Below are 115343 nucleotides of genomic sequence, written 5' to 3' on the forward strand. Positions count from 1 at the left end.
TCCAGTCAGCCACGCACCCGAAATATCGATAAGCCCAGACACCTAGTTAGCTAGAGATGGTGTCCGCATAGTCGGACACCCTCTCAAAGTCTACGTAGCTGACTAGATGACATTGCCGAACGCTTACACTCTGCCGTCCGTTTTGACTGGCCCGAGCAATATGAAACGTTTCAGCTGAGTTAAGGGGTGATTTCAAGGCGATTCTCCAAATCCTTGAATCAAATTAGGTCATAAAGAGGGATAATAAAAATTCATTAATTTTACGCACGACATTCCTATAAGCAATGCCGAGGGTCTCAGGTTTCGTACAAACGACAAGACAGCTATGACGCTAGGCTGCGCGAAAACGTATTGAATTCGTCGAAAGCCGAGAGCGACGGGCGTTGCCTGCGCCCCCCCCTGCAGACGGAAGCGCGAATTACCTTAGTCAGCTACATAGGCGTTCGTAAATGCTGATCATTCGTTTGAGGATGTAGCCACATCAACTCGACGTTGCGCTCGGCCTCACGCGGCTGCAATCATGAGCCTGATCCAATCGGCGCGCATGAATGGGTATGATTCGTATGCCTACCTCAAAGATGTGCTGACGCGGCTGCCCACGCAGCAGGCCAGTGAGATCAATGATTTGTTGCCGCAGAACTGGGTAAATAGTCTGGGCTAATCCTACAGCCGCTTCTCCATAACGATGGTGCGCTCCGCCCCATGAAACTCGTCGCGGATTTTCTGATAATCCAACGCGGTATAAAACCTTTCAGCTGTAATCGACGATGGCACACGTACAGCTCCAATTCCTGCGCTGGCAGCAGTTGTATGTATGACATCCATCAAGCGCCGCCCGATACCGCCTTTCTGGTGAGCTGGGTCAACGAAAACACTTCTGACGACACCACTGTCGAGACCGGCAGTGCCAATAATGTTTTCGCCCAATAAGGCTACGAAGACCCTACGCTTCGTAATCTGTGTGGTGATGGCTTCAGGAAAAAAGCTCTGCTCAACCTGAGCGATCACATCAGGCGGATAGTCCTGTGAATTTGACTCAAGCAGGGCAGCTATAACTACGCGGTTTATCGCTGCTGCATCTCTGCTCGTGGCGGGACGAGCGTGGCATTCCATGCTGAGACCTCAATCCTAAAGGATTACAGCTTAGCGCATCGCAATGTGACTTCCCTGGACGCTTACAAACAGGTGAACACAATTGCTTGATATTTCACTCTAAAAGGCGTGGGTTTGGACTGCTATGAATAGTCAAAATTGGGTCATCCCTTCCCCGACTTACTGTCGTATCTTTTACCATTTGGTGCAATTGAAGGGCTATCCTTAATCAAGTGACCCAGCGTTTGAAAGCGATGTTAAGACGGGGTCAGGACCCTCTGAATCGGTTTTTTACAGAGCGCAATACCGTAAGAGTTCTGATGCGGAAGCCTGAAACGCCGCCTTCTAGGCGTTGGGTGCCGAATCATCCCCACAACAACAAAACTTAGGGGCGCGTTTGCATGACCACGAAATACCGAGCTGCAGAGCACTCAGCGCTGCTCAAAGATCTGACCGATCGCATTCATTTCCTCGGCAGTGAAGGGAAAATTTGGCTTGATGAGCAGCGGATGTTGCTGATGCAGGTTTCATCGATGGCGTCGTTTCGTCGAGAGCTCATCGATATGATTGGTGAGGAGCGCGCTAAAGGCTTTTTCCTTCGCCTGGGATACCAATCCGGACTTAAAGATGCTGAGTTAGCTCGTAAATTACGCCCCAACAGCAATGATATTGATATGTTTTTGATAGGCCCTCAGTTGCACTCGCTAAAGGGTATGGTGAAGGTCCGCCCAGTAGTCATGGATATCGATATTGAGGAGGGAACGTTCTACGCTGATATTGAATGGATCGACTCATTCGAAGTTGAGAATCACCAGAGCGAGCGACTGCATTCGGAGCAGCCAATCTGTTGGACCTTGCTTGGATACGCGATCAGTTATTCGTCGTTTTTCATTGGACGTCAGATCATTTACAAGGAAGTCAGTTGCCGCGGTCGTGGAGATAAGGATTGCCGCATCATCGGTAAACCCGCTGAAGAGTGGGAAGATGCAGATGCGTTCATGCGTTACTTCCAGAGTGACCCCATCATCGATGAGTTGCGTACTTTGCAGCTTCAGGTTGAAAACATGAATCAACGTCTGCAGATGCGTGCAGGCCAATTTTATGGGATTGGCCATTCTGCCAATTACCGTAAAACCTGTGACTTAATTGACAAGGTCGCGCCAGGTAAAGCATCTGTATTGCTACTTGGTGAAACTGGAGTTGGAAAGGAGGTCATCGCCCGTAGTTTGCATTTGCGTAGTGAACGTGCGGGAGGTCCTTTCGTCGCTTTGAACTGTGCGGCTATCAGCCCGGATCTGATAGAAGCTGAACTTTTTGGCGTTGAAAGAGGTGCATATACAGGGGCGCAACAATCACGCATGGGGCGTTTCGAGCGGGCAAATGGAGGTACGCTTTTTCTTGATGAAATTATCGAACTAACTCCTCGTGCCCAAGCGAGCCTATTGCGCGTTCTACAAGAGGGAGAACTTGAGCGCGTGGGCGATAGCCAGACTCGACGGGTTGACGTGCGCGTAATCGGTGCTACCCATGACGATCTGGGGCAAGCGGTAAAGGATGGAAGATTTCGAGCCGACCTTTATTACCGTCTGAATGTGTATCCCGTTCGGATTCCGGCATTACGTGATCGTAGAGAAGACATCCCTCTCTTGATTGAGCATTTCCTCGAGAAATTACACCTAAGCTACGATAAAAAGACCTTAGGATTATCTGATCGCGCCAATGAAGCGTGCCTACGCTATGACTGGCCGGGCAATATTCGTGAACTTGAAAATCTAATAGAGCGTGGCGTGATTATTACGGACAACAACCAGACCATTTCTGTGGAAGCGCTTTTTCCACAGATGTCCGTAGAAGCACTTAGCATTGGGCTTTCAAGCGAGGGTAATTTGATCAGTCAAAAGCTTCAACCTGCAGATGAATGGGTAGAAAGGCTCCTCGATCTGGGGGTGAGCCTCGATGATGTCGAGCATCAATTATTACAAGCAGCTATGGATCGAGCAAAACAGAACGTTTCTGAAGCTGCGCGCCTTCTTGGCCTAACGCGGCCCGCGCTTGCCTATCGATTGAAAAAATTACCTGAAGGTTAAGACATTGGTGTTCGCCATATTGGTCCCCTGCCTCTCAGAATCGAGAGTGCTAGTGATATTGGCACGTATCAGTCTTGGACCAATTTAAGAAGCCTCCTCGTTTTTCAGGAAAACAGACTTATTCAAGTCGAAAGTTACTGAGATCTATCGAGACTAACAACAAGTCTCGAATTGGCTTTAGATCATTGCCGCGCATATACGCGCGGCGTTTCGTTGGGAATGAAATACCGTTTACTTGGACGAAATCGCTGACGTACTGGGCAGCACGAAACCGTCCTGCCACATCAACCTGGTAGTCGTGTCGACGCAACAAAAAGTCTTCCCCAAAGTAAAAATCCTGTTCAATACAATGGCTTTCAATCTCCGTGGAGAATCGCGTCCGCAGTACCCGCCATACCTCATTTTCCTCTTGCCAAGGATCAATTTCTGAAACTTCGAACCGGTCCAATCCCAACAGGAACGGCGTGTTCAGATAGGTCCACATCGCATACCCGTTGAAATACGCAAGATGAAGAGGATCCCAGGGTGTGTCGATGGCGTGCCCAAGGAAAGACATCCTAGGATTAAGCCGTTCGCTCACGACAACATTCTCACTTGTCTCGATTGCGACACGGCCTCGTTCGAACACGCTATGCCATTCCGGGCGTCCGAATGGGTACGCAGACGCCGTCTGTTCATGAATTGTCGCAGTCATCTCGCGTGGAGTTCTAGTCGCTTCAAGTCCCTTCAAGGCCCACAACCCACCTCCGCCAATAATGGTGGCCGTGACGCGTGAAAATTTGTTCCAGCGATCAATCCCGCCGTGAGCCTGCAAGACTTGGGTCAATAAAACATTCATGAAACGTACCTCTCAATACGTGGCGAGTACCGATATGAGCAGTCAGAATCTTTTTTAAGTGTAGCGGGTGCATGGATAAAGCGAGACGGAAATACGGCTTTGCCGTTGTGGACCACCCATCTCAATTTTTAAGGTCCTTGGCCCCCGCTCCGAGTATGCCAGTGCTTAGCCGCTTGAGTTGATTCTAGGAATTGGAGCGCTCAGTTTCGAGGGAATTTAGCTTTCAATCACTAATTAGCGCCAATGTAGGCGCCGTAACCGGCTGGTGGGTCTCATTCAGAACCACCCAAGCCAATGCACGCTCTACACACAACGGTTCACACCGAGTAGCGCTTTACGTATTGGATGAATGGACTGCTGACCTTGTGAGCAATTGGATATTTTATTGGCTCAATTGCCCGCTTAACGTGGAGATCAAATCCCCACAGTGGTAATTGAAATGAAAGATCTCGATCCCTTAGAAACGCGAGAGTGGCTCGACGCACTGGAATCCGTGCTTGATAACGAAGGCCAGGATCGTGCTCACTTTTTGTTGACGCGCATGGGTGAGCTCGCCACCCGAGACGGCGCGCAACTGCCCTACGCCATCACCACTCCGTACCGCAATACAATCCCGGTTAGCCAGCAGGCCCTCTTGCCAGGCGACGCATTCCTGGAACGGCGTATTCGCTCGTTGGTTCGATGGAACGCATTGGCTATGGTCGTACGCGCCAACAAAAAAGACCCTGACCTTGGTGGCCATATCTCCAGCTTTGCCTCAAGCGCAACGCTGTATGACGTCGGCTTTAATTATTTTTTCCAGGCTCCCACTGACTCCCAAGGTGGCGATTTAATCTACTTCCAGGGCCACGCCTCCCCTGGCATTTATGCTCGCGCGTTCATGGAAGGCAGGATCAGCGAAGAACGTTTGAACAACTTCCGCCAGGAAGTCGATGGCAACGGTTTGTCGTCCTATCCGCACCCGTGGCTGATGCCCGACTTTTGGCAGTTTCCAACGGTCTCCATGGGCTTGGGTCCAATTCAGGCGATCTACCAGGCGCGCTTCATGAAGTACATGGAGGATCGGGGGTTCATCGAGCCCGGCAAGCAGAAAATCTGGTGCTTTATGGGGGATGGTGAATGTGATGAGCCGGAATCCCTCGGTGCGATCTCGCTGGCCGGTCGCGAGAAACTCGACAATCTGATCTTCGTCATCAACTGCAACCTGCAGCGGCTAGATGGCCCGGTTCGGGGCAACGGCAAGATTATCCAGGAACTGGAAGGTGTATTCCGTGGCGCGCGCTGGAATGTAAATAAAGTGGTTTGGGGCCGCCATTGGGACGAACTGTTGGCCAAGGATATCGACGGCATCCTGCAGCGTCGCATGGATGAAGTGATTGATGGTGAGTATCAGAATTACAAAGTTAAAGACGGTGCGTTCGTACGTGAGCACTTCTTCAACACGCCTGAGCTCAAGGCGATGGTTGCGCACATGTCCGACGACGATATCTGGAGGCTCAATCGTGGCGGTCATGATCCGCACAAGGTGTACGCGGCCTACCACCAAGCGGTAAACCACAAAGGCCAGCCGACTGTTGTTTTGGCCAAGACCATCAAGGGTTATGGAACCGGGGCCGGTCAAGCAAAAAACAATACACACAATGCCAAGAAGGTCGATATCGATAGCCTTAAGGCATTCCGCGATCGCTTTGAGATCCCCGTTAGCGATGACGACTTGGAGAAGCTGCCCTACATCAAGCCCGCAAATGACAGTGCTGAGGCACGTTACATGAATGCGCGGCGAGCGGCGTTAGGGGGCGCAATTCCTCAGCGCAGACAATCCAGCTTCAGTATCCCTACACCACCACTTGATAGCCTTAAAAGTCTGTTAGATGGCACGGGTGATCGCCAGATTTCGACCACTATGGCATTTGTGCGGATCTTGTCTCAATTGGTTCGCGACCAGAACATTGGCCCTCGCATCGTACCGATCATTCCTGATGAGGCGCGTACATTCGGCATGGAAGGCATGTTTCGCCAGTTGGGTATTTACTCCTCTGTTGGTCAGCTCTATGAGCCTGTCGACAAGGATCAGGTGATGTTTTATCGAGAGGACAAGAAGGGCCAGATCCTCGAAGAAGGCATCACTGAGTCGGGCGCCATGAGTTCGTTCATTGCTGCCGGCACCGCCTATAGCACCCACAATCAGCCGATGCTGCCGTTTTATGTGTTCTATTCCATGTTCGGTTTTCAACGCATTGGTGACCTGGCTTGGGCCGCAGGCGACAGTTTGACTCGCGGATTCCTCGTAGGAGGCACTGCCGGCCGCACAACCATCAATGGTGAGGGGCTGCAGCACGAAGACGGCCACAGCCATCTCATGGCGTCGACAATACCGAACTGCCGTACCTTTGATCCGACCTACGGCTATGAGTTGGCAGTGATCATCCAAGACGGCGTGAAAAAGATGACCGAGGAGCAGCAGGACGTTTTCTACTACATCACGGTGATGAATGAGAACTACATCCAGCCCGCCATGCCTGCCGGCGCCGAAGAAGGCATCAAGAAAGGCATGTACCTGCTCGAAGAAGACAACCGCGAAGCGGCGCATCACGTTCAACTGATGGGCTCCGGCACCATCCTGCTTGAAGTACGGGAAGCAGCCAAGATCTTGCGCGACCAGTTCAATGTTGCCGTTGATGTCTGGAGCGTCACCAGCTTCAACGAACTGCGGCGTGACGGGCTCGCTGTCGAGCGCCGCAATCGTATGCATCCAGGCGATAAACCAGCTCGTACTTACATTGAAGAGTGCTTGGACGGCCGTAAAGGTCCACTCATTGCCTCAACCGACTATATGAAGCTTTACGCCGATCAAATTCGCCAGTGGGTGCACGGGCGTGAATTTAAAGTACTCGGCACCGATGGGTTTGGACGAAGCGACTCCCGCAAACAGCTGCGCCATTTTTTCGAGGTTGATCGTCGTTGGATCGTGCTGGCAGCCTTGGAAGCGCTTGCTGAACGCGGCGAAATTGAGCGCAAAGTAGTTTCAGAGACAATTAGCCAATTCGGAATTGATCCGGAAAAACCAAACCCTCTGGATTGCTAAGGAGCTTTTCCGTGAACGAAATCATTCGCGTACCCAACATCGGCAACGGTGACGGCGAAGTCATCGAGCTGTTTGTGCAAGCCGGTGACCGCATTGAAGCAGAACAAAGCATTCTTACTCTGGAATCAGACAAGGCCAGTATGGAAGTGCCTACACCGAAAGCAGGTGTCATTAAGAGTCTGAAGGTGAATCTGGGCGATCGTCTGAAAGAAGGCGACGAACTGATTGTTCTGGAAACTGAAGATGCAGAAGTATCGGTGCCTATGCATGCACTCGTCCAGCCGACTGCCCCTAATGTAGAGCCAACTGGCGCCCATGCAACTGAAATGCCTTCTGTTGCCGCGCCAGGCAATAGCACTCAGCAAGTGTTGGTCCCTGACATCGGTTCTTCGGGTAAGGCACAGATCATTGAAATCCAAGTCAAGGTCGGCGACTCGGTCGAGGCAGACCAGTCGCTGATAACTTTGGAGTCGGACAAAGCGAGCATGGAGATCCCTTCACCCAGCCCGGGAGTAGTCGAAAGTCTCAACGTCAAGCTAAACGACCAAATTGGCTCTGGTGATCTTATTTTGGTGTTGAAGGTTGCTGGTGAGATGGGCGTAAAGCCGCAAGCACCGAAAGAGGTACCCGCGTCAGTTGAGACACCAGCCGCCTCCTCTACCGCAACGATCGCCCACCCCCCTGGCGATCAAAAAAACGAGATTGCTACGCAAGCATCGAATGTCGTGTTAGCCAAGGCATCTGCCAAGGTTCACGCCGGCCCAGCCGTGCGTCAACTGGCCCGTGAATTTGGCGTTGATCTGAGCGCTGTTGGTGCCAGTGGCCCGCACGGACGCATCCTCAAAGAAGACGTGCAGGTTTACGTTAAAGCCATGATGCAGAAGGCCAAGGAAGCGCCGGCCGCTGCTGCTGGCGCAACCAGTGGCGCGGGCATATCTCCGATTCCGGTCGTGGACTTCAGCCGTTTCGGCGAAATCGAAGAAGTGCCGATGCCACGCCTGATGCAGGTCGGTGCTGCCAACCTGCACCGCAGTTGGCTGAACGTACCGCACGTGACGCAATTCGACTCGGCCGATGTCACCGAACTCGAAGCGTTCCGTAACGCCCACAAAGCCTTTGCAGAGAAGGCCGGCGTCAAGCTGACCATCTTACCATTGCTGCTCAAGTCCTGCGCACACCTGCTCACGGAACTGCCGGACTTCAACAGCTCGCTGGCTCCGAACGGCAAAGCGATCATCCGCAAGAAATACGTGAACATCGGCTTCGCAGTCGACACCCCTGATGGCCTGTTAGTACCGGTGATCAAGAACGTCGACCAGAAGAGCCTGCTGCAACTGGCCGCCGAAGCTGCTTCCCTGGCTGATAAAGCCCGGACCAAAAAGCTTTCGTCGGACGAGATGCAAGGCGCCGGCTTCACCATTTCCAGCCTCGGCCACATTGGCGGCACCGGCTTCACGCCGATCGTCAACGCGCCAGAAGTGGCGATCCTCGGTGTTTCCAAGGCAACCATCCAGCCAGTCTGGGACGGCAACGCTTTCCAGCCGAAATTGATGCTGCCGCTGTCGCTGTCCTACGATCACCGTGTGATCAACGGCGCCGCCGCTGCACGCTTCACCAAGCGGCTAAGTGCGTTGCTTGGCGACTTACGGGAGCTATTGATGTAAGGCTTAAGAAGTCCGTGACTTGTCGGCGCTGATTGAAAGCTGACCCACCCTGCCGATTGAAAATTGACCCAGGCGGATTGCTGATTTTGGCATCAGCAATTGTGGATAATCTTAGCAGTTGTGTCCCGGTGGAAGAGGCATTAAAACCCCACCGCATGTGGGCATGCGGCAGGGTATTTTCGGTGCAGATCAAAACAGCTCATCGTCCTCGGCACCATCATTGTCTTTGCGCTTTCGTTCTCGTGATTTGATCTTGGTCTGGACGACCAAGCTGCGGTGTTGCAGGCGGTAGGACTCGTTGCCCATTTCGACGATGTGGCAGTGGTGTGTCAGCCGATCCTGCAACGCTGTTGTCATCTTGGCGCCACCAAACACGCTCGACCATTCCGAGAAGCTGAGGTTGGTGGTGATCACCACGCTGGTGTGGTCGTACAGCTTTCCCAGCCGGGAGCGACGTTGCAGAAGTCCGGGTCGAACAGGTAGTGCGCACACATCACGGCAAACCGGGCATTGACCGTGCGGCCGTTACCCTTGTTGACCTTCTCGACAGCGGTCCTCATGTTGTCGTAGATGCGCACCTAACCATGGTCCTTTCCATACGTGGCAAAGTTGTAATGCTTTGTGTCAGAAGTTACTTGTGCGCGAGATCTTCGATAACTGGTATTCCTGAATTTCATTCAACATTGTCACCGTACTCAAACGGAAAAGCTCGTACAAGCTTTATGAACTTCAGATTTTTATAGAGCGGAATAGTTCCATTGCTGCATGTGTCATTTATCTGGAAAACATCGCCAAGCAGCATAGGAATTCAGTGAAAATAGTCGATTTATCATTTGATTAAGTGGTAAACATCTCCTTTGACCTTTTAGTAAATCAAAACTCGTGATTACGTCGTTAAGCCTCCTATTTATGGGCTCAGCGGATGGCGCGCTTTATGCTTGCCACAGTGTGAGACCTGGCACAAAAGCGTACTAGACCATGAACACTTTAAGCTGTTCCTCTACAGAACGACACCCAAATGCACTTTGGTTTGATTTCGACTGGTCTTCATTGATCGATGTTTCTCCAGGCAGTCACTTGATCACCTCCCGAAATGGGTATATTCACCATGGAATTTACCTTGGAGAACAGCAAGTTATCCACTACGCAGGGATGTGTAGTGGCTTTGATATAGGTCCCATTGAAATCATACATTTGACCCACTTCGCCAATGGCAGGCAGGTTCGTGTCAGAAGGCACATGCAAGCCGGATTCAAGCCTGACGTAGTTTTAGAGCGAGCACTCTCACGGCTGGGCGAAACTCGTTATAGACTGCTAACAAATAATTGCGAACACTTTTGCTATTGGAGCCTTTTCGGAAAAAGTGAAAGCCCACAAGTGCAAGATGTGTTGAGCCATCCGTCAAAGGCAATAAAATTAATTATGCGGTCTTGGCCGATAGTAATGGCTTTATATTTACCGGCATTTCGTAAGTTTTTTGCGCTCAATTAGCAGTGTAATTGCGAATGATTCCCCTGTTTGCATTTAAACCTGTCCTAGGCGTTATTACCGGCCAGGGCTTTGGTGGCGACCCCACTGCAGTAACCCCATTATTTGATGCTGTGAATGCGCAGAAACGTGCTCAGGAAGGTACGCGGATCAGGGTTGTAGAACATAGAAATCAAGCCATTGCAGAGGAGAAGTGCCAAGCCTGCACTATTGAATGCGTGGTCCACAGAATACAGGCTCGGTACTTGCCCTAGGCACTTGATCACTAGTTAGGCAACTACTTTACGCGCCGGGTCAGCAGACGCAAGTGCGTCGGTGCGGCTCGGGCGTGGTGGATAGATCCATTCGGAGTTGATCTTGTGTTTGAGAGCTTTAGCTTCCTCACCGACCAACTTAATCTCGCGATCCCAGCCTTCGGTATAAACAGCGCCCCACGAACCGAGATCAAGGCAAGTCACGTAGAACGGTTGCTCGTAAGGCAAGGTAGGCAAGCCAAGCAGATCAGCTGCCACGTTGTGGCCAGCGTAGCGCCCCATGTTCATAGCGTGTTGGCAGGACATCATTGCATGGTTCCCTTGGTCGTCAACCAAGGCAAGTGCAACATCACCTGCAGCGAAAACATCGCTAACACCAGCAACACGCAGGTCGCGAGCAACATGCAGACGACCAAGACGATCTCGCTCGGTTGATACTTGCTCAGTGAGTGAGCTAGCGCGCATGCCACCGGTCCAGATCACCGTTTGGCTTTCGATGCGCTCTCCCTTATTAGTGAACAGTCCATTTACATCAACAGACACTACCGACGAACCCAACCGGCATTCAATTCCGAGATCGGTGAGTGCTTGAATAATAACCGGGCGCGGGCCAGCGCCAAGATCAGGACCGATTTGGGACGCCTGTTCAACGACAACCACCTTGATATCAGCGTCTTCACCTAAAATACAGCGTAGGCGTTGGGGGAGTTCGCAGGCGATTTCGATACCTGTGAAGCCGCCACCTACGACAACGACGGTATTGCGACCGGTCGATACAGGGCGATCTGCAAGACGAGCCAGATGCACGTCCAATTCGCACGCTTCGTCGATTTGGTCGATGCTGAAGGTGTGCTCGCCAACGCCTGGCAACGGAGGACGGAACAGCCTGCTACCCGTTGTCAACACCATTTTGTCGTAAGACAGATTGAATCTCATGCCGTTTTCGTCAGTCGCGTCGACGTTTTTGCCCTGGGTATTTATATGAGTTACATGTCCACGGATATAACGCACGCCAGCAGCTTCGAGCAGCGGGAGCAGCGGTGTTGTCATGGCTGAGGGAGTTTTTTCGTGTAGACGAGGCCGCATGTGCAGGACAGGTTCAGGGGAAATCAGAGTGATATCAATTGCACCGTGGCCAGTAGCCCGGCCCTGCTCTTCGAGAACACGTGCTGCACCAAGTGCGCTCCACATGCCAGCAAAACCGGACCCGATAATCAAAACTCTTTTAGACATTGTGATGTACTCCATCTTTGATAACAAAATCCTGAATGACAGGACTGCAGACAACTACGAATAACTTATTCGCAGTTTTATTATAGATTCATTTTTTATCAGGCAAGGTAAAAAAACTTTATAAGTCAGCAATTTAAAACATAAAAACCCGCACAGAAAAAACTCTGATAGCCAGTTGATGCTTCTTTGAAGCGCGCTTACAGCAAGTTATTTTTCACCGTATACTTACTGAAAATTCTGCTCTTTTGCCCATTTTCGAGCCACGTCCGACAACTGATTACGGGCTCTTTCCAACGCTTTTTCACGCTCCTCGGCTGCTGCAAATTGCGTAGGTTGTGCATTGACGAATGAAGGATTTTGAACACCTATGAAGCCAAATGCCGCTTTGAGGGATGGGGTTAGTGCGTCCATATGGGACAGCGGCATACCCGCACGCATGTCTGTGCCTCTGGTAGTGATGAATAAAGCTTTCTGTCGGGTCAATTGACCGATGTATTGGCCTGAACTGCTGACTACATATGTCAATTCAGCCCGAATGATATTGTCTATAAAAGCTTTAAAAACTGAAGGGTAAGAGAAGTTATGCATGGGCATAGCGAATAGGAGTGCATCAGCGTCCAAGACTCGTTGACATAACTCTGTGGATCGAGCCAGAGCCTGTTCCATTGCTGCCGTGCGCTGCACAGCAGGAGTGTACGCGGCGATGGTGAACAATTCGTCAATGTATGACGGGGGATTTTTCGTCAAATCCAGGTAGTCGATATCGAGCTCTACATTTTGCTTCCGTAGGCAAGATACAAAGTGGCGGGCTAGACTTCGCGAAATGGAACGTTCACTTTTTGGACTAGCATCGACATGCAGCAGCTTCATGTACGCACTCCTATAGTTATTTGTATTTTTAATGCCGGTATTGCCTTCTGCGTTGAAGCCAAGTCATCACTGAATCCTGATGTTCTACAGGCTCGCTTGCGATGACTTGGTAAGTGAGATGGGCCAACGTATGCATAGCTAAGCTTTCCTCTAAGCGCGTTTGCGCCTCGTACATTATAGAGCTGATTTTGCACGTTCCTTGAGAAGCCCAGGCAGAAGATTGACCAATGAATACTGCGCAACGCCCTCGAATATTTTTACAATCGAAGATGCCTTTCTGTCCATCAATCGCCCGCACGACATCTAGTACGGTAATATTTTCGCTAGGTCGAGCCAGTCTATAGCCTCCACTGACGCCTTCTGTCGCGTTTACTAGGCCCGCCTTTCGCAGCTTGTTGAACACCTTGGCCAAGTACTCGATTGGAACGCCCTGCAGTTCGGCCAAGTCCCGCACGCTGGGATTGCTGATTCCCTTTGGTAGGTTGACCAGATAAAGCAGGCAATGCAGGCCGTATTCCACCCCCGTACTAATATGCGTCACGACACACTCCGGCAATAGTGGTCTAAGTTTATTCTGCACCCATAAGTAAACGAGGTGTTCTATCAGGTGCTCGGTTTCTGGCGAAAACTGACGGCAAGCCGGTTCCAACAACTGATAGCGTTTATCGCCATGGTCAGGTCAACCATCTCTGCGTCGGCAAATTCAGCTCGCAACGCTTCGTAGACTTCGTCTGATACGTCGCTGCCAGTCATTTGAGTGAGTGCCTCTGTCCAAGCGAGAGCAGCTTTTTCACGTGGGCTGAAGAAGTCACTACTACGCCACACAGAAATCGAAAACAAGCGACGGTCAGACTCTCCCAACCGGCGCGCATCAATCGAATGCATGTCCGTGCAAAACGCACAGTGGTTGAGTTGTGAGGCGCGAATTTTGATCAGATGCAATAAAGGTTCATCAATACTTAAATTGCTGGTCATAGCCTCCAGGGTAATCATAGCCTTCATCGCCCGGGGTGACGCGGCATAGTAATCCAGTCGAGATTCCATCAGTTGGCTCCATCTCAGTTGTGTTACGAATGTATGGTGTCCTGCAAGTGCAGACCACCACCAATACTCAGAAAAATCAGCAGGCCATTGACCTGCTGGTCTTCACCGTGACTTCGTAAAAGACTCGCGATCATTGCTGGCTACAGCTACAGGCTCGTTCACCACCTTTCCCCATCCACCTCCCAGTGCCTTAATCAAACCAACGTAAGCTTTAGCACGCTGTCCCAAAACCTGGGCCTGAGCCCGCTGAGACACCAGGCTGGTACGTTGGGCATCAATACTCTCGAAATAGCTCGTGTAGCCGTTGACATATCGTGCATCAGCCAACGAGGCCGCTCGCTTGGCCGCGTTCACAGCCTCGTCCTGAAAGGCCAGTTCACGATTGAGTGTGCGTATGGCGCTAAGACTGTCTTCTACCTCTTTAAAACCGATCAGAACTTGGTTCTTGTAAGAGGCTACCGCGCCGTCATAGCGGGCATCCGCTTTGTCTAGATTTGCTTGGTTACGGCTACCATCAAGCAACGGCATGTTGAGTACTGTGCCAACCAAAGGTCCAAGCAGCCAACTGCGGCTCGACCAGTTGAACAGATTACTCAAGTCGCTAGACTCGAACCCGCCAGAAGCGGTCAAAACCAGGCGCGGGAAAAACGCCGATTTTGCGACGCCTATACGGGCGCTCGCGGCCGCTAACTGGCGTTGTGCTTGCGCGATATCTGGACGCCGCTCAAGGAGATCCGAAGGTAATCCCGCGGGGATTTCCACCGGCCGGGCCACCAATGGTGCACCGGCAAAAGTGAAGTTTGCGGGTGGTTTGCCAAGGAGTACGGCGAGCGCGTGATCATTGGCCGAGCGCTCACGCCGCGCACCTTCCAGTGACGCCTGAGCTGTCGCCAGCTCAGTACGTGCTTGGGCGGTTTCAAGCTCGCTACGGTCCCCCGTATCGAACTGACGTTGAACCATTGCCAAAGACTCATGACGTAATTTAATGGTGTCTTCAAGGATGGCGATTTCGCTATCGAGCGTACGCAGGCTGAAATAGGTCTGCGCTACATCCGATTGCAGCGCCAATAGGACGGAGCGATAGGCCGCCTCCTCTCCCATTGCTTCCAAGGTTGCTGCTCGAGTGTTGTCTGCGAGTCCGCCGAAGAGATCTACCTCATAGGAAGCATTTATTTGAGTCTTTAAGATCGTCTGTGATGAACCTGCAGCACCTTGCCGTGTGGGTCCAGCGCCCAACCCAAGCTGAAAGCTACTGTCAGCTTTGGCCAGGCCGGCAAGTGCCCTTGCTTCTTGAACACGTGATAACGCCACAGTAAGTGTAGGATTGGCTTGACTCGCCGCCACGATAAATCCACTGAGTTGGTCATCACCAAACACCTTCCACCACTGACCACGATCGATTGCATCGGACGGCACGCCGACTTTCCAACGATCAGCATTTTCCTTGGCGACTTCGCGATACATCGCAGGTACGTCAACATCTGTGGTCTCTGCTGGCTTGCTGAGAGAGCAGCCGGCCAGCAGGATGCTGATGCTTAAGAGACTGATTGCGAATGATCTGTATTTCATGGCTCAAACCTCCCGAATAACTGGATGAGAGACTGGTTCTTGCGCGGTGTTTACAAGTAACTCTTTGTTAGGGCGTGAGAAGCGTACCGACAACTGCCTTAGAAGCACGTAAAAAACTGGGGTCAAGAACAAGCCAAAAAACGTCACACCAATCATTCCGGTGAATACCGCGACGCCCATGGCTTGACGCATTTCTGCACCAGCACCACTAGAGATGATCAAAGGCACAACACCAGCGATGAATGCAATGGAAGTCATCAAGATTGGCCGCAGGCGTAGACGCGAAGCTTCGATTGCAGCCTGTCGAATCGAGCGACCTTGGTGTTCCAGTTCGTGAGCGAACTCGACAATCAAAATCGCGTTCTTACATGCCAGGCCCACGAGCACCACGAAACTGATTTGCGTGAACAGGTTGTTGTCACCTCCGGTCAACCAAACTCCGGCGATAGCGGATAGGATGCCCATTGGAACAATCAGCAAAACAGCTATTGGCAGGGTCAAGCTTTCATACTGTGCGGCGAGCACGAAGAAAACCAGCAGCATCGACAAAGGTAAGATGATGAACAGCGTGTTGCCGGCGATCTTGTTCTGGTAGGTAAGCTCGGTCCACTCGTACCCTATGCCCCGCGGCAATGTTTCGGCAGCAATGCGTTCGATCGCTTCCAGCGCTTGGCCGCTGCTGTATCCTGGAGCTGGTCCGCCACTAACGTCTGCCGAAGGGAAGCCGTTGTAGCGCATGGCCTGATCCGGACCATAGGTCTGGGTCATTTTCAACACCGACGCAAGCGGTACCATGTCACCTTTATCGCTACGTGCCTTGAACAACCCAATGTCTTCAGCGTGACCGCGGAATTCGGCGTCAGCCTGAACCTTGACCTGGAAGGTGCGCCCGAATTTGTTGAAGTCGTTGACGTATATCGAACCCAGGTAGATTTGCAGTGTTTCGAATACCGACGGGATTGAAACCCCCAACTGCTGGGCACGAGTTCGGTCGACATCGGCATACAGTTGCGGCACGTTCATCTGGAAGCTGGAGAACATGCCGGCAAGTTCAGGTGCCTGTTTGGCCTTGGCCATGAAGGCCTGCAGCGCATTATTCAATGCCGGTGTGCCGAGCGCGGCCCGGTCCTGCAACTGCAACTTGAAGCCGCCTACGTTACCCATGCCGGACACGGGTGGCGGCGGAAATACTGCGGTGTAGGCGCCTTTGATATCGCCGAATTTGGCATTGAGCTGGGCAGCAATTTCATTGCCCGTCATGCCGGGTCCTTTACGCTCGGCAAAATCCTTGAGCACGAAGAATGCAACACCGGAATTAGGGCTGCTGACGAAGCCGTTGATGGTCCAGCCGGCATAACCGGTAACAGCCTCCACGCCCGGAACTGCAAGTGCAGTGCTGGTCATGTCGCGCAACACGGCTTCAGTACGATCCAAGGAAGCGGCGTCAGGTAGTTGAACAAAGCCCACCAGGTATTGTTTGTCTTGTGGCGGGACAAATCCTGCCGGTACCTTGTTGAAAATCAACACAGCCACAACGACCAATACGCCGTAAACCAGCAACGCCAGTGACTTGCGCTTGAGTACCTTGGAAACACTTGTCCCGTAGTTATCGGAGGCGCGACCGAACAGCCGGTTGAAGTGCTTGAAGAAGCCACCGAAAACTTTATCGAATGCTTTTTGAAACGCATCCTTTGGCGCGTCGTGCCCCTTGAGCAGCATGGCAGCCAAGGCCGGCGACAAGGTCAAGGAGTTGAACGCGGAGATCACAGTGGAAATGGCAATGGTCAAGGCGAACTGCTTAAAGAACTGTCCGCTGAGCCCACTGACGAACGCCAACGGCACGAAAACCGCACACAAGGTCAACGCGATCGCAACGATCGGCCCCGATACTTCGCGCATAGCCTGGTAGGTCGCGTCTCGGGCCGACAGACCGAGGGCGATATTACGTTCGACGTTTTCGACCACTACGATCGCATCGTCGACCACGACCCCGATGGCCAACACTAATCCAAACAGACTCAACGCGTTGATCGAAAATCCCATCATCAACATGATGGCGAATGTACCCACCACCGATACCGGTACGGCCAGCAGCGGAATGATCGAGGCACGCCATGTTTGGAGGAAAATAATGACAACTAGAACGACCAGCACGATGGCTTCAAGCAGCGTATGAATAACCGCATCAATCGAAGAGCGAACGAATTGCGTCGGGTCGTAGATCACCTGATAGTCCACGCCTTCAGGCATGTCCTTTTTCAGTTCGGCCATGGTCTTGCGCACATTGTCGGAAATCTGCAGCGCGTTGGAACCTGGCAGTTGGTAGATGAGGATGGCGTTAGCCTGCTTGTTGTCGACCAACGTGCGCAACGCGTATTCGCCAGCCGCAAGTTCTACCCGGGCAACATCACGCAAACGCGTGACGCGGCCGTCCGCCGAGGTACGGACAATCACATCGCGGAATTCTTCTTCTGTTGTCAATCGGCCACGAGCGTTTACCGAAATCTGATAGTCGACGCCGGGCGCAGAAGGCGATGCACCGATCACTCCGGCTGCGGCGTTTACATTCTGCTCACGCAGCGCCTGCACCACATCACCGGCGGCCAGGTTGCGGGCCGCCAGCTTGCGCGGATCGAGCCAGATACGCATCGCGTAATCGCCCGAGCCCGCCACTTGAACCTGGCCGACACCTGGGAGACGTGCGAGCTGGTCCTTGATATTGATCAGGGAATAGTTGCGAAGGTACTGCATGTCATAGCGTTCGTTGGGTGAACGCAAGTGCACAACCATCGTGAGGTCAGGCGAGCTTTTAAGAGTGGTGACGCCAAGGCGCTGCACCGCTTCGGGCAGGCGCGGCAATGCCTGGTTTACCCGGTTCTGCACCATTTGCTGCGCAAGGTCGGGATTGGTGCCGAGCTTGAACGTCACCGTCAGCGTCAGTTGCCCGTCAGGCGTGGCCTGGGAATTCATGTACAGCATCCCTTCCACACCGTTGATCTGCTCCTCCATGGGCGTTGCAACTGTCTCGGCAATAGTCTGAGGGTGCGCACCGGGATATTGAGCCTTCACCACGACCGATGGTGGCGCGACATCGGGATACTCAGATATGGGCAGATTAAAAATAGCAATCAGACCTGCTATGAAGATGATCGCAGAGAGGACTCCAGCGAAAATCGGGCGATCAATGAAAAAACGCGAAATGTTCATGAGTGCCTCTCCTCTATGACCGTGTCAGGATCTACCAGGTTGATTTTCGGCGCTGATGGCAACTGCATTAGCAGCCGGCTGCGGGTCAACCAGGTCGTTAGGTCGGATTTTTTGCAAACCTTCTACGACGATGCGCTCGCCTTTGGAGAGACCCGAACGTACAACACGCCAACCATCAATCACCGGACCTAGCGAAACTTCGCGGTAGGTCACCTTGTTTTCCGAAGTGACTACAAAGACGTATTTTTTTGACTGGTCGGTGCCAACGGCTTGATCGCGTATCAACGTCGCAGGTCGTGGTGCGGAATCACCGGTACGGACGCGAGCGTACATGCCAGGCGTGAGATCACCGTTGGTGTTATCGAACACCGCACGCACTCTGAGGGTTCCTGACTGACGATCGAGTTGATTGTCCAGAGACTTGATGCGTCCGCTGTACGGGTAGTCGGTCTCGTTTGATAGCCCCATTAAAACTGGCAGGCTGTTGACGCCGGTGCTGCCTTTAGCGCCGTTACGAGCAAAGCGAATATAACTGGCTTCATCGAGTTCGAAATTCACGTATACCGGCGAGACCGACACGACGGTGGTCAGGACGGGAGCGTCCTGGCCTGTACCCACGAGGTTACCTACGGTAAGTTCGGCGCGGGAAACACGTCCGGTAACAGGAGCAGTGATGGTGGTGTATTGCACATTGAGCTGAGCACTGAGGACGTCGGCTTGCGCTGCACTTAGCGCTGCTTGTGCCTTAAGCAGTTCACTGGCGCTTTGATCTTTTTCACGCTGAGAAATCGCACGCTCGACAATCAATTTGCTTGAGCGCGCCAGTTCAATTTTTGCCAACGCAAGTCGCGCTTTTGCGCTCTCTCGGGTAGCTTCCGCTTTCGCCAAGACAGCTTGGTAAGGACGAGGGTCAATCGTGAACAGAGGTGCCCCTTTGTTGACAACCTGCCCTTCCTGGAAGTGCACGACGTCAATAGTGCCGTTGACCCGAGGTCGTATTTTTACGTGCTCAATCGCTTCAATTCGGCCTGAGAAATCGCTCCACTCGATAACCGGTTTTTCTACTACCTCCTCGACGGTTACGGGTGTCGCGACGCTTGCCGCTTGCGGTGCAGGAGCAGCGACAGGCTCCTGGATTTGATAACTGCCCACTCCCAATACAATCAATACGCTGACGGCGAGTGCAGTTTTATTTTTTTTGGCCATTGTCTTTGAGGTCTTCATTTTAGATCTCGGCATCTGAAAGTTGAGTACTACTGAGCAGTTATAACGTCAGTTGGTTAATTCTTCACGCTGCTAAGATAAACACTCAAATCGCGCCCCGAAACATCCAATCCCACATAAAATCGGCATACCGATTTACTACACCAGCGGCACCTAAATTTTAATTGGTCAGCATTTTTTTTTGAGCATTGGATATTTCAAGGTGGTGTCCACTCGAATAGCCTAAAACCTCAAGCCACACTCCGTGGCACTACTCGAAGGGCATTATCATGAAGAAGCTTATCGTTGCATCTACCCTGCTCTTGTCTGCACTGAGTTCTATGGCTTTTGCTGAAAATGGAGGCGATAGAGTTTTCGAAAGAAATGTAATTCGTGTGCAGGAAGCAATAGCTGCGCAAGAGAAGGCAAAATACACCAATCAGAATACGGCGAAATCCGATGTCGAAGAAAAATCAAAAAGTAGCTGACTGACCAGCGCTTCCAAGGCTCTAGAATGCAGATTAAAGCTCTCGTGATACGAGAGCTTTTTTTTGCGTTTGCTTTATAATGTCCGGCATGCGTGTATAAAATCATTACATACATTAGACCTACGACCCTAAAGACACCAAACAGAGTACAAAACCATAGAATACTCTAATCTGACCGTAAGTTGACTTTACAGCACGCACCAAAGCTCAGCATAAAAGCAACCTGCTCAGACCAGATGAAATTTGGTATTACTGGCTAGTTTTTTTACGACACGCAAAAGCCCACTGGATATTATCAAAAAAAAGACCCGCTTAAATAGCCGGGCCTAAAGGAGCAAGCTTGCAACTCAACTGAAAGCGCTCAATCAAAATAGAAAAACCGCCTTCTGATTCTATATTAAGCCACATTAACGCAAATCGCAGAACTTCACTTGCACATTTCACCCGCAGCAGCTCTCCAGATCAACATCCAATTTCAAATATTATCATTACTCCATTCACATTTATACCAAACTTGCCAAATCACCGAGCCAGGCCAATACTGAGAAATAACAGTGTACCGCTGCCTAGCCACTGGCCTTCAACGCAGGCAAGCGTCATGCTCTTTTCTTCAAGCCTAAGGAGCCCCGCGGTATGGAATTACATGTTGTCATCGTGGGTCGTAAAGATTTGGCCGGCCAGTTGTATAGACAATTGCGCGGAGCGATCGAAAGCGGCCGATTGGCTTCTGGCTTGCAATTGCCACCGACAAGGCTGCTTGCAGAACAGCTAGACATTTCACGCAAAACCATATCCGACGTTTATGCCCAACTAACCTACGAAAACTACCTGATCGGTAAGGTCGGCAAAGGTACCTATGTTAATTCTCGTCCTATAAAGGCTCTCCGAAAGCAAAATGCGTCCGAGCTCGCAAGCGCCGAAACTATTAATGCTTGGCGAACACTCCAGTCTCCTTTACCTGACCCAACTCTCACCGGGACCTTGAAGCGCGAGTTTGTCGGCGGCGCAACGAGTAAAGGCCAATTCCCTCATGATGAATGGCGCAGGTGTGTTCAATTCGGTTTGCGCCAAATGCAACGTACTGTGGGCTTCTACAGTTACGCAGAAGGGCTGCCCGCCTTACGTAGTGCGATATCCCAGCATATCGCCTTCTGTAGAGGAGTGGTTTGTCAGGACAGCGACGTGGTTGTATGCAACGGAACACAGCAAGCTTTGGATCTAATATCCCGAGTAGTTCTGGAAAAGGGCAGTATCGTTGCTATTGAAGATCCAGGCTATTCACCTGCTAGATTGCTGTTCGCCTCCCAAGGCGCGAAGGTCGTAGGTGTTCCGGTGGACGAAGACGGCATACGTGTAGACCTCATTCCCGACCAAACCCGGTTAATTTACGTCACGCCGGCCCACCAGTTCCCGCTGGGCATGCCCATGAGCCTGGAAAGACGTCTCTCTCTCTTGAATCGCGCTAAAGAGCTCGGCGCCATAATCATTGAAGACGATTACGACAGTGAGTTCAGGTATGAGGGAATTCCTACCGACTCGCTGCAAAGTATGGACGAGTACGGGATCGTCGCTTTTGTTGGCACCTTTTCAAAGACAATGCTCCCAGAGCTTCGACTTGGCTACGCAGTGCTCCCACCGGCGATACTTGAAGCTGTGATTAAGGCGAAGCAATTCACGGATTGGCATACCTCCACTTTGCCACAATGGGCCTTGGCTAAGTTCATGTCCGACGGAGAATTGCAGAAGCACATCCGTCGTTGCCACAGCATTTATGCGGGGCGCCGAGAGCGTATTTTGAGCCGACTCAATGGAAACCTTTCACCTTGGTTGGATGCTATTCACACTACGGCCGGATTTCACATCGCAGCGCTTTTCAAGAAGCCAATTGACCTCAAGCTTTTGATTGAGTTAGCTAGAAAAGTCGAGGTAGGTCTCTACTCAATCGAAGGTTTTTTTTACCAGGAAGCTCCAAAAAATGGCCTGCTAATGGGGTTCGGCTCAATTGAAACCCTTGACATTGATCCTGCGCTCGATCGCTTGCGCGACATACTTCTTCAAATAGATCAGAGTGATTCTATTTCCCAGAGTGGATCCGAAAAGACAGTATCCGTTTTGCCGATTTCGAGTGCTCTGCAGACGCGAGCCCCCTAGTGTATAAATCGAAACCGAGGCGATACCTTCCCAGCATATGAAAATTAAGCTTACCGACTCTCACGCATGCAGCCCCTCTCCGGCCACGCTGCTATTGCAAAGGGGAAGGGACTCGAAGACACCTGATGACCGGCATGCTTAGCCCACGCATTATCGCGGGATTTTCAGCTGAACGGATCCCTAGCCTGATAATGGCTCCTGTCGGTTTTAGCAAAGGGGAAAACGGCGTTCAGTCTCAACCGACCGAGCCAATATCGCCATCGGCTACACCAAACAGTTCTTGCGCAAGCGACCGCAGCCAGCGATTTCCAGGGTCGTTATGCTGACATCGGTGCCAATGCTGCCTGAGATCGAAAGCGGGAATCGGAATGGGTGGCTCGAGGAACTGCACATCAGCAATGCGCGCGAACAATTCCCCCACCGGCAGGGGCACCGTAACGACGAGATCGGTCGAAGCAATTACGAGCGGAATGCTGAGGAAATGCGGAGAACGCAGCAGCTCGCGCCTCACGACTCCGTGCTGGCGCAGATATTCCTCGACTAGCTCCTGGCTCCGGCTTTCGCTCTGAACCACCGCATGGGGCAGCGCCCGGAACTGTTCCATCGAAATGCGTCCCTGGGCGATCGGGTGGTTTTTGCGTGCCAAGCACACGAACCCGTGTCGGAATAGACGCTGCTGGAACACATCCGAACCACCGAGATCCGGATAGTAGCCAATGGCGAGGTCAATCTTGCCGCGTTCAAGCTGCCCCATGATGTCCGTGTGCCGTGCCGACACCGTGCACACGTCCACATGGGGCGCCTCTTTCATTATTCGAGCCAGCAGGCGCGGCAAGAATGCTGCTTCGCCCACGTCCGACAGCGCCAACGTAAAGGTCCTGCGCGCGCTTGCCGGCTCAAAGTGCGGCACCGTCAACAGGTGCTCCCTCAACTGCAACAGCACACTTTGCACCACAGGTGCCAGCGCCACCGCGCGCGGCGACGGCTGCATGCCCGTGCGCACCTTGAGGAAAAGCGGATCGCCGAGCTGCTCGCGCATCCGCTGCAATGCGTGCGACATGGCTGGCTGGCTCACACCGATTTCTTCCGCCGCCCTGCCCAAGTGCCCTTGCCGCCACAACGCATCAAATACGCGGAGCAGGTTAAAGTCGAAATTATTCACTTCATGCATGACAGTCATTCTCGTCATTGGATTGCAGAATTATAAGTAGAACACGAAACTCCCGCCATCCGAGTTAATCCGCAGCGCGACAAGGGCTGACCGGACCAGGTCCCACACAAAAACAAAAAGTGCCTGAAAGGAGATATATGTACCTGCCCCCTACCAACATTGCGTCGGTCATTGACGCACGCCCCCTAGGAGCCTACCGGCTTCGCATTTTCGCCGTATGCTTCCTCATCGTACTGATGGATGGCTTCGATACCCAGGCGATCGGCTTTGCAGCCAAGGCTATGTCTTCCTCGCTTGATATTCCCATCGCACTATTCGGGCAGGTCTTCTCAGCGGGTCTGCTAGGCGCCATGATTGGTGCCTTCCTGTTCGGCCCGCTGGCTGACCGCTTTGGCCGCCGCCGGCTGCTGGCAAGCGCGATCCTGATTTTCTCGGTCTTCTCTCTGCTCACACCCCATGCACACACGCTACCGGATCTCCTACTGGTACGGTTTCTCGCCGGCCTCGGCCTTGGCGGTGCCATTCCCAACCTGCTGTCGTTGTCTGCTGAATACACGCCGCGGCCCATGCGTGGCATGATGACCGGCATCCTTTATGCCGGTTTTCCGCTGGGCGGTGCCGTGGGTGCGCTCGCCAGCTCGTACATCATGCCGCACTATGGTTGGCCAGCTTTGTTCTATCTCGGTGGCCTGCTGCCGATGTGTCTTGCACTGCTGGTGATCGCGAGCCTGCCCGAATCGCTGCCGTTCTTACTCCGACGCAAGGACGGCCAGGATGCAGTGCACGCCATCGTTGCGCGCATTGCAGGTCGCCAGTCAGCACTGGTTCGTCATGTCACCTATGTCGATGCCGAGGAAAACGTGCGCGGCCTGCCGTTCAGGCAACTGCTTTCAAGGGGGCGGCTCGTTCCCACGCTCCTGCTCTGGGCTGGCTTCTTCATGTGTTTCGTGCTGTTGATCGTGCTGGTGTTGTGGACGCCTGCGTTGCTGCGCGGCGAGGGAGTCGGAGAACAGGATGCCGCGATCGTGGTCGCCTTGATCAATCTCGGCAGCGTGGCCGGCACCGCCGCAGGCGGTCGCCTCGTGGACCGCTTCGGTCCGTACTTGACGCTACCACTGCTGTTTATGCTCGGTGCGCTCAGCGTGTCGCCACTCGGTTATTTCACGCAATCGCTGACTTCACTTGCAATCGCAGCGACGCTGTCCGGCTTTTTCATGGGGGCCGGAAGTTCGGGGTTGCTCAGCGTGGCGGTGATGAGCTATCCGAGCGGTATGCGCGCCACCGGCGTGGGCTGGGCAATGGCCCTTGGCCGCATGGGCCAGGTAGCCGGTCCGCTTCTCGTCGGCGCCTTACTTGCAAGCGGTTTCAGCATCAAGACGATCTTTCTGTTTAGCGCCGTTCCGGCCGCCATTGCGGCCGTCGCGATCCTCGTGCTGCGCACAGTGCCGACGGCACAAGATGACACGTCGGCGGCGGACACCACGTTGTCGGTAGCACAGAACGGCCAGTAGCCCCCCGTTTCATTCATCTCAACCATTGTACGGGACGTCGGTCACGCATCGTCGTGGCAAATGTCGGCCCAAGAAATAAGGAGTGTCATGCGTACTTTCAGTCAATCAGCCCCCGTGCTCGTAGTTGGTGGTGGCATCGGAGGTCTCGCCGCAGCGCTCGCTCTGGCGCGCGAGGGTTTCCATGTCAAGGTGCTGGAGCAGGCCGCGGCCATCGGTGAAATTGGCGCCGGTGTGCAGCTCGGCCCCAATGCCTTCGCTGCCTTGGACGCTCTTGGCGCGGGCGAGCGCGTGCGCAGCCACGCCGTCTACACCGATCACATGAGGATGATCGATGCCATCGACGGTGAAACCATTGTCGACATCCCCGTCGGCGAAGCCTTTCGCAAGCGCTTTGGCAATCCGTATGCAGTCACGCACCGCGCAGACATCCACAATTCACTGCTCGAAGGGGTGCGCGAGACCGATCGTATTGAATTTGTCACCGCAACACGCATCACCGAGGTCCAGCAATCAGGGGACGGTGTAACCGCATTCGACGAACAGGGTCATCGTTACCACGGCTGTGCCCTGATTGGTGCCGACGGTGTGAAGTCCGCCGTCCGTGAGCAACTGGTCGGCGACCCACCGCGTGTATCGGGGCACGTGGTGTACCGCGCGGTGATCGATGCCGAGCATTTTCCGCGTGACATGCAATGGAACGCACCGGTGCTCTGGGTTGGGCCGAACTGCCACGTAGTGCACTACCCAGTCCGCGCCGGCGAGCAGTACAACCTCGTGGTGACGTTCCACAGCAGCCGTCAGGAAACCTGGGGCGTCAGCGAGGGCAGCGAGGATGAGGTGCAGTCTTACTTCCAAGGCATCGATGCCCGGCCGCTCAGCCTGCTCTCCCTGCCATCGACTTGGCGGCGCTGGGCTACGGCAGACCGCGAGCCTGTCGGTCAATGGACTCAAGGTCGCATCACGCTGCTCGGCGATGCCGCGCATCCGCTGCTTCAGTACCTCGCACAGGGTGCATGCATGGCTATGGAAGACGCCGTCACACTCGGTGCCGCGGTGCGCGCGTGCGACGGCGATCTGCCGCGCGCACTTTCGTTGTACCAGGACGCACGCATCACCCGCACTGCTCGCGTCGTTCTGTCCACCCGCGAGTTCGGCCGTCTCTGCCACGCATCCGGCGTCGAACGCCTGGTGCGTAATTCCCTGTGGAAAGGCCGCTCACCAGAGCGCTTCTATGACTCGCTGGATTGGCTGTACGGCTGGAAGGCCGAAACGTGCCTGTCCGTGTGACGCTTACTGCCCGCATCCCTGATATCAAACCTGAATCCCGAATTTGCAGATCCTGAATCTGGAGTCCCACATGTCTTTCGTCATTCCCCCCATTCCCGCCGTCACTATCCCCGTGGCTGGTAGCAACGGACAGTTTCCCGTGCGTCGCATCTACTGTGTCGGTCGCAACTACGCCGCGCACGTGCGCGAAATGGGCATGGACCCGAGCCGGGAGCCGCCCTTCTTCTTCTGCAAGCCCACCGATGCGATCGTGGTCGCCCCCCTAGGCGCCGGCGCCGAAATCGCCTATCCGTCGGCGACTGAGGAGTTCCACTATGAAATCGAACTCGTGGTCGCGATCGGCCGCTCGGGATGCAACATCTCGCTCGAACATGCCAATGAACACATCTGGGGTTATGGCGTCGGCATCGACATGACGCGGCGCGACCTACAAATCGCGGCGCGCGACCGGGGTCGCCCCTGGGAGCTCGGTAAGGGTTTTGACCAGTCCGCCCCGGTCTCGCTTCTGCATCCTGTCAGCGAAGTCGGCCATCCCGCCACCGGAGAAATCTGGCTGCAGGTCAATGGACAGGACCGCCAGCGCAGTGACTTGAACAAACTGATCTGGTCAGTGCCCGAGATCATCGCAAACCTGTCGATGTTCTTTGAACTGTATCCAGGCGATCTCATCTTCACCGGTACCCCCGAAGGTATCGGGCCGGTGCGAAGTGGAGAGGTCATGCGCGGCGGCGTCACCGGGCTCTGCGAAGTCGAAGTGCACGTAGTCTGAAGGTGGCGACCATGGATTTGTACAATTTCTTCAACAGTTCCGCAGCGTATCGGGTGCGCATCGCCATGGCGCTGAAGAACATCGACTGGAACCCGATCGGCGTAAACCTGCGCGCAGGTGAACAGCACCATTCCGAGTATCAGGCGCTCAATCCGAACAGGTTGGTTCCGACGATGCACGATGGCGAGCAAACCATCACGCAATCATTGGCGATCATCGACTACCTCGATCGCAAATGGCCAGATCCGCGGCTGATTCCCGCCGACGGTCCGGCCCGCACACGGGTACTGGAACTAGCGTTGACCATCGCCTGTGACATGCACCCGTTGAACAATATGCGCGTGCAGAAGTACCTCAGCACGCACTTTGGCATCACCGACGCCGGCAAGTCCGAATGGGTCGAACATTGGCTCAGCGCCGGCTTCAGCGCGTTGGAGCCGTGGCTGCCCGAGGACGGTGGCTGGTGCGTCGGCGATGCGCCCACCCTTGCCGACTGTTGCCTGGTGCCGCAAGTCGCCAATGCGCTACGTGTCCAGTTCAGCCTGGACCCGTTCCCCCGCGTCCGCCGCGCCTATGAATATTGCATGCGTCACGTGGCATTCCGCGTGGCAGCGCCGAATGCCCAACCCGATTACGTAGCTGCCCACTGATAACGCTGCAGGAGACATTCAATCATGAGCACCCTTTCCTCCTCCGACCTGCTGTCCCGTCGCGAAGAGTTCTATCGCGAACTGGAACCACACGCAATGGCCGCCCTTTGGACGCGCCTGCGCAAACTGATTCCTTTGCAACCGACACCCACCGGCGTGGCGCACCGCTGGCCCTACGCCACGACCCGTCCGTACCTGATGGAATCGGCAACGCTGATTTCGGCCGAGGAAGCAGAGCGGCGCGTGCTGTTGATGGAGAACCCCGGCCTTCCGGACACCTCGCGCATCACCAACACGATGTATGCCGGTCTTCAACTGATTCTACCCGGTGAAGTCGCCCCTGCGCACCGCCATACCCAGTCGGCACTGCGCTTCATCATAGAGGGTTCTGGCGCCTACACGGCCGTGGATGGCGAAAAGACGTACATGGAACCAGGTGATTTCGTCATCACGCCAGCGTGGACGTGGCACCATCATGGCCACGAAGGCAATGCGCCCATGGTCTGGGTGGATGGCCTTGATATTCCCATCGTGTCGTTCTTCAACGGGGGCTTCCGCGAGGAGTTCGACTCCGACGAAGCGCCAGTCACCCGACCGACAGGCGATGCGCTTGCGCGCTATGGCACAGGCCTATTGCCCGTGGGCTACCAGCCGTCCACGTTGAATTCCCCGGTCTTCAACTATCCCTATGCGCGCACGCGCGACGCGTTGTTCGCGTTGGCACGGGCCGGAGCGCCCGATCCGCACGGCGGTTATCTCATGCGCTACACAAATCCGGTAGACGGCGGCTGGGCCATGCCGACCATCGCCACCATGATCCGACTGGTCCCATCCGGCTTCACGACGTTGCCGTATCGTTCGACGGACAGCACCGTCTTCATTTGCGTAGAAGGCAATGGCTACATAGTGATCGGCGATCAACGGCTCGAATTTGCGCCACACGATATCGTCGTAGTTCCAGGTTGGAGTCGTTTCACGCTACACGCAATTCAGGATCTTGTGTTGTTCTCGTACTCGGACAGAGTCGCGCAGGAGAAGCTCGGCCTGTTCCGAGAGCAACGTTTCTGAGAAGTAGAGGGCACTTACATGACTACCATCGTTTCATGTGAAGACTTTGTTGACAGCATCGCCTCAGCCTTGCAGTTCATTAGTCACTATCACCCGATTGAATATATCCAGCACTTAGCCGCCGCTTATGAGCGTGAGGCCAGTGAACCGGCGAAACAGGCAATTGCCCAGATCCTAATTAACTCCCGCATGTGTGCGGAAGGCAAGCGCCCAATCTGCCAAGACACGGGTATTGTCAATATCTTTATCCGCGTCGGCATGAACGTCCGACTTTCAGGGTTCCCATCGAGCATCGTAGATGCAGCCAATGCAGGCGTACGTCGTGCCTACCTTGACCCGGAGAACAAGCTACGTGCGAGCATTGTCGACGACCCTTTGTTCACGCGGCGCAATACCGGCGACAACACACCGGCAGTGGTCCATGTCGAACTTGTCCCAGGTGAGACTATCATCGTGGATGTGATGGCAAAGGGAGGAGGCAGCGAGAACAAAAGTAAGTTCGCGGTGCTGATGCCTAGCGATTCAGTCGCGGACTGGATCGTCAACATGGTACCGTCAATGGGCGCCGGCTGGTGCCCTCCGGGCACAGTCGGCATCGGAGTCGGCGGAACCGCCGAGAAAGCCATGTTGCTGGCCAAACAGAGCCTCACAGCACCGCTCGATATGCTCGCTCTCAAAGCTCGAGGTCCGACCAACACGTTAGAAGCGCTGCGCATAGAAATTTATGATCGGATTAACGCGCTAGGCATAGGCGCACAGGGTCTGGGCGGACTGACCACTGTGCTCGATGTCAAGATCGCAACCTATCCCACGCATGCAGCAAGCATGCCTGTAGCCATCGTCCCGAACTGCGCTGCAACACGGCATTGTCGCTTCGAGCTAGATGGCAGCGGTCCAGCTATGCTAGCGGCGCCCTCTCCTGACCTCTGGCCGGATCTTCCCCTGCCCGACGGCGCAGCTAGCCGTCGCGTCAATCTGAACACACTGAGTCGAGAGGAAGCAGCTACATGGACTGCCGGTGAAACCTTATTGCTGTCGGGGCGCTTATTAACCGGACGCGACGCCGCGCATAAGCGCTTAGACGAAATGCTGTTACACGGCGAGCCAATGCCTGTCGACTTTCGCAATCGTATGATCTATTACGTAGGGCCCGTCGATCCGGTACGAGACGAGGTGGTGGGTCCCTGCGGTCCGACCACCTCTACTCGGATGGATAAATTCGCTGAGCGAATGCTCATGTCTACTGGCCTACTTGGAATGATTGGCAAAGCTGAGCGCGGACCGGCGGCGATTAGCGCGATCATGAAAAACGGTTGTGTGTATCTGGCGGCGACAGGAGGCGCCGCGTATTTGATTTCCAAGGCCGTACGATCAACTCGTGTCTTGGCCTTTGGCGATCTCGGCATGGAAGCAATATATGAGTTTGAAGTAGAAAACCTACCCGTAGTAGTGGCCGTGGATACCCGCGGAAATAGCGTCCACGAGAGTGGACCGCGCACTTGGCGCACTACGGCGATTGCAATTGCAGCAAACGACTGAGTTTGTCTCCGCGATAATATCTGAGATATTTTCCTTGACAGAAATACGTCTCTAGTCACGGTCAGGCCCATGATTAGTTTGGCGTGGGTCTACTGACATATCGCGAGTAAACCGCTGAAGATTCTCCTACTTCTCACGAGATGGCTCATGGCACCCAATTGGATACGCCGTTTGCGCATGCAACATTTGGAAATGCTGATCAGCCTCGCCGAAAGCGGCAGCGTCACTGAAACTGCAAGGGTAATATTCAGCACTCAGCCTGCGGTATCCAAATGGCTCAAGGACTTTGAAGAGTCCGTAGGTGCGCCTCTATTTGATCGCCACGCTCGCGGATTGACTCCCACAGCTCAAGGTCACATGTTGTTAGGTTACGCTCGGCGGGTATTGAGCGAAATGGATCGAGCACAAATGAACCTTAAGGCGATGCAAGATGGCAGTTCTTACAGGGTCGCCATTGGTACTTCTCCTGCATCGGCGCCAAACCTGGTTCCCGCAGCCATCATGCAGTTTTTGCAGCGTCATCCTAACGCCCAAGTAGAACTCCAAGAGGGCACTATGGACGAGTTGCTCGACCGACTTGAAGTAGGGCAGCTTGATCTAGTCGTTGGCAGACTGGATAGCTATTCGCCGCGCCCGGCTATACAAACTGAACAGCTTTATGACGAGGCGATGCGAGTGATTTGCCGCCCAAGCCATCCGCTAACATTAAAAAATGATATTGGATGGGATGATCTTCGATTATATAATTGGATAGTCTGGCCGAAAGTTATGCCTATACGCACCAACCTCGATATGGCGCTCACCAGGGCAGGACAAGGCCCGCTCCCGTGCCGAATAGAATCTTCTTCGTTGATTGGGAACCTTTGGCTCTTGCAATATAGCGATATGCTATCGGTTGCCTCTGACCGTGTAGCTGACCATTTCTCCCGTCGCAGGCTTGTGACTTCCTTAAATTTCGAACTGAATGCCACCGGCTCTCTTGGTATGTGCTGGCGTGATGAACAGTACTCGGATCCGAGCCTTCCACAATTGCTGGAAAGCATCAGGGCCGCGGCCACCAATCAAGGTCTCCGCTATGTTACTGGCCAACAACTAAATGATATATGAGCCTCCCATTCTAGCAGAGACACTTCGTATCAAATTTAAGATACGCGTCCGTTTATCCAAAGCGGTGCGAATACGAAAAGTGACACCTTGTTAATCGTCACTTTGATTGCCAACATCCACAGCTAGAACTATTTCAGCCGAATCAATCGTTCGACTAAATCCCCTACCATATCGCGAAGCACTGACGATCAGCGACCTTGCGATTGATAGCCTCCATACACAATAGGAAGAACAAACGTGCAAACGTGCAAACGTGCAAACGTGCAAACGTGCAAACGTGCAAACGTGCAAAACAGAATGGTTAGATAGTCGTAAGAGCCTATATATCCAAGCATGGTTTACCTACGTTTAGAATAGTGCCCAAGTATAACTGAAAATCAACCGATTCTCATTGACATCAGAGCGGTAATTAGAACGCGCAATTACGTTGCGTATACGTACGCTAAAATTTTTGAAAACACCGCTCTGTATGACGTAACTGACGTCTAAATCGCGCTCCCAATCCTTGCCCTCGAACCCCTTACCGGTATCCACATTATCGCCTGTAATGTATCGAGTGCTGGCCACTAGTCCGGGTATACCGAGGGCAGCGAAGTTATAGTCGTAACGCGCCTGCCACGAGCGTTCGTCGGCGAACGCAAACTCGTAGGTCGGCACTTCATTACCCAGCGGACTAATGTTGGCGAATACGCGAGGGAAAGAGCTATCGCCGTACATGGCTTGATAACCGATATAAAAAGTGTGGCCGCCAAGCTTGGCCGATAAAAGGGAAAAAAAGGCTTGGTTATCAATTTCACCGATAAGCTTGCTGCCGTCTTCGTTGGAGTCGAAGTAACCGGCGTTGGCGCCTAGCACCCAGCGCCCCATCGACTGGGTGTGTTTTAAACCGAAAAAGCGCTGAATATAGATATCCTCCAACTGTGCATACCAGACGCTTAGGGATGTACGATTGGTGGAGAAGGCATAGTCACCACCTGCATAATTGAAAGCGTCACTCGAAGCATGGCGCTGTGGTAAATGGCCGAGCATAGCTTGGATCTTATCGTCACCAGCCTCATTACGTAGACTGGTGCTGTTTAAGTAACCGGCCTGAAGTGACAGACCTTTAAATTCGTTGGAGCTTATGCTGCTCCCCTGGTAAGTGGGCGGTAAGATGCGAATATCGCTGAATACAAGCACAGGCACGTTCGGTTGTAGTTCTCCGACTCTTAATTCGGTTTTTGACAGGCGCATCTTCCCCGCTAAGCCAAGGCGACTAAATACATCGGTCGCCTCGCCATCCTCCTGAACTGGCAGCAAACCCGTGTTCGTTCTGTATGGGCTACTATCCAGCTTAATGCCCAGTGTACCAATAGCGTCCAAACCGAAACTTAAAGGCCCGTCTGTAAAGCCAGATTTGACGTTAAGGATAAAGCCCTGAGCCCATTCTTCGGCCTTGGGTTGCGTGCTGGGGCCAAAGATGCCTGAGAAATCGCGATTAAAGTAATAGTTACGCATCTGTAAGGACGCAGTAGAGTCTCGGAAAAACCCGGACTCTTGGGCCTGAGCTGAGCACGTGCTCACACTAGCGAAGAGCACTATCCAGGTACTGCAATTGTTGTAAGTCATGTCGCCTCTCTTTTTATTATTCGGACAACCCCCCTTCGAAATACGTTCGTGGCTATTCGCACGTGGGGAATGGGTGGCTATTCATGAGCGTGATCTAGCAGCGAATCGACGGCTCGATTAAACCCTCTGCATCGCATACAATAAAAATGATATTTTTCTGATGGTCTCATACGAAATTTTGTATGTGAGATAAAGTCGAGCACAAAGAGTGTCGCCGCTACTGCGATAGATCCAATAATCGAAACCGACGGTGTTTAAGATCCAGCATTAGACCAAGAAGCTTAAATGCGATCGACAATGATTCTAAAAATCACTTTAACTTTAACTTTGCCAACTTTTTAGCCGAACGGCTCGCATCAAGTGGCAGATTTATGGATTTTCACAGAAAATCTCAGAAGATTTCGAGTGCACGCGAATAGGACGAATGCTAATGTTACAGCTTGAAGTGGCTGGCTATTTAAAAGTATTTCTAAAGGTTTCAAGAATTGCCTGTTCAACCCCTAATTTTTGACATCGTCTATACTCCAAGATAGAACGGTTTAACGAAAACAAGATCACTATTCTGCTTCAAGCTAAGCCACACTTCTTCGTCAGGTGTAAACCGCGAGGCTTTCTAAACCATGAATATTCAGGTCTATAGATCCCACCCGGAATACGACGCTGTTCCTTACATGCAAACGTTTTCGGTTCATGATGATTTGCGAAATCGGATGGTATTGGATGTTTTGGAATATTTGCACACACTGGAGCCGACATTGGTGTATCGCCGTACTTGTCGTGAAGGCGTCTGCAGCTCGGGCGGCATGAATATCAACGAGAAAAACAGGCTCGCCTGCATCACACCCGCGAATGAAGCGATAGAGAATGAAGAGCTTATCATACGTCCCTTACCAGATATGCCGGTTATAAGGAACTTGGTAGTGAACCGAAACCTTTTTTTCAAAAAATACCAAACTGTAAAGGCTCGGTTAATCAATCATTATCCTGCTCCGTCTATAGAAGAGAGCCTGCAATCTCCAGAGGAACGCGCGCGTCTTGATGGGTTATATGAATGTATTTTATGTGGCTGCTGCTCTTCTCAATGCCCTTCTTGGTGGTGGAACCCCGAGAAATATTTAGGGCCGGCAGCGTTATTGCAAGCTTGGCGGTTTCTTACTGATAGCCGGGATCAAGATAGAGCTGAGCGACTGAGTCGACTGAACGATCGGTTTAGCGTATTCCGATGTCGTAGTATTTTGGGTTTGCCCTAAAGGACTATTTCATATGGACGCAATAGGCCATATTCGTCGTGAATTGATGATAGGACTTAACGGCATATGATCAATACCCAAACCAAACTCCAATTAATGTAAATCAACCAAGCCACCTGGGTAACGCCTATGAATGAACTGATAGATTTTAATTAGCACCAACGGCTGACAGGTAACAATCCAACCCTACAGCAGGGATAAGGCGCTCAGGCTTTCTTTCGCGGAATTTTACCTGCTTAGTGTCTGGAATTTAACGCTTGCTAGTGCGCCGTGGGATATGGTGCTTCAAAAGTTTAATTAGCTTATATGATGAAGCAAAAAGGTGGTATGAGATATTCTCTTACTGCCAAAAAAACCAGACCTGGCAGAGATAACACCATACGTGGCAGGTAATCACCATCCACCGAGAGGTGTCCCAGCCAAAAACTTGGAGTTTATAATGAGACGTATAGCCCTTGCAGGATTTTTGTTGGCAGCAGCGAATATTCATGCTTACGCAGAGAGCCTTGACGAACACACCTACGCAAATTATGTAGATAAGGACGGTAACATCAGCATCCCAGTGGATGTGCGTAAAACCTGGAGCCATCTTGGTTCTTGGGTGGTAGGTGACAAGCAAGCGCCAGGCTACGGGTTTCACGATGTCTATACACAGCCAGAAGTTGTTGATATCTATAGAAAAACATCTGAATTTCCAGATGGTGCAGTATTGGTAAAGGAAATTCGCAAGGTGGAGGAAGGATCGCAGACCACAGGTTTGGCCCAATGGGCGGGCGACGTTACTGTGTGGTTCGTAATGGTCAAAGATCGGAAGGAGCGTTTTAAGGGAAATGGCAATTGGGCGGAAGGTTGGGGCTGGGCACTCTACGAAGCCAAAGATCCAAATACTAACGTCTCCAAAGGATTTCAAGTGACCTGTTTGGGCTGCCATATACCCGCAAAGGAGACTGGCTGGGTATTTACAAAAGGCTATCCGACCTTGATAAAAACCGTTCCTTAACATGTACGAGTGCAACACTTTAACTAATCGCGAAGGCGCCCGTAACACAATGCTTTCGCGATTACTTGCTAATCTTATTAAGCTGACCGACTGAAGGCATTCGCTTTGACAAATCATTTTCCAGACATACACAACCTAGCTTCGAGAGTATTCGCTACCGAGGCAATCCAGAACAAAAAACATTGCAATATTCTTGTTATTTCACACCTTTAAATTTATCTTCAAGTTGATAGCCCGGCATATTGAGCCTCTTCTTAAAGAAGCGCCTCCGCGGCTGCGGAGACGCGCATCAACGATGAGAAATATTAATCTTTAGTAGAAAAAAGTCCTTTCGGTAGTTCTTTTCCGTTTTCATTATAAGCCGCCTTGACACTGATGTATGACTCCATCTCGTCAATATAGCCATCTTTGTTAGTGTCTTTTTTTGCGAACACTGCCTGTGCATTAGGAGCAACGACCAGGAACTCAGCTAGCGAGACTCGCGCATCATGATCGGTATCGACCGAATTGAAGATCGCGTCGCCACATTTGCCTTCACCACACTTACCTTCAGCGGTTTTCGCCTTGGCAGTTTTGTTGATGGCTTCGTTCGAACCGCATTTGCCTTCACCGCATTTGCCTTCACCGCATTTACCCTCTCCGGTTTTTTCTATTGCGGCTAGCTGGTATCCCTGAGGCAGTGGTTCCACGGCAAAAGCCACAGAAGACGCGAGGCTCAAACCTCCCGTCAAGGCAATTGCCAATCCACGGCTGATTTTATTCGTAAATGAATGGGACATGATACTTCTCCGGATTGTCTGCGGCTAAACCGCACAGGACATGCCATAAGATGAAATAAATAAATGAGGAAAGGAAAGCGTATGAGATTAAGCACTACTGCCCTTTTCTTCATGGGTCACCCTTCTCGGGAAAAAACATTTAGCCGTCGCCATGTATCTGTGATGTATTAAAAAAAGAAATATTTGTAAGCCATTGTAACCAAGTCTCCTCCAAACACACTAAAATACAAAAAGCTCAGTTTTACAGCCAACACAGAATCTTGAACTAGAACTGGCTCCTTGCTTGCTTAGCCATATCGAAGAAATCGGAACACTACGGGGTATTCTCAATATATAGGAATATTTTGCGGTCTCGAATCCTTTTTGACTGCCAAGATATTAGTCTTTAAAGGATGTATTCATTGCGCCTTTTCCGGTACCAGCACGTTCTTATAGGCGCTCGACGCTGGGTTCCCATTTCCATTTGGTTTATTTGTTTGTATCTGCCTGCTAATAGGACCGCAGCTGGCATCGGTACTGGCCGGGGCTCAAACCGTGATACAACTTGAAGGCGCGGCTGAAAGCAGCTTGCGAAAGATAACCGCACTGCTCTGCCACCGAACCGATGGGTTGTGGCCCGTGGATCAGCAGTCGTGCGCCCAGGGTCATGCGAACCTGAGTGACCCACTCTTGCGGCGTCAGCGATGTACAGCGGCTGAAGTGACGGGCAAAGGTCGCACGAGATAAATTGCAGCGATCCGCTAAATGCGCCAAGGTCCAATTACCGTTGGGTTCTGCCAGCACGGAGCTCACCGCCGGGGCTAAGCGGGAGCTGGCCAGCAGGGACAGCAGGCCGGGTTTCGCGTCGATCTGTGTGATAAGGGCTCGCAGTATTAAGGTAAAAAGCGTAGTAGATAGCTCTCGGACTATTACCTTACTTCCGGGTTGGTTGTCGGCACTTTCTCTGCCTAGCATAGCAAGCAGCATTCGCAACCCCTCACAGTCCGGACGTTCGGCAGTTCTAATCAGCATGAGCTCAGGGGAACCATTCAGTAGAAGGCTTCCTGAGGATCCAATCCTAAACTCGCCACAAAACATTTCTAGCACGGGCCCGTCCCCCTCTGAGACCCGCTTAGTTAATACACCGTTATGGTGACTGACCATCAGAGCCATCGGCTCCCCCTCAGTCAGCCCTTTCAACAAGTGAGGCGCCCCGTTCGGTAGCAGCAGCAGATCTCCAGCAGCCAGAAGCCATTTTTTGTTGCCCAACTCCACTATGCCTTTGCCGCTTAGGATTACGTGATAGGGCAAGCACCCGGGCTCAGCTTGGGGATGATCCTCAAACCAATTACCAGCGAAACGGCAATGGAGATCAACCGACCCCTTGGGTGCCAACAAACTAATGAAGTGGCTCAGACTGTCCATTTTTTCTTTGAGACCCTAAAGCAAAGGATTGAGACGACAGAATGCAGATGCGAGTTGTGATGAAAGCTAGTATAGGACCATCGCCATATGGGTGATGTCGCCATGAAATTGGAGTTTATAATGAGTCGTTTGTACACGTTGCACCCAAAGGAAGCCACAGGCCAAGCCGCCGAACTGTTTGCCTCAATCAAAACTTCTATCGGTATGATCCCCAATACCCATGTCACTATTGGGAGCAATTCGCCGGCAGTGCTAGCCGGAATATTGGCCCATGACACCGCCCTGAAGAGCAGTTCACTGTCCGCTCAAGAAATTGAAGCCATCAACTTGGTGGTAAGCGAGACTACAGGTTGTAGCTACTGCTTGGCAGCTCATACTGCATTAGGCAAAATGGCGGGATTTACGCTCGAGCAAACCAAAAAGTTACGTACAGGACGTTATGATGAAAACTTTAAGCTAGACGCCCTAGTGCACTTCGCCCATGAACTTATCACAACCAGAGGCGAAGTACCGGATGACACCTTGGCAGCAATCCGCGCGGTCGGCTACAACGACACCCAGATTGTAGAAGTAATGAGCGCCATGGGCGGAATTTTTCTTTACAACCTAATCAATAGGGTTGCGGCTCCTGCTTTAGATTTCCCCAAAATTGACTAGCTGAACTGTATAAAAAAGTAACAAAGGGCCCGCACACTTCTTGAATTTCCACCCACTATATCTCGTCACATATAATTTCTTGGACGACATTTCAAGCCGTTTTTTCTGCGGCACTTTTGCAACGTCAGCGCCATTTCATGTGTGACAGCTCGGTCGTCTGGCTATGACCTCGGTTGCCCCGCCGTGTCGAAATATCGACACGGCGATTTTTCCCCTGGAGAAAGTTTATGCCCCCAATTACGCGGCGCTATCACCAGCATGTGTTCGGCCTAATTCAATCAGCAATCACCTGCGCGGTCGCTACGTTGATTGCAACTCCCAAGAGTCTAGACGCCGAGACCTTCTTTTTACAGTGGTCAAGTGACTGGCTTTTGGCTTGGCTAAGCATAGTGCCGGTAGTACTACTGGCAGCTCGATGGATCAGAAAGTTAACCGATTTTATCGTGCAGGATAATTTTGTCCGACCGTAGGCTCAAACCGTCTCATAAACAAATCAATGCGTCTTCGATCTACAGCAGAGGAAATTCGACCAATTTGAGGCGTGCGGACAATAAAGTCTGCAGGGTATTTTTACATTACCCATCACCAACCGCCAAAAAAAAACGTTTACCGCGCAATAGCTTCAAGCTCGCCACCCCCTATTTTTTAACAATACTATTGATTTCTTTGCGCATACGCAGACCGTTTTTTCTAGATTGGCACCAGAACCAATTCCGATTGTTTATACTATCCCGCTATATTAGTTTTCTTTGCTATGTTCAACTGGCGTACACACATGATGCGAAATATTAGAAAACCGGTCACAGCAAAGGCAGCATTCAAAGCGACCATTGGCAAGGCCGTTCCATCTTGAAGTCGACTGAGCAAGAGCCCGGCAATCGTCGCGCCAGCCATCTGGGAAAAACCGATAAAACCCGCCGCCAAGCCTGCGCGAGTTGGGTTGGGAATCACCGCACCAGCGACGGAACCCGGCAAGACCATCCCCGCGCCCAAAGTTAGAACTACCTGTGGCAGCATCAGCCCAAGCACCGATGGCCCGATAAGCTCATGGCATACCAAGACCAGGCTGCCACCAACGGCAACTAAGCTAGTGCCGATGCCCACAATTTTCTCAGGCCCTAACTTCATGATGGTACGGTTGGTAATGATCGCTCCAACGATCAAACCCGAAACGATACCGCCAAAAACCAGGCCATACTGGGTAGGACTCAGACCTAGCTGCCCAACAAAAACCCGCGAAGAACCGGCAATAAAGCAGAACATCGCGCCGTATGTGCAGGCAATGGCAATCGAAAAACTACGCAAGGATGATCCTTTAAGTATCACTGCGTAATTTCTTAAAAGGGTTTTCAACCGACCCGCCTGTGGGTCGCGTTGTAGATTGGTCTCCTTGAATAACAGCGAGGCTAGCAGTGCAAATGCGCCAAACAATGCGGTTGCGAAAACAACCGTTCGCCAACCTCCAGCGTGAGTAGCGATCAGCCCTCCAAGCACCGGTGACAGCATGATCGCGCTAAGCATGCCAATTACCGTGATAGCCATTACTGGGCCTGCCTTCTCTTTCCAAACATCGCGCACTATGCTTCGGGCCACGACCAATGCAGCGCAGGCACCCAGCCCCTGAAAGACGCGGCCACCGATGAACTCGGCCATACTCCCTGCAAACGCCATCCATAAAGAAGCAAGTACATAAATGGTGACGCCGGAGAGCAGCAAAGGCCGGCGGCCGATACGGTCAGATAGTGGACCGAAGAAAAGTTGTCCGAGACCAAAGGCAGCGACAAATACTGACAAAGCTGCCAAAGAAGTACCCGGCGCAGCATTAAGCCCGAGCTCAACGTCGCGTAAGCTAGGGATCAGCAGTTGGGTGGAAATTTCACCTAAGCCGCAAAGCCCTACAAGAAGGGGAAGCAATACACTGGAACGACTAGGAAGCTTCATGGATATATCCATAGTGACGTGAGGGGTGCACTTGACCCGTTTGGGTATCTGGCCTGCAGAAAGTGGAGGTCTGAGCTTCACGAATGGCAAAACTCCCGGTAGCGCCACTCTGCAAATACATTATGGTCATAATAATTTATCACTGTAAATATTACGACCGTAATTTTTTTCATTCAGTTCGAAGGAACTCATGGCCTCTCCGCTTGCTTGAATGGGAATGCTCAGCCGCTTGGTAAACTTGTCCTTAAATTCCGGCCAGCATGGGATAGCCGTGAAATCAAGATAAAGGTCCCAGACGATGATAGGGACTGATTTGGGCTTTCAGGGTCGAGTTGATCAATGGGTCGTCGGTTGACATTGCAGCCGTCAAGAACTCCATCTGGTTTAGCGTGATTGACCTTTGGGCATGCTGTTCACCGGCATCGCTTTGCACTACCTCTGCTGCTGCCTAATGACTTGTAATTATTATGACCATAATATAAAATCCATACAAATGCCTCGTAGACCCTATCTGGCGGGCCTTAATCATGCAAAGAAATGAACTGCGCAACATTGACCTGAACCTTTTGGTGGTGTTCGAAGCCTTGATACAGGAGCGGAACGTCACCCGGGCGGCGCACAAACTTGCGCTGAAACAACCGGCGGTCAGCAATGCCCTCAGTCGTTTGCGCGGGCTGTTCAACGATCCCTTATTCACACGTACGGGCCGGACGATGCAGCCCACATCCCGTGCGTTGTGGATCGCACAGCTTTTGGGACCGGCGCTGGATTCGGTCTGTCACGCCATCTCCTATACACGGGCATGAGTCGGCAGATCCCTTATTTGCCCTTATACATTATGAATATCATCAATATTGATGACCAAGCTCACTCCGTTCAATTCGTCGCTGCCTTGCACGAGGCCGAGACTTCGCAAACTTCTAAACGTCTGGCGCCCCCCTATGGAACAGTCATTCAAACCTCTTCGCTACCCGATGGCTGCACTGGCCCTCACACTGCTCACCGCTTGCGATCGTGCACCGGATACTGCCAAAGGCCCGGGGACGCCACCCGTCACGGTCGCCAAGGTGATCGAGCAGCCCATTACCGAATGGGACGAAGTGACCGCGCGACTTGAAGCGCCGGAAACGGTTGAGGTCCGCCCTCGTGTGTCGGGGCAGATTGAACGGGTTGCCTTCACCGATGGCGGGCTGGTGAAGAAAGGTGATCTGCTGTTCCAGATCGATCCAAGGCCGTTCGAACACGAAGTGCATCGTTTTGAGGCCCAACTGCAACAAGCCCGGGCGACGCTGGTCCGCACGGCCAATGAGGCACAGCGCGGGCAGCGCTTGCTCGGCAGCAATGCGATTTCCGCCGAACTGGCCGAAAATCGTACCACCACCGCGCAGGAGGCCAAGGCCGGCGTCGATGCGATACAGGCACAACTGGATCTGGCCCGCCTGAACCTCAGTTTCACCCGTGTCACAGCGCCGATCACCGGCCGCGTCAGCCGTGCGAAAATCACCGCTGGCAATATCGTCACGGCCGATACCACACCGCTGACCAATGTGGTCTCTACTGACAAGGTTTATGCCTATCTTGATGTCGATGAGCGCCTGTTCCTCAAGTACAGCCAACTCTCGCGCAATGGCCAGCGCGGCCAGACAACGCCGGTTTACATGGGCCTGTCGAACGAACAGGACAACGCACATTTGGGGCAGATGGATTTCGTCGACAACCAGGTCAATCCCCATACGGGCACCATTCGTGGTCGCGCCGTGTTCGATAACGCTGACGGCCAATACACCCCCGGCTTGTACGCGCGGCTGAGATTGGTGGGCAGTGCGGCCTATGCCGGTCTGCTGATCAAGGACGAGGCGGTGGGCACTGATCTGGGCAAGAAATTCGTCCTGGTGGTCGATCAGGACAACAAAGTCGTGTATCGCAACGTCGAACTGGGGCCGAAGCTCGAAGGCCTACGCATCGTGCGCAATGGTTTGCAGAAAGCGGACCGTATCGTCATCAACGGCTTGCAACGGGTGCGCCCCGGTGCCGTGGTCGCACCTCAGAACGCGCCCATGGCCGATCCGAAAACCATCGCGACCTTGACCCGTCAACGTCACGCATTCGAGGCCGGTAATCAGCCTGTTCCCGTGAAATCTGCGACGCTGGTGAAAACCGATGCGGCTGTCACTCCTCGCGGATAAGGGAACACCGACATGAAATTCTCTCAGTTCTTTATCACGCGGCCGATCTTCGCAGCGGTGCTTTCGCTGCTGATCCTGATTGCCGGCGGCATCTCGCTGTTCCAGCTACCGATTAGCGAGTACCCCGAAGTGGTACCGCCGACTGTGGTCGTGCATGCCAACTACCCGGGCGCCAACCCCAAGGTCATCGGCGAAACCGTGGCTGCGCCGTTAGAGCAGGCCATCACTGGCGTCGAGAACATGCTGTACATGTCCTCGCAATCCACGGCCGACGGACGCTTGACCCTCACGGTGACGTTCGCCCTTGGCACCGATCTGGATAACGCCCAGGTCCAGGTGCAAAATCGCGTGACCCGCACCGAGCCGAAGTTGCCGGAAGAGGTGACGCGCATCGGCATCACGGTCGACAAGGCCTCGCCGGAGTTGACATTGCTGGTGCACCTCGTTTCGCCAGACAAACGCTATGACATGCTGTACCTGTCCAACTACGCAATCCTCAACGTCAAGGATGAGCTGTCGCGCTTGAACGGTATCGGCGATGTGAAGATGTTCGGTATCGGTGACTATTCGCTGCGGATTTGGCTTGACCCGGATAAGACCGCGTCTCGAAATCTCACCGCCACCGATGTGGTCCATGCGGTGCGCGAGCAGAACCGCCAAGTCGCTGCCGGGCAACTGGGTTCACCACCGGCACCGAATGCCACCAGCTTCCAGATGTCGATCAACTCCCAAGGGCGATTGGTCACCGAGGAAGAGTTCGAGAACGTGATCATACGCAGTGGCCAGAACGGCGAGATCACACGCCTCAAGGACATTGCCCGGATCGAGTTGGGTTCCAACCAATATGCGTTGCGCGCCTTGCTCAACAATCAGGAAGCGGTGGCGATGCCGATCTTCCAACGCCCGGGCTCCAACGCCATCGACGTCTCCGACCAGGTGCGAGCGAAGATGGCCGAGTTGAAGAAAAACTTCCCCGAAGGCATGGACTACGAGATCGTCTACGACCCGACCATCTTTGTGCGCAACTCGATTGAAGCAGTTGTGCACACGCTGTTCGAAGCACTTATTCTGGTGGTGCTGGTGGTGATTTTGTTCCTGCAAACCTGGCGGGCTTCGATCATTCCACTGGTTGCGGTGCCGGTGTCGCTGATCGGCACCTTTGCCGTGATGCATTTGCTCGGGTTCTCACTCAACGCACTGTCGCTGTTCGGCCTGGTGTTGGCCATCGGTATTGTAGTCGACGATGCGATCGTGGTTGTGGAGAACGTCGAGCGCAACATCGAATCGGGCTTGGAGCCGGCTGAAGCGACCAGTAAAGCCATGGGCGAAGTCACCGGGCCGATCATCGCCACGGCGCTGGTGCTGTGCGCGGTGTTTGTGCCGGCGGCGTTTATCTCCGGTCTCACCGGGCAGTTCTATAAGCAGTTTGCGTTAACCATTGCGATCTCCACGGTGATTTCGGCATTCAACTCGCTGACCTTGTCACCGGCCCTAGCGGCCATATTGCTCAAGGCCCATGGCGCGCCCAAAGACCGGTTCTCCAAGGCGCTGGATCGACTGTTCGGCGGCTGGCTGTTCAAGCCGTTCAACCGCATGTTCGATAAGGCCAGCCATGGCTATGTGGTTGCCGTGGCCAAAATTATTCGGGGTAGCAGTGTGGCCCTGCTGATTTACGCCGGACTGATCGCCCTGACGTATATGGGTTTCAGCACCACACCGACCGGTTTCGTGCCGACTCAGGATAAAAAGTACCTGGTGACTTTTGCACAATTGCCTGATGCGGCGAGCCTTGATCGCACTGAGTCAGTGATCCGGCGCATGAGCACTATCGCCATGGACGAGCCGGGGTTCGACAGCGCCGTGTCGTTCCCCGGCCTGTCGATTAACGGCTTCACCAACAGTCCAAATGCCGGCATCGCTTTTATCGGCTTGCGTCCATTCGATGAGCGTGAAGACCCGAGCCTGTCGGCTGGGGCGATTTCCGCTTCGCTCAACGCCAAGTTCGGTGGCATTCAGGACGCTTACATCGCAGTATTCCCGCCACCGCCAGTTCAAGGCCTGGGCACCATCGGCGGTTTCCGCCTGCAGATCCAAGACCGGGGCAACCTCGGGTACGACGAGCTATACAAAGAGACCATTAACATCTTTACCAAGAGCCGCAGCGTTCCGGCGCTGGCCAATCTGTTTACCAGTTACACGGTGAATGTGCCGCAGGTTGAAGCGGCCATCGACCGGGAAAAAGCCAAGACCCACGGCGTGGCGATCAGCGATGTTTTCGACACGTTGCAGGTGTACCTAGGCTCGCTCTACGCCAACGATTTCAACCGTTTTGGCCGGACTTACCAGGTCAATGTGCAGGCCGAGCAACAGTTCCGTCAGGAACCGGAGCAGATTGGTCGGTTGAAGGTGCGTAACGATCGCGGAGAGATGGTCCCGCTGGCCACTTTCGTCAAGATCAGCCCGACATCCGGGCCTGACCGCGTTTCGCACTACAACGGTTTCGTGACAGCAGAAATCAACGGCAGCGCAGCCCCCGGCTACAGCTCCGGTCAGGCACAGGCGGCGATTGAGCAACTGCTCAAGGAAGAACTGCCCCACGGCATGACCTACGAATGGACCGACCTGACCTACCAACAGATCCTGTCCGGCAACACCGCGTTGTTGGTGTTTCCGCTCTGCGTACTGCTGGCATTCCTGGTGCTGGCGGCGCTGTATGAGAGCTGGAGCCTGCCGCTGGCGGTGATCCTGATTGTCCCGATGACCTTGTTGTCGGCGATTGCCGGGGTAATCATCTCCAAGGGTGACAACAACATCTTCACCCAGATCGGCTTGATTGTTCTGGTCGGGCTGGCGTGCAAAAACGCGATCCTGATCGTCGAATTTGCCAAGGACAAAGAGGAACAGGGTCTGTCACCGCTGGACGCTGTGCTGGATGCTTGCCGCATGCGTCTGCGGCCAATCCTGATGACTTCGTTCGCGTTCATCATGGGCGTGATTCCACTAGTGACCTCCACCGGCGCCGGCTCGGAAATGCGTCGGGCCATGGGAGTGGCGGTATTCTCCGGCATGCTCGGTGTGACCTTCTTCGGCTTGCTGCTGACCCCGGTGTTCTTCGTGCTAATCCGCCGCTACATCGAGCGCAAACAACTGCGCAAACAATCCCATGCGTCGAAACAGAGAGTGCAACCATGAATGCGCTCAAGCTCATTTTCCCCAGCCATCTGGTCGCCGCGCTGGCGGCGTGCACGGTCGGGCCGAACTACAAGACCTCGGCCAACGCACCGGCCAAAAGCGTGCATGCGAAGGCAGCCAACTACGATCAATCGAACGCGGTGAAGTGAATATCACCGTAGAAAAGCTGTATCGCATTGCCAACGTGCTGGATTGCGAACCTCAATTGCTATTGCCTGAATCGTGCTCTCTCCACGAGTTGGCGTCTGACCTTGAAGCGAGTAATTGAACCAAAACTTGCCAGTACCCAGCTGTCTCGCTGCGATGTAAAGCCAACATGAGCGCCGTGCGTGGAATGCTATATGTCGTGATGTCCGGCCTTTTCTAGAGCAGTATGCGCAGTGCGGCGTTGAACAGTCCCGCTCAAAAGCGTACGCCCACCTTGGCGACATTCTTGGCCACGCAACTGCTATCGCTCATGCAGGTTGCGATCTGAACGCTCCAGTCAAAATGCAGGTCCAGACACTGCGCTCAAATATTTCGATGACGGCGACATTGAAGGTAAAGCCGAGTTCTGACGGCACTTTAGCGAAAGCAACTGAATGGGTCTGGAATAGGCACTATGGGCCATTTGCTGGCATCCAAAAAGGCAGTTATGGGGAGACCGCTGCCTTTCGCGCCAGACAGCAGCCGGCAACTTGCAGCCTGTCACCCCAACCGCGATTGCAGCCCGAATCAAACACTCAAGTATATCTATAAGATTAACTGATCACCCGTTTTGGCCTCGAGTGCACGTTCAGAAGCGACGCTTTCGAACGCAGTCGTGTAAAACCGTCACCACTGGAAGCCGGTGTTGCCCGCTGATCCTAACTGGTCGGTCGTTTCCCCCGTCAGCATGCGGCGTTCTTGCGAATGATCAGTTCAAGTATTGCAAACAAGCGGTGGTACAGATAATTGACGTGCTGAACATCAATCACGGGCTCCTGGCGGACCTCGTGATGGCGCAGAAGATGATTATTAGCGATGACAGTCAGCTCGCGAGCCTCCTTTTCAAGCAGGGTGCGAAAGCCGCTTTCTTCTGCACAACGGTCCAGGAGCAAGCCAATCGATTTCGCCTTATCGGCATGGGCGATCGATTTGATCCGCTCCCATGCATCGCAGAGGCGCTCCAACGCCTCGCGGCAAATCAAAGGACTGGGACCAGAGAACTTGCTCCGACTCTCCTCCAGCATAACGTCCAGAGTTGAATCGCCGGTACGCAGGTAAGGTCTCGACAAGGCCTCGCCGATCACCGCCGGCAAGACACGCCAGACCTGGCCGTCGGGTTTGAGCTCATATGCCAGGCCATTACGTTCGAAAATCCGGTTCACATCGTCGCGGAATGCATCACGTCCGGCGTCTTCGTCAAAGGTATAGTGATGATGCCGATGGTAGTCATGGTACGAACCGATGATGATGGGTTTGGCGACTATGCGCCATACAAACTCCACGAGATCGAGCGCAATTAAAGTCTCTGGATGCCAAGGTTCATCTGTACTGAGAAAGTCATCTTTGTCCCTATGCACCGTCGGCAGCGGCCAGGTTAAACCATCGAGTTCAGCCTCGATGGCCCCTTTCAGGGATTGCTCATTGTTACCGCATATGGCGGTTCCGTCGGGACACTGCTCCGGGAAACGCCCCCCCCCCAAATGCACCCTGTTTTGCGAGTGCTGCCACAAGCGTAACAATCCCGACCCAGGCCACCTGCCCTATTTCCTATTCCGTCCTGGGGCGGGGGCCACGCTCACGATCACTAAAGTAGTCAGTCATTAATTCATCCTTGGTTGCCGAGTTTTTATAGAACTGGGCATGATAGTTCGCATTGACGCAGCGGCATATCATCTGCCAATCAAAACTACAGGAAGGATCCAGCGTGCCATTTGCCATTTCTTCGTGGGCCTATATTTCCCCTCAATACCATCGCGGTACAGTGCTACTGGGTAACGGAGCCAGCATGGCTGTGGCACCCAGCTTTGGCTACGGCTCATTGTTAGACCATGCTCGACAGAATGGACTTCTCAGCGACGTGGCCCGTCTGTTTGAGTTCTTCGATACCTCCGATTTCGAGCTCATCTTGCGTCTCGTTTGGCAGGCATCCAACGTCAACCTATCCCTAGAGATCCCCGATGACCGTACGCGCCAAGCCTATTTGCGTGTCAGGGACTGCTTGATTGAAGCGGTGCGGGCGGTGCACCCTGAGCACTGGGCGGTGCAGCACCATCTTCCCAATATGTACCGGTTCCTCAAATCGTTCGATACGATTCTCTCGTTCAATTACGATCTGTTGGTTTACTGGACCATGACCTATGGATTCAACATTGATGATGGTCATCTCTTCAAGGACTGCTTTGTCAGGTCCGTGTTTGATGACGATTGGCAAAAGTTTCGCGCCCGTTTCCGAGAGCGCACCAATACGCTCGTGTTTTATCCGCACGGAAGCCTCGCCCTATGTCGCAATGCAGTTGAACAAGAGTCCAAGATCCATGCCGCTGGGGCAGGATTGCTGGAGGCCATCCTAGACGAGTGGCGAGGTGAGCGTGTGGTACCGCTGTTCGTCAGCGAGGGAGTCAAAGCGCAAAAGGTTGCCTCGATTCAGAGCAGCTATTACCTGTCGACGGTGTATCGGGAAGTACTGACATCTGAGCGGCAAACACTGACGCTGTTTGGCTGGGGTCTCGGCGGCCATGACCGGCACCTGCTTCAGCGCATGCGCAACACCGGCATCCAGCGCGTTGCCGTCTCCGTGTTTGGTGACGACCAGGTCTATTGCAACTACGCCCACCAGACTATTCAGGATGATCTAGGCCAGGTACAGGTGGACTTTTTCAATTGCCTAAGCCCTGGATGCTGGATCCACCCATTGGCCGCGCAGTGATCCGCATGTCCTGCGTCCCTGCGAGGGCGCCCCCCCCCCCCCCCCCCCCCCCCCCCCCCCCCCCCCCCCCCCCGAGCGCCCTTCGGCACCCGCGTCCGAAGGCGTACGCCACACCAGGGACCACACAAACGCAGAGTACTAGCGGACCCGACGCAACGCCGCCTGCCGGTCACGGCTGATTTTCTGAGGGTACTCACCGCCTTGCTATGAAAACAGCTTTCATAGCGGGCAGTGAACATTTCCCACCGCAGCAGAGGCGATTCAAGGCTTCGCTGGAACGCCACTCGATTTAACAGGAATCCGGAGCGGTGAGATCCAATCCTGACGAAAGGGCAACCGGGCAGCGGGCGGTACAGGCAATCCGGGCAATGGCTCATGCCGTTGGATGATGCCACCGGCCTGACCATCAGTTTTTTTGGATTCTGAAAGATCGGCTTTGGCGGCGTTCACTGTAGGTTCACTGACAAAGCTGAATATCGATACGCCAACAAACATGGCTATCACGGCCCCCAGTCCAATCGCCGCCGAGTATGTAAACACTCGCTCTGACTTTTTGGCCGGTGCCGCGACCATCTTGTTGTATTCATCCTGCGGTAGGAAGCGGTAGAGTTTTGGTTGCCAGTCTTTTCGAAGTTCGCGCTGTAAACTGATGAAGCTCCATCCTGAGTAAACGATCAGCCCGATGTACCCAGTGGCTATCAGCATCACCATGCTGATTAACCAGGGATTGATCGTAGTACTCAGGCGCGCGGCCACGAGGCCGACGCCCACGGCCAATGCGCCGGAAACAGCGGTAATAGTTTGTCGTGTGGCGTCAGTCGCTTTCGCGGTTTCTTCAGTAATGGCTTTGCGCAGATCGCCTAGCGACTTCAGGGTGTCTTTCCCTAACTCGGAGAGCGACATCTGATACGCGATTTTTGCACTTTCCAGTGAGGTAGGGAGATTGGCTTTTAGGTAATCTGCAGCGTGGCCGTTCTCACGCCCTGAGCGGGCAATTTCCATCGCTAACAGGCTGTGTTTGACCTCTGCTTCGCGGGTATTTTCATAAACCCAATGTGCGGCCGTTTGCAGCTGCAGAAAAGCATCCATACCAAATTCTTGTATCATTATTGCAGTAGATTGCGGGGCTTGCAAAATGAGCTTGGGCGGCCCCTTGAATATCAGCGAATGATTGACTGGATCAATTTCATTCGCGAGCGTGTGCACTAATGCGTCAAACGCCTTCATAGCCCAGAGTTTATGGAATGGCTCGTTCAAATCAAACTGCGCTTGGTCGAGAAGGAGCCAGGGACGAATATCTCCCGGGACGATCTTCAAAGCGCCTGACTCTCTCACGAGTGCCCTGGGAGACTTGGTCACCGGTGCCGTCGTAATTGCAGCTGCCGCCGAATTTACGGCCGGCACGGCCCAGCCGCTATATTGGCGAACTTGAGTAAACAGCGGCTTGGAGAGACCCGCGATCCGCCAGCGGGTTGCTTCGTGCCCCTTTTCCAGCCACTGCGAAAGGCCCACGGAGGTTAAAATATCTAGCGTCTGCTCGGCATGATCCGGCTTGCGAAGGGTGAGGCGAAAAGGCTCGAAATCCTCAACAATATTGCCTGGCTCAGTGGGCGTTTGCTCCTCGTCAAACACCGAGCACTCCCAGCCGAGTCCCACGCAAGTAGCCAGTACCCGAAGCGTCGCGTCGGCACGCAAATTCGAGACGGTGATGCTCTCCTCACCCTCATTGATATGCGCGTTAGCCTGAGCAGCCAGTACATCCAGCTGTTCAGCGAGGATTGTCAGAGACAAGTTTGTCTTCCGTGATGGCCTGAGTATCAATCGTAATCAATTCCCCTCCGTTAGCCTTAGGCTCGCGGGTGACGGACATCCCCGCATCGTCTGGATACAGAACTGTAACGCCTTCAGTGGTTCGGATCCTGCGCATGGGCGGCCGCCCGAGGATTGCCTGATCAGAAGGAAACACCAAATTTTCAATTCTAGCGGAGCGAATCTTTCGCCGTGTTGCATTCTGCAACCTGCTGATCACCCTCTCATCGCCAGGGTTCCCCGCCGCCAACAGGACCGCATCAATGATCGCATCTTCGTTGATTTCTCGGCGCTGCGCTAAGCAGTTTTTGGCGATGGAAAACGCTCGCGGAACTGAATCTGGCAAATCGGCCTTACAAGAGGTTAAGGTTTCGCGTAACAGGCTAACGACCTTGGTGTTGAGTTCCTGATCAGACATCGAACGGACCACGTCGAGAAAGTTCGCAAAGTAATCAACGATTTCTGGCGCTTTTTTCATTCGGTCTCGGGCGGACACCAGGGTTTCCGCCACTCCGTTGACGACTCTCACCAAGGCGGACTTTTGAATCGCCTTTTTATCAGCGACAAACGCATGAACAATGCGTCGAAGCAGACCGCCGTCTTCCGCAGGAGCCTGCTCTATCGCCTCGCTGTAGTCATATTTAATCAGGCTATAGAGTTTTGTTTGCTCATCACCCCCGGACAACTCGAAGATGAACAATGCTCCGTCGCGACTGCTATTGACGTGCCAACGAGAAAACGTCGCGGAGAGACTCTGGGTTCCTCGCTCAAAATCTTCGGTCCCCGTCGCAATGCGCTCGAGCTGCGCTTTGGTCGCTGAGGTCTGCCTAAAGCTATAGATGGCATCCGCATCGGTATCGAGTATTCGCGCGATGAAAAACTCTTCATGCTCGACTTGGCGTACGGACTCCGGGGTAAATTCGTCCCCACCGACGACGTGCAGGATCATGTTGGTGATCCTCAGGTCAGCCGCCTCTCCCTCTGTAAAAAAACCCACTGCTCTCTCCCTGACTCGCAAATATCCAGTTGGACGGGCGTGCTCTCAGTCCTCGACATCGCTGCAATTGGGCAATTACTCGCTGATCCGGATCAAGATTTTGGTGCACAAAGGGTCAGCATACGGTTGCGCCTGAGCAATGGCAATTGGCCTTGTTTTTCTGAGTGATGCCCGGAAAGGCCGCGACGGCCGCGGCAAGCGATTCAGGGACATGACAGCCATCGCGCAACGTCACGATCATTGATGCGCTGGCCAATTGGCATAGAGATCAACCGGCTTGCTCAACTTTCTCTCGCGCTTGGTGCGAGACTCCCCGAGCAAGGTGCTATTTGCCCTCCTGCGCGAGTGTTACCGGTGCTGCTGCCGGCGCCACTCTGCTCTGCTGCGGGCAACCTTTCCGAGAGGCCCTCCGTTACGAGCCGATGGCGAATTAATCGGGTGTCAGCAGGAGCGCCAGGGTTAGCTTGATGAACTCCTCGTTACGGTCGATGGCGGTCAAAGCGCCACGCACGTTGGCGCCCACCTCGCCCGCTCCGCGCTGCTCGACCCAACGGGTGAGTTCCAAGATGGCCGCCTCGAGGGCCAATTGATTTTCATTGATCCTGAACAATAGAGAAGGCAGCAGGTCTGCGTTGGTCATGAACAATCCTCCCTGAAGCGTACAGCCTAGCAGCAACAAGCAACGCGGCACGCTCCAGCTAGAGGGGCTTACCCAGGATTAGTAAACTCCGCACGGAACTCAAGGGGGGGGGCAGTGAGATGGCCAACATCGGCCAGAGGTGAACTTTTCAATACGCAGGGGGTGGCGGCTTGAGACGAAGGCGTCGAACCTGCCGATGCGCCGAACTGGGCGACAGCCGCTTGCCAGCAAGGGAGCGGGAAACACTTGATGTTATGACAGCGCTACACCGAAACGCATTTTCTTCAGCGGAAGCGGTGGTTTTGTCCCGGTAAGGTTTTGAATAAGCGTATCGGTCAGATTGATTTCGTTATTCAGTTCGTTCAGTTCTGCATCGTGCACGGCAGCCGTGATTTTGTGATCGGCCAGAAGTTTTGACAGCTGGGCTTTTTGATCCTGGAGCGAGGCGAGCTCTTTCGCTGTCAGCTTCAAAGCGTGCAAGGTCGTTTTTCGAAACTCCACTTGCGTGTGATCGTTGAGCAGCAGAAGCTCTTCCGTGTACTCGCCAAACTTTGAGCGCACCGTCATCATGCCGTTGCCTGCGTCGAACCTGAGGTGCTGGCTCATGATGTAATCACAGGGGTTGACAATGTACGGCCCATCTTTTTCATTGACTGGCCAGTCATTATTCTTGCGGGAATTACAGCTCCCGCAACAGTAGTACAGATTCTGGTAATCGCACACCAAGTGCGCAAATTTTGCGACACCCTTGGGTTTGTAATGATCAACCCCGAAGTTTAAATTGGGGGCGCTGCTGTCAGGCTGACGACAGTAAACGCAGGTCCTCGAGAACTCGTGCTGCAAATAGCGCTTATACGTCTGATATCGCTTAAACAGTCGAGGCGTCAACGACCTGGTATGTTTGGATTTGGGATATTGAAAGACGGTAATATTCAAATTTGCAATCCCAATCTTTTTGCGCGTTCCAGCCGCGACTGTTCAATCGCCTTCACCGATACGATAGAGCTTTCCAGCGAGTTGATTTGCTCGACAGTCACTCGAGGGGAGCGCTCGATCAGCCTAGAGTTAAGTATCTCCAGTCGCGCAATGATTTCTGCAGAAATGGAATCGTTCGCATATTTTATCGCAAGGAGCCTGATTCGGGCCTCGGCGATTTTACTGACTTCCGCCTCTTTTCCTTCCGCGGGTCTCTCGTGAGCGGGGGCACGGAATGAAACGATGTCCGCGCTTTTAGGCAGCAGCGCAGTCGCGTCGACCTGCCGAGCACTGCTGGGCAGCTTTTCCGTGGCATCCATATCCCGCGACCCTATATTGAGACCGGGATAATCATTGGCCAAGAAACGGGTGGCACCATAAGCATTTGCCGTAGAGGACCTTCGACCTGAAGCGGCCTGTGACGCATAAAAACCTGAAGGAGACGGCGCTGGCGTGACCGCTACGTAAAAATCCATGATCCAATCATCCTTTTGAATGGCGGGCGTCTGTGGATAAAAAGTTTCTCGCCTTATCGGTGAGCGACCAATCGAACAGGTCAAAGGCTTGGCGATGCATGATATCGATGGCAGCAGGGGTCTGTGACAATGACACCTCGGTGCGATAGGTATCGATGTCCAGGAGATACTCAACCTTCGGCGGGGCATCGGCTTTTGCACGATTTAGCTGAATGCCGTGCTGGAATAAACAGCCGCCATCTTCGGCCAAAAGCTGCATCCTGCCACCAAAATCATTAATGCCGAGGAAACTTTCTGACGTGATGGGCGCGGTCAGATAAGGGTTTATCCAGTGGGTAACATCCTCATCCCCGCTACTGACTACATTGATGTAGCGCAAACCGATACGGGTAAAAAAATCAGAATCGATAATCTTTTCGGCCGCCTCAACCACGTGAAGAACGCGCTCTCGTAGATTATCGAACCCGGTGTAGGCGGTGGTTTCAATCGACAGCGAATTCTCTTTTAGCGAAATACTCCAGGTGGCTTTGGCTGACCTGAAAATATGAATATGGCTAGAACCTGTGTTTCCCATCCCGATGCCGAGCGTGAATTCATTACTCATCTCTAAAACGGGATATTCTTTACGCAACGCTTTAACGAAAGAGGACGGTGGACGTTGTTCGCCAAGCTCCATGAGTGTTGGAAAACGGAGCTCGCAAACGGCCTGCTTCAAAAAATTACGCTGAAAGCGATTTTCATTGTCAGACCGAGTACGTACTAATCCGTCAGCTTTCCACAATGCGCTCATGAGGTACTCATCGCTAGGTACAAAAGGTGGCCATGATGGCATGGAAACCTACTACTGTCAGTATGCAGCGCCGGCACCGCTCCCACCGATTCACCGGCCTACTTGGGCAGTATAGCCAGCATTTGAAAGGGCGATTCGAGGTTCCTGGCGTTCGCGGTCGCCAGCGATCTGGCGTCGACCGCGTACTGTTTTGTCCGCAAGCATAGCTCGCCGAAGCGCGTTGCTGACCGTCACGAAGCACGGGAATCTGCCAATACAGTGGCCCGCTGTTCCCCGGGCAGTTGACCAATACCCGGTTTACACACACTTCCACTGCACCTGCCGGGCAGCGCACGGTACCCGGCCTGAGGCGAGAGCAGGCCGTCGCGATGAAGACGGTTGCCCGTTGCTCGGGCTTAAAAGGCCATGCCTTCTGCCAGCTGAATCAGCCATTGCTCAACCAACCCCATGCCGGGGTGGGTGCAGAGCAACGCCACGGGGGCCTGCCCCGCCCAACGGTGTTTGGGTTTGCTCAGCCAGCGCTGGGCCTTGTGCTTATCGCCAAACACCACCTGCGCCATCGCCGATACATGCGCCAGGCGGAACAGCCGATCACTCTCCCCCCGGCTCAGCAGTTGACCGCGAGCCAATCGGCGCTGCAGGGTATTGAGCGAAACGATCTGGTGGAAGGCCTGCTCACTGAAGACGTCCAGCGCGCAAAATGTGTTGGCCGTCGCAGCGGAGAAACCCGCCACGATGCGTTGATGGATTGCCAGCTCTGAAGCATCGACAGGGATGCCCAGCGATGTTTGCAGACAGTGCCGATAAGCCTGGTAGGCCGGGCCACGCAGTAGTTCAGCCAACATGGGGCGCCTTCTGACTCGCTATGGGGTGATCCAGCATCCGGTGATTTTCTCAGCTTGTGAAGGGGGGATCGGAAACGCGCTCGCCATGGTCGCCCGGTATCGCGAAAAGCTGTGCGCGCTCCCGGGTCAGGCGCGCACTAACCCGTCCGGAATGCCCAATGCCACTGCTCGATCGGTGTGGCCGCAGAGGCTTTGGCCTCGACAGCGTGGAGGCGTTTCCGGGGGGCTCAATCTGAGGATTGCACCTGCCTGATGACAGTGACGCTATGCAGGTAATGTTTTACTCAGCCCTCTGTGAGGCGCTAGTCGACCCTGCGCCGTCGGCCGTTACCGGATCAGTCCTTTCTGCGTCATTGCCTGCCACTGACCTCGTGCCGAAGCGCGAGCCATGTGGCCGGGGCCACCGCGAGCCACGTCCATCCGTTCGGCCTGAGCGACCGGCTGAATCTATGTCGACCGGCGTCAAGGCGGTCGGGAAGACGCCGCGATGGCTAGTACCCGGTGTCACCCATGAAGCGCCTGGCGAGAATCCTTGAGGGCTGTCTCCTGTCACGATTTTTTCTTGAGTGCTTCAAGAAAATCTTGATTTGCCGTCGTTCTACTTATTTTTTCTTGACGGGTGTGCCGCCTCAGAAGGCTGTCGTAGATACGTCTGAAAGCCCTCTATCGACATGCAGGGGCACGGCCGTTACGCGGTTCCCGAGCTGCTCGGCCTTGCTCTGGCCCCCTTCGCGGGCTGACAAAGGTCGACACTGCGTGAGCTTGGCCCCATTCGTGCCAAACAGTCATCACTGATGTGACGAGGTGAGCATGTTGCCCGCTAAGAAGAGTCCCTATGCTGGCCGGAAGTCGTCAACTCCAACGCCAACAATCCAGGCAGTTGATAGTCATCAATGTTCCGCGGCGGACAGCAACCCATCCTGTTGATCGGCATGCGCAGCAGTCACGATTCCGCCATGTTCCTTTTGTACCGTATCCAGCAAGGTTTTCAGGCTGATCGTCTGTTCACCGCGGCGCAGCGCCGCCGGTTCTCCGCCCTTGAAGCGCTGGCTCTCCGCCAGACCCAATTTAATCAGGATCATGTTGACGCGCTGCACGTGGCGCATTTTAGTGGCAGGGTCGAACAGGCATAAGACGTGGTAACCGATATCCACTTCGAGCCAGGAAAAATGTACAGGGGCGCACGCCCTAGCGGCTTGGCCACAGCTTTATTCTGCTCAACCAGGTGGGTGATGAACCAGTCGCGGGGCTCGGACTTTTCAGCAAAGTTGTGATCGGTAATGCCAATGACTTCCAGCTCAAGCTCGTGACAACGTTGCAGAAAACGCTTGGCTTTATTCTGATTGTCCTGCTCATTGGGCACACCGTTTTGTAGCGGCCGCCGAGGGTTCAGCAGGCGCAAGTCATCATCTGCCCAGTGTTTGTTGTCTTCTGGTGTCTGTTCCTGAAAATCCGTCTTGAACCAGCGCATGCCTTGGTACTCGCTCACACAACCTCCTTTTCTCTCACAAGCTTCGTCCTCAGTATCAGCGACATTGACCATGGATGACGTGCTTCGCATACGCTATACGACACAGGAGAAGACCGCGACCGTGTCGCCACGCTGTTTGGGTGGCCCACCGATCGCATCTCGCTCGCCGGTGGAGCGTGAATGAAGTGGGGGTGTTTGAAAGAGTGAACGCCAAGGACAAGGGGACCTTCCGGTGACCAAGGATCGCCCCGATAGCCGGCACAACACGGGGCACCGTGATGACCACACTTACCGTCGCCATTCCCCAAAAGGAGCGGTGGTGTCGATGTAACGCATCGCTGACTGCACGTCGCGCCAACCGACATAATCCATCAAGGCCTTAACCCCCCACTCGTTACGATTGGCCCAGGTCGCAAAACCGCGACGCAGCGAATGGCCGCTGTAACCTTCCCCATCCAGGCCATTGCGCGCGAAGGCCATGCGCAACAGCCGCGACAGACTGTTCGAATTCAGGCCCTCGGCACTGACATGCCCCCAGCGATCAATGGCGCGGAACACCGGTCCTTGCTGCAGACCGCTGGCCGCCAACCAGGCCTCGTACGCCGCCACCGGACACAGCCGCTTCAGCGCCGGCACCATGACGGTCCGTCCTTGATGATCACGATCGGTTTTGTCACTGACGAGGAAGATTTCCAAGCTGACACCCGTTTCGACTTTGATGTGCTCGATGCGTAGCAGGCACAGATCGTCGCTCCGAAACGCGCGCCAAAAACCGAGCAAGATGAGCGACTGGTCGCGACAGGCGCGCAGTCGTTCGGCGGCCACCGTGGAGTTGGCCTGCTCATTTAATCCAGCGATGCAATCCTCCAGCGCCTGCAGCTGCAGCGCCTCGGCCCGTTTGACCGGCTGGGGATGCTCGGCGCGAATACCACGCAGCACATCCCGCACCTTGGGCTCCTTGGTCGGGTCGACAAAGCCATGGCGCTTGTGCCACTGCGCCAAGGCGGCCAAGTGGGTATGCAGGGTCGAACTGGAGAGCTGCTCCGCATAGGTCGCCAGATAGCGCGCGACACTTTCGCTGGAGGCGGGCAATAACCCCTGCCAGGTCCCTTCAAAATGCTCAAGCGCACTGAGGTAACGACGTTGCGTACTCGCCCGCCGCGCTGCCTTCACGTACCGATCCACTGGGGCCGTCACGCCACCCACCCTCCTCGCATACCCCTGAAAAACCAAATATTGCCCAAAAACCCTCTCACGTTTGAGAATTCCGCATTCATGCACGTCAGTTCGTCATCTGCCTCCCTTCCCCACAGGACATTTGTACGGGTGTACTTCCATACTTCGTAACACGCTACGAAATAGTAGGAGACCGCACATGGCTCGTGGAGGCATCAACAAGGCGCTGGTGCGAATTGCCCGCGAAGCGCTCATCGCCCGCGGCATTCGCCCCAGTATCGACGCGGTGCGCGTGGAGCTCGGCAATACCGGCTCCAAGAGCACCATCCTGCGCTACCTGCGCGAGCTCCGCGCCCCCGAGACCTCGACCGTGCCGGTGGCCCTCAACGACGAACTGGCGCACCTCGTGGCAAGTGTAGCCGAGCGTGTTCAGGAGCAAGCCCGGCAGGCCGTGAGCGAAGACCAGACGCGGGTCGACGACGCGTGGCGGCGACATGCGCAAGCCCAGGCGCAACAACGCGAACTGATCGACGCGTTGCAGGAACAAGTGCGCCAGCTGGATAGCCAGTTAGTCGAGTACCGCGCTCGTGAACAGCAACTGCAGACGCGTTCGAATGAATTACAGGGGATTTACAATTCTCAGCAGCTGGAGATGAGTGAGTTGCAGCAGGAGCTCAGCAAGCGGGATCTGCTGGTCCAATCGCTCAACGAGCGCTGCGAACATCTGAAGGCGTCACTGGACCACTATCGCGAACAGCAACGTGCACTACGCGATCAGGACCTTGAGCGCAATGACCAGCAGCTGCAACAACTGCTCAGGGAACAACGCACCCTGCAAGCGACCCTGCTGCACAAGCAGGAAGAAATCGCCCAGCTCAATCGTGACAATGAGCGGCTGCTCACCGAGGCCCGGCTGACGGCGCGCCAAGCGTCGAGTGACGCCCAGGAATTTCGCCAGGCCCAGGCCGCCTGGCAGGAACGGGCTCACACCCACCAAGAGGCGCAGGCGCAGTGGCAGGCCGAGCAAGCCGACCTGCGCAGCCGATTGCGCGCCGCCCTCCTCAAGCAGCGTGGAGATGCTCATTACATTCGCAACGAGCAGCGGCAAATCACCCACCTGCAGCGGCTGCTGGAGTCACGGCCGCCTTCAGCGCCTGAGCCTGGCGGCGCTCCGTCACCCCAGCCGGCATCACCTTCCGTGCGCGCAGAAGCAGCGCCGAGCCGCTGATATATGCGAGTTACACGGCCACGTTGAGCCGCGGATCCAGTTCGCGCACCAAGTGGCGAAGCGGCGCCGGACAGCGCCGTCCACCCCGACTGTAGCTGCGTGCCAACTGTTCATTCAGTGGGGTGCCGCCCAGGTGCAGGGACCAGAGCATGGCCAAAGCGCACCGCGTAGGCAAATCCGCTTCCGGCAGCCAGCCGCGATCCATCAGTTCCTTGCGCGTCAGTTGACTCAGAGCCTGCTGATACTCGAACGCGCCGGCATCGATGGGCCACTTCAACGACGAGGCGTCGGCGCCCAGCCCCCTGGCGTGCAGCCATTGATCAACCAATGCCCACAGATCAGGAAAACAGCGCTGGTAGGTCGGCGACAGCGAGGCGATTGTCAAATAATGGCTGAAATGGGCGTGTAACCAACGTTGTTGAGGGTGATGGCCCAACGCGGAACTGACCAACAAGGCTAGGGGCATCGCCAGTTTCGTCCAATCGGGGACACCCAGCGCCCCTTTCATCCGCGCATTGGTACGGCACAAGTAACTGGAGCGTTCCAGTGCACGGCAGTTCGGCCTGAGGTGCTTCAGGTAGGTAAAGGGCGCCTCACTATCGTCGCTGTCCCAACAGAGGACGTCCCACAAGGGGTGGTCGCGGACACCGTCTAGCTCGGGATACACCGCGGCCAGACGGTTCAGGCTATCTGCATGCAGCTTGATCCCGTGGTCCAGCAACCGCAGCCACTTGGGGTTACCTCGATGCAGTGACTCCGCCCCAGCAGCACTCGGTGCCGCGTACAGATGAGGGCGATCCAACTGATCACAGCGCAACGCAAATTCGCTGGGCGAACGAGCCCCCGTCAGTCGGTAGAGTTCAGCGCCGACAAACCGGTTCCGGCAGCGGCAGATTGATTTAAGGCTAAGTGTCGACACTTTGTCACCTCACACCCCCACCAATTACCCCGGTACACAACTATAGAGCGGTATGTAGGACTCGCCAGTCAGCCCGACATTTTCATAAGGCCATGTGAGGTGGGCGATTCCAGACATCACAAAAAGTGATGCGAAAACTTTTGTTCGCTAACTTGCTGATTTTTACCACGCATAGCTTTCGTCTATGAGTGGAATCGACTCATTTCCGGCGACACCCACTGCTGGCTGGTGGTGTGGGGCATGGCACAAGTTTTAGTTATGTAAGTTGTTGATACTGGATGAAAATAGTTTGCATCTATGCACGTTTGGACGCTGTTTTAGTCGACTGATTCACGGTACCTAGCGAAATAAAATAGACCTCCGACGCGGCAATTCCGCCGCGTCAGCTGGAGGACATGCATATGTATCCCCATCGACTGCCATACCGTTTCCGCTCCCAGTACGCGCCGATGCCCACCATCACGCAATGGCATCCGCGGCTCGGCACGCCCTATAGCGCTGCCATCCCACAGACTGCCCGAAGCCGTTACCCCATCCAAGACCAGCCCCACTGTTTCGACGGCGATGGGCAATTAGGCATCGTCGTGTGGTGGGTGTTTCGTCCGTACGGGCGCTCGGCATACCGCATGCCGTCAAGAATCCCCCCGCTGGTTCATACGACGTTCATCGCCGGTAGCGATGAGCAGCAAATGAAACTGCTTGAAGCCACGATGGGCATCTCACTGTTTGAACTGGCTCGGCGACGAACGCACCGGCATTAACACGGGGCATCGCACAGATCGCCCGAGTCTCCCGACGTGAGTGGCACACCCACCCCCTCGCGTACTGGCGCCGATAAGCGCCGCTAGCGATCTCCGCCCGTCACGCTGACTGCCCCACGGCAACCTATTGGCGGCATAACGAGCCGAGCGGATTGACCAGCGCGAAGCGGGTCTGCCCGCTTCGCGCGGCACCGTCACCGTCACCGAGCAACCGTCCGTGGCGGTCGGGTACTGCGGATGGCCTTTAGTCTGCCGCCGTCATTGCTCATTCATCTCCCCCTGAGGAGAACCATCATGTTGGCTTCACGCAACCGTCCCGAAGAAAACCTCGCCCGTGCACCTTTGACCAAAGGACGCCCGGGCAGTCGAGTCACGTTTTTTCCTTCGCGAAAAAATGCTGGCCCCGTCGCTTGCGGCAATCTGCAGCAGGCTGATTACTGTGTCCATCTGGAGTACCGCCCGGATGTCCTCACCTACCAATGCCGACCACCCACCGTGTGCCGCGAGGCGCGACGCTACAAGGCCGACTTTCTCGTCACGCTGAGTAGCGGGCCACCGATTTATCTCAAATTCCTCCCCGCAGACGGTCAACCGGGGGCACTGAACCGTAACCAAAAACAAGCCGTGGATACGATGCTTCACGAGCGCAATCTGTTGTTTCGTTGGCTGGTTCCCGGAGACCTTCCGCATCCGTTGGTGACCTACAACTTGCGCACCCTTTACCACCACAGCTTTGGCAGTTCTCTGCAGGCGGCAGAGCAAGTGCGCGCATACGTCACAGCCCTGAAAGACCAGCAGGTGACGTTCGAGGCACTGCTCGCCAGTGGCGCCACGTCCGCCGCTATCTGTCACGCCATTTTCCTAGACGAGCTGCAGATCGACCTTGAGCAACAGCTCACCCCACATACTCTGATTTACGGAGGCCGTCATGGGCATCTTTGAATTCAAAGTCGGTGAACACTACCGCTATCGCGGACAACGCTTTCAAATCGTCGACCTACAAGGTGATTGCGTACAACTGCGTGCCATTGAGGGACGCCGGACCGTGCTGCGCCAGACCCAGGACATTCTGCTTCGCGCAATGAAGCGTGGTGCCCTCGTTAAAGATCAGGAAGCGCCGATTGAGCAGGATCCGCAAAAAATCATCGCCGGTATGCCCAAGCCTTACGCTGCTGTATTCGACCGCCATTGTTACTACACCCAGGGACTGATGGACGAACTGCATGGCCGAATGCCAACGGGACGCGCCCAGGCAGTGATCCAGCGCTTGGCAAAGAAGATCAACGATATCTGCCCGCCCAGCCTGAGCACGGCACGTAGTTGGGTCCGAACCTTTTGCAAATCGGGTTACAGCTATCTGTCGCTCATCCCGGGCCGCAAACAAAAAATGAAACATCGCCTGGACCACCAGCCGTGGGAAATTCAGCAGATCATCAAGCAGCAGGTTAAAGATCTCTATCTGAAATTAGAGCCCGCCTGTAAAACCGAAGTGATCGATGCCATTGTCCTGGAACTGGAAGCGTTCAACGACGGCAGACCCAAACACGACAGGCTGAGGATACCTTCGACATCGACCCTCAATCGGATCCTCCGAGAGCTGGACGCGTATGAAACAGCTTGTGCCCAGCACGGCAGTAAGTACGCACAGAAAAAGCAAGGCTGGACCCGTAAACGGCCACGCCCGGGACGGCTGTTCGAACTGGTGGAAGCTGACACTCAGCAGATGCACGTCATGGCAGTGAATGACCGAGGCGAGGTGATCGGTCGCCCGTACCTGACCGTTTTCCTGGAGGTCTATACGCGGATGCCCTACGCCTGGAGCATCGGGTTTAATCCCCCCTCTCTGGACACCACCCTCCAGGCACTACGATGGTCGTTATCCAGCGACAATATGTACGGCGGTGTCGCCACGCGTTATGTCTTCGACAGCGGCCCTGAGTTCGTGGCGGATAACCTGCGACGCATCATAGCGCTGCTGGGCGGTGAGGTTTGTTATTGCGAACCGGGCACCGGCAATCAAAAACCTCACATGGAAGCCTTTTTCGGCGTCTGGTCGAAAGAGATCGCCCACGAGATGCCCGGTACGACATTCTCCGATATTGCCACCCGTGGCGATTACAACGCTGAAAAAAACGCGCGCCTGACCATCGAAGAGATCAGAGATATCTTCGGTCGCTGGGTGAACGAGGCGTATTGCGAACGGGTCCACAGCAGCCTGAACACCTCCCCCCGCCTCGCCTGGGAGGCGGCTTACTCGACCATGCTCCCACCGCGACGTTATTCGCCCTCGGAGCTGCGTCAGCATTTCTTAAGCGCGTTCGAAGCCTCGCCCCAACAAGGTCGGCTGCGGTACAAGTCGCTGTTCTGGACGGGGCCTGCCGTGCCGTACCTGGCCAACCGCCAACCGAAAGTGGACAAGCTGCTTGTCTATTACGACCCCAGTGACCTGGGTCGTGCATGGGCCTGCCATCCCAGCTATCCCGATGAGGTACTTGAGCTGCAGGCAGTCGATCCCGACTATCAGGAAGGACTGACCCTGCACCTGCATCAATTGATTCTTAAACGTCTGAAAACGGAGCGCGAAACCTTCAATCCGCGCAAGGCACAACGCGCTCGCATTACGCTGCTGCGAGAGTTGGCCAAGGTCAAAACACCAGCACAACGGCGCCAGCATCAACGTGCAGTGGAAAAAGGTTCTCTTCAGAAACCACACAAGCGCCACGCACGGATACTAAGCACCAAACCTAATACGCCTGACGATTATCGCCATCACGGTGATACGCCGGACGATTATTCGTCTGTGGAGGTTTGACGCCATGCACATCCTTTATTGCATCGATTCGCCCGCACAAGAAGCTGCACAGCGCTGCGGCAAGGCTCACGAACCTCAGCAGTCGCCACCGTATGGCGTTCAAGCGACGGTCCGACGTGCGCTCAAGTAATCACTTGATGAGGTGATGTATCCAGCCATCTGGTAACGCTGAATGCGGCCCTTGGTCTGGATACATCAACCGCCAATCTCCTGCCCACCAGTAAGCCTAGAACTGCATTAAAACGAGGTGCATTGACATGGAATCCGACATCCAAAAAATCGTTAAAGCATTCAAAAGCAAAATTGTCTTCCATCCGCGCTATCGACAGGCGTGCTCGCAAATCCAAAATGCGATCGAAAACACTGAAGCGCTGGGTGAACCGGTATGTGCCCTGCTTTGCGGACCAAGCGGTACTGGTAAATCCACGCTTTGTCGTTACTTTCAAAAACTCTATAACGGCGACGCTGTGATTCGCCGCGATGATGGGACCTATGCCAATCTGCCCGTCTACTATTGCGAAGTCCCATCTCCAACGACCGTCAAAGGGTTAATCACCAACATGCTCCGCGGTCTGATTGATGAAACTCCCAATGGTACCGTCGAGAAACTTACCCACCAGCTCATCACTTGTCTGAAAACATGCCAGGTGAAGATAATTTTTCTCGACGAAATTCAGCGCCTCTGTATTACCACGGTCTCCGAAAAGGTGCGTCTCGACTCACTGCAATGGTTAGTCTCATTTCTCAATGGCTCCGGAATTCCAGTAATCCTTTCGGGAACAGAACTCTGTCGAAATATCCGGTGTGAAAATGAGGCGTTTGAAAATCGATACCCGTATTTCGCGGAACTATCACATTTCACTTATGACACGGGAGTCAACTCAAGCTTATTTTCAACACTAAAACAACTAGATACCGAAATGTACAAGATTGCAGCGCTCGCCAAAGGTGTTCATCTTAACGATCCAACCATCGCGGCGCCACTTTATGTGGGTACGCGCGGCAACTTGAAAAGAATGCGATTAATCATTAATGATGCCCTTAAGACTTGCTTACAAAGAGACATACCGCACGAACTGAAGGCGAGCGACTTCTACGCAGCATGCCAATATGTAGGCCTGCCGAAAAATCTGTCAGATGGCAACCCATTCGCCCAACCCTATGACGATTTGCTGAAGCTTATATTAAACTATGAGGAAGATAAAAATGAGCAAACTATTGTACATTCCTCGGCCGTTGCCTGAAGAAAGTCCAACTAGCATCCTAAAGCGCATGGCCATTATGCATGGTTGCATATTACGTTCAGACTTTCGGTCTCTTTTTGGTCAAGCATATTTTAACGGATCCCTGATTTCCCGATCGCACCCTATTGTTAAAAATATCTTTAGACAGGCTGGTATCGCAGGCGATGAATTTCTAGAGGGCTTTTATGAACCAACGGGTAAGTTACATCACGCTCCTCCACTGAAAATTGCTGGAATTTCCGTCAGCGCTGACATGATACGGAAGAGGGGGGCCGCGTATTGCTCAGAATGCTGGAAAAACGGTATAGAGTATTTCATCAAAGACCTCAAACTCTCGAGCTACTGCCCCTACCATTTCAGAAAATATCTATCAAAATGCCCCAACTGCCAAAGTAGACTGTATTGGCACGGGATGAATGAACGCTGTAGGTGCCATCACCTTCTGGTCTCGCCACCATGCTCGGTCGATGTAGCGGCAAATGAAGAGAAACTACTCGATATATTCAGAGCAGGCGACGCACAAAAATTTGCCAAACTTTGTAACTACCTAAATAACTTGGGATATCGCGTGGAGCGTGACACTGAATGCCCAGCTAACAGATGCTTATTGACAATAGCGCTTGCCATACTTGAAGAGGATATGGCCAAAGTATTAACCAACCTCAAATATCTACAAATATTATACCCGGAGACGCCTGCATTCATCATTGCCGCCAAACTTTCGTTGTTCTTTGATGCCAACGTACGGGCCTGTGCACGAGACTTCATCAAATCCACCTCACGTGAACAGGCCGAAGAGCGCGAATCCTTCACAACACCACCGCTTCATTCCTTTTCTTTAACCAAACAGCAGATAAGCGCCTGGCTTGGCATTCGCCAGCATTACTGGAAAATCTTGCGTTTAGCGATCAGCATTAAGCCAGACAAGAGTCGATACACTTGGCAACAAGCCCTAACCGTTTCCAAACAAGTATTGATAATAAAACTTCGTAACGGCTTTAGTAAGAAAAAAGCAAAAAACTCAATTAGCCCTCCAAAACACATCCAAGAACAGCTTCAGCTAAGCGCCGCAGCGATAAAAGGTGCAATTGAACTGCATCTCTTGACACCCAAATGGGCTAAGAATCATAAGATGTATTTTGAGCCACATGCCATAGAAATATTCTCTAAAAATTTTATTTCAGTGAAACTGTTTTCCTCACAAACAAAAACCCCCACTAAAGAGATCCGCAGTGCTATAGCCCACTTAAAGATAGCACCACTGAACCTTGAAAACGGCACACTTCGTCGTCGGCTTATCAGCACTCAATCGAGCATGCTCATTACTGAATGGTGCAAAAAAAACAAAAAAACTCAAGGGAGGAAACGTATAAAAAACTCGACCACACTTTTACCGTGCAGCCCTACTGGCGAAAAAATGTGGTTATCCACGGCGGAGGCCGCAGAATACCTTGAGACATGGGAGGGGCCTGTATGTCATTTTGTAAAACATGGATTACTGACTAAAGTTAAAAAATCTCGAAATGGATGTGGCCACCTTATAGATGCCAAAGAACTGAAAGCCTTTAAAGCACAATTCGTAAGCTCGAAAGAAGCGCGCAACTTGTTAAGTTGCAGCAACGAAAAAGTTGTAAAAGCCCTTAATAATTTTGGAGTCTCTCCTGTTTTCGGACCAAAAATAGATCATAACCCAGCAAACTTTTACGCACGCGAGCAAATTTTATTAAGGAACAGCACAGAAACTAAAGCACTAAACGAAACGAGCAATGGATACACCATACAGCAAGCAGCCGAAAAACTTCACAACCCAACAAGGACAATTCTTCAACTAATTAAAATTGGCGCTCTCCAATTATCAGATTATAGATCGGCAAATCCGTTTATAACCTGCAATAGCGTCGATAGCTTTTATAATCATTTCGCCACATCACTCACCGTATCTCAATGGTTAAAAACCCGGCCAGCTTTTGTATCAAAAATCATGAACAGCCTTAACATCTATCATCTAAACGGCATGCCGACTGACAACCCATTGTACTTCATCTACGCCATCGAAGATATTGCAAAATACTTCTCAATTCCCAAGCACCATCCACTTCACAAACCAGGCCAGAAACCAAGTACCGCTCTAATAAAAACATCTGACCTTTGGGAAAAATATGACATTAGCGGAAAATCTTTCGGGGAAATGTTTTTAAGCTCAGGCTTCGTTAATCCAATCCGCATTGGTGCAACCAATTACTTACTTCCAAATGAAGCTGCCAAAGTGGAAGGCATTTTGGAGAGGTACTATACCTTTTCACAAGCGGACAGGTATTTAGGTCATAAACATACAAGAAACCTAAAAAAAGCAAATCTTCTCATCGTAGTCTATCCTTTGAAGCCTTCTGCAAATTATCCGATGATTGAAAAAGTCCAAGTACAGGCTTACGCCGCCAAGCATGGCTTCGCCTAACTCACCACCTTATCTCGTCACGCTAATCTTTTACAAATTCAGAACCTTAAAACTCCCAAGTAAATCAACCAAATTTAACGGATAACCAGCGCCTACAAATCTGACTCGTTTCGCCTATCTTTCACAAATTCCAACTTATTTTGAAATTCTTTTCCCAAGTCATTTTGACAAAGACTAAGAAAATCAAGGCGCGTTTTTTCCAACGAACGTGAAAAACGGGGCCTGCGGGTATCGAGCAACGCCTGCGGGCATTGCGCCTGATCGGCCTGGCATTGGCGGCCAGCGAAAAGTCGGTGCAGCTTTATTACGAGCGCAACTTGCGGCCGGCGGAAATTCAGTATGCACCGTGGGTTGAGCGGGTCGAAGGGCAATTGGCGGCAGCGTATGACGCGCTTGAGCGGGAACTGGAAAAACAGCCGTTGAAAACCGATGGCTTGATTGATCAGGCGGGCATCACCCTGGCGGTGGCGTGGAGCTTTACCCACTATGTGGTGCCGGATCAGGTGTCGACTGAGCGGTTTCCGAGGATCGCTGCGTTCACCAGGTATGCCGAGGGGCTTGAGGTGTTTGTCAGTACGCCGATTGACTGAGCATAGTGCTCCGCCTGAACTGGCCTCTTCGCGAGCAGGCTCGCTCCCACAGTAGACCGCATTCAAATGTGGGAGCGAGCCTGCTCGCGAAGAGGGAATGACTGCCAGCATCCATCTAACAAACCAACCCTCAACATAAAAACGCCGCTTCTCCCAAAAGGCAGAAGCGGCAGAGGCACGAGCCCCGGAAATATCAACTCACGTGAACAACGCAATCAGAATGATGATCGGGATCGGTACGCCGAGAAAGAACAGCAGTAATGAACGCATGATGATTCTCCTGGGTTAGCGAACAGGTGGGGCGGTGACGTAGGTGTCGGTTTCCACATACACCACGGCATCCCGACGACGACCGCCGAACGTTGCGGCAAGGCTGGCGAAGAACGCACCGGCCAAAAGCGCAACAAACATCCACAGGGTGGTCATGGCGGCAACCTTCGCGGCTGTGTCCGCAGCTTGTTGTGCGGCCAGCTTGGCGTCGGCCACAGCTTTTTGCGTGCGGGCATAGACTTCATCGACACGACGCTCGGCATCGGCCTGGGTCAGGTTGGTGCGTTGCGCCACCAGTTGTGCCAGGTAGGTACGGTCTTCTGCAGCCAGTTGACCATCGTTGGCCAGGGAGCGAACGAAGATACGAGTGACGGTTCCGTGCACCGCGTCATCGCTGACGGCGGCCGGACGATCATCGCGGAACAGGCTGTCGATGTAATAACCGTACTGATCACTGTCGGTATTGGCCGCAGCCGTACCCGCGACTTGGGTCATGGCACTGGCGGCCCCCCCGGCGACTTGCGCCCCGGCCTGCACGCCACCGCTGACGATACCGCTGACCGAACCCGCCACCAGGGTGGCCGTTACCAGCGTGGCCACGCACCAGGCGAGAAAGCCGTGGGCGGTGTCGCGGAAATAGACTTCATCGCTGTGCATGTAGGCCCACTTCACCCGCAACCGGCCGGCAATATAGCCACCGAGCCCGGAGGCAACGATTTGTGTGAAAGCCAGCCAGACAATCGTGGTAATGCCCAGGCTCTTGGCGCTGATGCCTTCATTGGCCCACGGCGATACCGCGGAAAACCCGAGGCCAAAACCCAGCAGCACCAGAATCAGCGACAACGCCGCCGCAGCCGCGGCCCCGGCAAAGATCGCGCCCCACGACACGCCAGAGAGCGTGGTCGATTCATCCAGGGCGGGATAGAAACCATCAGAGGATCTATTCATCGTTGTATCGCTCCAGGCAGAAAGATGGTGTTACAACTAGTCGTAATCACACGTTGCAGTCACCGTGCCAGTCGCGGGTTTTGAATAAGTCGTTGTATGTCAGCCAGTTATAAAGATTGAACTTCCCCGGCTCTTGCAATATGCAACGAACGGGCAGGCTCAGCGGGTTTTCTGCATTGGCGGGTCCATGAAGTTTTATTTAGAAAGCTGGCGAACATTTCTTGGCAAAATGTCGCCTATCGTTGTGAACACCTAATCAGGCCAGCCCTATGACCCGCATCTTGACCATCGAAGACGACGCCGTGACCGCCCGGGAAATCGTCGCCGAACTGAGCAGCCACGGCCTCGACGTCGACTGGGTCGACAACGGACGCGAGGGGCTGGAACGTGCAGTCAGCGGCAACTACGATCTGATCACCCTCGACCGCATGCTGCCCGAGCTCGATGGCCTGGCGATTGTCACCACGCTGCGGACCATGGGTGTGGCCACGCCTATCCTGATGATCAGCGCCCTTTCCGATGTCGATGAACGTGTGCGCGGCTTGCGCGCCGGCGGCGACGACTACCTGACCAAGCCCTTCGCCACCGATGAGATGGCCGCCCGGGTCGAAGTCCTGCTGCGCCGGCAGAACACCGTGACCGCCCAGGCCACCACGCTGCGGGTAGCGGACCTGGAGCTGAACCTGATCAGCCACGAAGCCAGCCGGAATGGCGAGCTGCTCACGCTGCTGCCCACCGAATACAAACTGCTGGAATTCCTGATGCGCAACACCGGGCAAATCCTCTCGCGGATGATGATTTTCGAAGAAGTCTGGGGTTATCACTTCGATCCCGGCACCAACCTGATCGACGTGCACATCGGCCGCCTGCGCAAGAAGATCGACCCACCTGGCAATGTTCCACTGATTCGGACCGTGCGAGGCTCGGGTTATGTCATTGCCGAACCCGTCTAAAGGCTGGCGCTCTTCCACCAGTCGCCTGCTGGCGCTCTACAGTGCGTTGTTCGTGGCCTGGAGCGGCATCCTCATGGGCGTCATGTACTACGAGGTGTCCGCTTACCTGGACAACCTGGCCAAGCATTCGCTGATGCAACGTCAGCATCTGTTTTCGCACTTCCAGGGCGAGCAACTGGCGGACGCCCTCGCCGTCAGCATGACCTTCGATATTCGCGGCATCGACGCCTATGGCCTGTTCGATGCCGAGCATCGTTACCTCAGCGGCGCCCTGCGCCACATCCCCAAGGACCTGCCGCTGGACGGCAAGATCCACATGCTCAACGATTGCGCCGAATCCGACGACCCGACCCTGCCCATCGACAGCTGCGACGCCGTGGCGACCCAGACGAAAGATGGCCGCTGGCTGATCCTGGTGCGGGACAACGGTTCGTTGTTTGCCGTGACCCGGATCATTCTCCATGCCTTGTTCTGGGGCGTGACCTTGACCATCCTGCCGGGCATCGTCGGCTGGCACCTGCTTCGCCGTCGGCCGTTGCAGCGCATTCGCGGGATTCAGGCCAGCGCCGAAGCCATCGTCGCCGGCGACCTGACCCGGCGCCTGCCGCTGTCCAACCGCCGCGATGAACTGGACATGCTGGCCGCCATCGTCAACGCCATGCTCGAACGCATCGAGCGGTTGATGAACGAGGTCAAGGGCGTGTGCGACAACATCGCCCATGACTTGCGCACCCCGCTGACCCGCCTGCGCGCGCAGCTTTACCGCATGCAACAACAGGCCGGCGAAGGCTCGGCGCAAGCGACGCAGCTTGACCTGGTATTGGCCGAAGCCGACACGTTGATGGCGCGCTTTCGTGGGCTGCTGCGGATTTCCGAACTGGAGGACCGCCAGCGCCGCTCCGGTTTCGTGCAGCTGGACCCGGTGCCGTTGCTGCAGGAACTGCATGAGTTCTATCTGCCGTTGGCCGAGGACGATGGCCTGAGGTTTCAACTGCAACTGCCCGCATCATTACCTTCGCTCAATGGCGATCGTGCTTTGCTGTTCGAAGCGGTGGCGAACCTGCTGAGCAATTCGATCAAATTCACCCCGCCCGGTGGTCAGGTGATTTTGCGTGGGATTAATGAGAACGGGCATACCCGCATCGAAGTGCTCGACTCCGGCCCCGGCATTCCCGAGTCTGAACGGGTGGCGGTGTTCCAGCGTTTCTATCGCGCCGAGGCGGGCAATCTGAAAAGCGGTTTCGGGTTGGGGCTGTCGATCGTCGCGGCGATTGTCAGCCTGCATGGGTTTACGCTGGAGGTGGGTACTAGTGAACTGGGTGGGGCGCGGCTGGTGCTGGATTGTCGGGAGAGATTAATACCCCAAGCCTGACACAAAACCTGTGGGAGCGAGCCTGCTCGCGAAGGCGTCAGGTCAGTCCAAACAACTTTGACTGACACACCGCTTTCGCGAGCAGGCTCGCTCCCACAAGGGGGCATGGGTTTACGCTGGAGGTGGTTAGCAGTGAACTGGGTGGGGCGCGGTTGGTGCTGGATTGTCGGGAGAGATTAATACCCCAAGCCTGACACAAAACCTGTGGGAGCGAGCCTGCTCGCGAAGGCGTCAGGTCAGTCCAAACAACTTTGACTGACACACCGCTTTCGCGAGCAGGCTCGCTCCCACAAGAGGGCATGGGTTTACGCTGGAGGTGGTTAGCAGTGAACTGGGTGGGGCGCGGTTGGTGCTGGATTGTCGGGAGAGATTAATACCCCAAGCCTGACACAAAACCTGTGGGAGCGAGCCTGCTCGCGAAGGCGTCAGGTCAGTCCAAACAACTTTGACTGACACACCGCTTTCGCGAGCAGGCTCGCTCCCACAAGGGGGGGTGTGGTGTTTGTCAGGCCGGGTAGTTGGCTCGAAGAGCCTCAAGCCCACCCTGATAAATCCCGGTAAACAACGCCACCACTTCCTCGTCACTCACGCCCACCGGTTCAAACCGACCGGACCAGGTCACCCGGGCGCCCTGCCCTTGGGCTTCCACACGAATCGTCGCCAGGTAATCCGTGGCCGGAAACGGTGCCTGCAAGATCGAATAGCTGTAAGTCTTGCCGTCATTGTCGAACGCTTGCAGACGCTCGATCACCACGCCGCCGTCCGCCGTTTGCAGGCTGCGCACGCGCCCGCCTTCGCTGAGTTCGCTCTTGGGAATGAACGGCAGCCAGTCCGGCAGCGAGTTGAAACCGCCGATCAATTGCCAGACCTGATCGGCCGAGGCCGGGATGTCGATGGATGCTGATGTGGTTGCCATGAAAAATATTCTCCAGATTCAAAAAGGTTCAGATGGCCAGGCTGTCGACGACACCGCCGTCGACCCGCAGGGCGGCGCCAGTGGTGGCCGAGGATAGCGGCGAAGCGATGTAGGCCACCAGGTTCGCCACTTCCTCGACCTCCGCCACGCGCTGGATGATCGAACTGGGCCGAGCCTTGCGCACAAAAGCGTCGGCTTCTTCCCGGACGCTGCGACCGGAGGCGGCGACAGCATCCTTGAGCATCTCCTCCACACCGTCGGTGAGGGTCGAGCCCGGCAAAATCGAATTGACCGTCACCCCGGTACCCGCCAAGCGTTTGGCCAGGCCATGGGACACCGCCAGGTTGGCGCTTTTGGTCACGCCGTAGTTGATCATCTCGGCCGGGATCGCCACGCCGGACTCCGAAGACAGGAAAATCACCCGGCCCCAGCCCTGCTTGACCATATCCGGCACGTAATGCCGGGCCAGGCGCACACCGGAGATCACGTTGACTTCATAGAAGCGTGTCCACTCGCTGTCCGGGGTCTCGAAGAAGTCCACATCGTTGTAGATCCCGAGGTTGTTTACCAGGACGTCAGCGCGGGGTTCGGCGGCGAACAATTTTTCCGCCCCCTCGGCGGTGCCCAGGTCGGCAGTCAAGCCTCGCAACTGCGCACCCGGCACGCTCTGGCGAATGCTTGCCAACGCCTGTTCGACCTTGGCCGTGTCACGGCCGATCACCACCACCGTGGCGCCGGATTCGGCCAGCGCCTTGCTGATGCCCAGGCCAATGCCGGCGGTGCTGCCGCTGACAATCGCCAGTTTTCCACTCAGATCGATTTTCATGTTCAGGCTCCAATCATGGGTAATGGGGCACGTTCGGACACCAGCTTCGCGTCACGCAACGCCTGCCAGAAGGCTGCGGGAATCACCGCCGACAAGGCGGCGACATCTTCGGCAATCCGCTCGGGACGGCTGGCACCTGGAATCACCGCCGCCACCGCCGGGTTAGCCAGGGAAAATTGCAAGGCAGCAGCTTTGATATCGACACCATGGGCAGCCGCGATGCGTTTGATGTGTTCGACTTTGGCGATGATCGCCGGGCTGGCCTTCTGGTATTCGAAGTGTGCGCCACCGGCGAGGATGCCCGAGCTATACGGGCCGCCGACCACGATCTCGACCTTTTGCGCCAGCGCCGCGTCCATCAGGCGCTGCAAGGCACGGTCGTGATCGAGCAGCGTGTAGCGACCGGCCAGCAGAAAACCGTCCGGCTGCGCTTCGTTCAGGTCCAGGGTCAGTTCGCAGGGCTCGACCTTGTTCACGCCCAGGCCCCAGCCCTTGATCACGCCCTCTTCACGCAAGCGGGTCAGGACTTTGAAGGCACCGGTGCGCGCCTGATTGAAGTATTCCAGCCATTGATCGCCGTAGAAGTCCTGGGCGATGTCATGCACCCAGACGATGTCCAGGCGATCGGTTTGCAGACGCTTGAGGCTGTCTTCGATCGAACGCATGGTCGCGTCGGCGCTGTAGTCGTTGACGATCTTGTTCGGGCGGCCGTGTTCGAACACCCCGCTCTTTTCGCCCAGATCGCGGGCGGAGGCGTCTTCGACTTCGTCGAGAATCACCCGGCCGACCTTGCTGCTCAGTACATAGTCGTCGCGGTTGTAGCGGGACAGTGCCTGGCCGAGGCGAATTTCCGACAGGCCCGAACCGTAGAACGGCGCGGTATCGAAGTAACGCACGCCGGCCTCCCAGGCGGCATGCACGGTGGCTTGCGCTTCTTCTTCAGGAATGGCGCGGAACATATTGCCCAACGGTGCAGTGCCGAAACCCAGTGCGCCGGGCAGTTTGTCTTTCAAGCTCATGATTCAAATCCTCATCAGTTCAGTGGTCAGGTGACCGTTGAGCAGATCCTAGATTGCGATCATCGGACCGTCCAAGACATAATGCGCAGCACTTGAGTCCCTAGAGGTCTGAAATGATCGACATCCGTCAATTGCGCTACTTCGTCGCCGTCGCCGAGGAAGAACACGTCGGTCGCGCCGCCGAACGCCTGCACATTTCCCAATCGCCCCTGAGCCGGCAGATCGCCCAGCTCGAAGAGCGCCTGGGCCTGACCCTGTTCGAGCGCAGCCAGCAACGTATCCGCCTGACTCGCGACGGCCAGACCTTCCTCGCCGAAACCCGCGCGCTGCTGACCCACGCCAATCGCCTGGAATCCCTGGGCAAACGCCTGGGTCGCGGCGAAGAAGGCGGCTTGTGCATCGGTTACATCGAAAACGCCATGCACGCCGGCGTCCTGCCCAATGCCTTGCGCGTACTGCGCGGTGACCGGCCGAACGTGCACGTCGCGCTGTACAACCTCAGCTCCGCCGAACAACTCGAAGGCCTGCGTCAGCGTAGTCTGGATATCGCATTGGTCAGCGAACCGCCGACCAACGACGACCCGGACCTGCTGGGTTTCCAGGTGCTGGACGACCCGATGCTGCTGGCCCTGCCCGAGCATCATCCCTTGGCACAGAAAGCAACACTGGTCGCCGCCGACCTGGCCAATCAGGAGTGGATTGGTGTGCAGCATCGCCAGAATGCCAACTGCCACGACGACTTCGTCAGCGCCTGCATCCGCGCCGGCTTCACCCCGGACATCCGTATGGAAGCCACAGAACCGTTTACTGCATTGGGCTTGGTGGCGTCGGGACTGGGGATCGCGATGATTCAGAAAGGCCTGAGCCGCAACGCACCACCGGGCGTGGTGCTGAGGGAGGTGCCGTGGATCTCCTTCACCACGCCGCTGTGGGCAGCGTGGCACCGGATCAACCTGCGGCCTTTGGTGGAGACGTTCAGGAAGGTGTTGACCGAACGGGAGCCGGTTCCGGCCTAGTGCACAAATCCCTGTGGGAGCGAGCCTGCTCGCGAAAACGGTCTGTCAGTCGACATTGTTGTTGTCTGACACTCCGCCTTCGCGAGCAGGCTCGCTCCCACAGGTTTTATTGCGCCCAATCAGCGCAGCGGTTGCCCCCGCGTCTCCGGCATCCGCAGGTACACCGCCAGACTGATCGCACTGATCACCGCCAGGTAAATCCAGAACAACCCGCCATACCCCCACCCCGCCATCGCCGCCATCAGGTACGGCGCGGTGCCGCCGAACAGCGTCACTGACAAGGCGTACGGCAAGGCGATGCCGGTCACGCGCACTTCGGCCGGGAACTGTTCAGCCATGGTCACCGCCGATGCCGCGCCGAAGCCGGTCATGATCACCATCGACACGGTCTGGATCAGCGTCACTTCCAGCAGGCTGATGCCGGGGTGCAACAGTCCGAAGCTCGGCCAGGCCCACAGGATCGAGGCGATGGCAAAAGCAATCAGCACCGGACGGCGGCCGACCCGGTCCGCCAGTTTGCCGGCGAACGGCATCAGCACCAGCGACACGCCGACGGAAACCACCCCGGCCAACAACGTATCGCGGATCGACATACCGGTGATCAGGTGCACCTGATTGGGGTAGCTGACCATCCACACATAGTTGAGCAGGTTGCCGGCCATGGCGATGCCGATCACGCGCAGGGCATCGCGACGGTGGCTGAACAGCAGCTCACGGATCGGGCGCTTTTTACCGTGGCTGGCGATCTTCGATTTGAAAATTTCGGTCTCGCGCACCGACAGACGAATCCACAAGGTAATCAGGCCCATCAGCGCCGCGATCACGAACGCCACGCGCCAGCCCCAGTCGTACAGCGCGGTATCGCTGCCCATCGACGCAAGCGCAAAACCCAGCAGAAACGACACCAGTGTGCCGGCATTGATGGCGAACCATTGCCAGGACCCGGCAAACGCCCGGCGATGCGCCGGTGCCGACTCGATCAGGAACGCCGACGCCGAGCCAAATTCGCCGCCTGCCGAGAAGCCCTGGACCAGACGGGCAATCACCAGAATGATCGGTGCGGCAATGCCGATGCTTTCGTAGTTGGGGCAGATACCAATCACCAGCGAAGCCACCGACATCAGCAGGATCGACAGCGTCAGGCCTTTCTTGCGGCCATAACGGTCCGCCAGTTGCCCCAGCACCGCGCCACCGATGGGGCGCATGATGAAGCCGACGGCGAACACCGCCAGCACCGACAGCAAGGCGGTAACGCCGTCACCGGCGGGGAAAAACTGCTTGGCGAGGATCGAGGAAAACGTCGCGTAGATCACCCAGTCGGTGTATTCGACGATGGTGCCTAGGGTGGCGGCGACAATCGCTTTTCTCTCGGCACTGTTGAGTTTGCGACCCTCGGCGTGAGGGATTGCAGTGGCAGTGGATGACGGTGGCAATTGACCGTCCACCGTGTGGTAGTTGCTCATATTCAAGACTCCCGTGGGCGCTATTATTGTTGACCTTTGGACGCGGCCTCAGCGTTGCTACGGGAGCAATATCCGGCGTTGCCTGCTGCGCGTGAAGCGAGTTTTCAGGACGGTTCGGTTGACTAAACCTCAAGCCATTGCCTTGAGATTTTCTCAACGCACGGTGCTTTAAAACTCGGTTGAAGGGTCGTCGGTGAGCAGCGGTAATGGCAGGCAATCATGGGGCTGCCCACGACCCTCCCCCATGCCGCGCATTAACAAGAAGAGCTTCACGAGGAGAACCGGCAATGTTTGACAGAACCAACAGCTTCATCGACGGCCGCATCACGCCGCCGCTGGACGGCCAATACGTCGACAAGATCGACCCGCGCACCGGCGAAAAACTCAACGAAGTGGCCAGCAGCAGTCCGGCCGACGTGGCCATTGCCATCGACAGCGCCGCCAGCGCCTTGCAGGCCTGGCGCGACATGCGTCCGGCGTTGCGCGGGCGCATCCTCAACGATTTCGGCCGCCTGATCCGCGCCAGCGAAAGCACCCTCGGTGCCCTGGAGCGCGCCGAAACCGGCAAGCCCGGCCGCGAGATGGCGACCCTGATGGACCTGACCGCGCAGTACTTCGAGTTCTACGGCGGCATCGTCAATGTCATGGACGGCGAAGTGATCAACCAGGGCCCGAACTACCACGTCTACACCCGCCGCGATCCGTTCGGTGTCATCGGCGTGATCCTGCCGTGGAACGCCCCGCTGCACCAGGCCGCCCGCGCCATCGCCCCGGCCCTGGCCACCGGCAACACCGTGGTCGCCAAACCCTCCGAACACACCTCGGCCTCGCTGGTGGAACTGGCGCGCCTGGCGGTCGAAGCCGGCATTCCGCCCGGCGTATTCAACGTCATCGTCGGCAAGGGCAGCGTGATCGGCCCGGCCATGGCGTATAACCCGCACATCCGCAAAATCTCCTTCACCGGCGGCATCCGCGCCGGCCAGGAACTGGGGCACATCGCGGCGGATCGCATCCTGCCGCTGACCCTGGAACTGGGCGGCAAGTCGGCCAACATCGTCTTCGACGACGCCGACCTCGACGCCGCCGCCAAGGGCGCGACCCTGGCCTTCACCTGGAACAGCGGCCAATGGTGCGCCGCCGGCACACGTTTACTGGTGCAAGAATCGATCTACGAGCGTTTCGTCGACAAACTGCTGGCTGAGGTCGGCCAGTTGCGGGTCGGTCCCCAGGATGACGCGACCTCCGGCCCCATCACCACCCACGCGCAATTCGAGAAAATCCAGAGCTACTTCGCCATCGCCGAGCGCGAAGGCCTTAAGCCGGCCATCGGTGGCAAAGTCGCCACTCAGCCGGGGTACGAAAACGGCTGGTACGTCGAACCTACCGTGTACACCGGCGTGACCAATGACATGACCCTGGCCAAGGAAGAAATCTTCGGCCCCATCGTCTGCGTGATCCCGTTCAAGGACGAAGCCGATGCGCTGCGCATCGCCAACGACAGCGAATTCGGCCTCGGTGCCGGGATCTGGAGCCGCGACATCGGCCGCGTCCACCGCGTCGCCGCGCAGCTGGAAGCGGGCCGGATTGTGGTCAACGAATACAGCGGCGGTTTTGTGCAAACGCCGTGTGGCGGGTTCAAGCAGAGTGGGTACGGGCGTGAGCAAGGGGTGGATGCGCTGTCACATTACACGCAGTTGAAGTCGGTGATTATTCGGCTTTGAGGCTGTACCCGATCACTCAAGGGCACAGCTATGGCTGCGCCCTTTTTTCGTCCCGGTGAACACATCTGGAGCATATCTGCACATCCCCCTGTGGCGAGGGAGCTTGCTCCCGTTCGGCTGCGCAGCAGCCGCGAAACCAGTCAATGCGGTCAAGCTGATACCACGCTGTGGCAGAATTTAGGGTCGCTACGCGACCCAGCGGGAGCAAGCTCCCTCGCCACAGAGTGATCATCGGCCGTGAAATGTCGGGATCACCACAGCGCCAACGAATAGGTCACGATCAACCGATTCTCATCAATATCACTGGAAAAATTGCTCCGCGCGCTGGCGTTTTTCCACTTCACGCCAAGGTTCTTCAACGGTCCGCTCTGGATCACGTAGCCCAATTCGGAATCCCGTTCCCACTCCTTGCCCGCCGTGGTGCGGGTGCGCACGGTCACGTCGTCCCCCGACAGATAACGGGTCATGAAGGTCAGCCCCGGAATGCCCAGCGCGGCAAAGTTGTAGTCATAGCGCGCCTGCCACGAGCGCTCATCTTGATTACCGAAATCATTGATCTGCACCAGGTTCACCAGGTAACCATCGGTGCCATTGATGTTGGCAAACCCGGTATCGCCACTCATGCGTTGGTAACCCAGCCCCAGCGAGTGGCCACTGGCGCTGTAGGTGAACATCGCGCCCAACGCCGAGTTGTCGACGTTGCTGCCGCCGTCGTCGAGGCTGCGCGCCCAACGCAGGTCGGAGCTTAAGGTCTGGCCTTCGCTGATCGTCCATTTGTGGTTGAGGGTCAGGTAGTGCTGGCGGTAGATGCCGTCCAGTTCACCGTAGTGATAGGCGGTGCTCAGCGCCGGCGTCCAACGGTATGACGCGCCGGCAAAGTCGAAGCGATCGCTGGTGGTGTGGCGGCCGAGGCGGATGTTGCGGGCCACGCCGTTGTAGACCGTCATGTCCTCGTTGTCGGAAGAATTGCGCAGTTTGGTCTGGTCGAGGCGGCCGAGGTCCAGGGACAGGTTGTCGACATCAGCGCTGTTGAGCCAGGCACCGCGAAAGGTTTGCGGCAGCAGGCGCGAATCGTTGTACATCACCACCGGCATTTTCGGCAGCAGGGTTCCGGCCTTCAGGGTGCTCTTGGCCATGCGCAACTTGCCAGTGGCGCCTAATGCGCCGTACTGGTCTTCGGCGCGTCCACCCGGTCCGCGAGCGGTGTTGAGCAGGCCGGTGCCGGTGCGGTCCGGTGCTGAATCGAGCTTGATTCCGACCAGGCCGATGGCGTCGAAACCGACGCCTATCAGCCCCTCGGTGTAACCCGACTCAACCCGCAGGATCATGCCCTGAGCCCATTCTTCGGCCTTGCTCTGGGCCACGCCAGACTGCCGGAAATCACGATTGAAGTAGTAGTTGCGCAGCTCCAGACTGGCTTTGCTGTCCTGGAAAATATCGGCGCACACCGGGTTGATGACGGTGCTCGCCGCCATGCAAACAGCAAGACGTGAAACCACTGGGAAGACGTTGTTCATGGGCGCGTTTCTCTTATTGTTGTCAGGTTCGAACACGCCCCGGACAGGCGCGCGAACGTCGATCCTGAAAGCCGGGTCCACGCCCGACAATCGAGAAAAACACCCCGCTGCCTTGAGTTTTAATCAAGTGGGTTTAGGCTCTGGATTACATACACTGCGCGCCGCGCCTCCCACAGGAACATGAGTTTGCCCGCTATGGATCGACTGCCACCGCTGAATGCCATCCGCGCCTTCGAGTCCGTTGCCCGGCACCTGAGCATCACCCTCGCCGCCGATGAATTGAACGTCACGCCGGGCGCGGTCAGTCGGCAGATCCGCACCCTGGAAGAGTTCCTCAAGCTCGATCTGTTCGTGCGCGGGCATCGGCAGATCACCCTGACCGCCGCTGGCGAACAGTACTTTCGCGCCGTGGCGAAAATTGTCGAAGACTTGCGCGGGGCGACGAAAAAACTCATGTCGCCACCCCGCCGCCGTCAGCTCAAGGTGCGCGCCTACACCACCTTCGCCATGCAGTGGCTGATCCCGCGGCTGGCGAGTTTCCACGCGCAGAACCCGAAGATCGAAGTGCTGCTGACCGCCTCGCTCGAACCCGTGGATTTCTACAAGGAAGACATCGACGCCGCGATCCGCCTGGGTTCCGGCGAGTGGCCCAACTGCAATTGCTATGTGCTCAGCGACAACCAGTTGGCGCCCGTTTGCAGCCCATCGCTGCTGCAACACGGGCCGGGGTTGCAGACCCCCGCCGACATCGCCGGCTACACCATGCTGCACTCCATCGCCCGCCCGGAAGACTGGCGCTATTGGCTGGAAGCCGCCGGGGTCAGTCGCGAAGTGGATGCCCAGGCCGGCATGTCGTACCAGAGTTCTTCGATGGTCTACGCCGCTGCGGTCGGCGGCCAGGGCATCGCCATGGCGCAACTGTTTCTGGTCAGCAAGGAGCTGCAGGACGGCAGCCTGATCCGCCCGTTCGAACAGGTGGTGGACATGGGCGTCTACACCTACTACCTGCTCACGCCCAGGCACCGCGAGGAAAGCAATGATCTGCGGATTTTCCGTGAATGGATTCTGGAACAGGCACGCATGACCGGTGATCAGGCTTGAGATTTACTCAACGCATGGCGGCGTAAAACTGCTTTGTCGGTGATTTGCCGGCGTGACTAGCATGGGTCTCCAATGACAAAAAAGAGACCCGCCATGACCACGCTCGACTCCCCTTCCATCGGCTTTATCGGCCTCGGCGCCATGGGCCAGAAAATGGCCTTGCACCTGCTGGAAAACGACTTCGACCTGAACCTGTTCGATCCCAATCCGCAGGCCCTTGCGCCGTTGCTGGCCCGCGGTGCTCGCAGCTTCGCCACGCCTCGCGAAGTGGCCGACCATGCGCAAATCGTGCTGGTTTGCGTGCCGACCCCGGACATCGTTGAACGCGTGGTGCTCGGTGCTGACGGCGTGATCCACGGCCAGCAGATCAACATCCTCGTTGACCACTCCACCACCGGCCCGAGCCTGGCCCGACGCCTGCACGCGGAGCTTGCCGAACGCGGCATCGACGCCCTCGATGCACCGCTGGCTGGCGGTGTGGCCGGTGCGCAGAACGGCACCTTGTCGGTGATGGTCGGGGGTGATCGCGGCGCCTATGAGCGCTGTGTGCCGGTGTTCGCAGCATTTGGGAAAAAGGTCGAGCACATCGGCACTGAACCGGGACTGGGGCAGACCTTGAAGCTGGTCAACAACATGATCGTCGCCGCCACGCTGGTGGCCACCAGTGAAGCGATGCTGTTCGGGGTCAAGGCCGGGCTGGATGCGCGGCAGATGGTCGAGATGCTCAATGCCAGCACGGCGCGCAGTTTCACCAGCGAACAGATCCTGGCCGGGACGGTGATGCGACGGGAATTCGATTTCGGTTTTCGCCTGGATCTGATGCGCAAGGATGTAAGGCTGTTCCTGGCCGAAGCGGAAAATGCCGGGGCGCCGGCGTTTACCGGATCGGTGGTGAAGCAGTTTTTTGATCAGGCGTTGAGCGAGGGCGACCCGGCAAGGGATATGACCCATGTGGTGGAGGTACTGGAGCGATTGGCCGGGGTCACACTACAAGGCTAAAGCCAGATGCTCTACCTGTGGGAACGGGCTTGCTCGCTCCCACAGTGGCTGTGTGTCGTGCATACGGTTTGTGTTCGCTGAAGATCAAGTGTGGGAGCGAGCCTGCTCGCGAAGAGGGCGTGTCAGCTGGCATTGCTGGTGCCTGACACACCGCTTTCGCGAGCGGGCTCGCTCCCACAGTGGCTGTGTGTCGTGCATACGGTTTGTGTTCGCTGAAGATCAAGTGTGGGAGCGAGCCTGCTCGCGAACAGGGCGTGTCAGCTGGCATTGCTGGTGCCTGACACACCGCCTTCGCGAGCGGGCTCGCTCCCACAGTGGCTGTGTGTTATGCATAAGGTTTGTGTTCGCTGAAGATCAAGTGTGGGAGCGAGCCTGCTCGCGAACAGGGCGTGTCAGCTGACATTGCTGGTGCCTGACACACCGCTTTCGCGAGCGGGCTCGCTCCCACAGTGGATGCATTTCAGTGGGCAGTTCTTTGATGATCAAACTGCCCATCATTTGATTTTTTCTCAACCCACCCCCGTTTTTATCTCGTTTGTCGGCCCTCCCTTCCCTGCCCGACCATGACCTCCAGCTCGCCTGCGAGCCAATAACAACAGGAGGTCATCATGAGTTCTTCCACGCCCGTCTGGGCCGCCACCACGCCGCCGAGCCTGCGCGCTTCGCGTCATCGCCACAGCGGCGAAATCTTCTTTCCTGCCGTCACCGGCGAGTCGCCCCTGAGCGCCGACTTCGACGACACCGTGCTCGACACCCAAGGCCAGGTCTACAGCTTCACCGTCATGCACCCGAGCCCGAAAAGCGGCCTGCCACCGTTCGTGCTGGCGTATGTCGACCTGCCCGGCCCGGTGCGTCTGTTCGGTCGCCTGACCGGCCGCGCCGCCATCGGCGAACCATGCCGGGTGATCGCCCACGACACCTACGGCTACATTTTCCAATCCCTGGAGGCACGTCCATGAGCCAGATGCATGTAATGGGCGGCGCGATGACCGTCTTCGGTCGTCACCCTGGCGTCATGGCGCCTGAACTGGCGCAACGGGCGATTCTCGATGCGGTGGCCGATGCAGGCCTGCAACTGGCGGACATTCAAGCGGTGTACTGCGCCAACGTGCTGGGCGGCATGATCCTCGGCCAGGTGATCCTGCGCGATCTGGGTCTGAAAGGCATCCCGGTCTACAACATCGAAAACGCCTGCGCCAGCGGCGCCACGGCGGTGCATCTGGCCCGTCATGCCTTGCTGGCCGGGCAATACGAGCGGGTGTTGGTGTTCGGCATCGAGCAACTGACTGCCCTCGGTGGCGGCATGATCCCGATGCAGCGCAACGACCGCATGACCGATCTGTACGCCACCGCCGGCATGGTGCTGCCAGCGGTCTACGCCATGCGTGGCACGCGTTTCCTCCACGAGCGCGACGCCAAACCCGCCGACCTCGCCGCCGTGGCAGTGAAGAACCGCCGTCACGGCTCGCTCAACCCCTACGCCCAGCAGCGCAGCGAAGTGACGCTCGAAGAAGTGCTCGCCTCGCGCATGATCGCCGACCCGCTGACCCTGTTGCAGTGCTGCCCGTCACAGGTCGATGGCGCCGCCGCACTGGTACTCGGCAACAAACCCGGGCCGCACGGCAAAGACGTGAAAGTGCTGGGTTCGATCATCGTCTCCGGCCTGCGCGAAAGCGGTGACGAGGACATCCTCGACGCCGAAATCACCGCCCGCGCCGCACGCCTGGCTTACGAGCAGGCCGGTGTCGCGCCGAGCGATATCGGCGTGGTCGAGTTGCACGACGCTTTCACCATCGCCGAGCTGTTGTATTACGAAGCCCTGGGTCTGGCGGCACCGGGCGAAGCCGTGGCCCTACTGCATTCCGGCGCCACTTCTCTGGGTGGTCGAGTGCCGGTCAACCCGAGCGGCGGCTTGCTGGCCAAAGGTCATCCACTGGGCGCCACTGGCGTTGCGCAGATGGTCGAGTTGTTCTGGCAGTTGCAAGGCCGCGCCGGCGACCGCCAAGCGGGCACCCCGCGCCTGGGCCTGGCGCAATGCACCGGCGGCGGCATCGCCGGGGTCGACCACGCGGCGTCCGCCGTGCACATCCTTGGAGTTTGAAGCCATGAACAACTTTTCTGCCGGTCAGATCGCCGTAGTGACAGGGGCTGCCCGTGGCATCGGTCTCGCCATCGCCCAACGTCTGGCACAACAAGGTGTGTTCGTTTATCTGCTGGACCGCGACGAACTGGCGCTGAACAACAGCGTCGAGGCGCTGCAATCCGAAGACCTGAAAGTCGCGGGCATCGCCCTCGACCTGACCGAGGGTGAAGCCGTGAACGCCGCATTCACCCAGATTCGCGAGGCGCAGGGTCGACTGGATTTTCTGGTGAACAACGCCGGCGTGGTCCGCGACAAACGCTTCCTGACCATGACCGAACAGGACTGGGACCTGGTGGTGGACACCAACCTGCGGGCGCAATTTCTGTGCTGCAAGGCTGCCCTGCCACTGATGCTGGAGAACAGCTTCGGGCGCATCGTCAACATGTCGTCCCGGGCCTGGCTCGGCGGTTTCGGCCAGGCCAACTATTCGGCGGCCAAGGGTGGCGTGGTCAGCCTGACCCGCAGTCTTGCCATTGAATTCGCCGCCAAGGGCATCACCGTCAATGCCATCGCACCAGGCATTGTCGACACGCCGCTGTTCCAGAGTTTCGTTCCCGAGGTACAGGCCAGGCTCAAGGACACCGTGCCGGTAAAACGCATCGGCACGCCGGACGACATCGCCAACGCCGTGGAATTTTTCCTCGCCCCGGCCAGCAGCTACGTCACCGGGCAAACCCTGTACGTGTGCGGCGGGCGCAGCCTGTCCTCGGCCAGTGTGTGAGGGCAAGGCCATGACCGTCACTTTCGAAACCTTGGGTGCCGTCGCCCTGATCACCCTCGACCGGCCGCAGGCGCTCAACGCCCTGGATCTGGATTCGCTGCACGCCCTGCGCGGCCATTTGCTGGAGGTGCGCGACCGTCGTGATTTGCGCGCCGCCGTGATCACCGGCAGCGGCGAACGGGCGTTCTGCGTCGGCGCCGACCTGAAGAGTACGCGGGACTCAAAAGCCTCCTACGCCGAGGCGTTGTTTTTGGCCAACGAATCGGCGGCGGATGCCGGGCTCTACATCCGGCTGATGGACCTCACCGATCTGGACCTGCACAAGCCCCTGATCGCGGCGATCAACGGCCACTGCCTCGGTGGTGGCCTGGAACTGGCGTTGCAATGTGACCTGCGCATCGCCAGTGACAGCGCCACTTTCGGCTTGCCGGAAGCGGTGGTCGGCTCGATTCCGGCGGTCAGCGGCCTGCATCGCTTGATGCGCGCCGTGCCGCCGGCCCACGCCCTGCAATTGGCCCTGACCGGGGCGCGTATCGACGCCGCGGGTGCCGAGTCCATCGGCTTGATCTCCGAGCGTCTGGCTGACCGCGAAACCCTGGTGCAACGGGCGCTGGAACTGGCGCAACTGATTGCCCGGCAAGCACCGCTGGCGATCCAGGCCCTGCAAACCCTGGCACGCAGCACCGCGCACCTGAGCGACCGCGAAGCCCAGCGCCTGACCGAGCTCTACTGGGGCGTGCTGCGCGACACCGAAGACCGCATCGAAGGCCGCCAGGCATTTGCCGAGAAACGCACGCCGCATTACACGGGCCGCTAAAAGCCCGAGGAGGCGAACATGTTACGCAATGCACTGGACGGCCTGACCGTCCTCGACTTCACCCAGATCGCCGCCGGCCCCACGGCCACCATGCTGATGGCCGACATGGGTGCCAAAGTGATCAAGGTCGAACCCCCCGAAGGCGAGTTGGGCCGCACCCTGGGACCTGCCTGGGTCGGCGAAGACAGCGCGCTGTTCCACGGTTTCAACCGCGGTAAACAGGGCCTGTGCCTGGACCTGAAACACCCGGACAGCGTGGCGGTGATCAAGCGCCTGGTGTTGCAGGCCGACGTGGTCATCGAGAGCATGCGCCCCGGCGTCATGGCCCGCCTCGGCCTGGGCTACGAGGCCTTGGCCGCGCTGAAACCGGACCTGATCTACTGCTCGATCTCCGCCTACGGCCAGCAAGGACCCTATGCAGATAGGGCCGGGGTCGACGGCATCTTGCAGGCCGACTCCGGGCTGATGAGCCTGATCGGCACACCGGGCTCGGCACCGTCCAAGGTGCAGGCGCCAGTGGTCGACGTGGTCACCGGCTACATGGCCTGCATGGCGGTGTTGGCCAAACTGCACGCCCGAAACAACGACGGCCTCGGCGGCCACCTCGATGTCAGCCTGATGAACTCGGCCCTGGCGCTGCAACAGGCGTCGCTGGCCAGCTTCCTCTGCGACGGCAAACTGCCGACCCGCATCGGCAGCGCCGCGCCTTACTCCGCGCCCAACGAAGCCTTCGAAGCGGCGGACGGCTGGCTGATGGTCGCCGCGTACAACGGCAATCGCTGGCCAACGCTGTGCGGCGTGCTCGGGCACCCGGAGTGGATCGACGACCCACGCTTCGCCAGCTCCGCGCAGCGCGTGGTGCATCGCCAAGACATGGTCGAGGCGCTGACCGACGTCTTCCGCACCCAACCCGTCGCCCATTGGCTGCAGGTGCTGCGCGAGGCCGATATCCTCTGCTCCAGGGTCAGCGACTACAACGACGTACTGGTCCATCCGCAGATCGCCAGCAACGGTATGCTGATCGACCTGCACCACCCGCAACATGGCGTGGTGCGGGTGCCGGGGTTTCCGATCAATAGCCTGGAGGCGGCGCAAACCCCTTATGCACCGGCGCCGGACAAGGGTGAGCATTCGTGCGAGGTATTGCGCGGGTTTGCGTTTTCCGAAGAAGAAATCGAAGCCTTGCTGGCTTCTGATGCCATGCGATGCCCTGAGGTTGCTTTGAGCTGATCAATAACCCTGTGGCGAGGGAGCTTGCTCCCGCTGGGTCGCGCAGCGGCCCCAGAACCGGCCACCGCGATCCGCCAGGTACTCCTCATGCACAGGCTTTGCGCCTGCTGCGCAGCCGAACGGGAGCAAGCTCTTATAGAACAAAATCTATCTTATTAATTTTAAAGATAAATTTATTTGCCGATTTATCGGCATGTTCTCTGCGCGACAGCGCAGCCTCATCGCAGGCTGCGTGGCCTCCCTCGCCACAATGACCCGCGACTCGATGGAATGTGATGAGTACCGCCATACCGCAAACCTAGCAGTTCTGATAGTTCCCATCGCTTGCGGACTCACCAATACTGAGTGCCAAGCAACATCGGTTCTTCAGAGCACTCACTTATGCAAACGCCAAGCGTAAACTTGCGGTGCCGCTACCACTACGACGCCCTCGATCGGTTGATCACCCACACGTTGCCGGGTGAACCCGAGCAGCAGCGCTTTTACTGCAAAAGTCGCCTGGCTACCGAGATCAAGGGAGCTATCCGCTACTCCATCTTCCAACATGGCGATCAGCTATTGGCGCAACAGCAGAGCGAGGCGGGTGCACTCGACACGACGCTGCTTGCCACTGATCTACAACGTTCGGTGCTAAACACCGTCAAGGCGAATCATCTACCAGAACCAAACGCCTATGCGCCCTATGGCCATAGCCGCGCGGACAACGGATTGACCAGTTTGCTCGGTTTCAATGGCGAACGGCGCGATCTGGTGACCGGGGATTATTTATTGGGCAATGGGCATCGGGCGTTTAACCCGGTGTTGATGCGATTTAATAGTCCGGACAGTTTGAGTCCGTTTGACGATGGCGGTTTGAATCCCTATGCGTACTGTCTTGGGGATCCAATTAATGGGTCTGATAAAACAGGACAATGGACTGAATTTTTAGCTAAACCACTGTATAAAATCCCGAGATCCAAATCCATTCCCGCACAGCGCACTGCAATTAAGACTGACATCACAGCCGGTCAACATAAATCAGCCGCCCGACTTACCGAAAACCGAGAACTTAATAATACTTTGAGACATGAAACTTTCCTTGAAGACTACCGCTATGCGAAAAGCACATCTGAATCACAAGAAACCAATCGCGTATTCGATATTGTTGTTGCGAGAGTAACCGGTGGCGAAGCCATTTCACCAGGCCCGAAACCACTGAAATCAGAAGAAGCCCGACGACTACTCCCCCTATTTGAACATCTCATATCATTTAACGTTGACGATAAAACCCGCCACCTAAAAGCCATGCAGAGTAACAACTTTTTAATTCCAAAAGGCCTAGACACCTACGACATCAAAAATTACCACAACAGACTAAAATCAATCAGAAACCCATATCACTCTATCAACAAAATGGAATCGCGCGCCCTCGCTGCCCCATATTTTGCATATCTTGGTAGAAATAGAGATCCCCGCGAACTCACGTTCAGGCACATGAACTTTTTCGACGGATAAATAACGTGCATCGGAACAAGTTTAATACGTGCTGAACGGGGTTCTCGCCTTAAAAATTTGGTGCTTTACTAAAAAGAACCTAAGCCCAAGCGAGCATCACCCACATGAACCGCAACGACCTGCGCCGCGTGGACATGAACCTGTTGGTGATTTTCGAAACCCTGATGTTCGAAAAAAACCTGACCCGGGCCGGGGAGAAGCTGTTCCTTGGCCAACCGGCCGTGAGTGCGGCGCTGGCGCGGTTGCGGGACTTGTTCGATGACCCGCTGCTGGTGCGCAACGGCCGGGTGCTGGAGCCGACCCAGCGGGCGCTGATGATTCTCAAAGAGTTGCAGCCGGCGATGGACACCATTTCCGGCGCGGTCAGCCGGGCCAAGGATTTCGACCCGTCCACCAGCCGCGATGTGTTTCGCATCGGTTTGTCCGATGACGCCGAGTTTGGCCTGTTTCCGCCCTTGCTCAAGCAACTGCGCGAAGAAGCGCAGAACGTGGTAATCGTGGTACGGCGAGTGAATTTCCTGTTGATGTCGCCGATGCTCGCCTCCGGGGAAATTTCCGTGGGGATCAGCTACACCACTGAACTGCCGGCCAATGCCAAGCGCAAGAAGTTGCGGGATTTGAGCGTGAAGATCCTGCGCGGCGATAACCGGCCCGGCCCCCTGACCCTGGACGAATATTGCGAACGCCCCCACGCGCTGGTGTCGTTTTCCGGGGATTTGACCGGGGCCATCGACACCGATCTGGCCCGCATCGGCCGGTCGCGCCGGGTGGTGCTGGCGGTGCCGCAGTTTGCCGGCCTGCGCGACTTGCTCGCCGGCACCGATATGCTCGCCACCGTACCGGATTACGCGGCCTGCGCGCTGGTCAGGGGCAGCAGTCAGTTGCGCGCCGATGACGCGCCGTTCGAGATCAACCTGTCCGAACTGTCCATGGTCTGGAACGGCGTCAACGATAACGATCCGGCAGAACGTTGGTTGCGCTCGCGAATTGCGGAGCACATGTCGGTTCCACTGCCGGGGCATTGAGCGAATTGAAATTCGGATCGGTTTCGCGCATGTAGATCGGCAGGTCGGTCATGGGTGGCATGGCCGGGATTTCGAAGTACATCTGGATGATCCAGCCACGGTGATAGCTGGCGTGATTGACCACGTGCATCAGCATCGCGCCGGCGCTCATGGTGCCGCTCTCGCCGGAAATGAAGGTGAACCGCACGGGCCTGTCCAGCGAAGCATCGGTTTGCCGCGCGCTCCAGTCGCAGTACCAGTGGTCAACGTTCTGTTGTGCCTGGCGCAAGGTCGCTAGCTCGGGGTACACAAGATCGTGGGAAGTGGTGAAGCCGTGCCCTCGGCCTTCGAGGTGGGCTTGCCAGAGACAGTCCACCACATAGATGTGGTTGAGCGTGCCGATCATGTTCTTGAAGATCCCGGCGCGTTCCTTTTCGACTTCGCCCGGTGGCAATTGCGCCATGTTGTCGAAGAGGCGCTGGTTGGCCCATTGTTTGTAATCGGCGAGCAGGCGGGCAGTGCGTACATTGATCATCAGATATCTCCGATGGCGATAAGCGCATCTTCCAAGGATAGCGCTATCCACGCGCCGTTGCGCGGGTGCTGATTATCGGTCATCCCTCCAAACTGTACCTATACCTGTGGGAGCGAGCCTGCTCGCGAAGAGGGAGTGTCAGTCACCATTGCTGAATCTGATACACCGCTTTCGCGAGCAGGCTCGCTCCCACAGGGGGGGTTATGCGAGTTGTTCCATTACGCGCTCGGCCAGGGCCAGGCAACTGGTCAGGCCCGGGGACTCGATGCCGAACAGATTGACCAAACCCGGCAGCCCATGTTCGCTCGGGCCGCTGATTCGAAAGTCGGCGGCGGGTTCGTTTGGCTCGCTGATTTTCGGGCGGATGCCGCTATAGGCCGGTTGCAGGCTGTGATCCGGCAGGCCTGGCCAGTAACGGCGGATCGCTTGGTAGAAGCCGTCGGCCCGGGCTGGATCCACGCGGTAATCGACCGTGTCGACCCATTCCACGTCCGGCCCGAAACGCGCCTGGCCGCCCAGATCGAGGGTCATGTGCACGCCCAGCCCGGCGCTTTCCGGCGCCGGGTACACCAGACGACGGAACGGTGCCCGGCCGCTGAAACTGAAATAGCTGCCTTTGCACAATCGCGCCTTCGGCACATGGTGCGCAGGCAGACCGGCGATGCGGCTCGCCACCTCGGGCGCGGACAGCCCCGCGCAATTGATCAACTCGCGACAGCTCAAGGTCATGGGCTCGGCGCCACCCATTTGCAACTCGAAACCTTGCTCAGTACAACGGGCCGACAGCAACGGCGTATGGAAGACCAGCGACGCACCATGGGCCTCGGCATCGCCCTGCAACGCCAGCATCAGCCCATGGGAATCGACGATCCCGGTGGACGGCGACCACAGCGCAGCGACGCAGGACAACGCCGGTTCAAGCGCCCGCGCCTGTCCGGCGTCCAGCCATTGCAGGTCATCGACGCCATTGCGCCGCCCCTGTTCCAGCAATCGTTGCAGGGCAGCGTGCTGCGTTTCATCGGTGGCGACGATCAACTTGCCGAGGCGCTGATGGCTAACGCCACGCTCATCGCAGTAGGCGTACAGGCGCTGCCTGCCCTCCACGCACAACCGCGCCTTGAGGCTGCCTTCGGGGTAGTAGATGCCGGCGTGGATCACTTCGGAATTGCGCGAACTGATGCCGATGCCGATGCCTTCACCGGCCTCGACCAGGATCACTTCGCGCCCGCTCATGGCCAACGCCCTGGCCACCGCCAGCCCGACCACCCCGGCGCCGACCACCACGGTGTCGATATCGACGCTCATCTGCGACTGACCCCTATCAAAGCAATGTCCCCATCAAACCAGTCCCCGCTCCCGGTAATCGATCAGGCTGGAGAATATCGCCAGCAGCATGGCCATGACCACGAAGAAGATCAGCACCAGAAAATACGAACCGGTGAATTGCACGATCAAACCGATCAGGATTGGCACGATCACCCCGGCCATGTTGCCGCAGAAGTTCATGGTGCCGGCCAGCACGCCGGTTTTCGAAGTGCCGCCGAGGATCGATGGAATGCACCAGTACATGCCGCACCAGCGAATGAAAAACATCGCCACGCACAGCAGGCCGATGGCCTGGCTCGCCTCGGAAGCATAAGCCGTCCCGAGCATGCACAGCGCCGCCACCAGCGCCGAACCGCTGAACATGCTGCGCATCACCAGGTTGGGCGAGGCACCGCTGGATTTCCATTTATCTCCCAGGTAACCACCGACCAGTTCGCCGACGAAGCCGCACATGAAGATCAGGAAGGTCGCGCCACCCATGCCTGAAATGTTCAGGCCGTGGGTCTGGTGCAAGTAGCTGGGCATCCAGGTCAGCAGGCCGTAGAACACGCTGAGGATGCAGCAATAACCGGCGAACATCGCCAGCACCGAACGGTCCTTGAGCAGTTCCTTGAAGGGGATGCTGGTCACCGCGCCGGGCTGGCTGGCCGTGGCGTTGCCCGCGGTGATGTGCGCCAGTTCGGCGGCGTTCACCCCTGGATGCTCGCTGGGATGGTTGCGGATGTATTTCCACGCCAGCACCCCGGCGAGCATGGTGCCGACGCCGGCAATCACGAAGGCGATGCGCCACGAGTCGAACCAGCCGATCAGCCCGGCAATGATGATCGCGCCGAAGGCACTGCCCAGTGGCGCACCGCCGTCCACCAGCACCGCGCCGCGTCCGCGTTCGTTGGGGGTCAGCCAGGCGCCGTTGAGCTTGGCGCCGGCGGGCATGATCGGCGACTCGGCAACGCCCAGGCCCATGCGGGTGATCATCAGGGTGACCCAATTGTGCGCACCGGCGGCCAAGGCCTGGAACGCACCCCAGGCCACGGTCGCGACGACGATTACCCGGCGGGTGTGGAAGCGATCCAGCAGCATGCCGCCGGGGATCTGCATCAAGGCGTAGGACCAGAAAAACGCGCTGAGCATCAGGCCTTCAAGGGCCGGGGGGATCTGGAATTCGCTGGAGATCAATGGCAACGCCACCGACAACGAGGCGCGGTCGATGTAGTTGATCGCGGTCAGCAGCAACATGATGAGGAAGATTCGCCAGCGGACGTTGGTGGGACGCTCGGTTGCGGTCGCGGCGGGCAATACCAGGCTTTCGGCACTCGGATTGTTCATGTGGGGGCTCTTATTGTTGTGGAAACAAGCGGCCCCACTCTAATCACGGCCCCGGGTGCTGAATAATGATGGGATCTGCTCGGGGGATGACCGACAGTCATCCCCCGGTAAATGCCTGAAGGATTTGTGTTGAATTCAATGGCCCCATCGCGGGCAAGCCCGCTCCCACAGTGTCCGCGTCGAGTCAAAACCTGTGAACACCACTGAACCTGTGGGAGCGGGCTTGCCCGCGATGGGGTCAGATCAATCAACACCCAGCCCGAAGACTGGTCAGAAGGTCCCCGGATAGCTGCCACCATCGAGCAACAGGTTCTGCCCGGTGAGGAACCCGGACTGCGCACCGCAAATGAACGCGCAATACGCACCAAATTCATCAGGCTGGCCGAAGCGCTGGGCCGGGACGTGTTTGCGCCGCTGCTCGGCGATGCTTTCAACGCTGGTGCCATTGGCCTGGGCGGCGGCGTCGAGGGTCTTGTGCAGGCGCTCGGTCTCGAACGGCCCCGGCAGCAGGTTGTTGACCGTGACGTTGTTCCCCGCCAACCGCGCCTGACGCGCCAGCCCGGCAATGAACCCGGTGAGGCCGCTGCGGGCGCCGTTGGACAGGCCAAGCACATCGATCGGCGCCTTCACCGCGCCGGAAGTGATGTTGACGATGCGCCCGAAACCGCGCTCGGCCATGCCATCGACGCAGGCCTTGATCAGCTCGATGGGCGTGAGCATGTTGGCGTCCAGCGCCTTGAGCCAGTCTTCGCGCTGCCAGTCGCGGAAGTCCCCGGGTGGCGGACCGCCGGCGTTGTTGACCAGGATGTCCACCTGCGGACACGCCGCCAGCACCTGGGCGCGCACCGCAGGTTCACTGATGTCCCCGGCCACGGTGCGCACCTCGATGGTCGGCGCCAATTGGCGCAACTCCACGGCGGCCGCCTGCAGCGTTTCGTCGCCACGGGCATTGATCACCAGGCTCACGCCCTCCTTCGCCAACGCCCGTGCAGAGGCCAGGCCCAAGCCCTTGCTGGCGGCACAGACAATCGCCCACCGCCCCGAAATACCCAAATCCATGACCACGCTCCTGACTGTTGGAAGCGCTCACGTTACCACTGCCTGCCCGCTGTCCGGGGGATGACAAAGGGTGATCGCTTGATCAGGCCTTTTCATTATCGGCCGCGCGCGACGCTAATTACTGTTCCGGGACGAACAAGACCAAGAACCGGAGTAACCGATGAACCCCTTCCAGTTTTACTTTCCCACGACCTTGAAAAGCGGCAACGGCCTGGTGCGCCAGGCCGGTACGCTGCTCAAACCGCATGTTCGAAAAAAACTGCTGGTGGTCACCGACCAAGGGCTGATGGCGTCTGGCGTGATGGCGCCTTTTTTTGCTTCGCTGGCTGACAGCGAGATTGCCTACGAAGTGTTTGACGGCGTCGAACCCAACCCTACCACCGACGTGCTGGAACGCGCCGTGGCGTTCCTGAAAAACCACGAGTGCGATTCGGTGATCGGTGTCGGTGGCGGCAGCAGCATCGACACCGCCAAGGGCGTCGCGGCCATGGCTACCAACCCCGGCAACATCCTCGACTACGAGGGCTACGACAAACTGCTGAACCCGCCGCTGCCGATCTTCGCCATCCCGACCACCTCGGGCACCGGCAGCGAATGCACCGCGTCCACTGTGTTCACCAACACCAAGACCCTGTTCAAGACCGTGATCATCAGCCCGGCGCTGTTTCCGAAACTGGCGATTCTCGACGCCGAACTCACCCTCAAGCTGCCGCCATCCATCACCGCGGCCACCGGCATGGACGCCCTGACCCACGCCATCGAATCCTACGTCTCCAAGCAGGCCAACCCGATCAGCCAGGCCCTGGCCCTGCAAGCGATCAAGATGATCTGCACCTACCTGCCCAAAGCGTTCTTCACCGGCTCCGACCTGCATGCCCGGGAGCAGATGCTGCTCGCCTCGTTCCTTGCCGGGGTCGCCTTCGCGCAATCGAAACTGGGCAACGTGCATGCGATTTCCCACACTTTCGGCGGCGTGTTCAACATCCCCCATGGCATCGCCAACGCGACGCTGCTGCCCTATGTCATCGAATACAACCTGCCGGCCTGCCCTGAACTGTTCCGCGAGATCGCCCTGGCCATGGGCGAGAACGTCGACGGCCTGAGCCCTGCCCACGCCGGGTACAAAGCCGTGGAACACGTGATGGCGCTGAACAAGGCCATCGGCATCCCCGACAACATCAAGGACCTGGGCGTGGACCTGGACTACATGCCGCAAATGGTCAGCGACTCGATGCGCAGCGGCAACGTGCTGGTCAACCCACGCCTGACCACCGCCGCCGACGTCGAGCGAATCATCGGCAACGCCTTCCACGGCACTCATTCCTGAAGAGAAGCCTCCCATGTTCTACGAAATGCGCACCTACACGATCCAGATCGGAAAAATGCAGACCTACCTCAAGCACTTCGAGGAAAACGGCCTGCCGGTGATCTCTCGCTACACCACGCTGGTGGGCTGGTGGTACACCGAAATCGGCGAGTTGAACCAGGTGATCCACATCTGGGCCTACGAGAGCCTGGACGAGCGCATCAAGAAACGCGCCGCCCTGTACCAGGACCCGGACTGGCTCGAAGGCTTCGTGCCGATCGCGTTCCCGATGCTGGAAAAGATGGAATCGAAGCTGTTGATGCCGGCGGCGTTTTCGCCGATCAAATAATTCCGCAATCAGCACAAATCCCTGTGGGAGCGAGCCTGCTCGCGAAAGCGGTGTGCCAGGTTCATCAATGGTGACTGACACGCCCTCTTCGCGAGCAGGCTCGCTCCCACAGGGACCGAGTCAGACGCTCAAACCAAGGACAGATCCCATGTGCGACCACAATAACAACACCGCCGACCGCTCTCCCGACATCAAGGCCTTGCTCGAAGGCCTGCCCACCAACTGGGGCAAATGGAGGCCTGAGGATGAAGTCGGCGCCCTGAACTACCTGCAAAGCGCGGAAATCCTGCGGGGTATCGCCGCGGTGCGCCAGGGCAAGACCTTCACCCTGCAAGTGCAGATCGGCCACCCCAAGGGCGAACCCTTGTGGCCAGGCCGACGGCCGTCGATGCGGGTCAACGTGCTGGACAAGGGCCACTTCCTGGCCGGCAAGACGCACTTTGACGGTCATGTGGAATATGCCGACGACGTGATCTTCATGCACCTGCAAGGCTCGACCCAATACGACGCGCTGGGCCATGTCTGGCACGACAACAAACTGTGGAACGGCTACGACGCCATGAGCACCATCGGCGGCATGGACAAGGCCAGCATCCTGCCGATTGCCGAGCGCGGCATCGTCGGCCGTGCGGTGTTGATCGACATGGCCCGCCATCGCGGCAAAGCCGTTCTCGACAAGGGCGAGACCTTCAATCACCACGACCTGCTGGCCGCCGCCAAAGCCCAGGGCATCGAGATCCACAAGCGCGACATCCTGATCATCCGCACCGGCTGGATCGGCTCGTTCTATGAGCGCGGGCCGGATGAGTTCTACAAGGATTTCGCCGAGCCGGGCCTGACCTTCAGCCGCGAACTGGTGGAGTGGTTTCACCAGATGGAGATCCCCAACCTGGTCACCGACACCATGGCCAACGAAGTGGCGGTCGACCCCGCTTCGGGCGTGTTGATCCCGCTGCACAACGCCTTGATGCGCAACCTCGGCGTGACCTTCACCGAAGTGGCGATGCTCGATGACCTGGCCAACGACTGCGCCGAAGACGGTCAGTGGCAGTTCCTTTACACCGCCGCGCCGCTGAAGATCGTCGGCGGCACGGGCGCACCGGTGAACCCGATCGTGATCAAGTAACCATCAACCGTTGCAGTTCGTCGATCAGCAGGGTCGCCGCCGGAGGCAAGTCGGTACCGGCCCGGCTGATCGCGCCGTAGGGCTCGACCAGCGCGCGCATCGATAAGGGCAGTGTCACCAGCAAATCGAACTGCGCACAGAAGCCCGCGACTTCCGCCGGGATCACCGCCAGCAAAGTCGGGTCCTGCTGCACCAGCAAAATGGTGGCGAAAATCGACGAGGTCTCCAGCGGATAACGCGGAATATCCAGCCCCGCCTCCTCCAGTTCGCGCTCCAGGGCCTGGCGCATCGGCATGTCCTTGGGGTAGACCACCCAGCGGTAATCGCTCAATTGCGCCAACTGCAACGAGGTGGCACCGGCCAGTGGATGGTCCTTGCTGGCCACCACCGCCAAAGGTTCCTCGCTCAACTCGATGCAGGCATAAGCGTCCGAACGCTGGCCGACACTGGTGCGACAAATGGCCAGGTCCAGCCGTCCCTGATCCAGCAGCCCAAGCAGGTTGGCGCTGGTGTTTTCCACCACTTCGATGGCCAGTTGCGGTTGCTTGAGGCGCAGTTCGGTCAAGGCCCGGGTGAGCAACGGCACCGCGCCCATGATCACCCCCACCGACAGTCGACCGCCCTGCCCGCGCAGGATGCTCAGCATGTCCTCGCGCAGGTGTTCGACGTCGCTGTAGATCAGCCGCGCGTAACGGATCATGCAACGCCCCATTTCGTTGGCCACCAAGCCCTGGGGCTGACGCTCGAACAACGGCATGCCGAGCAGCGACTCGACTTCATGCAGCGCCTTGGTGGCGCCGGACTGGGAAATGGAAATCTGTTCGGCCGCCTTGTGCAGCGAGCCGCGTTCATCCAGCGCAATCAGCAGGCGCAGTTGTTTGAGGCGCAGGCGTGCGGCGATGCTGGCGAGGGAGGGAATCATAGGCAGGTGTGCTCGCTTCTAAGACGTCAATGAACCTGTACCTGTACTTGTAGGAGCGAGCTTGCTTGCGAAAAACCCAATAACGCCCAGGGGTGTCAGGCCGCCAGCATTATCGTTAGCGACCATCGTCGGAACGCCGCCCGGAGCCAGCTCGCTCCTACAGTCAACGGTATCAGCGAATCGCCACCGGGTTGATGTTGACCTGGGTCGAGCCTTTGTACAGCGGCTGCCCGAGCACGAACATGAAAGTCCAGGCCTTGTCCCGCACCAGCGCGCGGCTATCGATCAGCTCAAGATTGTAGATGCCGTTCTTGGCCAGCATGAACTGGTTGACCGGGAACTCCTGGCCGTCGGTGCCGGGGTAGATTTCAGAGGCCCAGGTGTCGCCACCGAACGCGACGATCTGCTTGTCCGCCAACCATTTGGCCGCCGCCATGCCAATGCCCGGTTCCACCGCGAGGAACTTCTCGTTGTCCTTGCCCAGCAGTTCCAGCCAACCGGTGTTGAACAGCACCACGTCACCTTTCTCGATGGTAATGCCTTGCAGGTCCAGCGCCTTCTGGATGTCGGCGACCGTGAACTCGGTTTTCTCCGGCACGATGGCGCTGCCATACACCGCGGTCATGTCCAGCACCACACCACGGGTGACAATCGGCGGGACTTTTTCGATGCCGAGTTTCTGCACCCCTTCCACGGTGACGAAGTCCGCCGCGCGGTTGCCGTTGTAATAGACATTATCGATGCCGATGTGGCCGATACCGTTGAGCTGGGTGCCGACACCGGTCCAGCCCACCACCAGCTCATCGTTGAAGGTGAATTTGTTCGGCCCCATGGTGGTGCCGCCCGCTTCGCCGGGCTGGACGTTGGTCAGGTGGAAGCTGCGATGACGGAAGGCCGGCAGATTCTTGTCGATGGGCACCGCCAGCGGGTAGGTCTTGCCGGTCTTGATCAGTTTGGCGGCGTTGAGCACCGAATCGGCATTGAGCAGGTTCAACGCACCGATTTCATCCTGGGCACCGTATTTCGACGGGTACCATTTTTCGCCATCGGCGGCGTGGGCGGCGTTGAGGGAGAACAACAGGGCAAAAGGCAGTACCAAGCGATTGAGCATGTGGGGGTCCTTGTCTGGTTTGAGTGAACCCAAGGTACCCAGCCCTTTTGTGCGGAAACAGACAGGGATCGACAATACAATTGTTCTCAATATTCACGAGTTCCCGACCTGTGGGAGCGAGCCTGCTCGCGAAGAGGCAGGCACATCCAACATCACTGTTGCCTGACACACCGCCATCGCGAGCAGGCTCGCTCCCACAGGATGACCCACCCATCCGTTTAGAAAGATGCCAGAGGGTCACCGGCCGCCAGGGCGTCGGCGCGGTTCGCCGCTGGCGGATAGATCCACTGGGTATTGATCATGCGCTTGCGTTCCTTGCCTTCGTCATGGGTCAACACCACCTGACGGTCCCAGCCCTCGGTGTACACCGCCCCCCACTCGCCCAGGTCCAGGCAGGTGGCGTAGAAGGGTTGACGGTATGGCAGGGTCGGCACGCCCAGCAGGTCGGCGGCCACGTTGTACCCGCCAAAGCGCCCCATGATGATCGCGTGCTGGCAGGACATCAGCGCGTAATGCCCTTGATCATCGGTCAACGCCCTGGCCACGTCGCCGGCGGCAAACACATGGTCGGTGCCGATCACGCGCAAGTCGTCGGTCACTTCGGCGCGTCCCAGGCGGTCCAGTTGCGATGACACTTGCGAGGTCAGGCCACTGGCCACCAGCCCACCGGTCCAGATCACGGTCAGTGCATCGATGCGCTGACCGTTGGCGGTCTGCACGCCATCGGCATCAATGGCAACCACCCCGGAACCGACCTGAAACTCGATGCCCATCTGTTCCAGCGCTTCGATGATCAACGGTCGTGGATTCGCCCCCAGATCCGGTCCGATGTCATCGGCGCGCTCGACCACGACGACCCTGAACGGGACATTTGGCCCGAGGATCTTGCGCAGTTTTTCCGGCAGTTCGGTGGCCACTTCCAGCCCGGTGAAACCGCCACCCACCACCACGACCGTATTGCGCTCCGGCGAATCCGGCAGCTGGCGCAACCCGACCAGGTGTTCCTCCAGTTCCACTGCATCGGCCAGTTGATCCGTGGCGAAAGCGTATTCGGCCAACCCTGGCACCGGCGGGCGGTTAAGTATGCTGCCACTGGTCAGCAACAGGCGGTCATAGTCCAGCTTGATGTCGCGACCGTCAGCGCTCCGGGCACGTACCTGACGGGCGGATGTGTCGATGCGTTCAACTTCGGCACCGACGAACTTGACGCCCACCGCTTCCAGCACAGGCGACAAGGGCGCGGTCATTTCATGGGGTGAGGGTTCATACAGGCGCGGGCGAATGACCAGTTCCGGTCGCGGGGACACCAGGATCACGTCGACATCGGCGTCCTTGCCATGGATGTCGAGTACGCGCGCCGCGCCGAGGGCGCTCCAGACGCCGGCAAAACCGGCGCCCACTATCACTATGTTCTTGGCCATGATCTCTACCTTCGTTCAAGTTTTCGAGGCAGACAGCGAACAAATATCCTACAACCAGGCACCGCTGACAGGGCTAGACTTCGTCGGACCAACTGACATAAAACCCTGAAATCCTGACAGCCGATCAACAGCCATCACGTTTATACCGTTTGCGAATTATCATTATTCCAACTCGCTCAAACAGAAGCTTATGAACGCAATCCCCAGCCCCTTCGAATCACCCGCCATTCCCGTTGGACAGCCGCGCCTGATCGTATTCCTCGCCTACCCGGATATGGGCCTGCTGGACCTGACCGGGGCGCAGACTGTGTTCTGGGCAGCTTCCCGGTACATGAACAGTCGCGGCTTGCCCGGCTACACGCTGCACACGGCCAGCCTTGCCGGCGGCTTGATGGCAACCGCGGAAGGCCTGGCGGTGAACACGGTGCCGCTGAGCGACTTCGCCGAAGATTCCATCGACACGCTGATCGCTCCCGGCGCACCGAATATTCTCCACGCCATGCATAAATCGCTGGACCTTGTCGCATGGCTGGCCGGGGCATCAGGCAAAGCCAAGCGCACCGCGTCGGTGTGCAGCGGCACGTTCCTGCTGGCCGAGGCCGGATTGCTCGAGGGGCGACGCGCCGCCACTCACTGGGCGATGTGCGAGATGCTGAAGGAGCGCTACCCCTCGATCGAAGTCGACAACGATGCGATCTTCGTCAAACAGGGGCCGGTCTGGACATCCGCCGGCGTCAGCGCCGGTATCGACCTGGCGCTGGCGCTGGTCGAAGAAGATTGCGGGCGTGAAGTGGCGTTGCAAGTGGCCCGGGAAATGGTGGTTTTCCTCAAGCGCCCCGGCGGCCAGGCCCAGTACAGTCAACTGCTGCAATCGCAAACCAGCGAGGGCGCCACTTTCGACGACCTGCACCTGTGGATCACGCAAAACCTGGCCGGGGAAAACCTCACGGTCGAGGCCCTGGCCCAACAAGTTCAAATGAGCCCGCGTAACTTCGCCCGGGTCTACAAGCTCAAGACCGGCCGCACCCCGGCCAAGGCCGTGGAAGTACTGCGGGTCGAAGCCGCCCGGCGCTTGCTGGAAGATTCGGAGCGCAACATCGATCAAATCTCCCGGCAGTGCGGCTTTGGCGATGAAGAGCGCATGCGCCTGACGTTCCAGCGCAATCTGGGGGTTTCGCCACGGGAATATCGCAACCGGTTTTCGCGGTGAATCGGCTGAAGAACAACCCGATTCAATTGTGGGAGCGAGCCTGCTCGCGAAGGGGTCGTGTCAGTCGACATCGATAGCGAATGTCAGTCCGCTTTCGCGAGCAGGCTCGCTCCCACAAGGCACGACGAATCCGCACGGAACTCTCGAGGGCCGCCACGCATCCTAAAATATGAGGCACTTCCTTTTTGCAGCACGCTTTCAGAGGACACCATCATGCGCCGTCTGATTATCGTTTCTTCCCTGCTGTTGTGTTTACCTGTCGGTTCCGCGATGGCCGATGTGGATGCGGGCGACGTCGCCACCTCGGCCGGCGTATCCGCTTCGCTGTACTCGACCTTCAAGGATGACAAACTGATGATTCCCGCCCGGGACGACGCCTCCAGCTTCGTGGCCAGTGGCGGTACGATTCGCGGCGTGTATCTGGAATCGGTACTCAATCAGCTCCGGCAGAATCATCCAGACCTCAATAACGCAAGCGACGAAGACCTGGCCCGCGCCATCCTCGTCCAGGATGGTGTTCGCGCAGGTCAATAGTGCTATTCACTAAAGCACGGGCAAACACATTTGTGGTGAGGGGATTTATCCCCGTTGGGTCGCGAAGCGACCCCTGTGTCCTTTCAGACAGACTCAAGTGTCCGGACTTGCGGGGATAAATCCCCTCGCCACAGATTTTTGCTCGCTTACGATTTACCGAGCCCAGCCGGCCACCAGTTGCGCGCTGATGCTGACGCCGCCACATACCACAATCACCACGTCGTGAGCTTCGGCGATCGCCGGGTGGTCCAGGTAGGCGATGGCCAGCGAAACTCCGCAGGCGGGCTCGACCAGCTGGCGCAAATCACTGGCGTAACGCACCACCCCCATGATCGCCTCTTCATCGCTGAGTACCACGCATTCGTGGGCAAAATCGACGATGTGCTGCACAGGCCATGCGGCCACCAACGTTGCGCCGAGCGACCTGGCGACCGTATCGATCCGGGGAAATTTGACCGGGTGTCCGGCACTGACAGCGGCGGCGAAAGACGCTGCCCCCTCGGTTTCACAAGCGATGATCCGGCAATCCATGCGCTGGTGGCGGATCAGGCCGGTGAGTATTCCCGCCAGCAATCCACCGCCCCCCACCGAGGTCACCAGCGCATCGACCTGCGGACAATCCTCGAGAATTTCATCGATCATCGTGCTGTGTCCTTCCCACAGCACCGGGTGATCGAAGGCCGGCACGAATTCGGTGTCCGCGCCTTTTGCCAGCTCCTTGGCCCGCAGATTGGCCTCGTCCCAGACCTTGCCATGGACAAGCACCTCGGCACCGGTTTTCTTGATCCTGGCGCGGGTGGATTCAGGGGTCGTGTGCGGCACCACGATGCAGGCTTTCATGCCCAGGCGGGCAGCCGCCACGGCGGTGGCAAACCCGGCATTACCGCCAGAAGGGCAGATCACCTTGCGCTTGCCCTGCGCAGCCGCCTGGCTGCACAAAAGGCCAATGCCGCGCAGTTTGAAGGAGCCGCTGGGTTGCAGGTTTTCCAGTTTGAGCCAGATTCGGCGGGACGGCGTCGACAGGTCTGGATGCAGGATCAAGGGCGTTCTGATGTGAAGCATTTTCGGCTCCTGTTGCACGCCACAGCCCCGTCGGGTTTTCCGAGGGGCAGCGGTGAACGGTCCTTGTTCAAGCTTAGTTCACCCAGTCCCGGCACTGACACTTCTATGGCCCCTTTCGCGAGCAGGCTCGCTCCCACAGGATGGGCGCTGATCCTTGTGGGAGCGAGCCTGCTCGCGAAGGCGTCCTCATAGACACAATGGATTCAACGATAACGCGCAGCCGCCGTGGAGTTGCCGAACAACCCGGACAGCACCTGGCGTTGTGCCTCGTATTGATCCCACTGCGTACCATCATGCAGGCCCGGAATGGTCACCACCTCGCCACTGGCCAAGCCCACCAGCGCGGCGTCGACCATATCGTCGGCAGACATCACGATTTCCTGCGGCAGGTTTTCCACCGGATTACCGGCCTCGCTCCAGAAATCAGTGGCGGTGGCGCCCGGCAGCACGGCCTGGATGCGCACGCCTTTATCGGCCAGTTCGTGGTGCATCGACTGGCTCAAGGCCAGAACGAATGCCTTGGTCCCGCCGTACACGCCGTTGAGGATTTCCGGGGCGATGGCGACAATCGAGGCAATGTTGATCACAGTCCCGCTGCCACGGGCGACGAAACCCGGTGCCACGGCGTAGGCCAGGCGCGTCAGCGCGGTGATGTTGAGGGTGATCATGTCTTCCATGTCATCGACAGGGCTGCCCAGCAGCGGCATGACCGCGCCAACCCCGGCGTTGTTGACCAGCAGGGTGATGCTGGCATCGCTGCGCAGGATCTGTTCGACCCGCAGCAAATCAGTTTTGTCTTTCAAGTCGGCGACAACCACTTCCACGTTGCGTCCGGTTTCGTCGCTCAAGCGGTTGGCCAGGGCATTGAGTTTCGCCTGGCTGCGCGCCACCAGAATCAGGTCGTAGCCCTGGCGGGCGAGTCGATCGGCATACACCGCGCCGATGCCTGACGAGGCGCCAGTGATCAGTGCAGTACCTTGGGTTGAGAGAGCCATGTTCAATGTCCTTCACGGTGAGGCGAAATGTTCGCCGGGTGTGAACTGTTATAAATAAGCTCGTGCGTGTCGCAAATGACGTTTAAAGTACGCTTTTCGGACATGACCGTTTGAGGGCATCGCGATGATCAGCGTGGCGTTTGTGGTTTTCGAGGGCTTCCAGTCCATGGCGCTGGCGGCCATGCCGGTGTTCGAATACGCCAATTTCAGCGCTGGCGAAGCTCTGTATGACGTGCGCGTGCTGTCCGAGGAGGGTCGCACCCTGCGCGCCTCCGGCGGGTTGACGGTCGGCACCGAAGCATTCGATGAGCGGCTGATCGATACGGTGATCGTGGTCGGCGGCGATGCGATCCTCGAACAGGCGCCCGAAGCGGTACTCGATTACCTGCGCGCCAGCACCCAGACCGCACGGCGCACGGCATCGATCTGTTCCGGCGCCTTCGTCATGGCCCAGGCCGGTTTGCTCGACGGTCGGCGCGCCACCACGCACTGGGCCTATGCGCGGCAACTGCAGGAACGTTTTCCGTCGATCAAGGTGGAAGCCGATCGTATCTACGTGATCGACGGTTCGATCTGGACGTCCGCCGGGATGACCGCCGGCATCGACCTGGCGCTGGCCATGGTGGAAAAAGACCACGGCGCCGAACTGGCCCGCTCGGTGGCGCAGAAACTGGTGATGTACCACCGCCGTGCCGGTGGCCAGTCGCAACACTCGGCGCTGCTGGAACTGGCGCCGAAATCCGACCGCATTCAGACTGTGCTCGGCTATGCCCGGGAACACCTGGCCCAGACACTGTCGGTGGAGCAACTGGCTGACGTGGCGCGCCTCAGCCCGCGCCAGTTCAGCCGTGCCTTCCGCGCCGAAACCGGGCAATCGCCGGCCAAGGCCATCGAAAACCTGCGTCTGGAGTCTGCGCGACAGATGCTGGAACGCGGGCGCCTGACCCTCGACCAGATCGCCCTGGAAACCGGCTTCAGCGACCGCCGCCGCATGCGCGAAGCCTTCCTGCGGGCATTCGGGCAACCGCCGCAGGTGATTCGGCGTAATGCCCGCTCGATCCCGGGGATTGACTGAAACATGCATAACCACTGTGGGAGCGAGCCTGCTCGCGAAGGCGGCGTGACAGCCAACAGTGATGTTGAATGTGATGCCCTCTTCGCGAGCAGGCTCGCTCCCACAGTATTAAAGGGTGCGCAGGCTGATGAAACCGTCGGCGTCTACACGGGCAACAACCGAGTCATAACTGCCCAACACGGCATGCCCCGTCTCCATCGGCTGACCATGGGTCGCCGTGACAATCACCAGATCCGCCCCCGCCGCTTGCGCCGCGAGTATCCCCACCGTGGCGTCTTCGAACACCAGGCAATCCGTTATCTCGACATCCAGCCATCGGGCAGCCAGCCGATAACCGGCCGGATCAGGCTTGCCGACGCTGACGTCCTCGGCGGTGACCATCACGTCCGGCTCGGGAATTCCGGCGGCGGCCATGCGGCGCAATGCCAGCGTCCTGGGTGCCGAGGTGACGATGGCCCATTGATGGGCCGGCAGTGACCGGAGAAACCGCGCCGCCCCGACCACCTCTGCAACCCCTTCGACATCCTCGATTTCCGCTGCGGTGATCCACGCGGCTTCGGCCTCGGCATCGACACCGGGCAAGGCCAGGCGCTGGATGGTATCGATGGCGCGGGCACCGTGGATGGTGGGCAGGAAGGTCTCGACATCGACACCGTGGCGCATGGCCCAGCGAGTCCAGACGCGCTCGGCGGCGGCAATCGAGGTGAGGATGGTGCCGTCCATGTCGAACAGGAAGGCACGGTACGGGAGGTTGTAGATGGCGTCTGGAGTAGACAAAAGGGTCCTTCCTGTCTCAAGGAGATGGCAGATGTCTTGAGGAATGTACACGATCATTCATGTACGGCGTGAGTTGAACGCACCATCCACGCAATCGAGCAACTGCCCCAGGGCCCAGGGTTTCTTGATGAACGAGACGTTGTGCCGCACGCCGGAGCTTTGCGGGGTTTCGTAGCCGGACATGATCATGATCGGTTTGTCCGGCCAGCGATCGCCGAACAGGTTGGCCAGGTCTGCGCCGTTGAGGGTGCCGGGCATGGTGATGTCCGTCAGCAATAATCCGACGCCCTGCGCATGACGCTGCAAGTACACCGATGCGGCGTCCGCACTGGTCTGCGGTTCCACCACATAGCCTTCTTCCTGAAGAATTTCACAGAGAAATTCCAGAATCAGCGGGTCGTCCTCAACCACCAGAATCAACCCGCCATGAAGGTCTCCACCTGCAGTCGGTACTCGACTCATGACCTTGCCGCTCCCTGTATGCCTCAACGATTTCGCGGGCTCTAATCCGCTACCTACAGGTATGAGCAGCGGCATCGACGGAAATTCATTTTTGATACAGGGAGGCGACGAAATCAGGCGTCCTGCAAGATCAGGTCGGCGCCCTTCTCCGCCACCATCAGCACTGCGGCGTGGGTATTGCCGGAGGTCACGTTAGGGAAAATCGACGCATCGACGATGCGCAAACCGTCCAGGCCATGGACCTTGAGGCGCTTGTCCACCACCGAGTTCTGCTCATCGGCCCCCATGGCGCAGGAGCCGCACAGGTGATAGATCGAACCGCTGTTTTCGCGGAAGTACTGCAGCATCTGCTCGTCGGTTTCGACCACAGGTCCTGGCAGCACTTCTTCGACGGTGATGCCCTTGAGCGCCGGCGCGCCCATGATCTTGCGCATCAGGCGGCTGCCCTGGATCACCTCGTCGATGTCCTTCTGGGTACTCAGGTAGTTGGGGTCGATCAGCGCCGCGTCCCGCGGGTTCTTCGAAGCGATCTCGATGTGCCCGCGACTGGTCGGACGGCAGGGGTTGAAGCACAGCAGGAAGCCTGAATACGGCTCGGGCTTGAGGCTGGCCTTATTGTTTTTCGGGATCTGGTATGACAGCGGATTGAAGTACAGCTGCAGGTTCGGATTGACCTGTTGCGCATTGCCACGGAAGAAACCGCCCGCCTGATTGACGCTCATGGCCAGCGCGCCTTTGCGGGTGAACAGATACTTCAGGCCGAGCTTGAACTGGCCGAACAGCGAACTGAGCTGGTCGTTGAGCGTCGGGATATTGGCTTTGTAGTAATAGCTCGCGCACAGGTGATCCTGCAGGTTCTGCCCCACCGCCGGCAGGTGCTTGACCAGGGGGATGTTGTGCTTGTTCAGCAGCGCCTGATCGGCGACGCCGGACAGTTGCAGAATCTTCGGCGTGTCGACGGCACCTGCGCAAAGGATCACTTCCTTGTTTGCGGTGAAGGTGCGTGCCACGCCGTGCTGGGTCACGGAAATTCCGGTCGCCCGGCCGTTATCGAACAGCACGCGATCCACCAGGGCGTAATGCTCGACAGTCAGGTTCGGCCGGCTCAATGCCGGATGCAGATGGGCAAAGCTGCTGGAACAGCGCTGGCCGTCGCGAGTGTTGACGTCGTAGATCCCCGCGCCCTCGAACGTCGGGCCGTTGAAATCCTCGCTCAGCGGGTAGCCCAGTTCATCGCAGCCCTTGAGGAACACGTCGCAGATCGGATGGGTCTGGCCCTTCATCGGGGTGATGCTGATCGGGCCGCTGCCACCGTGGTATTCGCTGTCGCCCAGCGGATGGTTTTCCAGTTTGCGAAAATACGGCAGCACGTCCGAAAAACCCCAGCCGTCGTTGCCGTTGGCCGCCCAGTCATCGAAATCGTGGGCCTGCCCACGCACGTAGATCATCGCGTTGATCGAACCCGAGCCACCCTGCACTTTGCCGCGCGGGGCGTAGATTTCACGGTTGCCCAGTTGCTTTTGCGGCTGGCTGTAGTACATCCAGTTGAAGGTGGGGTTGTAATACATTTTGGCGAAGCCGACCGGGATCCTGAACCACAGGGAACTATCCTTTCCGCCCGCCTCCAGCAGCAACACCGTGTGTTTTCCGGAGGCCGAGAGGCGATTGGCCAGAACGCAGCCTGCGGCGCCAGCGCCAGCGATGATGTAGTCGTATGTCATGCACGGTTACCGCGTAAGTCGTTATTCAAAAAAACGCCCGGTCAAAGGGCAAGTCCCTTGTGGGAGCGAGCCTGCTCGCGAAAGCGGTGTGTCAGTCGACATCAATGCTGAATGTCAGTCCGTCTTCGCGAGCAGGCTCGCTCCCACAGGGATTGGCGCCATTTCCATCAGCCCCTGGCCGGCGATGTGTCTTTGACGTCGGCCGGGGTCGGCGCCATTTGCAGGTGCAGGCGTGAACCCGTGTACGGCGAATGCCTGCGCACCACGTCCATGTTCAGCTCGACGCCAAGGCCCGGTTCGGTGGACGGAATGATGTAGCCGTCCTCCCACTGCAACGGCTTGGTGAGCACTTCGGCATGGAAACCGCCCCAGGTCATGATGCTTTCCTGGATCAGGAAGTTCGGCGTGCAGGTGGCCAGCTGGAAGCTCGCGGCGGCACCGATCGGCCCGTTGTAGAGGTGCGGGGCGATCTGCGCGTAATAAGCCTCGGCCATGCTCGCAATCTTCTTCGCTTCCAGCAGACCACCACAGCGGGCGACGTTCATTTGCAGGATCGACGCACCGCCGGCCTGCAACAGCTTGAAGAATTCGTACTTGGTGGTCAGGCGCTCACCCGTGGCAATCGGGATGCTGGTCTTGGCCGCGACTTGCGCCATGGCGTCTTCCTGGCCCGGCGGTACGGGCTCTTCGAACCACAGCGGATCGTACTTCTCAAGGCGCTTGGCCAGACGGATTGCCGAGGACGGCACCATTTGCCCGTGAGTACCGAACAGCAGGTCGCACTTGTCGCCCACCGCTTCGCGGATCTTGCGGCAGAAAGTTTCGCAGCGCTCCAGCACTTCCAGCGAAATCTGATGCCCGGAGTACGCGGTGTACGGCCCCGCCGGGTCGAACTTCACGGCGGTGAAGCCTTTGTTCATGTTCTCGATGGCGCATTCGGCGGCCAGGTCCGGGTCATCGTAGTCGTACTCGCCACGGCTGTTGAGCGGATAGAGGTAGGTATAGGAACGCAGCCGTTCATGGACTTTACCCCCCAACAATTCGTACACAGGTTTGTTCGCGGCCTTGCCGATGATGTCCCAGCAGGCCATTTCCAGGCCACTGACCACGCCCATCATCGTCAGGTCCGGACGCTGGGTGAAACCGCTGGAATAGGCCTGGCGGAAGAAGCGCTCGATGTGGTGCGGGTCCTGGTTGAGCAGGTAGCGTTCGAACACGTCTTCGATGATCGGCAGCATGGCTTTCGGGCCGAAGGTCGCGGCGTAGATTTCGCCGACGCCTTCGATGCCGCAATCGGTCTTGAGCTTGACGAACAGCCAGTACATGCCGCCGATGTGCGGTGGCGGAACGGCAACGATATGGGTTTCAAGGGCGACGATTTTCATCTCAGGCACCTGTCTTCAAAGCTGACTTGTTGAAAGATTGACGATTGATACGGGCGCGCAGGGTCAGGGCCGCGAGGGTCCCGAGCAGGCCGACGAACGCGATGTAGCCGAAATACAGCTTGTAACCAAAGGCACCGGGGAAATGCTCGGTGAGGTAGCCGTTGATCAACGGAATGAATGCGTCCGGCAGGTAACCAACGACCGAGACGATGCCAATAGCGAGCCCGGTGATGCGCAGCGGAATGTTGCAAGTGTCGAGAATCGCCCAGTACAAGCCGCGAATGGCGTAGGTCATCAGGCCAATGAAAATCACTGTAGCGATCAGCAGGCCCATGCTGCCCAGTGCCGGGAACACGATCAGGCCGACCATCGCCAGGGTCGCCAGGAACAGCGCGACGATCAGCACCGAAATGTTGGAGAACTTGTCCCCCAGCCAGCCACCGCCGATGCCGCCGATGGGGCGCATCCACAATTTGATGGTGGTGATGGTGCCGGCCATGACCGCGGTCATGCCGCCGCCCTGCAGGTAGTCGGAGAAGCTGTAGGTGGCCCAGAAGATGTGATAGCCGCAGAACACAATGGCGGTGACCAGCCACAGTTCAGGAATTTTCACCAGTGTCGCCAGGTCGCTGAGCAGGTTGAACTTGCCCTTCTCCACCGGCGCCGTTTCTTCCATCGACTTAGGATCTCTGATCAGCACCAGCACGCAGCCGATGGCGATACAGGTAAAGGCATACAGGTAGACGACATGCTTGAAGCCTTCGGCCGCCGACTCGCCACGGGTTTCGGTGGCGAAGGCAAACAGCCCCAGGGCGACCGTCGCCAGCAAGGCTTCCACCAGACCGCGACCGCCATCGAGGATGCCGAAAAAACGGCCCTGTTCAGTATGGTGGGCGATCATCTTCACCCGCTTGAGTACCGAGGCCCAGAAGGTCAAACCGGTGGTCAGACCCCAGCAGCCGAAGATGATCATCAGCCCGGTCATCGATGGCGCGGTGGAGTACCACAGGCCCAGGACACCGGTCGCCACCAGCGAAAAGAAAATCAGGAAACGCGGGGCGATACGGTCGGCCAGCCAGCCGCTCGGCAAATAACTCAGGAGGAAAATCGTACCGAGCATCGAGTACAGATAACCCAGCTCGCTGTGGTTGATCTGGAACACTTCGAGCATGGTGGTCTGGTAGACCTGACGCAGGTACAGGATCGGGTAGATCGCACCGGCGGCCAGCACCAGCAGCATCAGTTGAAAATAGCGACTTCCCTTGTCGCTGTGGCTTTTCGAAGCCGCGTTGGAACCCTGAACAGCGGCAGCAGTGGATGCGTGCTTGGACATTGAGTAGACCTCTGGCGCCCGGTGTCCGGGCGCTCGGATAATTGTTGTTATTAGAGGAGCAGCTGCAAGCTTCAAGCGGCAAGCCAGAGCTGCTCACCGATCGCTTTAACTTGCAGCTTGAAGCTTGAAGCTTGTAGCTGCCGTCTTAGTACTTCATGACGACCAGTCGCGTCTGGGTGAATTCGAGCATGCCGTGCTTGCCGTCGTCGCCGCCCAGGCCCGAGCGTTTCCAGCCGGCGTGGAAGCCCTGATACGGATCGGCCGGGGTGCGATTGACGTACAGTTCACCGGCCTCGATGGTGCCGGCGACTTTCATCGTGGTGCGGTAGTTCTCGGTGTAGAGCACCGAAGACAGGCCGAACTGGTGATCGTTGGCCATGGCCAGGGCTTCGTCGATGTCGCGGTACTTGAGCACCGGCAGCACCGGGCCGAAGATTTCTTCCTGGATAATTTCCATGTCCTGGCGGCAACCGCTGAGCAAGGTCGGCGGATAGAAATGGCCTTTGCCCTGCGGAATGAAACCGCCGGTTTCCAGCACCGCACCGTCGGCAATGGCCCGCTCGACCATAGCGTGGATGTTCTGCTGCGAACTGGCGTTGACCAATGGCCCCATGAAGGCCGGATCCACGGCGCGATCGCCGAATTCCACGGCGCTGATTTTTTCTTTCAGCAGGCCGAGGAATTTTTCATAAACGCTTTCCTGCACGTAGACCCGCTCCACCGCCGTGCACAACTGGCCGCAGTGGGTGGTCTTGGAGGCCACGATTGCAGTGGCCGCAGCTTCAAGATCGGCATCAGCTTCGATGATCGCCGGCGTCTTGCCGCCCAATTCCAGCGATGGCTTGGCGATGTTGGCCTTGCAGTAGTCGAGGACGATACGCCCGGCGTTGACGCTGCCGGTCAGGGTGATCAAGCCCACGGCCTTGTGGGTGCAAACAGCGGCAGCGGTGGCGTGGTCCATGGTCAGGATGTTGATCACGCCCGCTGGCATTGCGGATTGCTGCACCGCCTTGGCGATCTCAAAGGCCGAGATTGGCGTGTTGTTGCTTGGACGCACGACCACGGTGTTGCCGGCAATCAGCGCCGGGGCGATTTTGCGCAACAGGGTGTAGACCGGGTAATTGAACGGGATCAGGCAGGCGACCACGCCAATCGGCTCGCGGTGAAGGAACAGGTTTTCATCCGGCGTGTCGCTGGGAATGATCTCGCCTTCGATGCGCCGCGCCCATTCGGCGTGGTAGCGGGTGATCTGCGCCGCGTAACGGGCTTCGTTACTGGCGTCGGCCAGGCTCTTGCCGGACTCGGCGGCCAGGGCTTCACCAATGCTTTCGGCGCGGGTATCAAGGGCATCGGCGAAGGCACGCAGGTGTTCGGCGCGCTCGATGCTGGTGAGTTTGCCCCAGGCTTTCTGCGCGGCGGCGGCGGCCTCCACGGCGAAAGTGGCTTCATCGGCGGTGGCGGCAGAGACCTCGCCGACCCGTTCTTCGGTCGCCGGGTCGTAGACCGCGATCAGCGCAGCGCTGGCCGGCTCAATGAATTGCCCGTTAACAAAGTTTCGCTCGAGTCGCATGTGCATCGCCCATCGTTGTTTTTATCCAGTGCGAGCAGTCTTGGCATCCGAGGCTCGTTGGACAAACGATTTATTGAGCGATGTAACATTCGAAAAACGCATGTTACCCCTCAAACGATGGAATCCCTTGTGGGAGCGAGCCTGCTCGCGAAGGTGTAGTGTCAGTCTATGTTTTTTTGACAGACACACCGCCTTCGCGAGCAGGCTCGCTCCCACAGGGGTCCACAGGGGTTTTGTGGTGGTCAGGAAGCTGCGGTCGAGGGCTCCAGCTGTCGCTGCGCCAGCCAGATCTCTTCCTGCAACCACTGGCTGAACACCTGCAGTTGCGGCAGCGATTGCTCGGGGCGGGTCACCAGCCAGTACGACTGATGGCCTTCGACATGCACGTTGAGTACCTGGGTCAGCTGCCCGCTGGCCAGCTCCGGGGCGACCATGTGCCAGTCGGCGATGGTGATACCCAGCCCATCAACCGCCGCGCGGATCGCCAGGTCGAGCAAGTCGAATTCATAGCCACCCTGGGTATCGACACCACTGATGCGCGCCGCGTCCAGCCAGTGTTTCCAGGTCAGGTAGCGCTGGTCTTCCCGGGCCAGCACATGCAGCAGCGTCAGGCGATTGAGATCGATGCCCTGCTCGGTCCATTCCCGCGCATACAAGGTCGGCGCGCACACCGCGATATGCCGTTCCTGGAACAGCAGCGAACTGTCCAGGCCGTCCCATTCGCCGTTGCCGAAACGGATCGCGCAGTCCAGGGTGCTGGTTTCCGCCAGGCTGTCCGGCAGGCGCGTGGTAATACTCAGCTCCAGCTCCGGATGCTTTTCGCGCAGGCGCCCCAGGCGCGGCATCAGCCAACGGTTGGTGAAGGTCGGCGGCGCGTTGATGTGCAGGCGGTTGGCGTGGGATTTCTGCTGGATGCTGCGCACCGTCAACTCGATCTTGTCGAACGACTGGTGCAACGCCCGCAGCAGCACCCGGCCGGCGCTGGTCAGTTCCAGGTGATGGTGACGGCGTTCCAGCAGGCTCTCGTCAAGTTGCTCCTCCAGCTGACGCACCTGGCGGCTGACCGCGCTCTGGGTCACGTTCAACAACTCCGCGGCGCGGGTAAAGCTGCCCGTGCTGCCGGCCACTTCAAAGGCTTTCAGCGCATTGAGGCCGGGCATTTTGCGTTTCATGAAAGGCTCTCGGGGTTCGGTGACAGGGCGCCAAGGATCCCACGGCAGCGGTACATTGTCCTACAGGATTTTTTCAGTAACATGCATTCGATGAAGGTTTCTCTCGATTTTTAATCGTTTGTTCATCGCACCACGGATCGCAAGACTGGCCGGCATCTCACATAAAAATAACCGAGAACTGCCACATGCCCTTCCCTGCTTCCCTGCGCGTCAGTGCGCTTTATCTCGCTCTACTCTGTACCTTTGCGGCCCCCGCCATGGCCGTGCAAGTCACCGACAATCTCGACCTCGGCGGCGCCGTGCGTGCCCGTTGGGACTACGACCCGGACCGCGACATCCAGACGTTCGGCCTGGACACGGTATTCCTCAGCGCCAAGTACAACTCCGACACCTGGATCGGTGAGGCCCAGTACCGTTTCTACGGACGCTCCTATCCCTACCGGTACACGAAGAACTACGGCGACATCCAGTTCGCCAAGCTGGCGTGGGCCGGCTACAAGTTCAACCCCGACCAGCAGGTGCAAGTGGGCCTGAACACGGTGCCGTTCGGCTTGCAGCCGTATTTCGGCAGCACCTTCTACGAAACCCTGGGCAACGTCATCGGTCTGGAAGACCTGCAAGAGGTCGGCGCCAAGTACATTCAGCAAAGTGGCGACTGGAACATCCAGGGCGGCTACTACCTGCGCCCGGCGTGGCAGGGTAAAGGCACCAGCAACGGCGTGACGTTCTCCAGCGTGGTGTCCGAGGCTGACAGCTATGTCACCGACGGCAGCAACAACCAGGAACGCAACACTCTGGTGCTGCGGGTCGCCAAGGCCCTGGAGCTGGGGCCATGGAAGTCCGAAATCGGTGTGTCGGGGCTGACCTCGTCCCTCGAGAACAAGGACACAAACGACAACGGCCGCCGCAACGCCGTGGCCGTACACTACCTGGGCAAGAACGGTCCGTGGGGCGTGCAATTGCAGGCGGCGCGACAGCAGATGTCACCGCGCAACCCCGGAACTGACGAGCTGGTGACCCTTGGCGGCTACGACGGCACCTACAACGTCGCCAGTCGCGGCAATCTCTATGTGGCTGACCTTAGCTATGACGTGGCCGGCAAGTACCTGTTCAATCAGGTCAGCGGGGTCAAGGTCTACGCCAACTACAGCGCCTTCGACAAATCCGCCAGCGGGTTCAAGACGTCGGAGCGGGTAATTCTGGGTAGCTCGTTTGCGCTGAGCAAGTTGTGGATTGCAACAGAGTGGATGTTCGGCAAGAACGATCCGTACATTGGCGGCAGCAGCTATACCCAGAGCCTGGGGGCGGGTGGGACGGATCATTGGGAGAATCAGGTGTATGTGAACGTCGGATACTACTTCTGATCCGGATAATTTGGCGTTATTGAGGACGCCTTCGCGAGCAGGCTCGCTCCCACAGGGGATTTGTGAATGCCACAGCCCGCTTGTGGGAGCGAGCCTGCTCGCGAATGGGCCAGCCCAAACAACACTTGCATCGGCTCATTGCCAATAGTCAGATAGACGCTACAAAACAACATCAAGAAATGAGCCCCTCCCATGCGTCAACTGCCCTCGCTCAACATGCTGCGCATCTTCGAGGAGGTCGCGCGGCATCGCAGTTTCAGCCAGGCCGCCCTTGGCCTGAACGTCACCCAGGGCGCGGTCAGCCGGCAAATCAAGCAGCTCGAAGACTACCTCGGCGTGGCGCTGTTCATACGCACGCCGCAAGGCCTGTCGCTGACCGAGGCCGGCACCGCCCTTTCCCCGCACCTGAGCGACGCCTTCGACCACATCGAACGTGCCCTGCAAGCCGTGCGCGTGCCCAACTTGCGCCAGCGCCTGCGGATCGTCGCGCCACCGACCTGGGCCACGCGCTGGCTGTCGGCGCACCTGCGCGCGTTCTGTCAGCGCTACCCGGACATCAGTTTGAGCGTGACCCACCAGGCCAGTCACGACAACCTCGCCGAGATCGACTGCCACATCCGCTTCGGCCTCGAAGCGGACAGTCATTGCCACAGTCAGTTGCTGGTGATGGAACGGCACATCGCCGTGGCCAGCCCGGAGCTGTTCATCGACGGTCAGGCACCCGACCTGCAGCAGTTGCCGTTGCTGCACATCTTGCACAACGGCAAGCGTTTGAAGGTCTGGGAAAACTGGCTGGCGGCGATGAGCCGCGACGATGTCGATGCCGGGCAAGGCCTGGAATTCAGCACCCTGGACCAGGTGATCCATACCGCACTGGCCGGTGGCGGCCTGGCGGTGATCGACCGGCAGATGATCGAAAAGGAACTGGCCAACGGCAGCCTGCTGCCGATCACCCCCGTGGAGGTGATCGGACCCTATGGCTATTGGCTGGATGTGGCGAATGACAAATGGGGGTTGTCGAAGGTGCGGTTGTTTACCGAGTGGCTGGAAAGGGTCAGTAATCCCTGACACACCCCTTCCCCTCCCGTGGAAGGGTCTCCCTGTGGGAGCGAGCCTGCTCGCGAAAGCGGAGTGTCAGGGGCAGATAACGCTCTGACACACTGCCTTCGCGAGCAGGCTAGCTCCCACAAGGGTTGCGT

Annotated in this window: 94 protein-coding genes and 6 pseudogenes; 51 read left to right on the top strand and 49 right to left on the bottom strand. The window is 56.9% G+C overall.

Translation table 11 applies throughout. From position 1 onward, the window contains the following. Positions 1–508: 508 nt before the first annotated feature. Positions 509–661, top strand: a pseudogene (locus tag CKW21_RS02670) (transposase domain-containing protein); the annotation flags it as partial. A 2-nt stretch (positions 662–663) separates the two neighbouring features. Here the strand turns inward: CKW21_RS02670 and CKW21_RS02675 are convergent. Then, entirely contained in the window at positions 664–1113 is a 450-nt protein-coding gene (locus CKW21_RS02675; RefSeq protein WP_095192481.1) for a GNAT family N-acetyltransferase, read from the bottom strand. 380 nt (positions 1114–1493) lie between these two features. Here CKW21_RS02675 and CKW21_RS02680 point away from each other — a divergent pair, with 380 nt between their 5' ends. Next, complete coding sequence (locus tag CKW21_RS02680) at positions 1494–3179, top strand: sigma-54-dependent Fis family transcriptional regulator (RefSeq protein WP_095192482.1); 1686 nt, start codon at positions 1494–1496, stop codon at positions 3177–3179. A gap of 118 nt (positions 3180–3297) precedes the next feature. On the opposite strand, the gene CKW21_RS02685 is transcribed toward CKW21_RS02680, so the two are convergent. Beyond that, entirely contained in the window at positions 3298–4017 is a 720-nt protein-coding gene (locus CKW21_RS02685; protein WP_095192483.1) for a hypothetical protein, read from the bottom strand. A gap of 439 nt (positions 4018–4456) precedes the next feature. Here CKW21_RS02685 and aceE point away from each other — a divergent pair, with 439 nt between their 5' ends. Together aceE and aceF are read left to right on the top strand one after the other, a co-directional pair. Then, the gene (gene aceE, locus CKW21_RS02690; protein WP_095192484.1) at positions 4457–7102 is read left to right on the top strand and encodes a pyruvate dehydrogenase (acetyl-transferring), homodimeric type; all 2646 of its coding nucleotides are present in this window, start codon (positions 4457–4459) and stop codon (positions 7100–7102) included. Positions 7103–7113: 11 nt separating this feature from the next. Further along, on the top strand, positions 7114–8766 hold the full coding sequence (aceF, locus tag CKW21_RS02695) for a dihydrolipoyllysine-residue acetyltransferase (protein ID WP_095192485.1): 1653 nt from the start codon (positions 7114–7116) through the stop codon (positions 8764–8766). Positions 8767–8955: 189 nt separating this feature from the next. Here aceF and CKW21_RS02700 read toward each other — a convergent pair. After that, positions 8956–9210, bottom strand: a pseudogene (locus tag CKW21_RS02700) (ATP-binding protein); the annotation flags it as partial. Continuing rightward, on the bottom strand, positions 9177–9344 hold the full coding sequence (locus CKW21_RS31430; protein WP_170948616.1) for a hypothetical protein: 168 nt from the start codon (positions 9342–9344) through the stop codon (positions 9177–9179). The gene CKW21_RS31430 and the pseudogene CKW21_RS02700, both read right to left, overlap by 34 nt. Positions 9345–9744: 400 nt before the next feature. Here CKW21_RS31430 and CKW21_RS32150 point away from each other — a divergent pair, with 400 nt between their 5' ends. Next, positions 9745–10257: a lecithin retinol acyltransferase family protein gene (locus CKW21_RS32150; RefSeq protein ID WP_095192486.1), complete on the top strand. Its 513-nt coding sequence runs from the start codon at positions 9745–9747 to the stop codon at positions 10255–10257. A gap of 266 nt (positions 10258–10523) precedes the next feature. Here CKW21_RS32150 and CKW21_RS02710 read toward each other — a convergent pair whose 3' ends face one another. The 7 genes from CKW21_RS02710 to CKW21_RS02740 all read right to left on the bottom strand — a co-directional run bounded on the left by CKW21_RS02710 (position 10524) and on the right by CKW21_RS02740 (position 19655). Continuing rightward, entirely contained in the window at positions 10524–11741 is a 1218-nt protein-coding gene (locus CKW21_RS02710; protein WP_095192878.1) for an NAD(P)/FAD-dependent oxidoreductase, read from the bottom strand. 225 nt (positions 11742–11966) lie between these two features. Further along, a complete protein-coding gene (locus tag CKW21_RS02715) occupies positions 11967–12611 on the bottom strand; it encodes an FMN-dependent NADH-azoreductase (RefSeq protein ID WP_095192487.1) in 645 nt (214 codons plus the stop codon). Positions 12612–12639: 28 nt separating this feature from the next. Beyond that, on the bottom strand, positions 12640–13152 hold the full coding sequence (locus CKW21_RS02720) for an Rrf2 family transcriptional regulator (protein ID WP_095192488.1): 513 nt from the start codon (positions 13150–13152) through the stop codon (positions 12640–12642). Positions 13153–13214: 62 nt separating this feature from the next. Then, entirely contained in the window at positions 13215–13655 is a 441-nt protein-coding gene (locus tag CKW21_RS02725; RefSeq protein ID WP_095192489.1) for a carboxymuconolactone decarboxylase family protein, read from the bottom strand. A 102-nt stretch (positions 13656–13757) separates the two neighbouring features. Next, positions 13758–15224 carry an efflux transporter outer membrane subunit gene (locus CKW21_RS02730; protein ID WP_095192490.1) on the bottom strand — a complete coding sequence of 489 codons (1467 nt, stop codon included), beginning with the start codon at positions 15222–15224 and terminating at the stop codon, positions 13758–13760. Positions 15225–15227: 3 nt separating this feature from the next. Beyond that, the gene (locus CKW21_RS02735; protein ID WP_095192491.1) at positions 15228–18431 is read right to left on the bottom strand and encodes an efflux RND transporter permease subunit; all 3204 of its coding nucleotides are present in this window, start codon (positions 18429–18431) and stop codon (positions 15228–15230) included. Between the two features lie 24 nt (positions 18432–18455). After that, entirely contained in the window at positions 18456–19655 is a 1200-nt protein-coding gene (locus CKW21_RS02740; RefSeq protein WP_095192492.1) for an efflux RND transporter periplasmic adaptor subunit, read from the bottom strand. 269 nt (positions 19656–19924) lie between these two features. On the opposite strand from CKW21_RS02740, the gene CKW21_RS30280 reads away from it, so the two are divergent. Further along, positions 19925–20122 (top strand): hypothetical protein, encoded by a 198-nt coding sequence (locus tag CKW21_RS30280; RefSeq protein ID WP_141232880.1) that lies wholly within the window; start codon positions 19925–19927, stop codon positions 20120–20122. 633 nt (positions 20123–20755) lie between these two features. Further along, positions 20756–22183: pseudogene (locus CKW21_RS02745) on the top strand (PLP-dependent aminotransferase family protein); the annotation flags it as partial. A 325-nt stretch (positions 22184–22508) separates the two neighbouring features. Here CKW21_RS02745 and CKW21_RS02750 read toward each other — a convergent pair. Beyond that, entirely contained in the window at positions 22509–23444 is a 936-nt protein-coding gene (locus tag CKW21_RS02750) for a LysR family transcriptional regulator (protein ID WP_218274027.1), read from the bottom strand. 137 nt (positions 23445–23581) lie between these two features. Between CKW21_RS02750 and CKW21_RS02755 the strand changes: the two genes are divergently transcribed. The 7 genes from CKW21_RS02755 to CKW21_RS02785 all read left to right on the top strand — a co-directional run bounded on the left by CKW21_RS02755 (position 23582) and on the right by CKW21_RS02785 (position 31375). Continuing rightward, a complete protein-coding gene (locus CKW21_RS02755) occupies positions 23582–24955 on the top strand; it encodes an MFS transporter (RefSeq protein WP_095192495.1) in 1374 nt (457 codons plus the stop codon). Positions 24956–25042: 87 nt separating this feature from the next. Then, on the top strand, positions 25043–26242 hold the full coding sequence (locus tag CKW21_RS02760) for a 3-hydroxybenzoate 6-monooxygenase (protein ID WP_095192496.1): 1200 nt from the start codon (positions 25043–25045) through the stop codon (positions 26240–26242). Between the two features lie 70 nt (positions 26243–26312). Next, on the top strand, positions 26313–27011 hold the full coding sequence (locus tag CKW21_RS02765) for a fumarylacetoacetate hydrolase family protein (RefSeq protein WP_095192497.1): 699 nt from the start codon (positions 26313–26315) through the stop codon (positions 27009–27011). Positions 27012–27022: 11 nt separating this feature from the next. After that, positions 27023–27661, top strand: coding sequence for a maleylacetoacetate isomerase (gene maiA / locus CKW21_RS02770; RefSeq protein WP_095192498.1), 639 nt, complete (start codon positions 27023–27025; stop codon positions 27659–27661). 24 nt (positions 27662–27685) lie between these two features. Next, complete coding sequence (gtdA, locus tag CKW21_RS02775; RefSeq protein ID WP_095192499.1) at positions 27686–28729, top strand: gentisate 1,2-dioxygenase; 1044 nt, start codon at positions 27686–27688, stop codon at positions 28727–28729. 18 nt (positions 28730–28747) lie between these two features. Beyond that, the gene (locus tag CKW21_RS02780) at positions 28748–30268 is read left to right on the top strand and encodes a fumarate hydratase (RefSeq protein ID WP_095192500.1); all 1521 of its coding nucleotides are present in this window, start codon (positions 28748–28750) and stop codon (positions 30266–30268) included. A 147-nt stretch (positions 30269–30415) separates the two neighbouring features. Then, on the top strand, positions 30416–31375 hold the full coding sequence (locus CKW21_RS02785; protein ID WP_095192501.1) for a LysR family transcriptional regulator: 960 nt from the start codon (positions 30416–30418) through the stop codon (positions 31373–31375). 348 nt (positions 31376–31723) lie between these two features. On the opposite strand, the gene CKW21_RS02790 is transcribed toward CKW21_RS02785, so the two are convergent. After that, the gene (locus CKW21_RS02790; protein ID WP_095192502.1) at positions 31724–32983 is read right to left on the bottom strand and encodes an OprD family porin; all 1260 of its coding nucleotides are present in this window, start codon (positions 32981–32983) and stop codon (positions 31724–31726) included. Between the two features lie 620 nt (positions 32984–33603). Here CKW21_RS02790 and CKW21_RS02795 point away from each other — a divergent pair. Then, positions 33604–34303 (top strand): annotated as a pseudogene (locus tag CKW21_RS02795) (succinate dehydrogenase iron-sulfur subunit). Between the two features lie 369 nt (positions 34304–34672). Then, positions 34673–35233 (top strand): cytochrome P460 family protein, encoded by a 561-nt coding sequence (locus tag CKW21_RS02800; protein WP_095192503.1) that lies wholly within the window; start codon positions 34673–34675, stop codon positions 35231–35233. A gap of 305 nt (positions 35234–35538) precedes the next feature. Here the strand turns inward: CKW21_RS02800 and CKW21_RS02805 are convergent, their stop codons facing one another. Beyond that, a complete protein-coding gene (locus CKW21_RS02805) occupies positions 35539–36012 on the bottom strand; it encodes a hypothetical protein (RefSeq protein WP_095192504.1) in 474 nt (157 codons plus the stop codon). A gap of 489 nt (positions 36013–36501) precedes the next feature. Then, positions 36502–37416: an AraC family transcriptional regulator gene (locus CKW21_RS32155; RefSeq protein ID WP_095192505.1), complete on the bottom strand. Its 915-nt coding sequence runs from the start codon at positions 37414–37416 to the stop codon at positions 36502–36504. A 120-nt stretch (positions 37417–37536) separates the two neighbouring features. Between CKW21_RS32155 and CKW21_RS02815 the strand changes: the two genes are divergently transcribed. Next, positions 37537–38073, top strand: a complete 537-nt coding sequence (locus tag CKW21_RS02815; RefSeq protein ID WP_095192879.1) for a carboxymuconolactone decarboxylase family protein — start codon at positions 37537–37539, stop codon at positions 38071–38073. 227 nt (positions 38074–38300) lie between these two features. Continuing rightward, positions 38301–38543 (top strand): DUF2798 domain-containing protein, encoded by a 243-nt coding sequence (locus CKW21_RS02820; RefSeq protein ID WP_095192506.1) that lies wholly within the window; start codon positions 38301–38303, stop codon positions 38541–38543. A 256-nt stretch (positions 38544–38799) separates the two neighbouring features. On the opposite strand, the gene CKW21_RS02825 is transcribed toward CKW21_RS02820, so the two are convergent. Beyond that, entirely contained in the window at positions 38800–40014 is a 1215-nt protein-coding gene (locus CKW21_RS02825) for a multidrug effflux MFS transporter (protein WP_095192507.1), read from the bottom strand. 527 nt (positions 40015–40541) lie between these two features. Here CKW21_RS02825 and CKW21_RS02830 point away from each other — a divergent pair. The 4 genes from CKW21_RS02830 to CKW21_RS32160 all read left to right on the top strand — a co-directional run bounded on the left by CKW21_RS02830 (position 40542) and on the right by CKW21_RS32160 (position 45660). Next, complete coding sequence (locus tag CKW21_RS02830) at positions 40542–40820, top strand: LysR family transcriptional regulator (RefSeq protein ID WP_095192508.1); 279 nt, start codon at positions 40542–40544, stop codon at positions 40818–40820. Between the two features lie 135 nt (positions 40821–40955). Further along, on the top strand, positions 40956–42200 hold the full coding sequence (locus tag CKW21_RS02835) for an efflux RND transporter periplasmic adaptor subunit (protein WP_095192509.1): 1245 nt from the start codon (positions 40956–40958) through the stop codon (positions 42198–42200). A gap of 12 nt (positions 42201–42212) precedes the next feature. Further along, entirely contained in the window at positions 42213–45392 is a 3180-nt protein-coding gene (locus tag CKW21_RS02840; RefSeq protein ID WP_095192510.1) for an efflux RND transporter permease subunit, read from the top strand. Positions 45393–45441: 49 nt separating this feature from the next. Further along, positions 45442–45660 (top strand): helix-turn-helix domain-containing protein, encoded by a 219-nt coding sequence (locus tag CKW21_RS32160; protein WP_371917502.1) that lies wholly within the window; start codon positions 45442–45444, stop codon positions 45658–45660. Positions 45661–46261: 601 nt separating this feature from the next. On the opposite strand, the gene CKW21_RS02850 is transcribed toward CKW21_RS32160, so the two are convergent. Further along, a complete protein-coding gene (locus CKW21_RS02850; protein ID WP_218274028.1) occupies positions 46262–47089 on the bottom strand; it encodes a hypothetical protein in 828 nt (275 codons plus the stop codon). A gap of 251 nt (positions 47090–47340) precedes the next feature. Here CKW21_RS02850 and CKW21_RS02855 point away from each other — a divergent pair, with 251 nt between their 5' ends. Continuing rightward, a complete protein-coding gene (locus CKW21_RS02855; protein WP_256590119.1) occupies positions 47341–48285 on the top strand; it encodes a DUF4917 family protein in 945 nt (314 codons plus the stop codon). Between the two features lie 261 nt (positions 48286–48546). Here CKW21_RS02855 and CKW21_RS02860 read toward each other — a convergent pair whose 3' ends face one another. From CKW21_RS02860 to CKW21_RS02905, 9 genes and pseudogenes are all read right to left on the bottom strand, one after another. Then, positions 48547–50076 (bottom strand): hypothetical protein, encoded by a 1530-nt coding sequence (locus CKW21_RS02860; protein ID WP_095192513.1) that lies wholly within the window; start codon positions 50074–50076, stop codon positions 48547–48549. Then, complete coding sequence (locus CKW21_RS02865) at positions 50054–51043, bottom strand: hypothetical protein (RefSeq protein ID WP_218274029.1); 990 nt, start codon at positions 51041–51043, stop codon at positions 50054–50056. Before CKW21_RS02865 ends, CKW21_RS02860 begins: the two co-directional genes overlap by 23 nt. Positions 51044–51521: 478 nt before the next feature. Continuing rightward, positions 51522–51731, bottom strand: coding sequence for a hypothetical protein (locus CKW21_RS02870; protein ID WP_095192515.1), 210 nt, complete (start codon positions 51729–51731; stop codon positions 51522–51524). 252 nt (positions 51732–51983) lie between these two features. Then, complete coding sequence (locus tag CKW21_RS02875) at positions 51984–52337, bottom strand: hypothetical protein (protein ID WP_095192516.1); 354 nt, start codon at positions 52335–52337, stop codon at positions 51984–51986. Positions 52338–52663: 326 nt separating this feature from the next. Continuing rightward, positions 52664–53182: a hypothetical protein gene (locus CKW21_RS02880; RefSeq protein WP_141232881.1), complete on the bottom strand. Its 519-nt coding sequence runs from the start codon at positions 53180–53182 to the stop codon at positions 52664–52666. 7 nt (positions 53183–53189) lie between these two features. After that, on the bottom strand, positions 53190–53972 hold the full coding sequence (locus CKW21_RS02885) for a TIGR04255 family protein (protein ID WP_170948617.1): 783 nt from the start codon (positions 53970–53972) through the stop codon (positions 53190–53192). A 395-nt stretch (positions 53973–54367) separates the two neighbouring features. Further along, positions 54368–54817 (bottom strand): antitoxin Xre/MbcA/ParS toxin-binding domain-containing protein, encoded by a 450-nt coding sequence (locus CKW21_RS02890; RefSeq protein WP_095192519.1) that lies wholly within the window; start codon positions 54815–54817, stop codon positions 54368–54370. Positions 54818–55664: 847 nt separating this feature from the next. Next, positions 55665–56306 (bottom strand): annotated as a pseudogene (locus tag CKW21_RS32165) (TrlF family ATPase); the annotation flags it as partial. Positions 56307–56576: 270 nt separating this feature from the next. After that, on the bottom strand, positions 56577–57485 hold the full coding sequence (locus CKW21_RS02905; protein ID WP_170948619.1) for a site-specific integrase: 909 nt from the start codon (positions 57483–57485) through the stop codon (positions 56577–56579). Between the two features lie 178 nt (positions 57486–57663). Here CKW21_RS02905 and CKW21_RS02910 point away from each other — a divergent pair, with 178 nt between their 5' ends. Continuing rightward, positions 57664–58692 carry a DNA-binding protein gene (locus CKW21_RS02910; RefSeq protein ID WP_095192523.1) on the top strand — a complete coding sequence of 343 codons (1029 nt, stop codon included), beginning with the start codon at positions 57664–57666 and terminating at the stop codon, positions 58690–58692. A gap of 10 nt (positions 58693–58702) precedes the next feature. Here CKW21_RS02910 and CKW21_RS30290 read toward each other — a convergent pair whose 3' ends face one another. Beyond that, positions 58703–59611 (bottom strand): hypothetical protein, encoded by a 909-nt coding sequence (locus tag CKW21_RS30290; protein WP_141232883.1) that lies wholly within the window; start codon positions 59609–59611, stop codon positions 58703–58705. 449 nt (positions 59612–60060) lie between these two features. Between CKW21_RS30290 and CKW21_RS02920 the strand changes: the two genes are divergently transcribed. From CKW21_RS02920 to CKW21_RS02945, 6 genes and pseudogenes are all read left to right on the top strand, one after another. Further along, positions 60061–60372, top strand: a complete 312-nt coding sequence (locus CKW21_RS02920) for a hypothetical protein (RefSeq protein ID WP_141232884.1) — start codon at positions 60061–60063, stop codon at positions 60370–60372. A gap of 294 nt (positions 60373–60666) precedes the next feature. Then, a complete protein-coding gene (locus CKW21_RS02925) occupies positions 60667–61314 on the top strand; it encodes a hypothetical protein (protein WP_095192526.1) in 648 nt (215 codons plus the stop codon). Then, positions 61301–63184 carry a DDE-type integrase/transposase/recombinase gene (locus tag CKW21_RS02930; protein ID WP_095192527.1) on the top strand — a complete coding sequence of 628 codons (1884 nt, stop codon included), beginning with the start codon at positions 61301–61303 and terminating at the stop codon, positions 63182–63184. Before CKW21_RS02925 ends, CKW21_RS02930 begins: the two co-directional genes overlap by 14 nt. Positions 63185–63441: 257 nt before the next feature. Next, positions 63442–64428, top strand: a complete 987-nt coding sequence (locus tag CKW21_RS02935; RefSeq protein WP_095192528.1) for an AAA family ATPase — start codon at positions 63442–63444, stop codon at positions 64426–64428. Continuing rightward, positions 64391–66883, top strand: a complete 2493-nt coding sequence (locus CKW21_RS02940) for a TniQ family protein (protein ID WP_170948620.1) — start codon at positions 64391–64393, stop codon at positions 66881–66883. The genes CKW21_RS02935 and CKW21_RS02940 overlap by 38 nt, the downstream gene beginning before the upstream one ends. A 221-nt stretch (positions 66884–67104) precedes the next feature. Further along, positions 67105–67473, top strand: a pseudogene (locus CKW21_RS02945) (glutathione S-transferase); the annotation flags it as partial. 285 nt (positions 67474–67758) lie between these two features. Here CKW21_RS02945 and CKW21_RS02950 read toward each other — a convergent pair. Then, a complete protein-coding gene (locus CKW21_RS02950; protein WP_095192530.1) occupies positions 67759–68691 on the bottom strand; it encodes a hypothetical protein in 933 nt (310 codons plus the stop codon). Positions 68692–68960: 269 nt separating this feature from the next. Here CKW21_RS02950 and CKW21_RS02955 point away from each other — a divergent pair, with 269 nt between their 5' ends. Together CKW21_RS02955 and CKW21_RS02960 are read left to right on the top strand one after the other, a co-directional pair. Then, positions 68961–69644, top strand: coding sequence for a response regulator transcription factor (locus tag CKW21_RS02955; RefSeq protein ID WP_095192531.1), 684 nt, complete (start codon positions 68961–68963; stop codon positions 69642–69644). Then, on the top strand, positions 69622–71016 hold the full coding sequence (locus CKW21_RS02960) for a HAMP domain-containing sensor histidine kinase (RefSeq protein WP_095192532.1): 1395 nt from the start codon (positions 69622–69624) through the stop codon (positions 71014–71016). The genes CKW21_RS02955 and CKW21_RS02960 overlap by 23 nt, the downstream gene beginning before the upstream one ends. Positions 71017–71521: 505 nt before the next feature. Here CKW21_RS02960 and CKW21_RS02965 read toward each other — a convergent pair. Genes CKW21_RS02965 through CKW21_RS02975 form a run of 3 tightly spaced genes read right to left on the bottom strand, consistent with a single transcriptional unit; the run spans position 71522 to position 73777 of the window. Then, positions 71522–71932 (bottom strand): SRPBCC family protein, encoded by a 411-nt coding sequence (locus CKW21_RS02965; protein ID WP_095192533.1) that lies wholly within the window; start codon positions 71930–71932, stop codon positions 71522–71524. Between the two features lie 28 nt (positions 71933–71960). Next, complete coding sequence (locus CKW21_RS02970; RefSeq protein WP_095192534.1) at positions 71961–72758, bottom strand: SDR family NAD(P)-dependent oxidoreductase; 798 nt, start codon at positions 72756–72758, stop codon at positions 71961–71963. A gap of 2 nt (positions 72759–72760) precedes the next feature. After that, the gene (locus tag CKW21_RS02975) at positions 72761–73777 is read right to left on the bottom strand and encodes an aldo/keto reductase (RefSeq protein ID WP_095192535.1); all 1017 of its coding nucleotides are present in this window, start codon (positions 73775–73777) and stop codon (positions 72761–72763) included. Between the two features lie 113 nt (positions 73778–73890). Here CKW21_RS02975 and CKW21_RS02980 point away from each other — a divergent pair, with 113 nt between their 5' ends. Beyond that, a complete protein-coding gene (locus tag CKW21_RS02980; protein ID WP_095192536.1) occupies positions 73891–74793 on the top strand; it encodes a LysR substrate-binding domain-containing protein in 903 nt (300 codons plus the stop codon). A gap of 119 nt (positions 74794–74912) precedes the next feature. Here CKW21_RS02980 and CKW21_RS02985 read toward each other — a convergent pair whose 3' ends face one another. Further along, positions 74913–76256 (bottom strand): MFS transporter, encoded by a 1344-nt coding sequence (locus CKW21_RS02985; protein WP_095192537.1) that lies wholly within the window; start codon positions 76254–76256, stop codon positions 74913–74915. Between the two features lie 287 nt (positions 76257–76543). Between CKW21_RS02985 and CKW21_RS02990 the strand changes: the two genes are divergently transcribed. Beyond that, entirely contained in the window at positions 76544–77977 is a 1434-nt protein-coding gene (locus CKW21_RS02990; RefSeq protein ID WP_095192538.1) for an aldehyde dehydrogenase, read from the top strand. A 251-nt stretch (positions 77978–78228) separates the two neighbouring features. On the opposite strand, the gene CKW21_RS02995 is transcribed toward CKW21_RS02990, so the two are convergent. Beyond that, positions 78229–79494 carry an OprD family porin gene (locus CKW21_RS02995; protein WP_095192539.1) on the bottom strand — a complete coding sequence of 422 codons (1266 nt, stop codon included), beginning with the start codon at positions 79492–79494 and terminating at the stop codon, positions 78229–78231. A gap of 180 nt (positions 79495–79674) precedes the next feature. Here CKW21_RS02995 and gcvA point away from each other — a divergent pair, with 180 nt between their 5' ends. The 9 genes from gcvA (at position 79675) to CKW21_RS03040 (ending at position 89024) form a co-directional block, all read left to right on the top strand. Further along, positions 79675–80595, top strand: coding sequence for a transcriptional regulator GcvA (gene gcvA, locus CKW21_RS03000; protein ID WP_256590102.1), 921 nt, complete (start codon positions 79675–79677; stop codon positions 80593–80595). Between the two features lie 93 nt (positions 80596–80688). Next, the gene (locus CKW21_RS03005; protein WP_095192541.1) at positions 80689–81594 is read left to right on the top strand and encodes an NAD(P)-dependent oxidoreductase; all 906 of its coding nucleotides are present in this window, start codon (positions 80689–80691) and stop codon (positions 81592–81594) included. A gap of 608 nt (positions 81595–82202) precedes the next feature. Next, complete coding sequence (locus tag CKW21_RS03010) at positions 82203–82553, top strand: Zn-ribbon domain-containing OB-fold protein (protein WP_095192542.1); 351 nt, start codon at positions 82203–82205, stop codon at positions 82551–82553. After that, positions 82550–83695, top strand: a complete 1146-nt coding sequence (locus CKW21_RS03015; protein WP_095192543.1) for a thiolase family protein — start codon at positions 82550–82552, stop codon at positions 83693–83695. Before CKW21_RS03010 ends, CKW21_RS03015 begins: the two co-directional genes overlap by 4 nt. Positions 83696–83699: 4 nt before the next feature. Next, positions 83700–84458 (top strand): SDR family NAD(P)-dependent oxidoreductase, encoded by a 759-nt coding sequence (locus CKW21_RS03020; protein ID WP_095192544.1) that lies wholly within the window; start codon positions 83700–83702, stop codon positions 84456–84458. Positions 84459–84468: 10 nt separating this feature from the next. Beyond that, positions 84469–85275, top strand: a complete 807-nt coding sequence (locus tag CKW21_RS03025; RefSeq protein WP_095192545.1) for an enoyl-CoA hydratase/isomerase family protein — start codon at positions 84469–84471, stop codon at positions 85273–85275. 18 nt (positions 85276–85293) lie between these two features. Continuing rightward, positions 85294–86505: a CaiB/BaiF CoA-transferase family protein gene (locus CKW21_RS03030; RefSeq protein WP_095192546.1), complete on the top strand. Its 1212-nt coding sequence runs from the start codon at positions 85294–85296 to the stop codon at positions 86503–86505. 381 nt (positions 86506–86886) lie between these two features. Beyond that, positions 86887–87999 (top strand): RHS repeat-associated core domain-containing protein, encoded by a 1113-nt coding sequence (locus CKW21_RS03035; RefSeq protein ID WP_095192547.1) that lies wholly within the window; start codon positions 86887–86889, stop codon positions 87997–87999. 104 nt (positions 88000–88103) lie between these two features. Next, on the top strand, positions 88104–89024 hold the full coding sequence (locus tag CKW21_RS03040; protein WP_095192548.1) for a LysR substrate-binding domain-containing protein: 921 nt from the start codon (positions 88104–88106) through the stop codon (positions 89022–89024). On the opposite strand, the gene CKW21_RS03045 is transcribed toward CKW21_RS03040, so the two are convergent. From CKW21_RS03045 to CKW21_RS03060, 4 genes are all read right to left on the bottom strand, one after another. Then, positions 88945–89538 (bottom strand): DinB family protein, encoded by a 594-nt coding sequence (locus CKW21_RS03045; protein ID WP_095192549.1) that lies wholly within the window; start codon positions 89536–89538, stop codon positions 88945–88947. The two genes, CKW21_RS03040 and CKW21_RS03045, sit on opposite strands and share 80 nt — an antisense overlap. A 201-nt stretch (positions 89539–89739) precedes the next feature. Then, positions 89740–90843: an NAD(P)/FAD-dependent oxidoreductase gene (locus CKW21_RS03050; protein WP_095192550.1), complete on the bottom strand. Its 1104-nt coding sequence runs from the start codon at positions 90841–90843 to the stop codon at positions 89740–89742. 33 nt (positions 90844–90876) lie between these two features. Further along, a complete protein-coding gene (locus tag CKW21_RS03055; protein WP_095192551.1) occupies positions 90877–92190 on the bottom strand; it encodes an MFS transporter in 1314 nt (437 codons plus the stop codon). Between the two features lie 270 nt (positions 92191–92460). Further along, positions 92461–93249: an SDR family oxidoreductase gene (locus tag CKW21_RS03060; RefSeq protein WP_095192552.1), complete on the bottom strand. Its 789-nt coding sequence runs from the start codon at positions 93247–93249 to the stop codon at positions 92461–92463. Between the two features lie 160 nt (positions 93250–93409). Here CKW21_RS03060 and CKW21_RS03065 point away from each other — a divergent pair, with 160 nt between their 5' ends. The 3 genes from CKW21_RS03065 (at position 93410) to CKW21_RS03075 (ending at position 96030) form a co-directional block, all read left to right on the top strand. After that, a complete protein-coding gene (locus tag CKW21_RS03065) occupies positions 93410–94576 on the top strand; it encodes an iron-containing alcohol dehydrogenase (protein ID WP_095192553.1) in 1167 nt (388 codons plus the stop codon). A gap of 13 nt (positions 94577–94589) precedes the next feature. Beyond that, complete coding sequence (locus CKW21_RS03070; RefSeq protein WP_095192554.1) at positions 94590–94904, top strand: NIPSNAP family protein; 315 nt, start codon at positions 94590–94592, stop codon at positions 94902–94904. A gap of 148 nt (positions 94905–95052) precedes the next feature. Further along, positions 95053–96030, top strand: a complete 978-nt coding sequence (locus CKW21_RS03075) for a cyclase family protein (protein WP_095192555.1) — start codon at positions 95053–95055, stop codon at positions 96028–96030. Here CKW21_RS03075 and CKW21_RS03080 read toward each other — a convergent pair. From CKW21_RS03080 to CKW21_RS03090, 3 genes are all read right to left on the bottom strand, one after another. Beyond that, the gene (locus CKW21_RS03080; protein ID WP_095192556.1) at positions 96023–96952 is read right to left on the bottom strand and encodes a LysR family transcriptional regulator; all 930 of its coding nucleotides are present in this window, start codon (positions 96950–96952) and stop codon (positions 96023–96025) included. The two genes, CKW21_RS03075 and CKW21_RS03080, sit on opposite strands and share 8 nt — an antisense overlap. A 172-nt stretch (positions 96953–97124) precedes the next feature. Then, positions 97125–98063, bottom strand: a complete 939-nt coding sequence (locus CKW21_RS03085) for a cyclase family protein (protein WP_095192557.1) — start codon at positions 98061–98063, stop codon at positions 97125–97127. Positions 98064–98281: 218 nt separating this feature from the next. Further along, entirely contained in the window at positions 98282–99484 is a 1203-nt protein-coding gene (locus CKW21_RS03090) for an NAD(P)/FAD-dependent oxidoreductase (RefSeq protein WP_095192558.1), read from the bottom strand. A 190-nt stretch (positions 99485–99674) separates the two neighbouring features. Here CKW21_RS03090 and CKW21_RS03095 point away from each other — a divergent pair, with 190 nt between their 5' ends. Further along, entirely contained in the window at positions 99675–100694 is a 1020-nt protein-coding gene (locus CKW21_RS03095; protein WP_095192559.1) for a GlxA family transcriptional regulator, read from the top strand. A 213-nt stretch (positions 100695–100907) separates the two neighbouring features. Next, complete coding sequence (locus CKW21_RS03100; protein ID WP_095192560.1) at positions 100908–101228, top strand: DUF2388 domain-containing protein; 321 nt, start codon at positions 100908–100910, stop codon at positions 101226–101228. A gap of 153 nt (positions 101229–101381) precedes the next feature. Here CKW21_RS03100 and CKW21_RS03105 read toward each other — a convergent pair whose 3' ends face one another. Beyond that, complete coding sequence (locus CKW21_RS03105; protein ID WP_095192561.1) at positions 101382–102290, bottom strand: pyridoxal-phosphate dependent enzyme; 909 nt, start codon at positions 102288–102290, stop codon at positions 101382–101384. A 203-nt stretch (positions 102291–102493) separates the two neighbouring features. After that, complete coding sequence (locus tag CKW21_RS03110) at positions 102494–103285, bottom strand: SDR family oxidoreductase (RefSeq protein WP_095192562.1); 792 nt, start codon at positions 103283–103285, stop codon at positions 102494–102496. Between the two features lie 124 nt (positions 103286–103409). Between CKW21_RS03110 and CKW21_RS03115 the strand changes: the two genes are divergently transcribed. After that, complete coding sequence (locus CKW21_RS03115; protein ID WP_095192563.1) at positions 103410–104360, top strand: GlxA family transcriptional regulator; 951 nt, start codon at positions 103410–103412, stop codon at positions 104358–104360. A 108-nt stretch (positions 104361–104468) separates the two neighbouring features. On the opposite strand, the gene CKW21_RS03120 is transcribed toward CKW21_RS03115, so the two are convergent. The 7 genes from CKW21_RS03120 to CKW21_RS03150 all read right to left on the bottom strand — a co-directional run bounded on the left by CKW21_RS03120 (position 104469) and on the right by CKW21_RS03150 (position 112780). Then, a complete protein-coding gene (locus CKW21_RS03120; RefSeq protein ID WP_095192564.1) occupies positions 104469–105137 on the bottom strand; it encodes an HAD-IA family hydrolase in 669 nt (222 codons plus the stop codon). A 57-nt stretch (positions 105138–105194) separates the two neighbouring features. Beyond that, positions 105195–105599: a response regulator gene (locus CKW21_RS03125; RefSeq protein ID WP_095192565.1), complete on the bottom strand. Its 405-nt coding sequence runs from the start codon at positions 105597–105599 to the stop codon at positions 105195–105197. Between the two features lie 113 nt (positions 105600–105712). Continuing rightward, positions 105713–107320, bottom strand: coding sequence for a GMC family oxidoreductase (locus tag CKW21_RS03130; protein ID WP_095192566.1), 1608 nt, complete (start codon positions 107318–107320; stop codon positions 105713–105715). Positions 107321–107487: 167 nt separating this feature from the next. Beyond that, a complete protein-coding gene (locus CKW21_RS03135) occupies positions 107488–108705 on the bottom strand; it encodes a mandelate racemase/muconate lactonizing enzyme family protein (RefSeq protein ID WP_095192567.1) in 1218 nt (405 codons plus the stop codon). A 1-nt stretch (position 108706) separates the two neighbouring features. Further along, positions 108707–110038, bottom strand: coding sequence for a nitrate/nitrite transporter (locus CKW21_RS03140; protein WP_095192568.1), 1332 nt, complete (start codon positions 110036–110038; stop codon positions 108707–108709). A gap of 145 nt (positions 110039–110183) precedes the next feature. Continuing rightward, positions 110184–111608: an aldehyde dehydrogenase gene (aldA, locus tag CKW21_RS03145; RefSeq protein WP_095192880.1), complete on the bottom strand. Its 1425-nt coding sequence runs from the start codon at positions 111606–111608 to the stop codon at positions 110184–110186. Positions 111609–111850: 242 nt separating this feature from the next. Then, on the bottom strand, positions 111851–112780 hold the full coding sequence (locus CKW21_RS03150; RefSeq protein ID WP_095192569.1) for a LysR substrate-binding domain-containing protein: 930 nt from the start codon (positions 112778–112780) through the stop codon (positions 111851–111853). Between the two features lie 185 nt (positions 112781–112965). On the opposite strand from CKW21_RS03150, the gene CKW21_RS03155 reads away from it, so the two are divergent. Further along, the gene (locus tag CKW21_RS03155; RefSeq protein WP_095192570.1) at positions 112966–114144 is read left to right on the top strand and encodes a hypothetical protein; all 1179 of its coding nucleotides are present in this window, start codon (positions 112966–112968) and stop codon (positions 114142–114144) included. A gap of 192 nt (positions 114145–114336) precedes the next feature. Then, on the top strand, positions 114337–115212 hold the full coding sequence (locus CKW21_RS03160; protein ID WP_095192571.1) for a LysR substrate-binding domain-containing protein: 876 nt from the start codon (positions 114337–114339) through the stop codon (positions 115210–115212). Positions 115213–115343 lie beyond the last annotated feature (131 nt).

This window comes from Pseudomonas sp. Irchel 3A7, from assembly GCF_900187565.1.
GTDB lineage: Bacteria > Pseudomonadota > Gammaproteobacteria > Pseudomonadales > Pseudomonadaceae > Aquipseudomonas.

Bases quoted from the DNA above. Each gene is read 5' to 3' on its own strand.
- CKW21_RS03085 (WP_095192557.1), bottom strand. From the start codon at position 98,063: ATGCTCAATCGCTTGGTACTGCCTTTTGCCCTGTTGTTCTCCCTCAAC.
- CKW21_RS03100 (WP_095192560.1), top strand. From the start codon at position 100,908: ATGCGCCGTCTGATTATCGTTTCTTCCCTGCTGTTGTGTTTACCTGTC.
- maiA (WP_095192498.1), top strand. From the start codon at position 27,023: ATGGATTTGTACAATTTCTTCAACAGTTCCGCAGCGTATCGGGTGCGC.
- CKW21_RS03040 (WP_095192548.1), top strand. From the start codon at position 88,104: ATGAACCGCAACGACCTGCGCCGCGTGGACATGAACCTGTTGGTGATT.
- CKW21_RS03035 (WP_095192547.1), top strand. From the start codon at position 86,887: ATGCAAACGCCAAGCGTAAACTTGCGGTGCCGCTACCACTACGACGCC.
- CKW21_RS02980 (WP_095192536.1), top strand. From the start codon at position 73,891: ATGATCGACATCCGTCAATTGCGCTACTTCGTCGCCGTCGCCGAGGAA.
- CKW21_RS30280 (WP_141232880.1), top strand. From the start codon at position 19,925: ATGAAGAAGCTTATCGTTGCATCTACCCTGCTCTTGTCTGCACTGAGT.
- CKW21_RS02780 (WP_095192500.1), top strand. From the start codon at position 28,748: ATGACTACCATCGTTTCATGTGAAGACTTTGTTGACAGCATCGCCTCA.
- CKW21_RS02820 (WP_095192506.1), top strand. From the start codon at position 38,301: ATGCCCCCAATTACGCGGCGCTATCACCAGCATGTGTTCGGCCTAATT.
- CKW21_RS03090 (WP_095192558.1), bottom strand. From the start codon at position 99,484: ATGGCCAAGAACATAGTGATAGTGGGCGCCGGTTTTGCCGGCGTCTGG.
- gcvA (WP_256590102.1), top strand. From the start codon at position 79,675: ATGAGTTTGCCCGCTATGGATCGACTGCCACCGCTGAATGCCATCCGC.
- aldA (WP_095192880.1), bottom strand. From the start codon at position 111,608: ATGCGACTCGAGCGAAACTTTGTTAACGGGCAATTCATTGAGCCGGCC.
- CKW21_RS32150 (WP_095192486.1), top strand. From the start codon at position 9,745: ATGAACACTTTAAGCTGTTCCTCTACAGAACGACACCCAAATGCACTT.
- CKW21_RS03110 (WP_095192562.1), bottom strand. From the start codon at position 103,285: ATGGCTCTCTCAACCCAAGGTACTGCACTGATCACTGGCGCCTCGTCA.
- CKW21_RS02970 (WP_095192534.1), bottom strand. From the start codon at position 72,758: ATGAAAATCGATCTGAGTGGAAAACTGGCGATTGTCAGCGGCAGCACC.
- CKW21_RS02725 (WP_095192489.1), bottom strand. From the start codon at position 13,655: ATGGAATCTCGACTGGATTACTATGCCGCGTCACCCCGGGCGATGAAG.
- CKW21_RS02995 (WP_095192539.1), bottom strand. From the start codon at position 79,494: ATGAACAACGTCTTCCCAGTGGTTTCACGTCTTGCTGTTTGCATGGCG.
- CKW21_RS02740 (WP_095192492.1), bottom strand. From the start codon at position 19,655: ATGAAGACCTCAAAGACAATGGCCAAAAAAAATAAAACTGCACTCGCC.
- CKW21_RS02910 (WP_095192523.1), top strand. From the start codon at position 57,664: ATGGCTCGTGGAGGCATCAACAAGGCGCTGGTGCGAATTGCCCGCGAA.
- CKW21_RS02865 (WP_218274029.1), bottom strand. From the start codon at position 51,043: ATGATCCTGCACGTCGTCGGTGGGGACGAATTTACCCCGGAGTCCGTA.
- CKW21_RS02715 (WP_095192487.1), bottom strand. From the start codon at position 12,611: ATGAAGCTGCTGCATGTCGATGCTAGTCCAAAAAGTGAACGTTCCATT.
- CKW21_RS02785 (WP_095192501.1), top strand. From the start codon at position 30,416: ATGGCACCCAATTGGATACGCCGTTTGCGCATGCAACATTTGGAAATG.
- CKW21_RS03050 (WP_095192550.1), bottom strand. From the start codon at position 90,843: ATGAGCGTCGATATCGACACCGTGGTGGTCGGCGCCGGGGTGGTCGGG.
- CKW21_RS02920 (WP_141232884.1), top strand. From the start codon at position 60,061: ATGCCCACCATCACGCAATGGCATCCGCGGCTCGGCACGCCCTATAGC.
- CKW21_RS02805 (WP_095192504.1), bottom strand. From the start codon at position 36,012: ATGTCCCATTCATTTACGAATAAAATCAGCCGTGGATTGGCAATTGCC.
- CKW21_RS03030 (WP_095192546.1), top strand. From the start codon at position 85,294: ATGTTACGCAATGCACTGGACGGCCTGACCGTCCTCGACTTCACCCAG.
- CKW21_RS03140 (WP_095192568.1), bottom strand. From the start codon at position 110,038: ATGTCCAAGCACGCATCCACTGCTGCCGCTGTTCAGGGTTCCAACGCG.
- CKW21_RS02750 (WP_218274027.1), bottom strand. From the start codon at position 23,444: ATGCATGAAGTGAATAATTTCGACTTTAACCTGCTCCGCGTATTTGAT.
- CKW21_RS02965 (WP_095192533.1), bottom strand. From the start codon at position 71,932: ATGGCAACCACATCAGCATCCATCGACATCCCGGCCTCGGCCGATCAG.
- CKW21_RS02800 (WP_095192503.1), top strand. From the start codon at position 34,673: ATGAGACGTATAGCCCTTGCAGGATTTTTGTTGGCAGCAGCGAATATT.
- CKW21_RS03115 (WP_095192563.1), top strand. From the start codon at position 103,410: ATGATCAGCGTGGCGTTTGTGGTTTTCGAGGGCTTCCAGTCCATGGCG.
- CKW21_RS03070 (WP_095192554.1), top strand. From the start codon at position 94,590: ATGTTCTACGAAATGCGCACCTACACGATCCAGATCGGAAAAATGCAG.
- CKW21_RS02710 (WP_095192878.1), bottom strand. From the start codon at position 11,741: ATGTCTAAAAGAGTTTTGATTATCGGGTCCGGTTTTGCTGGCATGTGG.
- CKW21_RS03005 (WP_095192541.1), top strand. From the start codon at position 80,689: ATGACCACGCTCGACTCCCCTTCCATCGGCTTTATCGGCCTCGGCGCC.
- CKW21_RS02730 (WP_095192490.1), bottom strand. From the start codon at position 15,224: ATGAAATACAGATCATTCGCAATCAGTCTCTTAAGCATCAGCATCCTG.
- CKW21_RS02885 (WP_170948617.1), bottom strand. From the start codon at position 53,972: ATGAGCGCATTGTGGAAAGCTGACGGATTAGTACGTACTCGGTCTGAC.
- CKW21_RS03045 (WP_095192549.1), bottom strand. From the start codon at position 89,538: ATGATCAATGTACGCACTGCCCGCCTGCTCGCCGATTACAAACAATGG.
- CKW21_RS02675 (WP_095192481.1), bottom strand. From the start codon at position 1,113: ATGGAATGCCACGCTCGTCCCGCCACGAGCAGAGATGCAGCAGCGATA.
- CKW21_RS02835 (WP_095192509.1), top strand. From the start codon at position 40,956: ATGGAACAGTCATTCAAACCTCTTCGCTACCCGATGGCTGCACTGGCC.
- CKW21_RS02955 (WP_095192531.1), top strand. From the start codon at position 68,961: ATGACCCGCATCTTGACCATCGAAGACGACGCCGTGACCGCCCGGGAA.
- CKW21_RS02680 (WP_095192482.1), top strand. From the start codon at position 1,494: ATGACCACGAAATACCGAGCTGCAGAGCACTCAGCGCTGCTCAAAGAT.
- CKW21_RS03055 (WP_095192551.1), bottom strand. From the start codon at position 92,190: ATGAACAATCCGAGTGCCGAAAGCCTGGTATTGCCCGCCGCGACCGCA.
- CKW21_RS03020 (WP_095192544.1), top strand. From the start codon at position 83,700: ATGAACAACTTTTCTGCCGGTCAGATCGCCGTAGTGACAGGGGCTGCC.
- CKW21_RS02950 (WP_095192530.1), bottom strand. From the start codon at position 68,691: ATGAATAGATCCTCTGATGGTTTCTATCCCGCCCTGGATGAATCGACC.
- CKW21_RS02735 (WP_095192491.1), bottom strand. From the start codon at position 18,431: ATGAACATTTCGCGTTTTTTCATTGATCGCCCGATTTTCGCTGGAGTC.
- CKW21_RS02685 (WP_095192483.1), bottom strand. From the start codon at position 4,017: ATGAATGTTTTATTGACCCAAGTCTTGCAGGCTCACGGCGGGATTGAT.
- CKW21_RS32155 (WP_095192505.1), bottom strand. From the start codon at position 37,416: ATGGACAGTCTGAGCCACTTCATTAGTTTGTTGGCACCCAAGGGGTCG.
- CKW21_RS02765 (WP_095192497.1), top strand. From the start codon at position 26,313: ATGTCTTTCGTCATTCCCCCCATTCCCGCCGTCACTATCCCCGTGGCT.
- CKW21_RS02790 (WP_095192502.1), bottom strand. From the start codon at position 32,983: ATGACTTACAACAATTGCAGTACCTGGATAGTGCTCTTCGCTAGTGTG.
- CKW21_RS02985 (WP_095192537.1), bottom strand. From the start codon at position 76,256: ATGAGCAACTACCACACGGTGGACGGTCAATTGCCACCGTCATCCACT.
- aceE (WP_095192484.1), top strand. From the start codon at position 4,457: ATGAAAGATCTCGATCCCTTAGAAACGCGAGAGTGGCTCGACGCACTG.
- CKW21_RS02830 (WP_095192508.1), top strand. From the start codon at position 40,542: ATGCAAAGAAATGAACTGCGCAACATTGACCTGAACCTTTTGGTGGTG.
- CKW21_RS03105 (WP_095192561.1), bottom strand. From the start codon at position 102,290: ATGCTTCACATCAGAACGCCCTTGATCCTGCATCCAGACCTGTCGACG.
- CKW21_RS02890 (WP_095192519.1), bottom strand. From the start codon at position 54,817: ATGTTGGCTGAACTACTGCGTGGCCCGGCCTACCAGGCTTATCGGCAC.
- CKW21_RS03075 (WP_095192555.1), top strand. From the start codon at position 95,053: ATGTGCGACCACAATAACAACACCGCCGACCGCTCTCCCGACATCAAG.
- CKW21_RS03095 (WP_095192559.1), top strand. From the start codon at position 99,675: ATGAACGCAATCCCCAGCCCCTTCGAATCACCCGCCATTCCCGTTGGA.
- CKW21_RS02925 (WP_095192526.1), top strand. From the start codon at position 60,667: ATGTTGGCTTCACGCAACCGTCCCGAAGAAAACCTCGCCCGTGCACCT.
- CKW21_RS02975 (WP_095192535.1), bottom strand. From the start codon at position 73,777: ATGAGCTTGAAAGACAAACTGCCCGGCGCACTGGGTTTCGGCACTGCA.
- CKW21_RS02755 (WP_095192495.1), top strand. From the start codon at position 23,582: ATGTACCTGCCCCCTACCAACATTGCGTCGGTCATTGACGCACGCCCC.
- CKW21_RS02990 (WP_095192538.1), top strand. From the start codon at position 76,544: ATGTTTGACAGAACCAACAGCTTCATCGACGGCCGCATCACGCCGCCG.
- CKW21_RS02760 (WP_095192496.1), top strand. From the start codon at position 25,043: ATGCGTACTTTCAGTCAATCAGCCCCCGTGCTCGTAGTTGGTGGTGGC.
- CKW21_RS02875 (WP_095192516.1), bottom strand. From the start codon at position 52,337: ATGAGCCAGCACCTCAGGTTCGACGCAGGCAACGGCATGATGACGGTG.
- CKW21_RS02815 (WP_095192879.1), top strand. From the start codon at position 37,537: ATGAGTCGTTTGTACACGTTGCACCCAAAGGAAGCCACAGGCCAAGCC.
- CKW21_RS02840 (WP_095192510.1), top strand. From the start codon at position 42,213: ATGAAATTCTCTCAGTTCTTTATCACGCGGCCGATCTTCGCAGCGGTG.
- CKW21_RS02870 (WP_095192515.1), bottom strand. From the start codon at position 51,731: ATGACCAACGCAGACCTGCTGCCTTCTCTATTGTTCAGGATCAATGAA.
- CKW21_RS02880 (WP_141232881.1), bottom strand. From the start codon at position 53,182: ATGGATTTTTACGTAGCGGTCACGCCAGCGCCGTCTCCTTCAGGTTTT.
- CKW21_RS02935 (WP_095192528.1), top strand. From the start codon at position 63,442: ATGGAATCCGACATCCAAAAAATCGTTAAAGCATTCAAAAGCAAAATT.
- CKW21_RS03025 (WP_095192545.1), top strand. From the start codon at position 84,469: ATGACCGTCACTTTCGAAACCTTGGGTGCCGTCGCCCTGATCACCCTC.
- CKW21_RS03160 (WP_095192571.1), top strand. From the start codon at position 114,337: ATGCGTCAACTGCCCTCGCTCAACATGCTGCGCATCTTCGAGGAGGTC.
- CKW21_RS03010 (WP_095192542.1), top strand. From the start codon at position 82,203: ATGAGTTCTTCCACGCCCGTCTGGGCCGCCACCACGCCGCCGAGCCTG.
- CKW21_RS03015 (WP_095192543.1), top strand. From the start codon at position 82,550: ATGAGCCAGATGCATGTAATGGGCGGCGCGATGACCGTCTTCGGTCGT.
- CKW21_RS03150 (WP_095192569.1), bottom strand. From the start codon at position 112,780: ATGAAACGCAAAATGCCCGGCCTCAATGCGCTGAAAGCCTTTGAAGTG.
- CKW21_RS02825 (WP_095192507.1), bottom strand. From the start codon at position 40,014: ATGAAGCTTCCTAGTCGTTCCAGTGTATTGCTTCCCCTTCTTGTAGGG.
- CKW21_RS02940 (WP_170948620.1), top strand. From the start codon at position 64,391: ATGAGCAAACTATTGTACATTCCTCGGCCGTTGCCTGAAGAAAGTCCA.
- CKW21_RS03065 (WP_095192553.1), top strand. From the start codon at position 93,410: ATGAACCCCTTCCAGTTTTACTTTCCCACGACCTTGAAAAGCGGCAAC.
- CKW21_RS03155 (WP_095192570.1), top strand. From the start codon at position 112,966: ATGCCCTTCCCTGCTTCCCTGCGCGTCAGTGCGCTTTATCTCGCTCTA.
- CKW21_RS03130 (WP_095192566.1), bottom strand. From the start codon at position 107,320: ATGACATACGACTACATCATCGCTGGCGCTGGCGCCGCAGGCTGCGTT.
- CKW21_RS03125 (WP_095192565.1), bottom strand. From the start codon at position 105,599: ATGAGTCGAGTACCGACTGCAGGTGGAGACCTTCATGGCGGGTTGATT.
- gtdA (WP_095192499.1), top strand. From the start codon at position 27,686: ATGAGCACCCTTTCCTCCTCCGACCTGCTGTCCCGTCGCGAAGAGTTC.
- CKW21_RS03135 (WP_095192567.1), bottom strand. From the start codon at position 108,705: ATGAAAATCGTCGCCCTTGAAACCCATATCGTTGCCGTTCCGCCACCG.
- CKW21_RS03060 (WP_095192552.1), bottom strand. From the start codon at position 93,249: ATGGATTTGGGTATTTCGGGGCGGTGGGCGATTGTCTGTGCCGCCAGC.
- CKW21_RS02960 (WP_095192532.1), top strand. From the start codon at position 69,622: ATGTCATTGCCGAACCCGTCTAAAGGCTGGCGCTCTTCCACCAGTCGC.
- CKW21_RS03080 (WP_095192556.1), bottom strand. From the start codon at position 96,952: ATGATTCCCTCCCTCGCCAGCATCGCCGCACGCCTGCGCCTCAAACAA.
- CKW21_RS02930 (WP_095192527.1), top strand. From the start codon at position 61,301: ATGGGCATCTTTGAATTCAAAGTCGGTGAACACTACCGCTATCGCGGA.